The 115,343-nt window shown below is 60.6% G+C and carries 94 protein-coding genes and 2 pseudogenes (1 of these 96 running past the window's edge); 49 read left to right on the forward strand and 47 right to left on the reverse strand.

The features are described from left to right. Positions 1 to 589 precede the first annotated feature (589 nt). From CE491_RS17955 to CE491_RS17970, 4 genes and pseudogenes are all read right to left on the reverse strand, one after another. Positions 590 to 928, reverse strand: a complete 339-nt coding sequence (locus CE491_RS17955) for a hypothetical protein (protein ID WP_110949679.1) — start codon at positions 926 to 928, stop codon at positions 590 to 592. A 107-nt stretch (positions 929 to 1,035) separates the two neighbouring features. After that, positions 1,036 to 1,491, reverse strand: coding sequence for a GNAT family N-acetyltransferase (locus tag CE491_RS17960; protein WP_110949680.1), 456 nt, complete (start codon positions 1,489 to 1,491; stop codon positions 1,036 to 1,038). Between the two features lie 22 nt (positions 1,492 to 1,513). Then, positions 1,514 to 2,254 (reverse strand): SDR family oxidoreductase, encoded by a 741-nt coding sequence (locus CE491_RS17965; protein WP_110949681.1) that lies wholly within the window; start codon positions 2,252 to 2,254, stop codon positions 1,514 to 1,516. Between the two features lie 151 nt (positions 2,255 to 2,405). Beyond that, positions 2,406 to 4,460: pseudogene (locus CE491_RS17970) on the reverse strand (ATP-binding protein); the annotation flags it as partial. Positions 4,461 to 4,829: 369 nt separating this feature from the next. Between CE491_RS17970 and CE491_RS17975 the strand changes: the two are divergent. Further along, a complete protein-coding gene (locus tag CE491_RS17975) occupies positions 4,830 to 5,237 on the forward strand; it encodes a VOC family protein (RefSeq protein WP_234407622.1) in 408 nt (135 codons plus the stop codon). Between the two features lie 53 nt (positions 5,238 to 5,290). Here CE491_RS17975 and CE491_RS17980 read toward each other — a convergent pair whose 3' ends face one another. From CE491_RS17980 to CE491_RS17990, 3 genes are all read right to left on the reverse strand, one after another. Beyond that, complete coding sequence (locus tag CE491_RS17980) at positions 5,291 to 6,016, reverse strand: Crp/Fnr family transcriptional regulator (protein ID WP_110949683.1); 726 nt, start codon at positions 6,014 to 6,016, stop codon at positions 5,291 to 5,293. Positions 6,017 to 6,091: 75 nt separating this feature from the next. Then, positions 6,092 to 14,752, reverse strand: coding sequence for a GH36-type glycosyl hydrolase domain-containing protein (locus CE491_RS17985; protein ID WP_110949684.1), 8,661 nt, complete (start codon positions 14,750 to 14,752; stop codon positions 6,092 to 6,094). A gap of 441 nt (positions 14,753 to 15,193) precedes the next feature. Next, positions 15,194 to 15,880, reverse strand: a complete 687-nt coding sequence (locus tag CE491_RS17990) for a GntR family transcriptional regulator (RefSeq protein WP_110949685.1) — start codon at positions 15,878 to 15,880, stop codon at positions 15,194 to 15,196. A gap of 202 nt (positions 15,881 to 16,082) precedes the next feature. On the opposite strand from CE491_RS17990, the gene CE491_RS17995 reads away from it, so the two are divergent. The 5 genes from CE491_RS17995 to CE491_RS18015 all read left to right on the forward strand — a co-directional run bounded on the left by CE491_RS17995 (position 16,083) and on the right by CE491_RS18015 (position 22,108). Beyond that, positions 16,083 to 17,519, forward strand: a complete 1,437-nt coding sequence (locus CE491_RS17995; RefSeq protein WP_110949686.1) for an aldehyde dehydrogenase — start codon at positions 16,083 to 16,085, stop codon at positions 17,517 to 17,519. Positions 17,520 to 17,649: 130 nt separating this feature from the next. Next, positions 17,650 to 18,978 (forward strand): MFS transporter, encoded by a 1,329-nt coding sequence (locus tag CE491_RS18000; protein ID WP_110949687.1) that lies wholly within the window; start codon positions 17,650 to 17,652, stop codon positions 18,976 to 18,978. Positions 18,979 to 18,990: 12 nt separating this feature from the next. Further along, positions 18,991 to 19,812, forward strand: a complete 822-nt coding sequence (locus CE491_RS18005) for an N-acyl homoserine lactonase family protein (protein ID WP_110949688.1) — start codon at positions 18,991 to 18,993, stop codon at positions 19,810 to 19,812. Positions 19,813 to 19,851: 39 nt separating this feature from the next. Further along, positions 19,852 to 21,222 (forward strand): MFS transporter, encoded by a 1,371-nt coding sequence (locus tag CE491_RS18010; RefSeq protein ID WP_110949689.1) that lies wholly within the window; start codon positions 19,852 to 19,854, stop codon positions 21,220 to 21,222. Continuing rightward, positions 21,206 to 22,108 (forward strand): NAD(P)-dependent oxidoreductase, encoded by a 903-nt coding sequence (locus CE491_RS18015; RefSeq protein ID WP_110949690.1) that lies wholly within the window; start codon positions 21,206 to 21,208, stop codon positions 22,106 to 22,108. Before CE491_RS18010 ends, CE491_RS18015 begins: the two co-directional genes overlap by 17 nt. Positions 22,109 to 22,181: 73 nt before the next feature. Here the strand turns inward: CE491_RS18015 and CE491_RS18020 are convergent, their stop codons facing one another. Continuing rightward, positions 22,182 to 23,921 (reverse strand): dipeptidase, encoded by a 1,740-nt coding sequence (locus tag CE491_RS18020; protein WP_110949691.1) that lies wholly within the window; start codon positions 23,919 to 23,921, stop codon positions 22,182 to 22,184. Between the two features lie 220 nt (positions 23,922 to 24,141). Next, complete coding sequence (locus tag CE491_RS18025) at positions 24,142 to 25,044, reverse strand: LysR family transcriptional regulator (protein ID WP_110949692.1); 903 nt, start codon at positions 25,042 to 25,044, stop codon at positions 24,142 to 24,144. A gap of 104 nt (positions 25,045 to 25,148) precedes the next feature. Between CE491_RS18025 and CE491_RS18030 the strand changes: the two genes are divergently transcribed. The 5 genes from CE491_RS18030 to CE491_RS18050 all read left to right on the forward strand — a co-directional run bounded on the left by CE491_RS18030 (position 25,149) and on the right by CE491_RS18050 (position 30,433). Continuing rightward, positions 25,149 to 25,613 carry a MaoC family dehydratase gene (locus CE491_RS18030; RefSeq protein ID WP_110949693.1) on the forward strand — a complete coding sequence of 155 codons (465 nt, stop codon included), beginning with the start codon at positions 25,149 to 25,151 and terminating at the stop codon, positions 25,611 to 25,613. A gap of 11 nt (positions 25,614 to 25,624) precedes the next feature. Continuing rightward, positions 25,625 to 26,779 (forward strand): acyl-CoA dehydrogenase family protein, encoded by a 1,155-nt coding sequence (locus CE491_RS18035; protein ID WP_110949694.1) that lies wholly within the window; start codon positions 25,625 to 25,627, stop codon positions 26,777 to 26,779. Between the two features lie 9 nt (positions 26,780 to 26,788). Further along, positions 26,789 to 27,790 (forward strand): acyl-CoA dehydrogenase, encoded by a 1,002-nt coding sequence (locus tag CE491_RS18040; protein ID WP_110949695.1) that lies wholly within the window; start codon positions 26,789 to 26,791, stop codon positions 27,788 to 27,790. Between the two features lie 61 nt (positions 27,791 to 27,851). After that, positions 27,852 to 29,168, forward strand: a complete 1,317-nt coding sequence (locus tag CE491_RS18045; RefSeq protein ID WP_110949696.1) for an MFS transporter — start codon at positions 27,852 to 27,854, stop codon at positions 29,166 to 29,168. 20 nt (positions 29,169 to 29,188) lie between these two features. Continuing rightward, entirely contained in the window at positions 29,189 to 30,433 is a 1,245-nt protein-coding gene (locus CE491_RS18050; RefSeq protein WP_110949697.1) for a CaiB/BaiF CoA transferase family protein, read from the forward strand. A 92-nt stretch (positions 30,434 to 30,525) separates the two neighbouring features. Here CE491_RS18050 and proP read toward each other — a convergent pair whose 3' ends face one another. The 3 genes from proP to CE491_RS18065 all read right to left on the reverse strand — a co-directional run bounded on the left by proP (position 30,526) and on the right by CE491_RS18065 (position 34,071). Then, the gene (proP, locus tag CE491_RS18055; protein ID WP_110949698.1) at positions 30,526 to 32,031 is read right to left on the reverse strand and encodes a glycine betaine/L-proline transporter ProP; all 1,506 of its coding nucleotides are present in this window, start codon (positions 32,029 to 32,031) and stop codon (positions 30,526 to 30,528) included. Between the two features lie 297 nt (positions 32,032 to 32,328). After that, positions 32,329 to 33,186, reverse strand: a complete 858-nt coding sequence (locus CE491_RS18060; protein WP_110949699.1) for a transporter substrate-binding domain-containing protein — start codon at positions 33,184 to 33,186, stop codon at positions 32,329 to 32,331. 69 nt (positions 33,187 to 33,255) lie between these two features. Beyond that, entirely contained in the window at positions 33,256 to 34,071 is an 816-nt protein-coding gene (locus CE491_RS18065; protein ID WP_110949700.1) for a HalD/BesD family halogenase, read from the reverse strand. A 130-nt stretch (positions 34,072 to 34,201) separates the two neighbouring features. Between CE491_RS18065 and CE491_RS18070 the strand changes: the two genes are divergently transcribed. The 5 genes from CE491_RS18070 to greB all read left to right on the forward strand — a co-directional run bounded on the left by CE491_RS18070 (position 34,202) and on the right by greB (position 38,239). Continuing rightward, on the forward strand, positions 34,202 to 35,071 hold the full coding sequence (locus CE491_RS18070) for a LysR substrate-binding domain-containing protein (protein WP_234407624.1): 870 nt from the start codon (positions 34,202 to 34,204) through the stop codon (positions 35,069 to 35,071). 274 nt (positions 35,072 to 35,345) lie between these two features. Further along, entirely contained in the window at positions 35,346 to 36,065 is a 720-nt protein-coding gene (locus tag CE491_RS18075) for an ABC transporter permease (protein ID WP_110949702.1), read from the forward strand. Between the two features lie 13 nt (positions 36,066 to 36,078). Then, positions 36,079 to 36,816, forward strand: coding sequence for an ABC transporter permease (locus tag CE491_RS18080; protein ID WP_110949703.1), 738 nt, complete (start codon positions 36,079 to 36,081; stop codon positions 36,814 to 36,816). 17 nt (positions 36,817 to 36,833) lie between these two features. Continuing rightward, complete coding sequence (locus CE491_RS18085; RefSeq protein ID WP_110949704.1) at positions 36,834 to 37,625, forward strand: ABC transporter ATP-binding protein; 792 nt, start codon at positions 36,834 to 36,836, stop codon at positions 37,623 to 37,625. Positions 37,626 to 37,747: 122 nt separating this feature from the next. Next, entirely contained in the window at positions 37,748 to 38,239 is a 492-nt protein-coding gene (greB, locus tag CE491_RS18090; protein WP_110949705.1) for a transcription elongation factor GreB, read from the forward strand. A 45-nt stretch (positions 38,240 to 38,284) separates the two neighbouring features. Here the strand turns inward: greB and CE491_RS18095 are convergent, their stop codons facing one another. Further along, on the reverse strand, positions 38,285 to 40,795 hold the full coding sequence (locus CE491_RS18095) for an ABC transporter permease (RefSeq protein ID WP_110949706.1): 2,511 nt from the start codon (positions 40,793 to 40,795) through the stop codon (positions 38,285 to 38,287). Beyond that, positions 40,795 to 41,478, reverse strand: a complete 684-nt coding sequence (locus tag CE491_RS18100; RefSeq protein ID WP_110949707.1) for an ABC transporter ATP-binding protein — start codon at positions 41,476 to 41,478, stop codon at positions 40,795 to 40,797. Before CE491_RS18100 ends, CE491_RS18095 begins: the two co-directional genes overlap by 1 nt. A 10-nt stretch (positions 41,479 to 41,488) precedes the next feature. Between CE491_RS18100 and CE491_RS18105 the strand changes: the two genes are divergently transcribed. From CE491_RS18105 to CE491_RS18115, 3 genes are all read left to right on the forward strand, one after another. Continuing rightward, on the forward strand, positions 41,489 to 42,094 hold the full coding sequence (locus tag CE491_RS18105; protein WP_110949708.1) for an arylesterase: 606 nt from the start codon (positions 41,489 to 41,491) through the stop codon (positions 42,092 to 42,094). A 570-nt stretch (positions 42,095 to 42,664) separates the two neighbouring features. Then, positions 42,665 to 42,958, forward strand: a complete 294-nt coding sequence (locus CE491_RS18110) for a hypothetical protein (RefSeq protein WP_110949709.1) — start codon at positions 42,665 to 42,667, stop codon at positions 42,956 to 42,958. Positions 42,959 to 43,061: 103 nt separating this feature from the next. Next, positions 43,062 to 44,030 (forward strand): L,D-transpeptidase family protein, encoded by a 969-nt coding sequence (locus tag CE491_RS18115; protein WP_110949710.1) that lies wholly within the window; start codon positions 43,062 to 43,064, stop codon positions 44,028 to 44,030. A 169-nt stretch (positions 44,031 to 44,199) separates the two neighbouring features. Here CE491_RS18115 and oprI read toward each other — a convergent pair whose 3' ends face one another. Further along, positions 44,200 to 44,451 carry an outer membrane lipoprotei OprI gene (gene oprI / locus CE491_RS18120; protein ID WP_003199355.1) on the reverse strand — a complete coding sequence of 84 codons (252 nt, stop codon included), beginning with the start codon at positions 44,449 to 44,451 and terminating at the stop codon, positions 44,200 to 44,202. A 430-nt stretch (positions 44,452 to 44,881) separates the two neighbouring features. Then, positions 44,882 to 45,205 (reverse strand): hypothetical protein, encoded by a 324-nt coding sequence (locus CE491_RS30315; protein ID WP_199885162.1) that lies wholly within the window; start codon positions 45,203 to 45,205, stop codon positions 44,882 to 44,884. A gap of 18 nt (positions 45,206 to 45,223) precedes the next feature. On the opposite strand from CE491_RS30315, the gene CE491_RS18125 reads away from it, so the two are divergent. Beyond that, the gene (locus CE491_RS18125; protein WP_110949711.1) at positions 45,224 to 45,505 is read left to right on the forward strand and encodes a GNAT family N-acetyltransferase; all 282 of its coding nucleotides are present in this window, start codon (positions 45,224 to 45,226) and stop codon (positions 45,503 to 45,505) included. A 70-nt stretch (positions 45,506 to 45,575) separates the two neighbouring features. On the opposite strand, the gene CE491_RS18130 is transcribed toward CE491_RS18125, so the two are convergent. Next, entirely contained in the window at positions 45,576 to 46,652 is a 1,077-nt protein-coding gene (locus tag CE491_RS18130) for a 3-deoxy-7-phosphoheptulonate synthase (RefSeq protein ID WP_199885163.1), read from the reverse strand. 244 nt (positions 46,653 to 46,896) lie between these two features. Between CE491_RS18130 and CE491_RS18135 the strand changes: the two genes are divergently transcribed. The 4 genes from CE491_RS18135 to cysB all read left to right on the forward strand — a co-directional run bounded on the left by CE491_RS18135 (position 46,897) and on the right by cysB (position 50,008). Then, complete coding sequence (locus CE491_RS18135) at positions 46,897 to 47,232, forward strand: thioredoxin family protein (RefSeq protein WP_199885164.1); 336 nt, start codon at positions 46,897 to 46,899, stop codon at positions 47,230 to 47,232. 156 nt (positions 47,233 to 47,388) lie between these two features. After that, on the forward strand, positions 47,389 to 48,291 hold the full coding sequence (locus CE491_RS18140) for a 5'-nucleotidase (protein WP_110949834.1): 903 nt from the start codon (positions 47,389 to 47,391) through the stop codon (positions 48,289 to 48,291). A 96-nt stretch (positions 48,292 to 48,387) separates the two neighbouring features. Then, the gene (locus CE491_RS18145; protein ID WP_110949714.1) at positions 48,388 to 48,882 is read left to right on the forward strand and encodes a universal stress protein; all 495 of its coding nucleotides are present in this window, start codon (positions 48,388 to 48,390) and stop codon (positions 48,880 to 48,882) included. A 151-nt stretch (positions 48,883 to 49,033) separates the two neighbouring features. After that, entirely contained in the window at positions 49,034 to 50,008 is a 975-nt protein-coding gene (cysB, locus tag CE491_RS18150) for an HTH-type transcriptional regulator CysB (protein WP_110949715.1), read from the forward strand. 76 nt (positions 50,009 to 50,084) lie between these two features. Here the strand turns inward: cysB and CE491_RS18155 are convergent, their stop codons facing one another. After that, positions 50,085 to 50,819: a phosphoadenylyl-sulfate reductase gene (locus CE491_RS18155; protein WP_110949716.1), complete on the reverse strand. Its 735-nt coding sequence runs from the start codon at positions 50,817 to 50,819 to the stop codon at positions 50,085 to 50,087. Positions 50,820 to 51,006: 187 nt separating this feature from the next. On the opposite strand from CE491_RS18155, the gene thrH reads away from it, so the two are divergent. Next, a complete protein-coding gene (gene thrH / locus CE491_RS18160; RefSeq protein ID WP_110949717.1) occupies positions 51,007 to 51,624 on the forward strand; it encodes a bifunctional phosphoserine phosphatase/homoserine phosphotransferase ThrH in 618 nt (205 codons plus the stop codon). A 158-nt stretch (positions 51,625 to 51,782) separates the two neighbouring features. Here thrH and pabB read toward each other — a convergent pair whose 3' ends face one another. The 4 genes from pabB to rloA all read right to left on the reverse strand — a co-directional run bounded on the left by pabB (position 51,783) and on the right by rloA (position 56,375). Next, positions 51,783 to 53,126: an aminodeoxychorismate synthase component I gene (gene pabB, locus CE491_RS18165; RefSeq protein WP_110949718.1), complete on the reverse strand. Its 1,344-nt coding sequence runs from the start codon at positions 53,124 to 53,126 to the stop codon at positions 51,783 to 51,785. 177 nt (positions 53,127 to 53,303) lie between these two features. Then, a complete protein-coding gene (locus tag CE491_RS18170; protein ID WP_199885167.1) occupies positions 53,304 to 54,272 on the reverse strand; it encodes an alpha-L-glutamate ligase-like protein in 969 nt (322 codons plus the stop codon). Then, entirely contained in the window at positions 54,272 to 55,822 is a 1,551-nt protein-coding gene (rloB, locus tag CE491_RS18175; RefSeq protein WP_110949835.1) for an osmotic stress tolerance membrane protein RloB, read from the reverse strand. Before rloB ends, CE491_RS18170 begins: the two co-directional genes overlap by 1 nt. A gap of 4 nt (positions 55,823 to 55,826) precedes the next feature. After that, a complete protein-coding gene (gene rloA, locus CE491_RS18180; protein WP_110949720.1) occupies positions 55,827 to 56,375 on the reverse strand; it encodes a retropepsin-like aspartic peptidase RloA in 549 nt (182 codons plus the stop codon). A gap of 299 nt (positions 56,376 to 56,674) precedes the next feature. On the opposite strand from rloA, the gene CE491_RS18185 reads away from it, so the two are divergent. From CE491_RS18185 to prpF, 5 genes are all read left to right on the forward strand, one after another. After that, positions 56,675 to 57,382, forward strand: a complete 708-nt coding sequence (locus CE491_RS18185; RefSeq protein WP_110949721.1) for a GntR family transcriptional regulator — start codon at positions 56,675 to 56,677, stop codon at positions 57,380 to 57,382. Then, positions 57,379 to 58,269 carry a methylisocitrate lyase gene (prpB, locus tag CE491_RS18190; protein ID WP_110949722.1) on the forward strand — a complete coding sequence of 297 codons (891 nt, stop codon included), beginning with the start codon at positions 57,379 to 57,381 and terminating at the stop codon, positions 58,267 to 58,269. The genes CE491_RS18185 and prpB overlap by 4 nt, the downstream gene beginning before the upstream one ends. Before the next feature lie 164 nt (positions 58,270 to 58,433). Next, positions 58,434 to 59,561: a bifunctional 2-methylcitrate synthase/citrate synthase gene (gene prpC, locus CE491_RS18195; RefSeq protein ID WP_110949723.1), complete on the forward strand. Its 1,128-nt coding sequence runs from the start codon at positions 58,434 to 58,436 to the stop codon at positions 59,559 to 59,561. A gap of 83 nt (positions 59,562 to 59,644) precedes the next feature. Then, positions 59,645 to 62,239 carry a Fe/S-dependent 2-methylisocitrate dehydratase AcnD gene (gene acnD, locus CE491_RS18200; RefSeq protein ID WP_110949724.1) on the forward strand — a complete coding sequence of 865 codons (2,595 nt, stop codon included), beginning with the start codon at positions 59,645 to 59,647 and terminating at the stop codon, positions 62,237 to 62,239. A gap of 59 nt (positions 62,240 to 62,298) precedes the next feature. Further along, the gene (prpF, locus tag CE491_RS18205) at positions 62,299 to 63,489 is read left to right on the forward strand and encodes a 2-methylaconitate cis-trans isomerase PrpF (protein WP_110949725.1); all 1,191 of its coding nucleotides are present in this window, start codon (positions 62,299 to 62,301) and stop codon (positions 63,487 to 63,489) included. A gap of 139 nt (positions 63,490 to 63,628) precedes the next feature. Here the strand turns inward: prpF and ppsR are convergent, their stop codons facing one another. Further along, on the reverse strand, positions 63,629 to 64,447 hold the full coding sequence (gene ppsR, locus CE491_RS18210; protein WP_110949726.1) for a posphoenolpyruvate synthetase regulatory kinase/phosphorylase PpsR: 819 nt from the start codon (positions 64,445 to 64,447) through the stop codon (positions 63,629 to 63,631). 195 nt (positions 64,448 to 64,642) lie between these two features. On the opposite strand from ppsR, the gene ppsA reads away from it, so the two are divergent. The 8 genes from ppsA to CE491_RS18250 all read left to right on the forward strand — a co-directional run bounded on the left by ppsA (position 64,643) and on the right by CE491_RS18250 (position 72,945). After that, positions 64,643 to 67,018 (forward strand): phosphoenolpyruvate synthase, encoded by a 2,376-nt coding sequence (ppsA, locus tag CE491_RS18215; RefSeq protein WP_110949727.1) that lies wholly within the window; start codon positions 64,643 to 64,645, stop codon positions 67,016 to 67,018. Positions 67,019 to 67,182: 164 nt separating this feature from the next. Beyond that, on the forward strand, positions 67,183 to 68,175 hold the full coding sequence (locus CE491_RS18220; RefSeq protein WP_110949728.1) for an alpha/beta fold hydrolase: 993 nt from the start codon (positions 67,183 to 67,185) through the stop codon (positions 68,173 to 68,175). 238 nt (positions 68,176 to 68,413) lie between these two features. Next, entirely contained in the window at positions 68,414 to 68,902 is a 489-nt protein-coding gene (rraA, locus tag CE491_RS18225; protein ID WP_110949729.1) for a ribonuclease E activity regulator RraA, read from the forward strand. 49 nt (positions 68,903 to 68,951) lie between these two features. After that, the gene (locus CE491_RS18230) at positions 68,952 to 69,947 is read left to right on the forward strand and encodes a zinc transporter ZntB (RefSeq protein WP_110949730.1); all 996 of its coding nucleotides are present in this window, start codon (positions 68,952 to 68,954) and stop codon (positions 69,945 to 69,947) included. Between the two features lie 86 nt (positions 69,948 to 70,033). Beyond that, positions 70,034 to 70,297 carry a CrfX protein gene (locus tag CE491_RS18235; RefSeq protein WP_110949731.1) on the forward strand — a complete coding sequence of 88 codons (264 nt, stop codon included), beginning with the start codon at positions 70,034 to 70,036 and terminating at the stop codon, positions 70,295 to 70,297. A gap of 2 nt (positions 70,298 to 70,299) precedes the next feature. Beyond that, entirely contained in the window at positions 70,300 to 71,124 is an 825-nt protein-coding gene (locus tag CE491_RS18240) for a mechanosensitive ion channel family protein (protein WP_110949732.1), read from the forward strand. A gap of 89 nt (positions 71,125 to 71,213) precedes the next feature. Next, entirely contained in the window at positions 71,214 to 71,804 is a 591-nt protein-coding gene (sigX, locus tag CE491_RS18245; protein ID WP_110949733.1) for an RNA polymerase sigma factor SigX, read from the forward strand. Between the two features lie 106 nt (positions 71,805 to 71,910). Beyond that, positions 71,911 to 72,945 carry an OmpA family protein gene (locus CE491_RS18250; RefSeq protein ID WP_110949734.1) on the forward strand — a complete coding sequence of 345 codons (1,035 nt, stop codon included), beginning with the start codon at positions 71,911 to 71,913 and terminating at the stop codon, positions 72,943 to 72,945. 129 nt (positions 72,946 to 73,074) lie between these two features. Here the strand turns inward: CE491_RS18250 and CE491_RS18255 are convergent, their stop codons facing one another. From CE491_RS18255 to CE491_RS18280, 6 genes are all read right to left on the reverse strand, one after another. Next, entirely contained in the window at positions 73,075 to 73,845 is a 771-nt protein-coding gene (locus tag CE491_RS18255; RefSeq protein WP_110949735.1) for a molybdate ABC transporter permease subunit, read from the reverse strand. Then, the gene (locus CE491_RS18260; protein WP_234407623.1) at positions 73,842 to 74,768 is read right to left on the reverse strand and encodes an extracellular solute-binding protein; all 927 of its coding nucleotides are present in this window, start codon (positions 74,766 to 74,768) and stop codon (positions 73,842 to 73,844) included. The genes CE491_RS18255 and CE491_RS18260 overlap by 4 nt, the downstream gene beginning before the upstream one ends. Before the next feature lie 172 nt (positions 74,769 to 74,940). After that, positions 74,941 to 76,593, reverse strand: coding sequence for a bifunctional protein-serine/threonine kinase/phosphatase (locus CE491_RS18265; protein WP_110949836.1), 1,653 nt, complete (start codon positions 76,591 to 76,593; stop codon positions 74,941 to 74,943). Positions 76,594 to 76,653: 60 nt separating this feature from the next. Beyond that, positions 76,654 to 77,865 (reverse strand): nitrate/nitrite transporter, encoded by a 1,212-nt coding sequence (locus CE491_RS18270; RefSeq protein WP_110949737.1) that lies wholly within the window; start codon positions 77,863 to 77,865, stop codon positions 76,654 to 76,656. 294 nt (positions 77,866 to 78,159) lie between these two features. Beyond that, complete coding sequence (locus tag CE491_RS18275; RefSeq protein WP_110949738.1) at positions 78,160 to 78,735, reverse strand: ANTAR domain-containing response regulator; 576 nt, start codon at positions 78,733 to 78,735, stop codon at positions 78,160 to 78,162. 13 nt (positions 78,736 to 78,748) lie between these two features. Next, on the reverse strand, positions 78,749 to 79,954 hold the full coding sequence (locus CE491_RS18280) for a CmpA/NrtA family ABC transporter substrate-binding protein (protein WP_110949739.1): 1,206 nt from the start codon (positions 79,952 to 79,954) through the stop codon (positions 78,749 to 78,751). Positions 79,955 to 80,231: 277 nt separating this feature from the next. On the opposite strand from CE491_RS18280, the gene CE491_RS18285 reads away from it, so the two are divergent. Further along, positions 80,232 to 81,254 carry a quinone-dependent dihydroorotate dehydrogenase gene (locus CE491_RS18285; RefSeq protein WP_110949740.1) on the forward strand — a complete coding sequence of 341 codons (1,023 nt, stop codon included), beginning with the start codon at positions 80,232 to 80,234 and terminating at the stop codon, positions 81,252 to 81,254. A gap of 172 nt (positions 81,255 to 81,426) precedes the next feature. On the opposite strand, the gene rmf is transcribed toward CE491_RS18285, so the two are convergent. Together rmf and CE491_RS30320 are read right to left on the reverse strand one after the other, a co-directional pair. Further along, the gene (gene rmf, locus CE491_RS18290) at positions 81,427 to 81,642 is read right to left on the reverse strand and encodes a ribosome modulation factor (RefSeq protein ID WP_010223328.1); all 216 of its coding nucleotides are present in this window, start codon (positions 81,640 to 81,642) and stop codon (positions 81,427 to 81,429) included. A gap of 272 nt (positions 81,643 to 81,914) precedes the next feature. After that, complete coding sequence (locus tag CE491_RS30320) at positions 81,915 to 82,175, reverse strand: hypothetical protein (RefSeq protein ID WP_199885165.1); 261 nt, start codon at positions 82,173 to 82,175, stop codon at positions 81,915 to 81,917. A 41-nt stretch (positions 82,176 to 82,216) separates the two neighbouring features. On the opposite strand from CE491_RS30320, the gene rlmKL reads away from it, so the two are divergent. Further along, positions 82,217 to 84,487 carry a bifunctional 23S rRNA (guanine(2069)-N(7))-methyltransferase RlmK/23S rRNA (guanine(2445)-N(2))-methyltransferase RlmL gene (gene rlmKL / locus CE491_RS18295; protein WP_110949741.1) on the forward strand — a complete coding sequence of 757 codons (2,271 nt, stop codon included), beginning with the start codon at positions 82,217 to 82,219 and terminating at the stop codon, positions 84,485 to 84,487. Between the two features lie 78 nt (positions 84,488 to 84,565). Here rlmKL and CE491_RS18300 read toward each other — a convergent pair whose 3' ends face one another. The 4 genes from CE491_RS18300 to CE491_RS18315 form a co-directional block, all read right to left on the reverse strand. After that, positions 84,566 to 86,800, reverse strand: coding sequence for a xanthine dehydrogenase family protein molybdopterin-binding subunit (locus CE491_RS18300; protein ID WP_110949742.1), 2,235 nt, complete (start codon positions 86,798 to 86,800; stop codon positions 84,566 to 84,568). A 16-nt stretch (positions 86,801 to 86,816) separates the two neighbouring features. Further along, entirely contained in the window at positions 86,817 to 87,800 is a 984-nt protein-coding gene (locus CE491_RS18305; RefSeq protein ID WP_110949743.1) for an FAD binding domain-containing protein, read from the reverse strand. Further along, the gene (locus CE491_RS18310) at positions 87,800 to 88,462 is read right to left on the reverse strand and encodes a (2Fe-2S)-binding protein (RefSeq protein ID WP_110949744.1); all 663 of its coding nucleotides are present in this window, start codon (positions 88,460 to 88,462) and stop codon (positions 87,800 to 87,802) included. The genes CE491_RS18305 and CE491_RS18310 overlap by 1 nt, the downstream gene beginning before the upstream one ends. A gap of 377 nt (positions 88,463 to 88,839) precedes the next feature. Further along, positions 88,840 to 89,904 (reverse strand): NAD(P)-dependent alcohol dehydrogenase, encoded by a 1,065-nt coding sequence (locus CE491_RS18315; protein ID WP_110949745.1) that lies wholly within the window; start codon positions 89,902 to 89,904, stop codon positions 88,840 to 88,842. A 306-nt stretch (positions 89,905 to 90,210) separates the two neighbouring features. On the opposite strand from CE491_RS18315, the gene CE491_RS18320 reads away from it, so the two are divergent. The 3 genes from CE491_RS18320 to CE491_RS18330 all read left to right on the forward strand — a co-directional run bounded on the left by CE491_RS18320 (position 90,211) and on the right by CE491_RS18330 (position 94,330). Next, entirely contained in the window at positions 90,211 to 93,099 is a 2,889-nt protein-coding gene (locus CE491_RS18320; protein WP_110949746.1) for a sensor domain-containing phosphodiesterase, read from the forward strand. Positions 93,100 to 93,162: 63 nt separating this feature from the next. Then, positions 93,163 to 93,522 (forward strand): winged helix-turn-helix transcriptional regulator, encoded by a 360-nt coding sequence (locus tag CE491_RS18325; protein WP_110949747.1) that lies wholly within the window; start codon positions 93,163 to 93,165, stop codon positions 93,520 to 93,522. Between the two features lie 196 nt (positions 93,523 to 93,718). Further along, entirely contained in the window at positions 93,719 to 94,330 is a 612-nt protein-coding gene (locus tag CE491_RS18330; protein ID WP_110949748.1) for a hypothetical protein, read from the forward strand. Positions 94,331 to 94,424: 94 nt separating this feature from the next. On the opposite strand, the pseudogene CE491_RS18335 reads toward CE491_RS18330, so the two are convergent. The 9 genes and pseudogenes from CE491_RS18335 to CE491_RS18375 form a co-directional block, all read right to left on the reverse strand. After that, positions 94,425 to 94,520, reverse strand: a pseudogene (locus CE491_RS18335) (type II toxin-antitoxin system HicB family antitoxin); the annotation flags it as partial. Positions 94,521 to 94,544: 24 nt separating this feature from the next. Beyond that, complete coding sequence (locus CE491_RS18340) at positions 94,545 to 95,480, reverse strand: carbohydrate kinase family protein (RefSeq protein ID WP_110949749.1); 936 nt, start codon at positions 95,478 to 95,480, stop codon at positions 94,545 to 94,547. Between the two features lie 31 nt (positions 95,481 to 95,511). Further along, the gene (gene xylB, locus CE491_RS18345) at positions 95,512 to 96,993 is read right to left on the reverse strand and encodes a xylulokinase (RefSeq protein WP_110949750.1); all 1,482 of its coding nucleotides are present in this window, start codon (positions 96,991 to 96,993) and stop codon (positions 95,512 to 95,514) included. 7 nt (positions 96,994 to 97,000) lie between these two features. Further along, positions 97,001 to 98,512, reverse strand: a complete 1,512-nt coding sequence (locus tag CE491_RS18350) for a mannitol dehydrogenase family protein (RefSeq protein WP_110949751.1) — start codon at positions 98,510 to 98,512, stop codon at positions 97,001 to 97,003. 33 nt (positions 98,513 to 98,545) lie between these two features. Then, positions 98,546 to 99,649 (reverse strand): ABC transporter ATP-binding protein, encoded by a 1,104-nt coding sequence (locus tag CE491_RS18355; protein WP_110949752.1) that lies wholly within the window; start codon positions 99,647 to 99,649, stop codon positions 98,546 to 98,548. Between the two features lie 171 nt (positions 99,650 to 99,820). Next, positions 99,821 to 100,654, reverse strand: coding sequence for a carbohydrate ABC transporter permease (locus CE491_RS18360; protein WP_110949753.1), 834 nt, complete (start codon positions 100,652 to 100,654; stop codon positions 99,821 to 99,823). Between the two features lie 10 nt (positions 100,655 to 100,664). Further along, positions 100,665 to 101,600: a carbohydrate ABC transporter permease gene (locus CE491_RS18365; RefSeq protein WP_110949754.1), complete on the reverse strand. Its 936-nt coding sequence runs from the start codon at positions 101,598 to 101,600 to the stop codon at positions 100,665 to 100,667. Between the two features lie 78 nt (positions 101,601 to 101,678). Then, complete coding sequence (locus tag CE491_RS18370) at positions 101,679 to 103,004, reverse strand: ABC transporter substrate-binding protein (RefSeq protein ID WP_110949755.1); 1,326 nt, start codon at positions 103,002 to 103,004, stop codon at positions 101,679 to 101,681. Positions 103,005 to 103,244: 240 nt separating this feature from the next. After that, entirely contained in the window at positions 103,245 to 104,150 is a 906-nt protein-coding gene (locus CE491_RS18375) for an AraC family transcriptional regulator (protein WP_110949756.1), read from the reverse strand. Between the two features lie 309 nt (positions 104,151 to 104,459). On the opposite strand from CE491_RS18375, the gene cobF reads away from it, so the two are divergent. Further along, positions 104,460 to 105,221, forward strand: a complete 762-nt coding sequence (gene cobF, locus CE491_RS18380; RefSeq protein ID WP_110949757.1) for a precorrin-6A synthase (deacetylating) — start codon at positions 104,460 to 104,462, stop codon at positions 105,219 to 105,221. A gap of 58 nt (positions 105,222 to 105,279) precedes the next feature. On the opposite strand, the gene CE491_RS18385 is transcribed toward cobF, so the two are convergent. Both CE491_RS18385 and CE491_RS18390 read right to left on the reverse strand, forming a co-directional pair. Next, positions 105,280 to 106,482, reverse strand: a complete 1,203-nt coding sequence (locus tag CE491_RS18385; RefSeq protein WP_110949837.1) for a glycosyltransferase family 4 protein — start codon at positions 106,480 to 106,482, stop codon at positions 105,280 to 105,282. A gap of 79 nt (positions 106,483 to 106,561) precedes the next feature. Continuing rightward, on the reverse strand, positions 106,562 to 106,924 hold the full coding sequence (locus tag CE491_RS18390; RefSeq protein ID WP_110949758.1) for a response regulator: 363 nt from the start codon (positions 106,922 to 106,924) through the stop codon (positions 106,562 to 106,564). 274 nt (positions 106,925 to 107,198) lie between these two features. Here CE491_RS18390 and CE491_RS18395 point away from each other — a divergent pair, with 274 nt between their 5' ends. The 5 genes from CE491_RS18395 to CE491_RS18415 all read left to right on the forward strand — a co-directional run bounded on the left by CE491_RS18395 (position 107,199) and on the right by CE491_RS18415 (position 113,909). Continuing rightward, a complete protein-coding gene (locus tag CE491_RS18395) occupies positions 107,199 to 110,705 on the forward strand; it encodes a response regulator (protein ID WP_110949759.1) in 3,507 nt (1,168 codons plus the stop codon). A gap of 48 nt (positions 110,706 to 110,753) precedes the next feature. Then, positions 110,754 to 111,575 carry a CheR family methyltransferase gene (locus CE491_RS18400; RefSeq protein WP_110949760.1) on the forward strand — a complete coding sequence of 274 codons (822 nt, stop codon included), beginning with the start codon at positions 110,754 to 110,756 and terminating at the stop codon, positions 111,573 to 111,575. Then, positions 111,572 to 112,189, forward strand: a complete 618-nt coding sequence (locus tag CE491_RS18405; RefSeq protein WP_110949761.1) for a chemotaxis protein CheB — start codon at positions 111,572 to 111,574, stop codon at positions 112,187 to 112,189. Before CE491_RS18400 ends, CE491_RS18405 begins: the two co-directional genes overlap by 4 nt. Next, a complete protein-coding gene (locus CE491_RS18410) occupies positions 112,183 to 113,364 on the forward strand; it encodes a hybrid sensor histidine kinase/response regulator (RefSeq protein ID WP_110949762.1) in 1,182 nt (393 codons plus the stop codon). Before CE491_RS18405 ends, CE491_RS18410 begins: the two co-directional genes overlap by 7 nt. 167 nt (positions 113,365 to 113,531) lie before the next feature. Next, positions 113,532 to 113,909: a response regulator gene (locus CE491_RS18415; protein ID WP_110949838.1), complete on the forward strand. Its 378-nt coding sequence runs from the start codon at positions 113,532 to 113,534 to the stop codon at positions 113,907 to 113,909. Positions 113,910 to 114,027: 118 nt separating this feature from the next. On the opposite strand, the gene CE491_RS18420 is transcribed toward CE491_RS18415, so the two are convergent. Next, positions 114,028 to 115,343: the 3' portion of a hybrid sensor histidine kinase/response regulator gene (locus CE491_RS18420; protein WP_110949763.1), read on the reverse strand. 715 nt of this gene lie beyond the right edge of the window; only the last 1,316 of its 2,031 coding nucleotides appear in the window; its start codon lies off the right edge, out of view; it ends in the stop codon at positions 114,028 to 114,030.

The raw sequence follows: 115,343 nt of genomic DNA on the forward strand, positions 1-115,343 counted from the left end.
CGGATCAGGCCCTGAAGACTGACGCTATCCCTGTGGGAGCTGCTGGAGCTGTGCGACAGCCGCGAAAGCGGACTGCCAGGGAGCACAGGTATAACTGACCGACCGCGTTCGCTGCCGTCGTAACCTCCGACGTCTCCTACAGGGATAGCGCCGAGCTTCAAACCTCCTGTGAGCGTCCCATGGCGGCGGCTTCGCGGCATCGATGCTGATCGTCCCACGCAGCAGAGCTAGCGTTCGGCCTGCACCCGAGTCGCGTTCGGCGTGTCTGGAGATCTACAGCAGAGCAAACGCCGGATCAGGCCCTGAAGACTGACGCTATCTCTGTCGGAGCTGCTGGAGCTGTGCGACAGCCGCGAAAGCGGACTGCCAGGCAGCACAGGTATAACTGACCCACCGCGTTCGCTGCCGTCGTAACCTCCGACGTCTCCTACTGGGATAGCGCCAAGCTTCAAGTCCCCTATGTTGCTTTGCTTTTACCAATATCAGCGCCACGCTAATAACGGATATACCCTCAAAGCCCAACGCCGAAACCCCAAAAAGAAAAAACCGCCATCATCACTGACAGCGGTCCATTCACGACCAAACGAAATTACCAACGACCCTCCCCACGATGATCAAACTGACGGTCATACCCCCGACCGTAATACTCATGAGGCGGTGGTGGGGCGAAGCGACGGTACTCCACACGCTGCGCTGGCATATAGGCCACCGGCTGATACACGGGCTGATAACGCGGCTGTGGCCGGTAATCCTGATAATGAGAACGGTGGTGATCATGCTCCGAACCGCTGATCACGGTGGCCAGCACCGCGCCCACTGCCGCCCCGGCGATGACGGGCACAACCATATCGCGATCACTTGCCGACGCCGCACCCGCAGCGACCAGGCAACCGGACAGGATCAAGGCTTGGGTCATCTTCGAAATCATGGTGTCTCCTCTGGCGAGATGTTTGGGTTCGCCATGGATCTATGAAACACCCTTTCCCTGTAAACGAACGTCCAGACTCCGTAAACGTTGAGTAAAGAGTCAACAAATCACAGCACCTTACGCATGAACACCCGGGGAAAGCCATGCTCCGTGGCCCGATGAGTCTCCTGATAGCCCAGCTTCCGGTAGATCACCAGGTTTTCGCTCATCGACTCATGGGTATAAAGCCGAATCGCCTCGCAGCCCTGGCCACGGGCGTAATCCTCGGCAAACGCTATCAATTCCTTACCAATGCCCTGACCCTTGCAACGAGACGCCACGGCCACATTCCCCAGCAGCAGCTCATGCGCGTCCTGGCTCAGCACCAGCACGCCAATGATCCCGGAGTCGTCGGTGCGGACGAACACGATGTCGTGCACGATGACCCGCGTGTAATCCTCGAGCATCGGCCCTGGCTTCTGACCGATCCGCGCAATCCAGGGCGAGTACGCTTCATCGATGAGCACGGCGATGGAATGAGCCTCATCGGCTCGCGCTCGGCGAATATTCGCGACTGGGTTCAAAACCTCACGCTCCCCATCTCAATCAGGCAAACCCGCCATTGGCGCGCAACACTTGAGAGTTGATCCAGCCGCCATCCGGGCCTGCAAGAAAGGCCACCGCATTGGCGATGTCTTCAGGCGTGCCCAGCCGTTCCAGTGGCGCCAGGCTGGCGATCTGCCTGACCTGCTCCTCGCTTTTGCCTTCAAGGAACAAGTCGGTACCGACCGGGCCAGGCGCTACGGCGTTCACCGTGATCTGGCGTCCGCGAAGCTCGTTGGCCAGCACATGCACCAGGCCCTCGACGCCAGCCTTCGACGCGATGTACGGGCCGTAGGCCGGGAACGACTTGGCGATCACGCTGGTGGACAAGGCGATGATCCGACCGCCGTCCTCCACATGGGCGGCAGCCTGAGCCAGCACCAGGAACGCGCCGCGCAGGTTGGTGGCGATAACCTTGTCGAAGTCGGCGAGACTGGCCTGGCGGATCTTCGCCATTGGCATGACGCCAGCGCTGTTGACCACGACGTCGATTCGCCCGAAAGCCTGTTTGGCGCCGTTGAACAATGCGGCGACATTATCGGGGTTGCCGACATCGCCCTGAATCGCGATGGCCTTGCCACCGCTGGCTTCGATGGCGGCTACGGTTTCCTGCGCCCTGGCAGCGTTGCTCGAAAAATTGATCACGACCGCGAAACCGTCAGCGGCCAGGCGTTTGGCAATGGCTTGACCGATGCCACGAGAGCCGCCGGTGACGATGGCTGTCTTCAACGATGCTGTGTTCATGAGAGTGCTCCAGGTTGAGAGTCCGTGGGCCGAATCGCCCATGAGTCGTATCTTGCTGGTTTGCTTTGGTCGGATAAATCCGCATGAACTGGCATCACAGTTCGGTCAGAGCGAACAATCACTCAACAGGCAATCGCCCGTTTGCCGGAGGTCAGCTGCTCATCAATTCGCGCACCCGTAAAGTTAGCGCGTCCACCGCGAAAGGTTTGGTCAACACCCACATCCCCGCACCGAGATTGCCGTTGCCCAGGACCGCGGTTTCCGCGTAGCCGGTGATGAACAGCGTCTTCAAGTCGGGCCGGACCTCTCGTCCTGCGTCGGCCATCTGCCGGCCATTCATCCCGCCCGGCAGACCTACATCGGTGATCAGCAGATCGATATGCACGTCGGAGCGCAGGACAGTCAGCCCGGCGACACTGTCAGCGGCTTCCAGCACGGTGTAGCCGAGGTCGGCGAGGACGTCCATCAACAGCATGCGCACGGTCGGTTCATCGTCCACCACCAGGATCGTCTCGCTGGCCCCGGCCACCGGCCCCAGAGTGCTGCCGACATCGCTTTCTTCGGCCAGTGCTTCACCGTTGTAGCGGGGCAGGTAGATGCACATGGTAGTGCCTTCGCCCACCTGTGAATTTGCCCGAACCTGCCCGCCGGACTGCTTGGCGAAACCGTAGATCATCGACAGGCCCAGCCCGGTGCCCTGACCGATCGGTTTGGTCGTGAAAAACGGGTCGAACGCCTTGGACATGATTTCCGGCGACATGCCGGTGCCGGTATCGGTCACCGACAGAGAAACGTAAGGGCCCTCGGGAATATCGTGGGCACCCGCCACGTCGCGATCTATCCATTGGTTGGCGGTTTCTATCGTGATGCTGCCGCCTTCGGGCATGGCGTCGCGGGCATTGATGCACAGGTTCAGCAGTGCGTTTTCAAGCTGACCGGCATCCACCAACGTCGACCAGAGACCCGGGGCGCCAAGGGTCTGCAGGCAAATGGCCGGACCGACGGTGCGCTGGATCATGTCGGTAATACCCAGCATCAGGGCATTTACGTTGGTGGGCCTGGGGTCGAGGGTCTGCCGGCGGGAGAAGGCCAGCAGACGATGGGTGAGGGCGGCGGCGCGGCGGGTGGCGGCCTGTGCGGCAACGATGTATTTGTCGACGTCGTTGAAGCGGCCCTGAAAGATGCGGTTGTTCATCAGCTCCAGCGCACCGGATATGCCGGCGAGCAGGTTGTTGAAGTCATGGGCGATGCCGCCGGTCAGCTGGCCGACGGCCTCCATTTTCTGCGACTGTCGCAGTTTTTCTTCGGCCTGCATCAGCTCGGCGGTACGTTCGACGACCCGCTGTTCCAGGGTGTCGTTGAGCGCGCGCAGGGCGGCGGTCGCCCGATCGCGTTCGTCTTCGACCGAGCGGCGTTCTTCGACGTCGATCAGCACGCCGGGAAAGCGCAACGGCGTACCATCTTCGGCCAGTTCCACGCGGCCATTGGCCTCCAGCCAGTAATAGGCGCCGTCCACGCGCCGGACGCGGTATTGATGCACATAAGCGCCTCCCCGGCTGACGGCGGCTGTTATGGCGGTCTTGAGCCCCTCGCGGTCCTCGGGGTGGACGGTAGCGATCACCTGCCCAAGGCTAAGCCCCTCGCGACCCAGCGCCGGATCCAGGCCGAATGCCCGGGCAAAGGCTTCATCCACGGTGAAGCGATCGCTCGGCAGGTGCCAGTGCCAGGTGCCGATGATCGCGCCCGCTGCAAGGGCCAGCTGGACGCGTTCGACGTTCTCGCGGGCGATCGCTTCGCTGACCAGCAGGCGCTCTTGCGCTCGTCGGCGTTCTGTGACATCGCTGAAGAAAATCGCGATTTTGCGGTCCGCCGGGTTGCCGACGCGGATAGCCCGCACATCGAACCAGCGTTCAAAGTGACTCGCGTAATTTTCGAAGTTGGCAGGTTCACCGGTTTTCGCCACATGGCCATAGGTTTCGAACCAGAAGCTTTCCAGATCCGGGGCGAACTCGGTGACCCATTTCCCCTGCAGGTTGACGCCCGCCTGCCGTTCGAACGCCGGGTTGGCTTCGACGAAACGGTAGTCCACAGGATGGTCGTCGGCGTCGAACTTGACTTCGACGATGGCGAACGCCGCTTCGATGGTTTCCAGAATGGTGCTCGAGCGCTCATTACTCTGACGCAGGGCGGTTTCGGCGCCATGCATCCGAGCCAGCTCCATGCGCAAGCGCACGACCTCGGCCTCCAGCTCTTCTCGAGTCAGGCTATTCAGAGCTGCCCCCAGTGACGCATGGTGATTTCCCGTAATGAACGTGGCAGTCACCTGCCAATGCACAATCAAATCAGAAATGCCCGAAAGTTGCACTAGGGCGTCGGGCGTTGTTTTTCCAGAATAAACAGGGACATTGATCCCGAATGCCAGAGAATCCTGCACCGCATACAGCACGTGAAGTGTGGCATCAATGATTAAGTATTCCCGGCAGCTAGGCGGTGCTCCACGTTGATGGCAGATGCAGAGGGTGAGGGGCGCGAGTACGATGTGATCTGCGTCTAGCCTGGTGGATAGCTGCTGACGTTGACTGGCTTGAACCACCTGACGCTGGCGACTGTAAACCTGTCCCAAAGCGTCGAGTTCTATGTAGACCTACTGGGTTTCAGATTGGCTGCTCGTTGGGATAAGGGCGCCTATCTGATATTGGGAGATTTATGGCTATGTTTGTCCCTGGATAACAACCGCGCTTCGGAACGGTCCTCGGATTATACGCATTATGCTTTTTCGGTTGAGCAGCACGCTTTTGGACAGCTAACTGCGTATCTGCGGATGCATCAGGTCATTGAATGGAAACCCAACGCAAGTGAAGGCGACTCGTTTTATTTTCTGGATCCCGATAGGCACCGGCTGGAAGTGCATGTGGGCAGCCTGGCTTCGAGGCTAGCGCGATGCAGGCTACAACCTTATGCAGGCATGAAGTTTTTTGACTGAGGCCAACGGCATTGGAGCGTGCAGTCGCGCTCGACACGCTATGCGGCCACTCATCAATCATTCTGCCGCCGCGTGTAATGCAATAGCCGGTCGGTTTCGGTCTTGACCACCAGGTAGCATTCGCAGCTGAGCCTCTCCAGGCGCGGGCGGTCGAGGACGGTGATCTGACCGCGGCTGTATTCGATCACGCCCTGGCGCTGGAGTTTGCCGGCGGCTTCAGTGACGCCTTCGCGGCGTACGCCGAGCATGTTGGCGATCAGTTCCTGGGTCATGCTCAGGCGATTGCCGTGCAGGCGGTCCAGCGACAACAGCAGCCAGCGGCACAGTTGCTGGTCGATGGAGTGGTGGCGGTTGCACACGGCGGTCTGGGACATCTGGGTAATCAGCGCCTGGGTGTAGCGCAGCATCAGCAACAACAGGTCGCCATGACGATTGAACTCTGCCTTGAGCTTCTCGCCCGGCAAGCGCAATGCGCTCCCCGCGCTTTGCACCACGGCGCGACTGGAGGTGCTTTCTCCGCCCATGAACAGCGCGATGCCAATCAGCCCTTCGTTGCCGACCACGGCGATTTCCGTAGACGAACCATTTTCGGTCACGTGCAGCAGTGACACGATGGAATCAGTGGGGAAGTAAACATGGCGCAAGGTATCGCCCGGCTCGTACAACACATCACCCAGCGCCAGGCTGACCTGTTCCAGATGGGGCGTCAGACGCTGCAGATCGCTGGCTGGCAGCGCCGCGAGCAGATGATTGTGACTGGGCCGGGGTGAAGCATTCATGGCGATATACCGTGGCAGGAGAGCAGCGTGCAACTGCAGGGTACTCTTCTGTCCACGACCACTGGGCTTGGTTCACTATTTATCGACGGCGTGCGTGCGCTCCTCTGACCGATGGCGGTAAACCGCGCGGCAATCCACCACGACCCGGTGCTCGACGCCGTCGTCCTGCAGAACCAGCGCGCTGTCGTTCAGCCGTTCGCCGTCGAGGATCATGGACGTGACGGCCCCATCGCCCTGACGGACATCGAAGTGAAACAGCGTGGCGCCGAAACGGTACTGCAGCTTGAACCCCGGCCAGTCGTCGGGAATCAGCGGTTCGATCCGCAGCGACTGACCATTGCGCTGAACGCCCAGCAAGGATTCCACGATCAAGCGGTACATCCAGCCCGCCGAGCCGGTGTACCAGGTCCAGCCGCCGCGGCCTGCATGGGGTTCGGTGCCATAGACGTCGGCGGCCATGACGTAGGGTTCGACCTTGTAGGTGTCGATGCGGAGGATGTTCGCCGGGTGGGCGGGGTTGATCAGGCTCAGCACCTCCCACGCCTTGGCCGCATCACCCAGTTGCGCAAACGCCATCCCCGCCCAGACCGCAGCGTGGGTGTATTGACCGCCGTTTTCCCGCACGCCAGGCACGTACCCCTTGATGTAGCCGGGGTCCAGGGTGCCCTTGTCGAATGGCGGATCAAGCAGCAGGACTGCGCGAATGTCCGGTTTGACCAGATGTTCGTTCAGCGACTGCATGGCCTGACGCTGTCGACTGGTCGAGCCCACGCCGGAGAGCACTGACCAACTTTGGGCGATGGAGTCGATGCGGCATTCGACATTGCCCGCCGAGCCCAGCACCTGCCCATTGTCGAACCAGGCGCGACGGTACCAGGCGCCGTCCCAGGCATGCTGCTCGAGATTGCCACGTAACACGAGAGCGTTGTCGCTGCACGCCTGGGCGAACGCGACGTCGCCATGCAGACGCGCGGTCAAGGCAAATTGCTCGAGCACTTGATAGCTGAAGAAACCCAGCCACACGCTTTCACCGACGCCATGCTGGCCGACGCGATTCATGCCGTCGTTCCAGTCGCCGCTGCCCATCAGCGGAAGCCCGTGCTGACCCCGGCGCAGGCTGTGTTCGATGGCCCGCACGCAATGCCGATACAGCGATTCCCGCGTCGGCGAGGTACCCGGCAGGTCGTAATAGGATTCCTCGCCCGCCGCTAAAACACGCCCCTCCAGATAGCCTGCGGGCTCTTCCAGCACACTGAGATCGGCGGTCAGTTCGACGTAACGGCTGGTCGCGGCCGCCAGCCACAGGAAGTCATCGGAACAGGCCGTGCGCACGCCGCGATTCATCGGCGGATGCCACCAGTGCTGCACGTCGCCTTCGAGGTATTGATGGCTGGCACACAGCAGCAGGTGCGCGCGGACCGCAGCCGGGTCGGCGTGGATCATCGCCATGCTGTCCTGCAACTGATCGCGGAAACCGATGGCGCCGCCCGACTGGTAATAGCCGCTGCGCGCCTGGAACCGGCAGCCGATCACCTGATACATCAACCAGCCATTGACCATCACGTCGACCGCGGGCGAAGGGGTTTCGACGCGTATGACGCCCAACAGGGCCCGCCAGTGATCGCGTACTTTCTGCAGCTCCGTGGCTGCCGCCTGACTGCCCCTGAACTGCTGCACCAGGCCGGTGGCGGCGCGGCTCGAGGTCTCGGCGCCCAGACGCAGAATCACTTCCCGCGTTTGACCTTCGTCAAGCTCGACCGCAACTTGCAGCGCGGCACAAGGATCGAGGCCACCGCCCATGCGCCCGGACAACCCGGCGTGGCGCATCGCAGCCGGTTCGGCCAGGGTGCCGCCACGGCCGAGAAACTCGGTGCGGTCGCCACTGATGCCATGATCGATGGTGTCGGTGTCGAAGAACGCCACCCGTTCGGTGAACTCGATGGAATAGGCATTGCGCGCGAAGAAGGCGCCGCTGACCGGGTCTGACTGCGTCACCACATGCATCGCCGATTTACTGCGCAGATCGCCCAGCACCCACTCTACATAACCGGTAACGCTCAATGAGCGGCTGCGCCCGGAGCGATTGCTGAGCAACAGCCGTGAGAACTTGATCGGCGCATCCAGGGCCACGTAGACCCATAATTCGCTGTAAATACCGTCCTCTTCGTGTTCGAACACGCTGTAGCCAAAGCCATGGCGGGTGCGGTAGGCGCCGCTGCCGGGGCACGGTTGCGGTGTCGGCGACCAGAAGTGCCCGGTCTGTTCGTCACGCAGGTAAATCGCCTCGCCGCCGCGGTCGGTGACCGGGTCGTTGTGCCACGGCGTCAGGCGAAATTCATGAGCGTTTTCAGCCCAGGTGTAGGCGCTGCCTGCCTGGGAGAGCACGGTGCCAAGGCGCGCGTTGGCCAACACGTTGACCCAGGGTGCGGGCGTCGGTTCGGATGCCAGCCCGTCGATCACGTACTCGCTGCCGTCGGCACTGAAACCGCCGTAGGCGTTGTTCAGCAGCAGCGCAGCCGGGGCCAAACCCGGTTGGCTTGAGGGGCGCAGTTCAGGCTGATACGTCCGGGTCGCCACGAAGGGTGCATGCACCGGCGACAGTCGACGACGATGAAGCTGTTCGCTCAGCGTGCCGAGCCCATCGTTGAATACCAGCCGGGCTACGGACAGCACCAGGGTGCGGTCTTCGCTGGACATCTGCTGGGTCTGGCGCACGAAAATTCCGCCTGGACGGTCCACCAGCGTCGCCTCGCTGCCCGAGGTGATCAAGCCCATGATTGCGTCTTGCAGCTGCTGGCGATAGCCGGCCTGATCTTCATTCCAGATCAACAGATCCACCACCAGGCCTTTCTGTCGCCAATAGGCGTGGGCCTGCACCAATTGCTGCACCAGTCCGATGTTTTCCACGGTGTGGATCTGCAACAGCACGATCGGCAAATCGCCAGAAATCGCCTGCCCCCACAGCGCCGACTGATTGCGCCGGTTGGCGATCAATACGGCGTTGTCCCCGCGCATCGATGCATTGGCGTACAGCAGCGAGGCGGCCATCTGCTCGAATAACCGTGCGTCCGACAGCGAGGCGTTGAGCTGGCGCAGCAGCACTTGACTGTGGGTCCACGACAAATCGAACACCCGATCCGCCAGATGACGGTCGCGGTACTTGTTGATCAGGAACAGACAGCCATCGCGGCTATCGGCAATACCGGTGACCAGATCGATGGTGCCTTGCTGGCCGGGTTGCAGAGTGACCCTGCAGCGAATCGCGATGACCGGATCGAGTACCGGCCCGGCGGTGCCGGACAGGCGCGCGCAGTCCGGGTCCAGCGCGGCGGGGGTTGCCAGGTTGCGGTCGCGACCAATGAACCGGGCGCGGTCGGTTTCGTAGGAAATCGCATCGATGTCGACGCCATGGGCCGCCAGCAAGTGACACATCCACGGCGTGGCCTCGTCGCTGGCACGGGGGCGGCGATTGCAGACGATGGCCTGCAACTGCGGCAGTAACTCGGTCTGCACGAACAGTTTGCTGAACGCCGGATGCATCGCGTCGTTGCTCGGCGACGTGAGCACCACTTCGGCGTAGGTGGTGATCTCCAGGGTTTTCGCCACCGAGGCGCGGTTGGTGATGTGCAGGCGACGCAGCTCGATGTCGTCCTCCGGCGAGACAACGATCTCCATGTGGGTGTCGAAGTCCAGATTGCGCGCGCGAAACTCGGCGCGGGAATCGCTGAAGATCGCTTCGCGGCTCTCGGGTCGGTGCAGCGTGGGTTGATGTGCGGCCGACCAGAACGTGCCGCTTTCGACATCCCGCAGGTAACAGAACATGCCCCAGTTATCTTGTGAGACGTCTTCCTGCCAGCGGGTCAGTGCCATGTCGTGGCGACGGCTGTAACCGCCGCCCGCGCTGGAGAGCATGACGTGATAGCGACCGTTGGACAGCAATTGCACCGCAGGGCGTTTGCGTCCGGGGTCGACGAACACCCGCAGCCCGGCATCCTGGCCTTGGCCGCTATCGTCGGATATCGCTGACTGTGCGGCTTGCAGATATGGCGCGGTGGCGTTGGGAACGCGTTCCTGCAACAGCAGCAGGGTCGATTGCAGCGCCGGGTCGGCCTCGAAACGCCGTTGCATGGGTCGGTCGAGCAGGACGCTGGTCAAGGCCAGCAGGCTCATGCCCTGGTGATGAGCCATGAACGAATGGACCACGGCGAAACGTTGGCCGCGAGGCAAGCGGGCTTCGGTGTAATCCACCGCTTCGTACATCCCGAAGCGCCCGGCAGAGCCCTGCAAGGCGAGGCGCTGCAGGTTTTTGCAGGCCGCGTCCGCATCCACCATCAATGCCAGGGCGCTGGCGTAAGGCGCGATCACGATGTCGTCGCTGAGCCCGCGCTTGAGCCCGAGGCCCTGAACGCCGAAGGCGCGGTACTGATAGTTGGAGTTCGCATCGAGGGTGTAATAACCCGACTCCGAGACCCCCCAGGGGATGCCCAGGTTGTTGCCGTGTTCGATCTGCACCGCTACTGCCGAGCGGCATGTCTGGTCCAGCAGGCTACCGTCGTAATTGGGCATCACCAGCATCGGCATCAGGTACTCGAACATCGAGCCGGACCACGACAGCAGCGTCGGTATCCCGGCGTTTTCGCCCAACAGGCGACCCAGGGTGAACCAGGCGCGCTGCGGGATCTGTCCCTGGGCGATGACCACAAAATTGGTCAGCCGCACCTCGGAGGCGAGCAGGTCGTAATGGCCGGTGTCGAGCCGGCGGTCGTCGGCGTTATAGCCGATCACGAAGAGATCTCGAGGGCTGTCGTAGAGCAGCGAGAAATCCATCTGTGCCAGCGAAGTGGCCAGCGAAGCCAGACGATGCAGGGTTGCGAAGCGCTCTGCGGCGTCCCCGCGCACTCGCTCGACCGTTGGCCGATCCTCAGCGGCCCAGTCGGCCGGATCGAGGGACGCCAGTTGACGCAGCGTACCCGGCGAGGGCTGGCTCGCCGTCAGCGAGGCTGGCAGGCGATAGCGCTGTAACTCTTCGATCCAGTCCAGGCATTGGCGGGTGAACGCTTCCCGCCAATAGAGGCTTTCATCGTCATTGCCCAACTGCATGCTGGCAAGCATGATCCGGGCGGTGTGCAAGATGTCGGCAAGGGTGTCGATATCCGCCGCGTGGGCGGCGTGTTCGAGGCGTTTTCGCAGCTCGTTGAGCGCGTACTCATCGATGCCTGCCGCCTGTTGTGCTTCGGCAAGGGTGTCGAGGGTATCGTGCAAACCCTTGGCCACCGCCGGGCCGAACAGGGGCGCATCGGCCAGTTGCACAAGCCCTGTGCGCAAGGTCAACAGCAGCCCGACCAGGTTGCCGCTATCGACCGTGGAGATGTAATGCGGGCGTAGCGGTTCGAGGGTCTGCGTGTCGTACCAGTTGTAGAAGTGCTGCCGATGACGCTCCAGGCCGTTCATGCTGTCGAGCGAAGCGGCGAGCCGGGTCAATAGCCGCTCGGTGCTCAGGTAACCGAAGTCGTGGGCCGCCAGATGGGCCAGCAGCGCCATGCCCATATTGGTGGGCGAGGTGCGATGGGCGATCGCCGGTTTCGGCTCTTCCTGCACGTTGTCCGGTGGCAGCCAATTGTCTTGCGGGCCGACGTATTGGTCGAAAAACGCCCAGGTCTTGCGGGTCAGCACACGCAGGAAACGCAGCTCGTCGACCGAGGGCGAGAACACCGATTGTCGAGGCGCGGAACTCAGCCGCCAGGCCAGCCAGGGGCCAATCAGCCAGGCCAGCAAGACCGGGCTGGCAATGGCGAGCGTCAAAGGGCTACCCAATAGAACGGCCAGCGAAACGACCGCCGCGGCGGGGCTAATCCACATCTGCCGATAAAGCCCGGACAGGCTGTTGCCGAGGGTGCGCTCCACTTCACGTGAGGGTTGCCATTGCAACAGCAGGCGTCGGCTGAAGCCGATACGCCACAGCGAACGCAGGATTGCGTCGGCGCTGTAATACATCTCGAAAGGCAACCAGGCGATGGTCAGGCAGGCGCAGGCCAGGTCGTGCCCCAGGTGCCCCGATACCGCGCCGAAATGCGGGCGGTAAGGCACGTCGTTGGGTGCGTACAGCGCGTCGATCAGCGCTCGGAGCGTCGGCTGAATGACCAGCAATCCGGCCACCGCCACCGTCCAGCCCAGAGGTTCTGTGCTGGAAAACCAGCCCCAGGCGAACATCACCAACAGCGCCATCGGCTCCAGGCTGCGGCGCAGATTGTCGAGGATTTTCCAGCGCGCCATGGTGCTGAGTCGGTTGCGTACCCATGCGTGATCGGCGTTGCGCGCGCGGGGCAGTGTCCACGGCAGCAGTTGCCAGTCGCCGCGTATCCAGCGATGTCGACGTTTGACGTCCACTGCGTAGCGCGAGGGGTATTGCTCGTAGAGCTGCACATCACTGAGCAGCCCGGCGCGGGCGTAACAGCCCTCGATCAGGTCGTGGCTGAGGATCTGGTTGTCCGGCAGGCAGCCTTCCAGCGCGCGGGAGAAGGCATCGACGTCATAAATGCCCTTGCCGATGAAAGAGCCTTGCTGGAACAGGTCCTGATAGACGTCCGACACCGCGCGGGTGTACGGATCCACGCCCGCATCGCTGCCGAACAGTCGAGCATAGATCGAACGCGTGGCGCTGGTCAGGCTGACGCCCACTCGCGGCTGGAGTACGGCGTAGCCGGAAACGATCTGCTCGCTCACGTCGTCGAACACGGGCCGGTTCAAGGGGTGCATCATCGCTGCCACACATTGACGGGCGGCATCCCGTGGCAGCAGGGTGTCGGTGTCCAGCGTAATGACGTAGCGCACGCCTTGCAGCGGCGCGATGTCGCCGACGATCGACTGGAAGCGTTCGCGGCCTTCGCCTCGCAACAGGGCATTGAGTTCCACCAGTTTGCCGCGCTTGCGCTCGTGGCCCATCCACACTTGCTCGCCAGGGTTCCACAGCCGTGGGCGGTGCAGCAGGAAAAAGCGGTCGCCCTGGCCGTCGGCGTATTTTTCATTGAGCGAGGTGATGGCCTGGCCGCCTTTGGCGAGCAGTTCGGCGTCCAGCGGTTCAGCGGCCTGAGCGGCATCCAGAAAGTCGCTGAGCAACGCGAAATACAGATTGCGGTCGCGGTTGGCCAGAAAGCGTACCTCCAGGCCTTCGACCAGTTCGTCGACATCCACCAGCGTAGCGATCAGCGTCGGAATCACCACCAGGGTACGCGCGCTATCGGGGATGCCGGTGGCGTAATCCATTTTCGGCAGCACGGCGGGCGGCATGCTGAAGGTCACCAGCCAGTTGATCAGACCGATCGCCAGGCGGCTGGTCATGATCAGGCACGGGATCGCCAGCAGGATCAGCGCGATAGCGGATGCGCCATCGCCCGACGCCGAGGCCAGCAACGGCCAGGCGAACAACAGCGTCAGCAGCGCCACCGGCGCCAGGTAAAACATCAACGGGGACAGCAGCACCAGACGCTTCCAGCGCTCGTGAATCGGTATACGGGCATCGAGCTGCCGTTCGAGGGTCGAGAGCCCGGCGCTGATCAGGTAAAAGCCGACATGATGCGCGAGCCGGTCGCCGGGCGCGCTGGCGCGGCGCTGGGTCGCCAGATCGATGGCAGCGCGCGCCACCTGGATTTCTGACTGCCCAGAACTGCGCCGGGCCAGGCGTTCGATGACATGGCGGTAACTGTCGCGGGTGCCGAAATCCATGGCGGGGTAAATCCGCGCGGGGTCTTCGGCGAGGGTCTGCTCGACGTGGCTCATGCTTTCGACGAACTCGCGCCAGTCGATGGCCGACAGCAGGCGCAGACTGCCAATGCTGTTGCCGATGGACACCTGATCGGCGGCCTGTTGCTGGGCATCGAGCTGGACCTGCCGCTCGATGCTCGAACCGGTCTCGCTGAGCACCTGCTCGATCCAGTTCAAGGGCATGGCCAGGGCTGCGCTTTGCCCTTGCAGGCGCCTGGTGAACTCGGCGACGAAGGCCGCAGTGATCGGTGGCGCCGAGCGGGCCATGTCGGCCACGGTGAGCACCACGCTCTTGCTGTCCTGCTCGGAGATCTCGATCAGCCGTTCTGCCCAGTCGTCGGCCAGGTTGCGCTCCTCGGCATTGGCCATCACTCGCGAGGCAACCCGGCGCAGGTTTTCGATCAGGGCCAGGCGCAACATGATCGGGATCGCCCACAGTTCGCCAAGGGCCAGCGGCACTACCGTCTGATAAGACGTGATAAAGCGGCTCAGGCTCTGCTCGTCAACGCGTCCGTCGCCGTGGGAGATGGTTTCCAGGGCAATGTCGTAGACCCGAGGCAGTCCGGCGGAGGGGCCGTTGATCAGGCGCGGCAGCTCGCGGCTGTAGCCTTTGGGAAGGTGAGTTCTGGCGGTGCGAATGTGGTCTTCGACCAGGAAATAATTGTCCAGCAACCATTCTGCTGCCGGTGTCACTCGCCGACTGGATTTCTGCGCCCGGGCCAGCGCCGTACAACTGCGCAACAGCAATTGTTCGTTGTCATCGAGCCGACGCAGCATCGAGTCGCGCGCCGACAGGGCGCTGAGTCGATGCAGCCCGGCCAGGGCGATCCCGTGGCTTGCCATCTGATCGGCGCTGAACAGCTCCGAGCGCAGCATGGGTTCGTATTCGAATCGAGGTGAGGAGAGCCGACCGGTTCGGCCAAAATCAAGCGTACGCGCGGCTGCTTTTTGTATGCGTGTCCAAATGCTGTTCATAGAGTCTCAGGTCTGAATACGCAATGCAGATGCGCATTTTGAGAGGTGCACCAACGCGTCGCGCCAGCAGCGACAGCGCCTTCGGGACGTAGCGTTGCAGCCACGAGTGTGGCTTTCGGGGCGCGCGCCTGTCTGTTCGCTGGCGCACATAGCGGGGGCGGTCAGGGCTCTATCACGGGGAAGGTGGATGTCACCCCGAGGCATCCTGGACACGCCCATCCGCGAGAGGCGTTTCAGAGACGCGGCGTTTGGATAACGGTAGGCTCTGCGCGATGCCTAAAACACCGCAAAGATCGCCGCGCTGGACGAACGCGTCGCACAGATGAACGCGCTGCGCAACCTGCTGGCTGAACGGGCGGCGCAGGTGTGTCCGTTATTGGGGGAGGGCTGACTCGCTTCGCAAGGCGCTTCGCCAGCCAGCGCGGATGCTTGCAGTAAGGCTCATTTGCTCAGGAATTTCGCGGCGTAAATCGCCCGCGCTCGGTCCATGTGCCCGTAAGACAGATGATCCAGGCGTTCGCGGTCGCAGCTGCGCAGGGCATCGACCATTTCTGCATGCTCCTGACAGGCTTGCTCCAGCGCCTCGGTGTCGGCGACGCCATAGGCCCGCGCCGGAAAGCTCAGCCAGTCATGCAAGCGAATGGATTCAGCCAGGTAAGGGTTGTCGCACAACCCGTACAGCTCGCGATGAAAATGCATGTTGGCGCGGTTGATCTGGATGATGTCCCCGCTTTGTGCCGCAGCGGCATGGGCCTGCATGGCAGCAGTCACCTTTTCCAGGCGCTGCGGGGCAACGGGCAAGGTCATCATGGAAACGGCCGCCCGGTGCAGCACGCTGCGCATGCGATACAGGTCATTAAGGCTTTGGGCGTCGAAGCGACGAATCTGCGCGCCGAGATGCGGCGGCTTGACGACCACCCCCAAGCGCTCGAGTTCGACCAGCGCGGCGCGTACCACATGGCGCTTGGCATCGTAATCGTCCATCAGATGATCTTCGATCAGGCGCGTACGGGGCAGAATCCGCCCTTTGATGATGTCCGTTTCGATGGCTTCGATCACCGCGGCCACAGGTTCGGCGATGGTGTGGTGGCTCTGTTCCGGGCTCGTGTATCCGTCACGCTTGCTCATCGGTTTTCTCGTGATTCTCGAATGCGCTCATGGCAGGCGAAGTTAGGCGCCTGATCCCTGCTGTTTTACTGCCGTTCGCGGGTGGATATCGACAGGCCATTATTAATAACCTTATCGCCAATAATGGCGACAACGTGCTGGTTGTCTGTCTGCCAAATCTGCACTCAGACTGGTTCCCATCAACAAGAAAACGGAGTCCGTCATGAATGCATTCACCCCCGAAGAATTCCTCATCAGCACCGATCCTGCCACCGGCTTGCAAGTGGGCCGGGTGCCTGTGACATCGGTGGATGAACTGGACGGCATTGTCGCCCGTGGCTGGAAGGCATTCAACGAGTCCGGCTGGAAATCCTTGCTGCCACACCGCCGGGCTGCGGTCTTACGAGCCATTGCCGATGGCCTTGCCGCGGAAAAAGAGTCGCTGGCTCAACTGCAGATGCGTGATAACGGCAAGCCGATCGGCGAATGCCGCGGCATGGTCGACTCAGCCGTCGGCACCTTTCTGTACTACGCCTCGGTGTGCGAGACCCTCGAAACCGACGTCACGCCGGCGCGGGGCGATTATGTGTCGTTCACGGTGCTGGAGCCCTACGGCGTGGTCGCGGCGATCACGCCGTGGAACTCGCCGATCATGAATGACGCCACCAAGGTCGCACCGGCACTGGCTGCCGGTAACGCGGTATTGCTCAAACCCTCGGAAGACTCTCCGCTGCTGGCGCCGGAGCTGCTGCGCATCGCCCTGGCCGCCGGTTTGCCGGAAGGTCTGTTGCAGGTGGTTCAGGGCCGTGGCGCGACTGTCGGTGCTGCGCTGGTCGCGCACCCCGGTGTGAGGATGGTTTCCTTCACCGGCGGCACGCATTCCGGCCAGGCGATCGGCAAGGTGGCCGGCGAGCGTCTGATTCCGGTTGCGCTGGAGTTGGGCGGCAAATCGCCCCACGTCGTGTTTGCCGATGCCAACATCGAGCACGCCGTGGCGGCTGTGGTGGCCGGTATCTTTGGTTCTGCCGGGCAGTCCTGCGTCGCTGGTTCGCGCCTGTTCATCGAACAAAGTATTTATCAGGATGTACTCGAACGTGTGGTTCAACGCGCCCGTGAACTGCGAGTCGCCGCGCCTGACGCGCCAGGCGTCGAGATGGGGCCGCTGGCGTCCTTCCATCATCGCGAACGGGTGATCCGTTTCGTCGATCGCGCCCGCAGCGAAGGCGGGCGTGTGCTGTGCGGCGGGGCCATCCCCGATGGCGCCGACTACAGCAAAGGCGCGTATTACCTGCCTACGGTAATCGACGGGCTGGGCCCGGAGGCGTTGTCGTGCCAGGAGGAAGCCTTTGGCCCGGTGCTGGTCGTGCTGCCGTTTCGCGATGAAGCCGACCTGATCGCCCAGGGCAACGGCACGGCGTTCGGACTGGCCTGCGGCATCTGGACCGAAAGCTTCAAGCGCGCCTGGCGAATCGGTCGCGCCCTGGAGGCCGGCTCGGTGTGGATCAACACCTACAAGCAATCGGTCACCAGCACGCCGTTCGGGGGCTTCAAGAGCAGCGGCATCGGTCGCGAGAAAGGTATCGATGGCCTGCGCCTCTACGCCCAGGTGAAAAGCCTGTATTTCGGCCTGCATGAAAACCCGCTGGCCGTGGCCAAGTGATAGGGGCCGCTGTCAGCGATCCGTCCTGTCTCGCGGCAGGGCGGGTCAACGGTTGGTGGCGGGTGGTTTCTCCCGCCGCCTGAATGTTCGCCAGACCTGAAAATAACAATATCCACCTCAAGGTGATGTCATGTCCGAAGCGACTCGTTTGCTCGAAGCCACAACCATGAAGCGCGTGATGTTCCGCGTCGTGCCGTTGTTGGTGATTTGCTACATCGTTTCCTACCTCGATCGGGTCAACGTAGGGTTCGCCGCGTTGACCATGAACCAGGAGCTGGGCTTTTCCTCGGCAGTGTACGGGCTGGGGGCCGGGGTCTTCTTCCTGACGTACTTCGTCTTCGAAGTGCCCTCCAATCTGATGCTTCACCGCTTTGGCGCCCGCCGCTGGATCGCCCGTATCATGCTCACCTGGGGGATTTTGTCGGGTGCGATGGGATTGATCCCGCAGATCGCCCACGCAACGGGATTGAGCCACGAAACGGTGTTCTACACCTTGCGCCTGTTGCTCGGTGCGGCCGAGGCGGGGTTCTTCCCGGGTGTGATCTTCTTCCTGACGTTGTGGTTTCCCAGCGCCTATCGGGCCAGGGTCGTGGGGTACTTCATGACCGCGTTGCCGTTCTCCAGCGTGATCGGTGCGCCGCTCTCGGGATGGCTGCTGGGGCTGGGAAGCCACGACGGCCTGTCGGGCTGGCAGTTGATGTTTGTGCTGGAGGCGATTCCGGCGTTGATTCTGACCGTGGTGGTGCTCAAGTGCCTGACCGATCATCCGCATCAGGCCAGTTGGCTTGCCCCCGAACAGCGTACCTGGCTCAGCCAGCGCCTGGCCGACGAGGAGCGCGCAGGGCCGCAGGACAGCAAGCCGGGTGTATGGAAAACCCTGTCCCATCCGATGGTCCTGCTGCTGGGCCTGGTGTACTTCAGCGTGGTGTACATGAACTACACCATGGGCTTCTTCCTGCCGACGATCATTCGCGATTTTGGGCTGAGCACCTTGCAGACCGGTCTGGTGGCTGCCATTCCGCCCATCGTCGGCACCTTGAGCATGGTCTACTGGGGACGTCGTTCAGACCGATATGCAGAGCGCAAGTGGCACCTGGTCTTCGCCCTGTTTGTCGGCGCCAGTTGCTTTGCCGCGGCCGCCCTGGTGAGTTCGCCGGTGCTCATGATGCTGTGCTTCGCCATCGCCGCGTTCGGTATCTATGGCTGCCAGCCTGTGTTCTGGACCCTGCCGGGCACCTTTCTGTCCGGCGGCGCGGCGGCTGCCGGGATCGCCACCATTAACGCACTGGCGAACCTCTCGGGGTTCATGGGGCCCTCGGTCATGGGCTGGATCAAGACCACAACCGGCAACTACAGTGCCGGCCTGCTGCTGGCGGCGGCAATGGCCGGACTTGCCACCCTGGTGGTGGCCGGTTTCGCGCGCGAGCGTTTTCCCGTCCGCACTGCCGTCACCGGGTAATAGGAGAGCCTCATGAACTGGGAAATCTATGCGTTGCGCTACGGCATGCAGAACCGCCAGGCCGCAGACAATTTCATGCATGCTCCGGATCCCCACGACGCCGACATGCCACTGGATTATTTCGTCTGGCTGTTGCGTGCCGGGGGGCGCGAGATCCTGGTCGATACCGGGTTCAGCATCGAGGTCGCGCAACAACGGGCGGCCAAGGCCCCCAATGACCGGCGCACCCGGACCATTCTGCGCCCGGTGGATGAGGCCTTGCAGGCGATGGATTGCGCTCCTGCGTCCATCCGTGACGTGGTCATCACTCACCTGCATTACGATCACGCCGGCAACCTGAATCTGTTCCCCAACGCACGCTTTCACTTGCAGGACCGCGAGATGAGTTTCGCCACCGGACGCCACATGTGCATGAGCTGCATGCGTGGCGCGTTCGATGTAGAAGACGTGGTGAGCATGGTGCGCGCGGTGTATGCCGAGCGCGTGGAGTTTCACGATGGGGATGCGACGCTCGCGCCGGGGGTGAGCCTGCATCATGTCGGTGGCCACACTGACGGCTTGCAGATGGTGCGAGTGCAGACCGCGCGCGGCCCGGTGGTGCTGGCCAGCGACGCTGCTCATTACTACGACAACCTCAGACGCAACGACCCGTTTCCGATCTTCTTCAATCTGGGTGACATGACCCAGGGCTGGCGCCTGGCACGCAAGCTGGCGGGAGACGATGACACTCGGGTAATTCCGGGCCACGATCCGCAGGTGCGCCTGTCGTTTCCCGCGCTGCCGGGCTCCGATGGCGAAACCGTGCAGTTGCATCTGCCACCCCATGGCCGTTGAAGGCCCGGGCCGCAACTTACAATAAGAAGGATAAGAAACATGACCACTCTTTCAGCGACGCTGACCGCCGAGGACAGCTCGGCGGTGAAGTCAGCGGTTCGCAAGTTCTACCGGCGCATGGTGCCGCTGACGGTACTGATGCTGCTGATCAATCAGATCGACCGGACCAACCTGGGCTTCGTCCAGGATGTATTGAAGGCCGATCTGGGCATTGGCGCCGCGGCCTTCGGCCTGGGTGCCGGGCTGTTCTTCGTCGGCTATGCGCTGTTCGAAGTACCGAGCAACCTCTACCTCAAACGGCTGGGCGCGCGGGTCTGGCTGACTCGGATCATGATCTCCTGGGGGCTGGTCACCGGCCTGATGGCATTCACCCAGGGCGAGACGAGTTTCTACGTGCTGCGGTTTCTATTGGGGGCGATGGAGGCGGGGTTCTTTCCCGGGGTGATCTACTACTTCAGCGTCTGGTTACCGGATGCCCATCGCGGGCGGGCCGTGGCGATTTTTCTCAGTGCATCCGCGCTGGCTTACATCGTCACGGGGCCGGTCAGCGGCGCGTTGCTGGAAATGCATGGCTGGCTCGGGTTGGCGGGTTGGCGCTGGATGTTCCTGATCGAAGGCGGGGTATCGATCCTGGCGGGGCTGGCGAGCATTCTCTGGCTGGTGTCCAGCATCAGGGATGCCAAATGGCTGAGCGCCGAAGAGAAGAGTGCTTTACAGAGGGCTGTCGATGCCGACGAAGCCAGTCGCGTCACCAGCCAGCAGCGTCATTCGCAATTGAAGCTGCTGATGCAGCCCACGGTGCTCAAGCTCTGCGCGATTTATTTCACCTCCACCATGACCGGCTACACGGTGACCTTCTGGCTGCCGGGGATCCTGCGCCAGATCGACGGCATCAACAATTTTCAGGTCGGACTGCTCTCGGCGATCCCCTGGATCTTTGCGGTGTTCGCCATGTATGCCCTGGCCAAACTGACCGATAACAAGGGTCACCGCAAACTGCTGGTCGCCGGGGCTCTGTTGCTGATGGCGATCGGCATGCTGCTGGCCACCTTCGGCAGCCCGTGGTTCGCCTTGTTCGCGCTGACCATTGCGGCAGTCGGATACAAGTCCTGCAACTCGGTGTTCTGGTCCATGACCGCCGTGTCGCTGGAACCCAAGGCGTTGGCGGCTGGCATCGCCCTGATCAACTCCCTGGGCAACCTGGGGGGATTCGCCGCGCCCGCCGCTTTTGGCGCCATCAAGGAGCAGACCGGTTCCATTCAAGGTGGGCTGCTGGGCCTGACCGCTTGCTCGTTGATCGGCCTGGTGCCTGGTGCTTTCTTTGAAGACGCGCAAAGGCGTCTGACCCTGTCTGACGGCGTGCTGCCGACTTATTCATTCGTTGGAGATCGAGATGCAAAACACAGGTGAAGTTGCAGTGTATGGCCTGGGCAACATGGGCTTTCTGATTGCCGAGCGCATCGCCCGGCATTTCCCGGTCAAGGTCGCTGACCTGGATCAGGCCCTGATCGCCCGCGCCGCCGAGCAGTTTGCAGGCGTCGCCATCAATGCCCCGCAAGAGCTCGGTAACACCCGGGTGGTGGTGCTTTCGCTGCCCAGCCCCAGCATTTCCCAGGCCGTGGTCAAACAGATTGCGCCCCACCTTGGCGCTGGAACCGTGGTGGTCGAAACCAGCACCGTCAACCCCGAAGACATGCATGCCTTGCAACGCCTGCTCAAACCCTACGCCATTGAAGTGATCGATGCGTCGGTGCTGGCCGGTGTCGGGCAGATGGCGGCGGGCAGTGCGTCATTGGCGGTAGGCGGTTCGCTGCAGGCTGTCGAGGCTGCCAAACCGGTACTGGATGCGATTGCCACCCGGCAGATCTACTTCGGCGAAACCGGGGCGGGCGCGGCGGCCAAGGTCATCAACAATGCCGTGGCCCATGCGGTGATGGTGGTGGTGGCGGAAGCGGGATCGATGGCGACTGCTGCGGGTGTCGACACCGGGAAATTGATCGCCATGCTGTCCGACGCGCAAATGGGCATCCAGCGTCCGCTGACCCATCGTTATGCCGAGCGCATCGTCGACAGTAACTATGCGGGGGGTATGCCGCTGGATGCAGCGCGAAAGGATTCGGTGCTGGCGCTGCAACTGGCGCAAAACCTTGGCGTTCCGCTGTTCGCCATTCAAGGCGCGCATTCGGTTTACGAGATCGCCGCGAACGCCGGCTATGGCCGCGATGATTACGCAGCCATCGCCAAGCTGTGGGCAGATTGGGGCCGCCCAGCCGTACCAGCCATTTCGGCAGGCTGAGGCGGTTGCGCGAAGGTGCAAGAAGGGCGTGGGTGGGGCAGCAGAATACCTGCCGCTGACCCACCGCCTTGCATCAGAGCTTTGGCAACTGCCCGATGCGTCCCATCATTTCGGTCACGATCTGCAAGTCCAGCAAAAATTGCCCGGTGGTCTTGAACTCGCTGTCGGTGTGGCCAGTGTATTTGACGTCAGGGCGCGCGAGACCGAACTGCACGCCATTGGGCAGTTCATGAACCGACGTGGCGCCAGCGGAGGTGCCGAACTTGTGTTCCATGTTCAGGTTTTCGCTGGCAACGGCGAGCAGCGCCTTGACCCATTCACCTTCGGGATTGCGGTACATCGGCTCGGCGATCGAGTAGTCGAAGGCCGGGGTGATGTGGGTTTTCCGAGTCCACGCATCGAGCTTGCCCGCAATCTCGGACTTGAGGGTGTCCGGGGACTTGCCTTTGGGCACTCGCAGGTTCACCGCAAGCTTCAAGGCTTTGTCATCCATCGCCACGTAGGTCAGCGATGCAGTGAGCGGCCCCATGAACGAATCGGAGAACCCGACCCCCAGTTTGCCACCCAGATAATCCAGACCCCAGTTGTCAGCGGCGTAGCGCGCGGCATCGGTGATCTGGTTGTGCTTGAGCGCAACCTTACCGTCGAGGCTGTTGATGAAGTCCAGCATCCTCGCCACCGGGTTGACCCCCGACTGCGGTTCGGATGAGTGCGCCGACACCCCGGTGATCGTCAGCGTCACGCCCGTGCCTTCAACCTTGGCGCTGACTTCGAAATCGCCGCCGTTACGCTGAACGTATTCGGCGCCGGCTTTTTGCAGGCTGGCTGCAAGCTCGGCGGGTTGGTCGGTCAACAATGTGACCACCGATCGCGACGGGATCTGGTTGGTCGCCATGCCGCCGGTCATCGAAGCGACTTCAGCGCCTTCGCCCTCGGCATTACGACGTGCAAAGGTCGCCATGACCGTGCCGTAGCCCTTCTCGGCAATCACCACCGGGTAGCTGCCGTCCAGTGCCAGGTTGTAGTCAGGCACCGGGTTGCGTTCGAAGTAATAGGGGATCGCGTCGCCGGCGGTTTCCTCAGTGGTATCGATCAGCAGCTTGAAATTGCGCGCCAATGGCAACTTCTCTTCCTTGATCACCTTCATGGCGTACAGCGCCACCACGATGCCGTTCTTGTCATCCTCGGTGCCACGGCCGTACATCCGGTCGCCGATCAGCGTAACCTTGAACGGGTCCAGGCGAGTGCCATCCTTGAGCACCCAGTTTTCCGGCGTCACCGGCACCACGTCGGCGTGGGCGTGAATGCCGACCACTTCCTTGCCCGCGCCTTCGAGGGAAATCTCATAGACGCGGTTGTCGATGTTGCGAAAGTGCAGATTGAACGACTCAGCCAGGCCCTTGATCTTCTCGGCAATCTGGATGAATTCAGGGTTCTCGTACTGAGGGACGCCGTCCTTGCGAACCGTGGGAATCGCCACCAGTTCACGCAAGGTTTCGGTCGCCGCGCCGCCGTATTTCACTCGTGCATACAGACCCAGCAGGCGGTGGATTTCGTTTTGTTGTTCGGCAGAAAGCTTCTTGTTACCGAGGAAGGCGTTGATGGCCGGCGCCAGTTTTTCGGTCTTCGCCACATCGCTCTTGGCTACACGGCCCAGGAACTGCCTGAAGTCAGTGATCGATGCGTCATTGAAAGTCTTGAGGATCGCGTCGCTCTGTTGCGCGGTGATATTGGCGCAAGCCGAGGTGGCGAACGACGAAAGGCTGGCCAGCACCAGCGTGGCCGCAGCCAGGCGCTTGAGGGGGAAATTCATTGCTTGGGGCATTCCTTTGCAGGCGGTTTATGAACGCGTTTTATGCGGAATATCTGATCGCTCGATCAGAAAGGTTAGCAAGCTAACATCCGCGGAGAATGCCAGGGAACCCCTGTATGAAGATGTGTCGCGCTCAAAGGCGAAAGCGGCGCAGATTTGAAAAACACCGCCTGGTTACCGCCAGGTCGAGACGGCGAAGCGCATGAAATAGCCATCAATCCTACAGGGTTTTCTTGCCTATGACGTCCATGCAGGTCGATCTGAATGCCCGGGCAATGTGGGTCTCGGTCTGGGCATTGAAGATCAGCGAAAGGCCGATGTCCGGCCCCAGATTCACATCCGTGAGGGTGAGAAAGTGCACGCCGTCCACGCTGCGACGCCCGTGGAGCGAAGGCACCAGCGCCACTCCCAGACCTGCGGCCACCAGACTGATGGTGGCCTGAATCTGCGTGGTTTCCTGCACCACCCTGGGCAGGAAACCGGCCGCTTGACAGGCGCTACTGACTGCGTAATGCAGGCCGGTGGCTTCTTGCTGAGAATAAGAGACGAAGGGCGCATCAGCCAACTCGGCCAGGGCAATCCGTGCGCGAGAAGCCAGCCCATGACTGGCGGGCACCACCGCGATCAGCCGATCGGCTTCCAGCAGTTCGCTGGAGACCTGATAGCGGTCGATGATCGGCGAGCGCACCAGCCCGACGTCGAGTAACCCGCGTTCGACCTCTTCGATGATTCGATTGGAGGGGTAGTCCCGCAACACCAAGTCGATGCCCGGATAACGCCGGCGAAAATCCGGAAGGATGCGTGGGATCAATGACAGCGTCGCCGAACCCACACATCCCACACTCAAAAGGCCGCGTACCCCTTCGACCGTCTCCCGGGCGTGACGCTGGGCCTGCTCCAGATGAAACAGCGCCTTGCGCACGTCTTCCAGCGCGGCGGCGCCTGCTTCGGTCAGCCTGACCTGGCGTGTCGAGCGCTCGAACAGCGGGGTACCGAAGCTTTGCTCAAGCTTGCGGATCGCCACAGACAAAGGTGGCTGGGAAATGTGCAGCAGCTCCGCCGCCCGGCGGAAGTTAAGGGTTTCAGCCAGCACGACAAATTGGCGCAGTTGACGGACGTCCATATTGATACCGATCCACTATCAATGTGATGAAAAACAATATTAGAAAACGAATTGATGCCTCGCTAGTCTCGTCTCTCGATAAGAACAACATTGGGAAGTCACTCATGCACGACGAGATACCGCTGCTCGGCCAGGGCCTGTTCTGGCAGGACCTGGACCCGGGCCAACGCTTTCGCACCTTTCGCCGCACGATCACCGAAGCCGACTTGATCCACTTTATCGGCGTGACCGGGCAAACCGAGGTGATCTTTATCGATGCCGACTATCCCGGCGCCATCAAGGGCGGACGGCCCGTACCTTCGGCGCTGACCTACAGCCTGATCGAAGGGATCCTCATGCAAACTCTGCTGCAGAACGTCGGGCTGGCGTTGTTGGAACTGCAGCAGGTGATCAAGGCGCCGGTACTGGTGGGTGACTCGGTGCAGGCCGTGGTGCAGATCACTGATGTACGGCCTACCTCCAAATCCGGTCGTGCGGTGGTCACGCAGCAGGTCACGGTCAGCAATCAGAACGCTGTGGTGGTGATGGAATATTCGGTCAAACGCTTGCTCGCCGGTCGCCCGGCCTGAGGGATCTGCCCATGCTCCAGGCTCTGGATTTCATCCCTGAACCGCTCGCCCATGAACCCCTGCGTGAGCAAGTGCGCAATTTTCTGCTGGATCGTATGGCGGCGTATCCCACCGACGTTCGCGCCCGCAGCTGGCAGGGTTTCGACGCGGATTTCAGCCGCGCACTGGCTGCCAGGGGTTGGGTAGGCCTGACCCTGCCCAAAGCCTATGGCGGGGCCGAGCTGGACGCCTTCGCGCGGTTCGTGGTGGTCGAAGAATTGCTCTGTGCCGGCGCGCCGGTTGCCGCGCACTGGATTGCCGATCGTCAAAGCGGTCCGTTGATTCTGCGATACGGTAGCGACGCGCAAAAGGCCTTCTACCTGCCGCGGATTTGCCAGGGGCAGGCGTTCTTCTGCATCGGAATGAGTGAGCCGGGTGCCGGGTCGGATCTGGCCAGTGTGCGCAGCCGAGCTCAACGCGCTGGTGATGGAGAGGGCGATGGCTGGCGGCTCAACGGGCAGAAAATCTGGACCACTTACGCCCAGCACAGCGATTACATGATCGCGTTGGTGCGGACCTCCGGTAGCCCGGAAGATCGCCACCGCGGCTTGTCGCAACTGATCATCGACCTGACCCTGCCCGGTATCGACATCCGACCGATTCGCGACCTCACCGGCAGCTCGCATTTCGCGGAGGTCTTCTTCAACGACGTGCACCTGCCCGCCGATGCCCTGATCGGCGCCGAAGGGCAGGGCTGGGAGCAGGTAACGGCGGAACTGGCATTCGAGCGCAGCGGGCCGGAACGCCTGTATTCCAGCCTGGTGCTACTGGACGCGTGGCTGGCCTGGCTGCGTGAGCGCGGTAAGCGCGACGACGCGGTGCTGCTGGGGCGTCTGGTCGCCGAGCTGACGACCCTGCGCGGTCTGTCGCTGGCGGTCACCGGACGTCTCGCCGCTGGCCATAGCCCGGTGATCGAGGCGGCGCTGGTCAAGGACCTGGGAACCAGTTTCGAGCAGTCGGTGCCGCTGCTGATCGCCGATGCGATTGGCACAGACGGCGAGCCGCCGCCTGTGTTGCTCAGGCGCACGCTCGAGTATTTGTGCCAGGTCGCCCCGGCATTTTCCTTGCGCGGGGGTACTCGGGAAATTCTGCGCGGCGTGATCGCTCGCGGTCTGGATCTACGTTAGGAGTCTGGCATGAGTATTGACCGTTTTATCAGCGATGCCTTCAGCCAGTGGCTGGAGGCGACATTTGATAGTCAGCGTGTACGCGCCATCGAGCAGGATGGGGCAGACCCGGCCGACTGGCAGGCAGTGAGCGACAGCGGTTTTGCCGACCTGTTGCTCGCCGAGCAATACGGCGGCGCGGGGGCCAACCTGGAAACCGTCGGTGAAGTTCTGCAAACCTGCGGCGCCTGTGCCTTGCCTCTGCCGCTGGCCACCACGATGTGGGTGCGCGCCGCCCTGGCTGCCGAGGGGCATGAGCTGCTGCCAGCAAGCATTACCCTGACGCGTGGGCAACGGGTGGAGAAGGGAGTCAAGTGCCACGACGTAGCCTTTGCCGCCACGGCGGAGCAGGTGCTGGTGCTGCTGGATGACGGCGCCTGGCTGCTGCCCGTGGCTGATGCCCAGGGGGCTGATGCGCAAAGAGGCACCGGCCTCAGTGTCGACTTGTACTGGAAGACCTTTCCGGCCAGCGCCTTGAAGCTTAAGCAGCCCCATGACTGGGAGGCCATCGGCGCCGCCCTGTTTGCCGCGCTGATCGCAGGGGCTGCGAGTCGTGTGTTGAAACTGTCACTGAACTACGCCGCCGAACGCCAGCAGTTCGGTAAACCCATCGCTCGCTTTCAAGCTGTGCAACAACAGTTGTCGGTCCTGGCCGAGGAAGTCTATGCAGTACGGATGGCGGCCCAGTTGGCGCTACGTGGCAATGGGCTGGCGGTCGATCCGCGTCTGGCAGCCCTGGCCAAGGCCCGCGCCAGCCAGGCGGTGAGCAGCATAGGCGCCATCGGGCACATGGTGCATGGCGCCATCGGCATCACCGAAGAATACGACCTGCAGCTGTACACCCGCCGTTTGCATGACTGGCGGCTGCAATTGGGCAGTGAGCGCTATTGGCAGCAGCGCCTGGGGCAAGCCTTGCTCGACAGCGAGTTGCCAGTGCTCGATTTCATGCGAGGACTCACCGGGTCAGGCTGATCGATCCATGCCCATGCTTTCTGAAAGACGCCTGATAACAATCACAATTGAGGCTCATCACATGGCAAACGACGCATCCACGGTTGTGGGTACCCACAGCGATCCCGCAGCACCGCTGACCCTGGCAACGGCCTGGCGGCCGATCATCGCGGGCAGTATCGGCAACACGATCGAGTGGTTCGACTGGTCGATCTACACGGCCTTCGCGCTGTATTTCGGCCCGCAGTTCTTCCCCTCGGACAGCGAAACCGCTGCCTTGCTGGCGACCTTCGGCGTGTTCGCGGTGGGCTTTGGCATGCGCCCGGTAGGCGGGTTGCTGATCGGTCTGTTCAATGACCGGGTCGGGCGCCGCGCGGCGCTGACCCTGACCATTCTGATGATGGCCTTGCCTTCGCTGGTGATCGGCCTGCTGCCCACCTACGCCAGCATCGGCATCGCCGCGCCGATTCTGATGGTGCTGGCGCGCATGGTTCAGGGCGTATCGGTGGGGGGCGAGTACGGTGCGGCGGCGACGTTTCTCGCCGAGTCCGCGCCCCGATCACGGCGTGGCTTCTACTCCGGGTTCATGTTCTTCAGCATCGCTCTGGGCCTGCTGTTCGCCTCGGCGCTGGCATGGTTGCTGACCTCAATGTTGAGCAAGGAGCAGATGATCGACTACGGTTGGCGCATTCCGTTTCTGATCGGTTCGCTGGGCAGTTTCGTCGGGCTGTGGCTGCGTCGCTCGGTGGCCGAGCCCGAAGCCTTCAAGCAGCAGAAGCTCCACGCAGGGCCCGTGCGTCATCCGTTGCGCACCCTATGGCGTGAGCACCCTCAAGCGCTGCGTCGGATGGTGGGCATCAGTCTGCTGGGGGCCTTCGCGTTCTATCTGTTCGTGAGCTACATCCCGGTCCACGCCATCCGCACTTCCGGCGCAGCGCCGACGGTGGCTTATGCCGCCAGCACCCTGGCGTTGGCCATCTTCATGGTTTCGCAGCCGCTGTTCGGCATGTTCTCCGATCGATGGGGGCGGCGTCCTCAGCTGATCCTGTTCGCCCTCGGCTATCTGCTGTTGCTCTATCCCGTCATATCGATGATCAATGCCTCGTTCACCACCATCCTTGCGGTGGAATTGTTCGGGTTGCTGTTTTACGGCTTGTATTCGTCGATCGCGCCAGCGGTGAAGGCCGAGTTGTTCAGCACCGATGTCCGAGCACTGGGCATCGGCCTTCCCTACAACCTGGTAGTGGCGATTTTCGGGGGCACCACCCCTTACCTCATGACCTGGCTGCAAAGCCTGGGGCACGGCGACTGGTTTCTGTTCTACGTGTCGGGCGCCGCGCTGGTCAGCCTCGTGGCGTTCTGGCGCATGCCTGAAACCAATGGACAGAGCCTGCGATGAAGCCTGAAAGGAAAAATCTGATGAACGATTCTGCAGTTTTCGCACCGGGCGCCCTCGACGGCATTCGCGTGCTCGATTTGTCCCGCGTGCTGGCCGGGCCATGGTCCACCCAGATTCTTGGCGACCTGGGTGCCGAGGTGATCAAGGTCGAGAATCCGGCGCGGGCCGACGACACTCGCGGCTGGGGCCCACCTTTCCTGCAAAGCGGCGACCAGCCGTGGGATGCGGCCTATTACTTCTGCACCAACCGCAACAAGGAGGCGATCGCGGTGGACTTCGCGCAACCGGAAGGTGCCGAGATCATCCGCCGTCTGGCTGCCAGGGCCGATATCGTGATCGAGAATTTCAAAGTCGGCACCCTGGCCCGATATGGCCTCGATTACCCGAGCCTGAAGGCGATCAATCCGCGATTGATCTATTGCTCGATCACCGGGTTTGGCCAGAACGGGCCCTACGCCGCGCGCGGAGGTTATGACTTTCTGGTACAGGGCATGAGCGGCCTGATGAGCGTCATCGGTCGACGGGACGAGGAGCCCGGTGCCGGGCCTTTGAAGGTCGGCATCCCTGCCAGCGACCTGTTCTGCGGCCTGTACGCGACCATCTCGATCCTCGCCGCGCTGAACCATCGCACTCGCACCGGAGAAGGGCAGGCCATCGACTGCGCACTGCTCGACTGTCAGGTCTCGCTGCTCGCCAATCAGGGCATGAATTACTTGATCGGCGGCCAGATCCCCGGTCGGTTGGGCAACGCTCACCCTAACGTGGTGCCGTATCGAGACTTCGCTGCCGCAGACGATTACATCCTCGTGGCCTGCGGCGGCGACGGGCAGTTTCAAGCGTTGTGCCGACTGCTGGAGCGCCCGGACCTGGGCGAAGATCCCCGTTATCGCAACAACGCAGGACGCAGTCAGCATCGCAAGGAGCTGGAATTGCAATTGGCGCACAGCATCGCCAAATGGCCTGCGGCGCAGTTACTGGCGCAAATGGCCCAGAGCGGGGTGCCGGGCGGGCCGATCAACAATGTGGCGCAGGCGCTTGCCGATCCCCATGTGCAGGCTCGGGACATGCTGCACAAGATGCAGCGCGATGACGGTACAGAGGTCACGGTGATCGGCTTTCCAGCCAAGCTTTCCGCGACGCCGGCCAGCTATCGTCGCGCGCCGCCGGAGTTTGCCCGGGACACGGCCGACGTGCTCCAGCGCACCCTGGAAGTCGACGAGCAGACGCTGGCCCAGTTGGCGGGAAGAGGAGTGGTGGGGTTGTGAGCGCGAAGAGGGTCAGCCGGTAGGCTGGAAGCGACGGGGTCGAATCAGGGCGCCAAGCGCCGCGCCGGGCAGGGCGGCGTTGGCACCAGGCGTTACTCGTTAATCCGCGGATGCTGCTGCACCAGGTCCTTGCGCCTGGCCTCAAGCTCGGCAATCTCGGCGTCGATGTCTTCGATCTTCTGCTCAATATTGTCGTGATGTTCCTTCAACAACTCCTTGGCCTCTTGCATATCCGATGCTGCGGGGGCGGCGCCGCGCAGGGGTTTGTTGGCGGTCTCTTTCATGGTTATGCCAGTGACCAGGCCGATCACCGCCACCACCATCAGGTAGTAGGCCGGCATATAGAGGTTGTCGGTGGCTTCTACCAGCCAGGCCGCAAGGGTCGGGGTCAGGCCTGCGATCAGCACCGAGACGTTGAAGGCACTGGCCAGTGCGCTGTAGCGGATGTGGGTGGGGAACATCGCTGGAAGGGTCGAGGCCATGACGCCGATGAAGAAGTTCAGCACCACGGCGAGGATCAGCAAGCCGGTGAAGATCAGCCCGACCTTGCCGCTGATGATCAGCATGAACGCCGGAATGGCAAGGATGAACAGGGCGATGCTGCCGACGATGATGAAAGGCTTGCGGCCGATCTTGTCGCTGACGAAACCGATCAGCGGTTGTACGAAGAGCATGCCGACCATGATCGCGATGATGATCAGCACGCCGCGGTTTTCGCTGTAGTGCAGGTTGTGCGACAGGTAGCTCGGCATGTACGTCAGCAGCATGTAATACGTAACGTTGGTCGCCACCACGATGCCGATGCAAGTCAGCAGGCTGCGCCAGTGTTTGGTTGCCACTTCCTTGAACGAAACTTTCGGGCCGCTCGACAGGCCTTCCCGATCGCCTTGCTCGAGTTTTTCGACGTGCTGCTGGAACGCCGGCGTCTCTTCGAGAGCGTTACGCAAATACAGGCCAAGCATGCCCAGGGGCAGGGCGACGAAGAACGGCAAACGCCAGCCCCATTCCTGGAACTGGTCTTCGCCAATGACAGTGGAAATCATCACCACCAGGCCTGCGCCGAGCACGAAGCCTGCGATCGAGCCGAAGTCCAGCCAGCTACCGAGGAAGCCGCGCTTGCGGTCTGGTGCGTATTCGGCGACAAAAATCGAAGCGCCGGTGTATTCGCCGCCGACCGAAAAGCCTTGGGCCATTTTCGCCAGCAACAGCAGGATCGGCGCCCAGATACCGATCGACGCGTAGGAGGGGATCAAGCCGATGGCGGTGGTGCTCAGGGACATGATCACGATGGTCGCCGCCAGGACTTTCTGGCGGCCGTATTTATCGCCCAATGCCCCGAAAAACAGCCCGCCCAGCGGGCGAATCAGGAACGGTACCGAGAAGGTCGCCAGTGCGGCGACCATCTGCACGCTGGGGTCGGCACCGGGAAAGAACACCTTGCCGAGCACGTAGGCGACGAAGCCGTACACGCCGAAGTCGAACCACTCCATGGCATTACCCAATGCAGCGGCGGTGATGGCTTTGCGCATCTTCGCGTCGTCGACGATGGTGATGTCGTTCAGGCTAATCGGTTTGACTTTTTTCTTGCCTAATTTCATACAAGGTCACTCTGTTGCTGAATCGGTATTGCCTGGCGTGAATGCCATCTGTTTGATGGCACAGCACTTTCCGATCAGATACATGAGGACACGAAATAATTCAGCGCTGGGCGGGATTTTTCGTGGGGAAGGAATGATGGCGCTGATGGGGCGATAACTATTGTGGGAGTGAGCGTGCTCACGAAAGTCATGTTTCAGCCGCCGATGACGCAGGGGGCCTGCCAGGCTATTCGTGAGCAGGCTCACCCTCACAGAGGTGGTCAGGCCAGCGACGTCAGCCGCTGCCCCGGCGGGGCATCAAGGCCGAATATCAGCCTTGAACCACTTCTGCGAAAGACGCTTCACCGTGCCGTCCTCCAATGCGGCAGTGAGTGCGCCGTTGAATTTCTCGCGAAGGTCGTTATCGGCCTTGCGAAAGCCCAGCGCTTCGCCCGGCCCCCAGATATCGCCGCCGATTTTCGGACCGATCATTTTTACGTTGCTGTTATCGGGGCTTTCCAGAGCGGAAGTGAAGAAGGTCACGTCGTCAAAAGCGAAATCGATGCGCCCCGCGTTCAGGTCCAGCAAGTGCTCGGCGGACTTGCTGTATTCGCGGATGGTCGCGATGTCCTTGAAGTTGTCCTCGACGAATTTGGTATAGGCGGTACCCGACTGAATGCCCAGGGTCTTGCCCTTGAGCAGTTCTTTCATCTTGTCGACGGCAGCTTTGTCCTTGGCCGGGTCGCCGCTGAGTTTGATCACGTCATTGCTCGGCATGCTGGCGATGAGCTTTGGATCGGCACTGACGAAAACCGCCTGGGTATTGGCGTACGGCTTGGAGAACGCGATCTCTTTTTCTCGCTCCGCAGTGATGACAATGGCGTCCATCAGCACGTCGAATTTACCGGCGTTGAGGCCGGCGATCATGCCGTCCCAATCCTGAGCCTGAAGTTTGCACTCCAGCTTGATCCGGGCGCAGACGTCCTTGAGCAGTTCAGGTTCGAAGCCGGAAATTTCGCCACTCGGGAGGGTGATGTTCCAGGGCTCATAGGCCCCTTCGGTGGCGACTCGAACCGAGGTCCAGTCCTTGGCGAACGCGGCGTGGCTCAGCACAAGCGTGCTGCCCAGTGCTGCCCAGGCGAGGATTCTTTTTGTGACGTGGTAGGTGTGGCCCATGTGTTTCCCCATCTGATTGAAAGATTGGCAGGGTCAAGCTAGATCAAAAGCCGCGAATCGCTAATTTTATTATGCCGCTGTGTCTTCAGAGGTCAGTTGGGCGGCGCGTCCGTAGAAGCCGGTCTGCTCCTCGACGGTGAACATCACGCCTGGTTTTTCGTAATACGAGAACACCGCGACCATGCGTTCGCGCTGTCCTTGCACGGGGGTCACCCGGTGCGCGGTATTTTTGCCACGAAACACGTTCAATGTGCCAGCACTCAAGCGCAATTTCTGCACGGCAGGGTCACGACCCTCCAATAACTCAGCCACGCCTGCGTAGTTCGGATCGTCCGCAGAGCGCAAGTCGGTACGGTATTCGAACTCGCCGCCGGCTTCCGGTGCCTGGAGCATCAGGGTAGTGGTGAACTCCGAGCGGTCGAAGTGCCAGTTCAGGGTTTCGCCCTGGCGATAACTCATTACGTTGACCCGCGCCAAGGGGTCGGCCATGACATGCAGTGCCGGCTTTTGCATGACCGCGCTGAGAAACGACACCAGCGGCGGGTATTCGTAGACCGCCGTCACCAGGCTGCTCTTGAGTTGGTCGGCACACAGGGTATGGCTGACCGTCTCGACCTTTTTCAAGGCCGGATGATCGGCCTGCAATTCCGGGATTTCCGGTTTGAAGTAAATGTTGTGCGAGCGTTTGTGGGTGTGGGATTCGGCGTCCATGGTCGGCTGAATCTGCGCGGCAGCCAGTGCGACGTTTTCCGCCTGAATGAAGCCTTCAAGGCTGAACATGCCGTTGCGAGCCAATTCGCAGCGCGCCTTGGCGACCAGGGTGTTCCATGCCTTGCTGCCTTGTTGATCCAGAGGGTAGCGTTGAAGATCGATGACAATGCTCATGTCGGGCCTCCTGAACGGTGTGGCGTAAACCTAACCTGTGAAAATCTTCGCAACAACGGCAAAAATTGTTAGCCTCCCCCTAGAAAAACTTAGGGGGAAATCGATGAAAAGGCTTCCACCATTGAATGCTGTGAGAACCTTCGAGGTAGCTGCACGTCTGGCAAGCTTCGTGGCCGCGGGGAAGGAGTTGGGCGTCTCAGCCGCTGCAGTGAGCCAGCAGGTCCGACATCTGGAGGAGTATTTCGGCAAGAAGCTGTTCGTACGCAACGGGAATCGGCTGTCGTTGACTGATGCGGGGCTTGCGATCTTTCCGCAAACTTCCCGCGCCCTGGACGACATCGCCGCCATGACCGTGCGCTTGCTCGAAGGCGAGATGCGCACTCGGCTGATCGTCAGCGTGCCGTTCTCCCTGGCTGAAGTCTGGCTGGCGCCGAAACTGGCCGCGCTGCTGGAGAGCCATCCGCAGCTGTCGGTGGATGTGCGGGTCGAGGACGATCCGGTGGATCTGGCCCGCCATGACGTTGATATTCGTGTGAGCTATGGCGACTACCATTACCCCGCGCTGGAAGCGATTGCGCTGGTGCACGATCAAGTGGTGCCGCTGTGTGCGCCCGAGCTTTGGTATCGCCACGGCAACAGCGACTTCGACCTGACGCGCATCCACCAGAGTCTGTTCATCCATACCCAGTGGGGCCCGAACTATGCTTCTCACCCTACCTGGAGCGACTGGTATGCCAGTGAGATCGGCCAGCCTGCCCCTGATCCGGGGCTTGGCCGCCGCTCGGGTTTGTCGAGCCTGTCGATTACCCTGGCGAAGCTGGGTTGCGGCATAGCGCTGGGGCAGAAACTCATCGCCCAGCCTGATCTGGCGGCGGGACGTCTGATCGTGTTGTCGGCCAGGTCGCTGCCGCTTGGGCATCCTTACTGTGCCTTCGTGCCGACGGAAAAGCGCAAACGGCCAAACGTACAGAGCCTTATCGAACTGCTGGCTGCGCCTTGATCCGGTGTTACAGCCCTACGCACTTGCATGGGGCCAGACGTTTCCCACTGCCCCAGTGTGAGGCGCCCTACGGTCACGTGTTAACGAACTTACACCTGCAGCGGTGGAACCTTATCTACCCTTGATCGCCTGAACAGAGAGGTTGTACGCAGTTGAGACCATGTCCGAAACGATCTGGCAACCAAATTGCATATGCTTGTAAAGACAAGTATGTATGAGTTGGAGGGTGTCGTCAGGCACCGGACTTTTCACTGTTCGCAGCGGGAAAAACCCTATGGATCTCTTACAGCTGCTCAGCTTCGGCGAGCACGGGTGGGGCGCGGCGCTGCTCAAGGCGGCAGGCATGACCGTGCTGCTGACCTTGTCGGCACTTGTGGTGGGAGCCCTCGTGGGCAGCGCTGTGGCGGCAGCCAAGCTCTCGCGACGCCGGATATTCCGGTATATCGGCGACGTCTACTCGATCCTGTTCCGGGGCATTCCGGAGTTGCTGGTGATCTACCTGTTCTACTTCGGCGGGGCCACGGTGATGGGCGCCATCCACCACTGGTTCGGCGGCGAAGGCTTCGTCGACACGCCGCCGTTTCTGGTGGGCGCGCTGGCGGTGGGGCTGATCTCCGCGTCTTATCAGGCCGAAGTCTATCGAGGCGCCTACCTGGCCGTTGCCAAAGGAGAGCTCGAGGCTGCCTTGGCGATTGGCATGACCTGGGGTATGCGAATTCGTCGGGTGCTGATCCCGCAGGTCTGGCGCTACGCGTTGCCAGGCCTGGGTAATGTCTGGCAAATGACCCTCAAGGATTCGGCGCTGATTTCGGTGATCGGCCTGGTGGAGCTGATGCGCGCAAGTCAGGTTGCGGCGGGTTCCTCGCGCCAGTACTTCACCTTCTACATCGTCGGCGGCGCCTGTTATCTGATCCTCACCGGGCTGTCCGGGCGCCTGTTCAACATTGCCGAAACCCGCGTGCAGCGCACTCAGCGCCGCAATCCGAACGCCTGAGAGGGGAACCCCGATGATCGATTTTGCCTTTCTCAGCGACACCATGCTCAAACTGTTGGCCGCGTTGCCTACGACCCTGAGCCTGTTCTTCGCCAGTCTTTCCCTGGGTTTGCTGCTGTCGTTGGGCGTAGTCGCCATGCGGGTCAGCCGCTGGCCATTTCTGAGTTATCCGGCGCGCTTCTACATCATGCTGTTTCGCGGCACGCCATTGCTGATCCAGATGTTCCTGATTTATTACGGGCTGGGACAATTCTCGGCCATCCGCAGCAGTTTCATGTGGGAAATCCTCAGGTCTCCTTATGGCTGTGCTGTGGTGGCCCTGGCAATGTGCACCGCCGGTTACACCGCTGAAATCATCCGGGGCGGGCTGCTCAGCGTGCCCCCTGGCCAGATCGAGGCCGGGCTCGCGGTGGGCATGAGCCGCTGGACCCTGCTGTATCGGGTTATTGGCCCGGTCACCCTGCGTCAGGCGCTGCCATCCTATTCGACCGAAGCGGTGTTGATGGTCAAGTCCACCGCGATTGCCAGCCTGGTGACCGTGTGGGATGTGACCGGCATCGCTCAACAGATCATTCAGCGCACTTACCGCACCATGGAAGTTTTCCTGTGCGCCGCGCTGATTTATCTGGTGCTGAACTTCCTGATCGTTCGCTTCATGTCGTGGGTCGAGTATCAGCTCTCCCCGCACCTGCGCGAACGTCCTGTACAGCGTGTGGCCACCCCGGCCGCAGAAACGCCTCCCTCCCTTTGACTGCCGCGGAGCCTGCCATGAATCAATCCATTGAAACCGCGTTGTCGGTCAGCAACATCTGCAAGTCGTTCGGCTCGGTTCAGGTGCTCAAGGGGATTTCGCTGGACGCCCACAGAGGTGACGTCATCTCCATTCTGGGGGCCAGCGGATCGGGCAAGAGTACCTTCCTGCGCTGCATCAATCTGCTGGAATCCCCCGACGAAGGCCGCATCGTGCTGGATGGCGAGGTCATCGAAATGAAGCACAACGCCAACGGGCGCCTGCTGCCGAGCAACACACGCCAGGTCGAAGCGATGCGCAGCAAACTGGGCATGGTGTTTCAGAGCTTCAATCTGTGGTCGCACATGACCGTGCTGCAAAACATCATCGAGGGCCCGCTGCGGGTGCTCAAGCGCTCCCGCGCCGAGTGCATCGAAGAAGCCGAACAATTGCTGCACAAGGTCGGGCTCTTTGATCGACGCGACTATTACCCGGCGCACCTGTCCGGCGGGCAGCAACAACGGGTGGCGATTGCCCGCGCTCTGGCGATGAACCCGCAAGTGATGCTGTTCGACGAGCCCACCTCGGCGTTGGACCCGGAACTGGTGGGCGAAGTGCTGCGGGTCATGCGCTCATTGGCGGAAGAGGGCCGGACGATGCTGGTGGTCACCCACGAAATGGGCTTCGCTCGCCACGTGTCGAACCGCGTCGTGTTCATGGCTCAGGGTGTCATCGATGCCCAAGGCACACCCGATGAACTGTTCGAAGGCCTGCCCACCGAGCGTTTTCGCCAGTTCGTGGCCAGCCATAATCAGCGTGCCAACGACTGAGGGGGCGGGGCGATCCGACTACCACGGGTTGCCGTCGCGGCGCCCCTGTAGTGTAGTGGCGACCCCATGCCGTCGCGGCCCCGCCGTGCGGCACCTACCTGATCGTTATGTGGAAGCCGCGGATGGCAGAGTCGAGTACCAAAATCATCACCACCGAAGGCCACGAGGCGCTGAAGAAAGAGCTGGACTATCTGTGGCGCGAGCATCGCCCGGACATTACGCAAAAGGTCGCCTGGGCGGCTTCGCTCGGGGATCGCAGCGAGAACGCCGACTACCAATACAACAAGAAACTGCTGCGCGAGATCGATCGGCGCATCCGTTACCTGCGCAAGCGCCTAGAGGACATGCGCGTGGTGGCGTACTCGCCGGAGCAGGAAGGCCGGGTGTTTTTCGGTGCCTGGGTGGAGATCGAGGATGAAGAGGGCCAGAGCAAGCGTTTCCGCATCGTCGGTTATGACGAAATCTATGGGCGCATGGACTACATCTCCATCGACTCGCCGATGGCTCGCGCGCTGCTGAAAAAGGAAGTGGGCGATGAACTGACGGTCAGAATTCCCGCCGGGGAAAAGCTCTGGTGGGTGACCAAAATCGAATATCAGGTCAGCGAGCAGTAGACAGCAAGGGCCAATACGCGGTGTGTCGGCCCTTGCTGTCGAGTTTTACCCTTCGCGCAACACAGTCAGCGGACTGGCATTCAGTGCCCGGCGTGTGCCGAACACTCCCGCGCCGCCGACGAGCAACGCGCCGATCAACGGCAGCACCAGCAGCCACGGGTGCGGCGACCATTCCAGACTGAACGCGTAGCGGTACAGGGCGAAGCTCACCAGTTCGCAACCCAGTGCCGCCAACACGCCACTGACTGCGCCCAACAGGCCGAACTCGATGCGTCGGGCCTTGACCAGCAGCGCGCGGTTAGCGCCCAGTGCCCTGAGCAATGCTCCCTGGCGAATGCGCTCATCCAGCGTCGCCTGCAGACCCGAGAACAGCACCGCAAGGCCTGCCGCGAGCACGAACAGCAACACGTATTGCACCGCCAGCGTGACCTGATCGAGGATGCTGCGCAATTGCTCCAGCAGCGCCTCGACTTGCAGGATCGTCACCGCCGGGAAGGCACGGGACAGCTCGACGATTTGCTGATCATGGCCTGGCGCCAGATAGAAGCTGGTCAGGTAGGTGGTCGGCACGTCCTTGAGGGTGCCCGGCTGGAAGATCACGAAGAAGTTCGGCTCAAAGGTGTCCCAATTGATGTCCCGCAGGCTGGTGACCTTGACCTCATGGTTGGCGCCGCCAATCACGAAACTGAGAGTATCGCCAAGCTTCATGTTCAGGCTCTTGGCCAACTTGGTTTCCACCGAAACGCCGGGAATGCTGTCAGCGGCAGGCAGTTGATCGTTCCACCATTGGCCCTCGGTGATGCTGTTACCCTCCGGCAGATTGGCCGACCAGGTCAGGTTGAGGTCGCGTTGAGTCGCGTTTTCGCCCCGTGAGTCCTTGGTCACGAACTTGCTCACCGGTTCGCCGTTGATGCTCATCAGGCGCCCTGGAATCATCGGATACAGCGGCGCGGCGTGGGTCGAGAGGCGACTCATGCGCTCAGCGAAGTTGTCCCGCTCGGTGGGCAGGATATTCAGCGCGAAGTAGTTGGGCGCGTCTTTGGGCAACTGATTTTGCCAGGTGTCCAGCAGCTCGCCGCGTAGCAGGGCGATCAACCCCATGGACAGCAGGATCAGGCCGAAGGCCAGGGATTGGCCGGCCGCCGCCATGGGATGACGCAGCAGTTGGCCCAGGCCCAGACGCCACGGCAGCGAAGCGTTGGCCAACAAGCGACGCAGGCTTTGCAGCGCCAGCAACAGCACGCCGCCAAGGACCACCGCTGCGATCAAGCCACCGCCGAGCAGGGCGAAGGTCAGCACCAGATCCAGGCTCAACCGCCACATGATCAGCCCCAGCGCAAACAGCGCAGCACCATAGACCAGCCAGGTGCTGGCGGGAATCGGCAGCATGTCGCGGCGCAACACGCGCAAGGGCGGCACACGACCCAGCGCCGCCAGTGGCGGCAGGGCGAAACCGGCCAGGGCCACCAACCCGGTGCCGATGCCGGCCAGCGCGGGCAGCGAGCCGCCCGGTGGCACCGCGGCGGGCAGTAGATCTTCCAGCAGGTAAAACAGGCCCAGTTGTGCGAACCAGCCGAGTAGGGCGCCGGTGACGCTGGCGGCAATGCCGAGTATCGCCAGCTGCAGGCTGAACAACACCAGAGCTTCGTTGCGCGACAGGCCAAGACAGCGCAGCAGCGCGCTGGCGTCGAAACGCCGGACGGCGAAACGTGCAGCCGACAAGGCAACGGCGACGCCTGCCAGCAGCACGGCCACCAGACTCGCCATGTTCAGGTAACGCTCGGCCTTGCCCAGCGCGCCGCCAATCTGCTGATTGCCGTCGCGGGCGTCTTCGATTTTCTGGTTTGCTGCCAATCCCGGTTCGACAGCCTTGCGATAGGCCGCCAGATCCTGCGGCGTGCCGCGCCACAGGTCGCGAAAATTGACCCGGCTACCTGGCTGCACGACCTTGGTCGCTTCAAGATCAGCCATGTTGATCATGACCCGCGGCGTCAGGCTGTAGAAATTTCCGGCGCGGTCGGGTTCGTACGTGAGCACGCGGGTCAGTTTCAGGGTCGTGGAGCCAACGTCGATGTTGTCACCGACCTTCAGATTGAGCGCCACCAGGATTCGCGCTTCGGCCCACGCTTCACCGGGCCCTGGCTCGCCGCCGCTGACTTCCGGCTGATAAGGCGCCTCTGCGCTTTTCAGCTCGCCACGCAGGGGATAGGCCGTGTCCACCGCCTTCACACTGGCAAGTTGAATGCCGTTGTCGGTGGCGACCACGCTGGAAAAGATGACGATTTGCGAGTGATCGAGCTTGAGTGCCGTACCGGCCTCGATCTGCTCGGGCTTGGCGGGCGTTGAGCCGCTGAGAACCAGGTCGGCGCCGAGAAACTCAGTGGCGCGCAGCAGCATCGCGCTGTTCAGCCGCGAGCCGAAATAACCGATGGCGGTACTGGCGGCGACCGCGACCACCAGCGCGAAAAACAGCACTCGCAGTTCTCCGGCGCGGGCATCGCGCATTAACTGGCGGGCGGCGAGGCTCAGTAGACGGGCAAACGGCAGACGTGCCATCAAGGCTCCATAGGGGCGACCAGGCGGCCGCCTTCAAGACGGATCAGGCGCCGGCACCGGTGAGCCAGGCGTTCATCGTGGGTGACCAGCACCAGCGTGGTATTGCGCTCCTGGTTCAGCTCGAACAGCAGGTCGCTGATGCGCTCGCCGGTGTGACTGTCGAGGTTGCCGGTGGGTTCGTCGGCAAACAGCACATCGGGATCGGCGGCAAAGGCGCGGGCGATGGCGACGCGTTGTTGCTCACCTCCCGAGAGTTGTTTGGGCGTGTGGGTCAGGCGCTGACCGAGGCCGACTCGCTCCAGTAGATGGCGCGCCTGCTCGCGGGCGTCCTTGCGGCCTTCCAGTTCCATGGGCAGCATGACGTTTTCCAGCGCGTTGAGGCTGTCGAGCAGTTGGAACGACTGAAAGACGAACCCTACGTGTTCGGCGCGGACCCTGGCTCGTTGATCTTCATCCAGTTCACTGAGGTTGCGTCCCGACAGCGTCACCGAGCCTGCGCTGGGCAGATCAAGCCCGGCGAGCAGGCCGAGCAGGGTGGATTTGCCGGAACCGGAGGCGCCAACGATGGCCAGGGTGTCGCCCTTGTTTAGTTCCAGGGAGAGTTGGTGCAGGATGGTCAAGTCACCTTCGGTGCTTGGGACCACTTTGCTGAGGTTCCGAGCACTGAGAATACTTTCGCTCATGGAGAATCCGATGCGTGCGTGGTTTTTAAGTGCTGGCCTGGGTTTGCTGCTGTTGTCTCAAGGAGCCATGGCAGGCACGGTTCTGATCGTTGGGGATAGTATCAGCGCGGCTTTCGGCCTGGATACCCGTTTGGGCTGGGTGAGTCTGCTGGAGAAGCGCCTGGCAGAGCAGGGCTACCAGGACAAGGTGGTCAATGCATCGGTCAGCGGCGACACCAGTGCCGGTGGTCAGGCGCGGCTGCCGGCGCTGCTTGCAGAGCACAAGCCGGATCTGGTGATCCTTGAGCTGGGGGGCAATGACGGTCTGCGAGGCCAGCCTCCTGCGCAATTGCAACAAAATCTTGCGTCAATGATCGACAGTTCGCGGGCGGCGGGGGCCAGGGTGTTGTTGTTGGGAATGCAGATTCCGCCGAATTATGGTGTGCGTTATACGCAGGCGTTCAAGGAGGTGTATGGGAATCTGGCGACCGAGAAAAAGGTGGCGCTGGTGCCGTTCATGCTTGAGGGAGTGGGCGGGGTGCCTGAGTTTACCCAGGCCGATGGTCTGCATCCGGCGGCCAATGCTCAAGCTCGGCTGCTGGAGAATGTTTGGCCGCAGTTGAAGCCACTTCTTTGATTGAGATCTGGCATTGGGGGCGGGGACGTGAAGAGCAACGGCAAGATCGAGAGCGACCGCAGAAGCGGCAGGCTGATTCGATCCGGTGGGACGCCGCAGGTTACGACGGCAGCGAACGCGGTGGGTCTGTGAAATGTGAGTGTCTGATCCACCGCCTTCGCGGCTGTCGCACAGCTCCGGCAGCTCCCACAGGTTCGTAGTCAATCTTCAAGTCCCGCTCATGCCGCGGCTTTTGATCTTGATCTTCCTACATGCTAACCCAGACGACACACGTCGCGACTTGGGCGCAGGCCGACGATAGGCGGCTCGAAGTGGAAAATCCGACGGAGTCGGGCCGACCCAGGAGCGAATGCCCTTGGTGACTTGGAGCTTTTCCAAATAGCCCGTCAAAGGCGTAAACGCTTCTGCCGTTAGGCAGAACCCATGCGCGCGTCACCAGGATCTTTGCATACACACACACCTCTCAAGCCAGCACGCCAGCCCCCTCGGCCGCCAAAATTAACGGCCCCGAGCCCTTTTCCGAACGTGGGCTTTCGGCTAATGTGGCGCCCCCCGATCCGGAGCCCTCTGATGCGCCGCCCTGCCTGGTCCCTTTTTGCCTATCAACTGATCGAGCCCGACGAGCAGCTCGACCTGTTCGCATGCCAGGAAGTTCGTGTACATCTGGTCGCCCGGCAACTGGAACTGGCCGGTTCCGCCGATCGTACCCTCTGCGGTACGCTGCTGCCCGCTCAGCCACGCTGGTCCAACGTCGAGCAGGCGATTTATCAGGATGAGCGCCTGTGTCCACTGTGCCGGGCAATCATCGATGCGCAGCGCAGGGGCTGGCATCCGATCTGGCCGGAACTCGACCAGACCCTGTAAAAACGACTACACCGTGTAAGCCGTCGCGCCTACTCCCGAAGGCCCCGGCGTGCGTGTACAATCGCGCTCATTCAAGCCTTCCGTTTATCCAAGGATTCCCCGGATGTTGTCGCGCATTCCAGCTTTCGCCCGCTGTCTGTCGCTCGCCGCACTGTGTGCGGCCGGCCCCGTTTCCGCTCTGGAGTTTACGTTGCCACCGCCAGGCGAAGACATCATCGGCCAGGTGCAGACCGTCACCGCCAAGTACGAAGACACTTTCGCTGACCTCGGCACCCAGTACGACCTGGGTTATCTGGAAATGATCGCCGCCAACCCCGGCGTCGATGCCTGGCTGCCGGGCGCTGGTACCCAAGTGATTCTGCCGACCCGGTTCATCCTCCCACCAGGGCCGCGCGAGGGCATCGTCATCAACCTGGCCGAGTACCGCCTCTACTACTACCCCAAAGGCCAGAACGTGGTGTACACCTTCCCGTTGGGCATCGGCCGTGAAGGCTGGGGCTCGCCGGTTTCCACAACCAAGGTGACCGCCAAGACCCCGAACCCGACGTGGACCCCGCCTGAGTCGGTCAAGGCCGAGCACGCTGCCGATGGTGACATCCTGCCCAACGTGGTGCCCGCTGGCCCGGATAACCCGCTGGGACCGTTCAAGTTCGGCCTGGGCTTGCCGGGCTACCTGATCCATGGTTCGAACAAGAAGTTCGGCATCGGCATGCGCACCAGCCACGGCTGCTTCCGCATGTACAACAACAACGTGCTGGAAATGGCTGACATGGTTCCGATCGGTACTCCAGTACGCATCATGAACGAGCCGTACAAGTTCGGCGTCAGCGGTGGGAAGGTGTACCTCGAAGCGCATACACCCCTGGACGAAAGCGGCAACCCTTCGGTGGTCGACAAGCACACCGCCGTCATCAATGCGCTGCTCAAGCGCGAAGACCTGGCCAACAGCCTGCGTATCAACTGGGATGAAGTGCGTGACGTAGTGGCCGCCGAAGATGGTATGCCTGTCGAGATCGCGGTACCAGGCGTACAAGCCCCGGTTGTGAATGATGCACCGGTGACGTTGCAATAAGTCTGGTTCGACGCTGATACCCGTCCACCGGGCCCTGGAGACAGGGCAGGGTGAACGGGTTTTTTATTGCCTGAAGAATCGTTGGCGCAAAGGAAGCCCTCAACGGAAACCAGGCAACAAAAAAGCCGATCCGAAACCGGATCGGCTTAGTCATAATCCCGAGGGATTATTACTTGCGGCTTGCCTTGTCGAGCATGCGCAGAGCGCGCTCGTTGGCTTCGTCCGCAGTTTGCTGAGCTTTCTGAGCAGCAGCCAGAGCTTCATCAGCCTTGCGATAGGCTTCATCGGCACGAGCTTGCGAACGAGCGGCTGCGTCTTCAGTTGCGGTCAGACGAGCTTCAGTTTCTTTGGACGCGCTGCTGCAACCGGTAGCCAGAACGGCGGCCAGGGCCAGAGCAGAGAATTTCAGAACGTTGTTCATCGTGTTCCCCTTAAAGGACTTCTATCAAATTAGTCATCTCTCGAAAATGAGAAAATGACCGACGTACATACTACTCATTGTTTGTAGTAAGTAAACGGACTAAGCGCAAGAACCACACAAAATTCTTTGCTTAGAAAGGCTTCCGTGCGACTCCTCACGTTTTCTCTCGAAAAAAAACCGGCGCTGTCAGGCGAAAACGTCTGTCAGTGACCAATGCAATCGATCGGATCGGCGTGGGTCCGAGATCGTCAGGCGGGTCAACGATGTGACGCAGGCCCTGAAGCCGGCCATGGTTTAACCGCGTGCAGCCTTTTTGTATAGACGATGATCGGCAATGACGATTGATCTGTGCTGCTTGACGTGACTCAAGCAAGCCGTTTGCGTCTCAATGGACATCCACCGGCGGCTTCAGGTTCAACCGGCAGAGCGGTCAGATGTGCGGCAGCGCATATTCGCCTCGATTCCCTTGAGCAGATTCGGCAATGGCGCCTACTATTTGGGGGTGCTCATTTGTTTGAGAAGCCAGGGCGTTCTCGGTGTCCAAATCAGGCACGGGGTGGCGTTGCAGGCAGTGTGAAAACGTCGCGAGCGACAGCGAAACCAGGCAGAAACCGGCGCAACAGAGCGACTCAGGTGTTCTCAACGAGCATTTTTCACCGGTTTTCAAGGCCATGTTGCTGAGCATCATCGTTTTCACGCCGTCTGATAGTTCCTTCGCCGGAAAAACATCGGTAAGGTAGGGGTCAAATTCCAAGACCCGCGAGGAGTAGTGATGAGCGAGGCGTTGTCCATCCACCATGACGAGACCGGTCACCAGTTCGAGATTAATATCGATGGTCACCGCGCCTATCTGACGTACATGGATCTGGGGAAGCAGACTCTGGATATCTATCGTACGTTCGTTCCCAACGCACTGCGGGGGCGGGGCATAGCTGCGGCCTTGACCGAGGTCGCGCTGGATTATGCCGAGAGCAACGGTTATACCGTCATTCCATCGTGCTCATATGTCGAGCGCTACATGGAGCGCAATCAGCGGCAGGCAGCCAAGATCTGATCGATCGAATCAGCCGCCACAATGAAAAACGCCGAGCAATTGCTCGGCGTTGTCGTTTCTGAAGCGCCAATCAGCCGCGCTTGCGCTTGGGCAAGACGTCCTTGAGCTTGGCGTACATGCTGCGCAAGGTCTTCTCGGTGGCTTCCCAGTCAATGCAGGCGTCGGTAATCGATACACCATATTCCAGGTCGGCGAGGTCCTTTGGAATCGACTGTGCACCCCATTTCAGGTGGCTTTCAACCATCAGCCCAATGATCGACTCGTTGCCTTCCAGAATCTGGTTGGCGACGTTTTCCATGACCAGCGGTTGCAACGCCGGGTCCTTATTGGAGTTAGCGTGACTGGCGTCGACCATGATGTTCGGCTTGATCTTCGCTTTGTTCAGCGCCTGCTCGCAAAGCGCGACGCTTACCGAGTCATAGTTGGGCTTGCCGTTACCACCGCGCAGCACCACGTGACCGTAGGCGTTGCCCTTGGTGGTAACGATGGACACGCCACCTTCCTGGTTGATGCCCAGGAAGCGGTGCGGGCTGGAAACCGACTGCAGCGCGTTGATCGCCACGGTCAGGCCGCCATCGGTACCGTTCTTGAAGCCCACGGCCGAGGACAGCCCGGAAGCCATTTCGCGGTGAGTCTGGGATTCGGTGGTACGCGCGCCGATGGCCGACCAGCTGATCAGGTCCTGCAGATATTGCGGGGAGATCGGGTCCAGCGCTTCGGTCGCGGTCGGCAGGCCTTTCTCGGCCAGATCCAGCAGCAGCTGGCGACCGATGTGCAGCCCGTCCTGAATCTTGAAGGAGTCGTCCAGATACGGGTCGTTGATCAGGCCCTTCCAGCCGACGGTGGTGCGCGGTTTTTCGAAATACACGCGCATCACCAGATACAGGGTATCGGACAGCTCCGCAGCCAGCGCCTTGAGGCGGTCGGCGTATTCGTGGGCAGCCTTGATATCGTGGATCGAGCATGGCCCGATCACGATGAACAGGCGGTGGTCCTTGCCATCGAGAATGTTGCGAATCACTTCGCGGCCCTTGCTCACGGTCGCCTGGGCGGCAGCGGTGAGAGGAATTTCGCGCTTGAGCTGATCCGGAGTGATCAGTGTCTCGTTGGAGGCAACGTTGAGGTCGTCAATCGGTAAATCAGCCATCGTGTTACTCATAAGGTCACGGGTGCTGGCCGCCAGCGGCGGAGCCCAGCATGGTTGAGCGCAGCGGGGAGCGGAACCTTAGCGCGTTAACCCTCGCTTCGACAATGGGTAAACGTGGCTTTCGTCCAACAGACGCGGCATTCTCGGGTGCATTTTCTTTTTCAGCGTGCAGTCGTTCCGCCTGAAGTTTGTAAACTGTCGGTTGTGGGCGGATATAGTGTGCCCAGACTCTGGGGCGATCGGTGTGGATCAACTGCAACTGACGGATTTCGACGTGGATCAGCAATTGCTGACGCTGCCTGGTGTTTCGCTGCTGATATTCACCAGCGTCGGCTGTTCGAGTTGCCGGTGGGCGCGGCATCATTTGCCCGAGCAGGCGCTGCCAGTGGAACGGCTATGCTGGATCGACGCCGAGGAGAATGGTGGCGCCGTGCAGCGTTATGGCGTGTTTCATCTGCCGACGCTGTTCGTGGTGCGCGACGGAGAGTTTTACGGTGCATTGCGCTGCACGCTTTGCGCTCAAGCCATTATCGAAGGTGTTGATCAGTCGCTGGCACGCAGGCCTGACGACTTACCTTGAAAGCACAAGCCTTGAACGGGCAGCCATCGAGCTGACAAATGTTCACGGTCAGTACGCCGTCTCGCGAATGTATTCACTCCCACAAGGGTTATGCACGGTGGTTTGGCGGGTTTCATTCTGATGCATTTGGGGAAAACGATGACCAACGACCTGACCATGAAAACCGCAGGCAGCAAACTGGTATTGGCGATCTCCTCGCGGGCGCTGTTCGATTTGCGGGAAAGCCACGCGATCTACATGAGCGATGGGGTAGCGGCTTACCGCAAGTACCAGATCGACCATGAAGACGAAGTGCTGGAGCCGGGCGATGCCTTTTTGCTGGTGGAAAAGCTGCTGAGCCTCAACGCCAGCTTGACCCAGTCACGGGTCGAGGTGGTCCTGGTATCGCGCAACAGTGCCGATACCGGCCTACGTGTGTTCAACTCCATTCAACACTACGGCCTGGATATTTCCCGCGCCGCATTCGTCGGCGGTCGTAGCCCGTTTCCTTACCTTGCCGCTTTTGGCAGTCATCTATTCCTGTCCACCCATGCTGAAGACGTTCGTAGCGCGCTGGACGCGGGCTTCGCCGCAGCGACCATCCTCTCCGGCGGCGCCCGGCGTGCAGCCAGCGCCGAACTGCGCATCGCTTTCGACGGCGATGCCGTGCTGTTTTCGGACGAATCCGAGCGGGTGTATCAGTCAGGCGGCCTGCAAGCGTTCCAGGCCAGTGAGCGCGAAGCTGCGCGATTGCCGCTGCCGGGTGGTCCGTTCAAACCTTTCCTCGCTGCGCTGAACCTCTTGCAGCGTGAGTTTCCCGAGGAGTCGTGCCCGATCCGCACCGCGCTGGTCACTGCCCGATCGGCTCCGGCCCATGAGCGGGTGATCCGAACGCTACGCGAGTGGGACATTCGGCTGGATGAGTCGCTTTTTCTCGGTGGCCTGGAAAAATCGGCGTTTCTGGAAGCCTTCGCCGCAGACGTGTTTTTCGACGATCAGCCCGGTCATTGCGAGAAAGCGCGCGAGGTGGTGGCCACCGGTCACGTGCCTCATGGCATCAGCAATGAGCTAAAACAGTGAACCTTTAGACCGCAAAGCAGTATCAAACCGGCCGATTCGTTCGCACGCTGCTACTCTGAGTTGTGTCTGCGCCTGTCATGCTTGCCTGGAGGTCACATGATTCGCTCGATGCTGTATGCCACGGACCTCGGTCTTTATGCGCCTTATGTCCTGCAGCATGCGCTGGCACTGGCCAGAACGTTCAATGCTGAGCTGCATGTGATTCATGTCGTCGAACCCATGGGGCTGTTCGCCGAATCGGTCCTGCAAAGCTATCTGGCCGAGGACGTGCTCAGGGAACTGCACAGTGAAGGGGTCAATACGGTCATCGAAGGCATCGAACTTCGGGTGCTGGCCGGTTTTCGCGACGAACTGGGAGAGGATAACCAGGATCTTGAGCTGATCCGAAGTGTGCGTGTGGTGCAGGGCGATCCATCCAATGTGATTCTCGAGCAGGCGCAGCGCCTTGAAGTCGATTTGTTGGTGCTGGGCAGTCACAGCCACGGTACCGAAGGGGACACGCCGATCGGACGCACCGCTGCGCGGGTTCTGCAGCTTTCAGAAGTGCCGGTGTACATGGTGCCGATGCTGCAAAACCGTTCCGGAGCTTAGGCCCGAAGAGCAAATCGTCGCGCCAATGAAAAAGCAGCGTGCCATTAACGAATAAAAGTGATAAAAAGTTCTAGCTTTGCCTTCCTGACCATTAATCCAGTTATATACCGTTGCTGATGCCCGCGGCGTCTTCCGGCTTTGAGGGATACATATGAAGCTTCAACAATTGCGCTACATCTGGGAAGTGGCGCACCACGACCTCAACGTCTCGGCGACGGCACAGAGCCTCTACACGTCGCAACCGGGGATCAGCAAGCAGATACGCTTGCTGGAAGACGAACTGGGAGTCGAGGTCTTCGCGCGCAGCGGCAAACACCTGACCCGCGTTACGCCCGCCGGTGAGCGAATCATCACCACGGCCGGGGAAATCCTGCGCAAGGTCGAGAGCATCAAGCAGATCGCCCAGGAGTTCTCCAACGAGAAGAAAGGCACCCTGTCGATCGCCACCACCCACACTCAGGCCCGCTATGCGCTGCCGCCGGTGATCAGCAATTTCATCAAACAGTACCCGGATGTGGCGCTGCACATGCATCAAGGCTCGCCAATGCAGATCGCCGAGATGGCCGCTGACGGTACCGTCGATTTTGCCATTGCCACCGAAGCCCTGGAGCTGTTCGGCGACCTGGTGATGATGCCGTGCTACACCTGGAACCGCTGCGTGGTCGTGCCCCAGGGCCACCCGCTGACCAAGGTGCCGAAACTGACCCTGGAAATCCTCGCCGAATACCCGATCGTCACCTATGTGTTCGGTTTCACCGGTCGTTCCAAGCTCGACGAAGCCTTCAGCCATCGTGGCCTGACGCCCAAAGTGGTGTTCACCGCAGCCGACGCTGACGTGATCAAGACCTACGTTCGCCTGGGCCTGGGTGTTGGCATCGTCGCCAAGATGGCCGTGGACCCCAAGCTGGAGAGCGATCTGGTGGTGCTCGATGCCAGCGAACTGTTCGAAGCCAGCATCACCAAGATAGGCTTTCGCCGCGGCACCTTCCTGCGCGGCTTCATGTGCGACTTCATCGAGAAATTCGCCCCGCACCTGACCCGCGACGTCATGGCCAAGGCCATCCAGTGCCACAACAAGCAAGAACTTGAAGAGTTGTTCGAAGGCGTGGTGCTCCCCGAGCATTGACAGCAGCGGCAAGCTGCAAGAAAAAGCGGCCCTCACCCGGCCGCTCTTTCTTGCAGCTCAAAGCTCGCAACTGCGTTCAGGCTTTGCCGATCAAATTCCCCGAATGCAGCCCGCATTCCTTCTGCGTGGCCTCTTCCCACCACCAGCGACCTTCGCGTTCGTGCTGATTCGGCAGGACAGGGCGGGTGCAGGGCTCGCAGCCGATGCTGATGAAACCGCGCTCGTGAAGGCTGTTGTACGGCAACTCCAGCATGCGGATGTAGTTCCAGACGTCGGCGCTGCTCATCTGCGCCAACGGGTTGAATTTGTACAGCGTGCGCTCCGGTGTGGAGAAGGCGCTGTCGATCTCGACCACGGCCACGTTGTTGCGGGTGCTCGGGCTCTGATCACGGCGCTGGCCGGTGGCCCAGGCGTTCACGTCGCTGAGCCTGCGTCGCAGCGGCTCGATCTTGCGCACTCCACAGCATTCGCCATGACCGTCCCTGTAAAAACTGAACAGGCCCTTTTCCTTGACGAAAGGCTCCAGTTTTTCCCGGTCGGGGGAGACGATATCGATGGCGATGCCGTACTGCTCGCGCACTTGATCGATAAACCTGTAGGTCTCAGGGTGCAAGCGGCCGGTGTCCAGGCTGAACACCTTGACGTTCTTGTTGATCTTCCATGCCATATCCACCAACACCACGTCTTCGGCGCCACTGAAGGAAATCCACAGCTCGTCGCCGAAGTGCTGGAAGGCGAACTTGAGGATGTCCTGGGCGGACTTGTTGGCGTAGGTCGCGGCGATGTCGGCGACGTCGAAGGGGTGGCTCATCAGACGGCTTCCTAATTGTGGCGCGCAGGCGCTCTTAATATGCGGCGCTCAAGCGCTGGTAATGGCGCAGATGGTATCAAAAACCGTCCCCGGTTTGCCTGAATCCTCAGTTTGCACCGGGCCCGGTGCGCTGGTTAGAGTGCTGCTTCCCTAAACGTGGCTGCTTGAAACACACAAGGAGTGAACTGTGGAAATTGCCTGTCTTGACCTGGAAGGTGTGCTAGTCCCGGAAGTCTGGATTGCGTTCGCCGAGAAAACCGGTATCCAATCCCTTCGCGCGACGACCCGCGACATCTCCGACTACGACATCCTGATGAAGCAGCGACTGCGCATTCTCGACGAGCATGGCCTGAAGCTGTCGGACATTCAGGAAGTGATCGGCACGCTCAAGCCGCTGGAGGGCGCCGTGGAATTCGTCAACTGGTTGCGTGAGCGATTCCAGGTGGTGATTCTCTCGGACACGTTCTACGAGTTCTCGCAGCCGCTGATGCGCCAGTTGGGTTTCCCGACGTTGCTTTGTCATCGTCTGGTCGCGGACGAGACGGGGCGGGTGGTGGACTATCAGCTGCGTCAGAAAGATCCGAAACGCCAGTCAGTGCTGGCGTTCAAGAGTCTGTACTACCGCGTGATTGCAGCGGGCGATTCGTACAACGACACCAGCATGCTGGGCGAGGCGGATGCGGGGATTTTGTTCCATGCGCCGGATAACGTGATTCGCGAGTTCCCGCAATTCCCGGCAGTGCAGACGTTTGAAGATCTGAAGCGGGAGTTCATCAAGGCGTCGAATCGGGTGCTGAGTTTGTAGGGGGCGGAACGCGATCATGGTGGGGGCGGCATGCTGTGGGTCGCTCTCATTCGAACGTAACCCTGTAGCAGTCCGGCTTGCCGGCGGCAGCATCCTTGAAATTGCCACCGCCGGCAATCCGCGCTGCTACAGGGGTCGCAGCGTTTAAGAAGTCTGAATCACAACGCTTCCAACGTGCGCAAAAGGACCCGCACTTTGGTAATGGATTCCTGATATTCCGCCTCCCAGTCCGAGTCGGCGACGATCCCGCCGCCGCCCCAGCAGGCGATCTGGCCATTCTGGGCCAGCAGGCTGCGGATGGCGATGGAACTGTCCATTGCGCCGCGCACGTCCAGGTACAGCAATGACCCGCAATACAGCGCCCGGCGGTTCGGTTCCAGTTCGTCGATGATCTGCATCGAACGAATTTTCGGCGCGCCGGTAATCGAACCGCCGGGGAAACTGCCAGTGATCAGGTCCAGTGCGTCCTTGTCTGCCGCCAGTTCGCCGGTGACGGCGCTGACCAGATGATGCACGTTTGGATAGCTTTCCAGGCTGAACAACTCCGGGACTTTCACCGAACCGATGCGACAGGTGCGCCCCAGATCGTTACGCAACAGGTCGACGATCATCAGGTTCTCTGCGCGATCCTTCTTGCTCGCCAGCAGTTCTTCGGCGTAGGCGGCGTCTTGTGCCGCATCCTTGCCTCGCGGTCGGGTGCCCTTGATAGGGCGGGCTTCGACTTGCCGTTGACTGACTTTGACGAAGCGCTCGGGCGACAGGCTCAGGATCGCATCGCCCTCGGGCAAGCTCAGGTAACCGGCGAACGGGGTCGGGCAGGCCAGGCGCAATGCCTGATAGGCTGCCCACGGCTCGCCGCTGTAACGGGCCCGAAAGCGCTGGGCGAAATTCACCTGATAGCAGTCACCGGCCTGAATGTAGGCCTGGATTCGTTCGATGGCCTGGCGGTATTGGTCGGCGCTGGTGTCAGCGGCGAAGGGTTGACTGAGGTTGAAGGTTGCGTGGGTCGCGGTCTGCGGCTGCCCGAACAGCCCGATCAAACGCTGGCGTTCGTGGCTCCCAACGGTGGGGTGAAAAACCAGTTCAGTGGTGCGTCGCTGGTGATCGCTGATCAGCGCCCAGGCGTACAGTCCCAGTTGCGCCGACGGCAGATGCAGGTCGTCAACGGCCAGACTCGGCAACGGTTCAAGCAGGCGACCGAAATCGTAGGCCAGATACCCCATCATTCCGCCGGCGAAGGGCAGTGGACTGTGCTCGGGTAAGTCGGCGTAGCCCAGGGCTGTCAGTCTTTCACGCAGGCGCTGCACGAACGCTGCGCCGCTTTCCTCAGCATCCGCCGTGAACGTTTCAACCGGCCAGGCGCTGAGGATATCGAAACGGCCCCGGTCTGCCTCGGGCCTGCCGCTGTCGAGCAGCACGGCACCAGGCGCCTGACGAACCAGAGAAAAATACCCGGTCGGGTCAACGTGGTAGGCGAGCGGGTGTACGGAACAGGTTGGCATGCGAGGGAAATCAGTCGTGGTGCGCGGACGGCGATTGTAGTCTTCCGGTGACCTGACTCCTAGGGGTAGTGTCGGAATTGGTGCCGGGGCGCCGCTATTCTGCCGGCCCCTACCACAAGGGAACGGCAGCGCGAATCCCGGAGAAAATGGGTGCTCAATCGGGGCGCAAGAATCGGGTCAAACGTGGCCAAACAATCCCTGAACGAACTTCACCCGCTCATCCGGATCGTCATGACGGCCTTCGGCAGTCAGTTCTTCCAGGCGTTTCTCTACCGCCAGCGTGCGATGGGTCAGCCCGCAGTCGTTGGCAATCTGGATGTTAAGGCCGGGGCGGGCGTTGAGTTCGAGGATCAGCGGCCCGCGATCCTGATCCAGCACCATGTCCACGCCGATGTAGCCAAGGCCGCACAGCTCATAGCATTCGGCGGCCAGGCGCATGAAGCCGTTCCAGTTCGGCAGTTGTACGCCATCCACCGCGTTGGCGGTGTCGGGGTGTTTGCTGATGATGTTGTTAAGCCAGGTGCCGCGCAGTGTCAGCCCGGTCGCCAGGTCGACGCCGACGCCGATGGCGCCTTGGTGCAGGTTGGCCTTGCCGCCGGACTGGCGCGTGGGCAGGCGCAGCATCGCCATCACCGGGTAGCCCATCAGCACAATCACCCGAATGTCCGGGACACCTTCATAGCTGATGCTCTTGAAGATCGGGTCGGGCGTGACTCGGTATTCGATCAATGCGCGATCACGGTGACCACCCAGCGAATACAGGCCCGTGAGAATGCTGGAAATCTGATGCTCGATTTCCTCGTGGCTGATGATGCGTCCGGAAATCGTGCGAAATCGCTCTTCGAAACGATCGGCGATCACCAGAATGCCGTCACCCCCGGCGCCTTGCGCCGGTTTGATCACGAAATCGCTACGCCCACCAATGATCTCGTCGAGCTTCTCGATTTCCTTTTCGGTGGAAATGATTCCATACATCTGTGGCACATGAATGCCTGCAGCGATGGCGCGCTCCTTGGTGATGATCTTGTCATCGACGATGGGGTACAGGCTGCGCTTGTTGTACTTGAGCACGTAATCGGCGTTTCGCCGGTTAATGCCCATGATCCCCTTGGCTTCGAGCGCCTTCCAGGTTTTCCACCAGCCGATCATTTGACGTTTTCCCGTTCGGCGTCTTCCTTGAGGAAGGCCTTGAAACGGATCAGCTCGGTCAGGCGATAGCCGCGATAACGCCCCATCGCCAGCATGAAGCCCACCAGAATCAGCAGAATCGCCGGGAAGGTGAAGACGAAATAGATGAGCTCCGGCACGCTCATGATGATGTGTGCCAGGGAGGCCGCGAACAGCGTGCCGACGGCAACTTTCATCGCGTGACTGCCGCCGCGTTCTTCCCAGGTGATCGACAGGCGCTCGATGGTCATGGTCAGAATCACCATCGGGAACAGCGCCACGGACAGCCCGCGCTCCAATCCGAGCTTGTGACTGAACAGGCTGATGGCCGCGATCAGCACCACCACGAAGGTCAGCACCACCGACAGCCTCGGCAACATCTGCAGCTTCAGGTGTTCGAGATAGGAGCGCAGCGACAGACCCAGCGCCGTGATGATGGTGAACAGCACGATGCCGAAGCCGAGCTGGGTTTCGCGGAAGGCCAGGGCGATCAGTACCGGGGTGAAAGTCCCCAGGGTCTGCAAGCCGATCAGGTTGCGCAGGATCAGGATCACCAGCACTCCGATCGGGATCATCACCATGATCATGAAGGTCTGTTGAGTCTGCAGGGGCAGGCCGTACAGGGAATATTCGAGGAAGTCGGCATCGGTGCTTTCGTCAGTCAGCTTGGCCAGGCGGATGGCGTTCATCTCGCTGTTGTTCAGACTGAAGTTGACCGTAGCCTTCTTGCCACCTTCGACCGTGATCAGGTTGTCGTCGCCGACCCACCACAGCAGGCGATCCTGGGGCAGGCCAGCCTCGCCGGTTTCCGGATTGAAATACAGCCAGTCCTTGCCGTTGAAGCTGCGCAGCCAGAGTTCGGGCATCTGCGGCTGATCGGCAACCAGGCGGATGGTGTGAACCTTCTCCACCGGGACGTGGGCCACGGATAGCAGGATTTCAGTGATGCGGGCCTTGTTCTGCACCGACGTGTCGCCCGCCAGCAACAGCTTGACGTTGTCGTCACTCAGGTTGTTGACACGCCGAATGGCCTCGCTGACGAAGGTTTCGACATCGGCCGAATGTTGGCGAATCGGTGCGAGGAGGGCGTCGGCGGCGATTTTTTCCGGACCTTCGACGGCGATGCTGTCACGAAAGATCGGGCCTTTGACCTTGGCTTTTTCGCCGCTGTAGCGCTTGGTCAGTACCAGTCGGTAATACAGCGTCTGATTGCCGGTGGCGCGACGGGCTGACCAGGTGACCTTGCGGTTGCCATCGGCGCGGTTGACGTTCACGCCGTAATTGTTGGAGATGAAGCTTTCGTTGAGGCTGATGTAATCCCGCGAGAGCGGTGGTACGTACATCTGCACCTTGACCGAGTCTTTCGGGTTGGCGACGAACTCGACCTTGGCGTCGATATTCCACAGGTCGTCGGTTTCGTCTTCGGTCACCGGGATGCCGAGCACCAATATCTGATAGGCCGTGATCGCGATCCCCAGTGCCACCAGGGCCGTGATCAGGATTTTCAGATGGAGGGTAAGAGAGCGCATGTAATTACTCTGCGGTTTGAGCATCAGTGACGCAGGCCGGTTTGCCCGCTGCATATTTAAGGCTTGGGTCGACCAGCGCGTCGAAGTGCTTGAGGGCCTCGGAGCCAATCAAAAGCGGGTATTGGAAAGCACTTCGGTCGGTCAAGTTCACTTCTATGGTTCGCGAAGCGCTGCCCATGCACACGTCAAGGCTGATCACCGGCCGCGAGGTGTATTTCTTCTCATCGTCCGGGTCGACGTCGCCAGCACGACGCTTGATCTTGCTGACCCGCGCCAAGGGGCGTTCGATCGGGTGTTCGTGGGCATCGTCGATGGCGAGATAGAAGCGCACCCAGGATTCACCGTCGCGCTTGAAACGCTTGATGTCACGGGCGCTAAGGGAGGCGGTCTTCGCCCCGGTATCGAGTTTTGCCGCCACCTGCAGATCGATGCCTGCCAGTTCCGCGTACTCGTTCAAGCCGTAGACGGTCTTGCCCGCGGCCAGGCAGAGATTGCCGAGGAACAGGCCCGGCAGATACAGGCAGAAAAGAAAGAGTAAAGGATGGCGGCTCATAGGTCCTGGCGCGGTGGAGAGGAACAGGGAGCCGTTTTTGACGTCAGCTCGGGTTTTTGTTTGGCGCGGGCCGCAGCCAGCAGGGACATCCCTGGACCCCCTGTCACGGAGGTGGATGCGGTCGGCATTCTAGCATGAAGGCTTTGTGGCGCCAGCGAAGGGCGTCTCTGACAGTGGTTGTAGGAAACGTCCTCATGCTGGGTGGTTATTAGGAGATTGTCGACAGTATTGAAAATGTCTTTGACTAATTGGGGGGTATTTCGCTAAATTCGGCGTCATTCAATAAGAAGGTGTCAACAATGTTGGATGCCACCGAAGTCATCACCGCCGCTCCGGTAGATGCGGAAACGCTCTCGGAGAACGTATTTCGGCGCATACAGGCGGCGATCGTCCAAGGCGAGATTGCGCCCGGCAGCAAGATATCCGAACCGGAGCTTGCGCGAACTTACGGCATCAGTCGCGGCCCGCTGCGCGAGGCGATTCATCGTCTGGAAGGCCAGCGTCTGCTGGTGCGGGTGCCCCATGTCGGCGCTCGTGTAGTGTCGCTGAGCCATGCCGAGCTGGTTGAACTCTATGAGATCCGCGAATCTCTCGAGGGCATGGCTTGTCGTCTGGCCGCCGAGCGCATGACCGTCGCCGAGATCGATGATTTGCGCCATGTGCTGGAAACCCACGAGCGTGATCCTGCATTTCAGGCGGGGGTCGGCTACTACCAGCAGGAAGGCGACTTCGACTTCCACTACCGAATCATCCAGGGCGCGCGCAACAGCACGCTGACCCAGATGCTCTGCGGCGAGTTGTATCAGCTGGTGCGCATGTACCGCATTCAATTCTCCACCACGCCCAACCGGCCCCGCATGGCCTTCACTGAACACCACCGCATTCTCGATGCCATCGCCGACCGTGACGGCGAACTGGCCGAACTGTTGATGCGTCGCCATATCGGCGCGTCGAAACGCAACATCGAACAGCGCTACCAAGCTGCTACTGCCCGAGGTGAACAATGACTTCAAGAACGACTCCCGGCCAACGCTTCCGTGATGCGGTTGCCAGTGAACACCCGCTGCAAGTGGTTGGCGCGATCAACGCCAACCACGCCCTGCTCGCGCAACGTGCCGGTTTCAAGGCCATCTATCTATCCGGTGGCGGCGTGGCCGCTGGCTCCTTGGGGGTGCCGGATTTGGGGATCACCGGTCTGGATGACGTGTTGACCGACGTGCGCCGCATCACCGATGTCTGTGATCTGCCATTGCTGGTGGACGTAGACACCGGTTTCGGCGCTTCGGCGTTCAACGTGGCGCGCACTGTGAAGTCGATGATCAAGTTCGGCGCGGCGGCCATGCACATCGAGGATCAGGTCGGCGCCAAGCGTTGCGGTCATCGCCCAGGCAAGGAAATCGTTTCGCAGCAGGAGATGGTCGACCGCATCAAGGCGGCCGTGGATGCGCGCACCGACGACAGTTTCGTGATCATGGCGCGTACCGACGCGCTGGCGGTAGAAGGGCTGGAGTCGGCGCTGGATCGCGCAGCTGCATGCATCGAAGCGGGCGCCGACATGGTGTTCCCGGAAGCCATCACCGAACTTGAGATGTACAAGCTGTTCGCCTCGCGGGTGAAGGCGCCGATCCTGGCCAATATCACCGAATTCGGCTCGACACCGCTGTTCACCACCGATGAGCTGAAATCCGCGGAGGTGGCGCTGGTGCTGTATCCGCTGTCGGCCTTCCGCGCGATGAACAAGGCGGCGGAAAACGTCTACACCGCGATCCGCCGCGATGGCACGCAGAAGAATGTGGTCGACACCATGCAGACCCGCATGGAGTTGTACGAGCGCATTGATTACCACGCTTTCGAACAGAAACTGGATGCGTTGTTTGCCCAGAAGAAGGGCTGAAGACGCATCGTTGTAGGGGCGTGCTTGCCCGCGATCACCGTGCGTCAATCGCATTGGTGGCATGGCTGATCGCAATCGCGGACAAGCGCGCTCCTAAAAAAACGTGATGCGTACAGCGCACTGAATTGCCGATTCCCTGAAAAACTACAAGATTGGAGAGAGCAATGGCTGAAGGAAAAGTATTGAGTGGCGCTGGCCTGCGTGGCCAGGTTGCCGGACAGACTGCCCTGTCGACCGTTGGCCAGGCTGGTGCCGGGCTGACCTATCGTGGCTATGACGTGCGCGAACTGGCCGCCGATGCCCGTTTCGAAGAGGTTGCGTACCTGCTGCTGTACGGCGAGTTGCCGACCCAGGCGCAATTGGACACTTATCTGAAAAAACTCCAGGGCCTGCGCGACTTGCCGCAAGCCTTGAAAGAAGTGCTGGAGCGCATTCCCGCCGACGCGCATCCGATGGACGTGATGCGTACCGGCTGCTCAATGCTCGGCAACCTGGAGCCTGAAAATAACTTCGAGCAGCAACGCGATTCCACCGACCGCCTGCTGGCCGCGTTCCCGGCGATCATGTGCTACTGGTATCGCTTCAGTCACGATGGCAAGCGCATCGACTGCGTCACCGATGAAGTGTCCATCGGTGGCCACTTCCTCAAACTGTTGCTGGACAAGACGCCGAGCGAGCTGCATCGCAAGGTCATGGACGTTTCGCTGATCCTCTACGCAGAGCACGAATTCAACGCCTCGACCTTCACCGCGCGGGTCTGCGCCTCGACCCTGTCGGATCTGTTCTCCTGCATCACTGCCGCAATCGGCACTCTGCGTGGCCCGCTGCACGGTGGCGCCAACGAAGCGGCGATGGACATGATCGAGAAGTTCTCGTCGGCCGACGAGGCGGTCAAGGGCACCCTGGGCATGCTCGAGCGCAAGGACAAGATCATGGGCTTCGGCCACGCGATCTATAAGGACAACGATCCGCGCAATGAGGTGATCAAGGGCTGGTCGAAGAAGCTCGCTGACGAGGTCGGCGACAAGGTGCTGTTCCCGGTTTCCGAAGCCATCGACAAGACCATGTGGGAGCAGAAGAAGCTGTTCCCCAACGCCGATTTCTATCATGCGTCGGCGTACCACTTCATGGGCATTGCGACCAAGCTGTTCACGCCGATCTTCGTCTGCTCGCGCCTGACTGGCTGGGCGGCCCACGTCTTCGAACAGCGTGCCAACAACCGCATCATCCGTCCGAGCGCCGAATACATCGGCGTCGAACAGCGCAAGTTCGTGCCAATCGAACAACGCTGAATGGGTCGGGACGTCTGCACCGCGTTCAGTTCAGGCCCGGTGCAGGCCCCACCTTTTGAAACTACCGTGATCGAGTCCTGACAATGAACACTCAATACCGCAAATCACTGCCTGGCAGCGCACTGGATTACTTCGACGCCCGCGAAGCGGTCGATGCGATCAAGCCAGGCGCCTATGCAACGCTGCCGTATACCTCGCGGGTGCTGGCCGAAAACCTGGTGCGTCGTTGCGATCCGGCCACCCTCAAGGCGTCCCTGACGCAGCTGATCGAACGCAAGCGCGACCTGGATTTCCCCTGGTTCCCCGCTCGCGTGGTGTGCCACGACATTCTCGGCCAGACCGCGCTGGTGGACCTGGCCGGTCTGCGCGATGCCATTGCCGATATGGGCGGCGACCCGGCGCAGGTCAATCCCGTGGTGCCGGTGCAACTGATCGTCGACCATTCGCTGGCCGTGGAATGCGGCGGTTATGACCCGGATGCATTCAACAAGAACCGCGCCATCGAAGACCGTCGTAACGAAGACCGGTTTCACTTCATCAACTGGACCAAGCAGGCGTTCAAGAACGTCGAAGTGATTCCGCCGGGCAACGGCATCATGCACCAGATCAATCTGGAGCGAATGTCGCCGGTGATCCAGACCCTCAATGGCGTGGCGTTCCCCGATACCCTGGTCGGCACTGACAGCCATACCCCCCATGTCGATGCGCTGGGCGTGATCGCCATCGGTGTCGGCGGGCTGGAAGCGGAGAATGTCATGCTCGGCCGCGCTTCGTGGATGCGCCTGCCGGACATCATCGGTGTTGAACTGAGTGGACGTCCGCAGCCAGGCATCACCGCGACCGACGTGGTACTGGCGCTGACCGAGTTCCTGCGTAAACAGAAGGTGGTCGGTGCATGGCTGGAGTTCTACGGCGCAGGCGCAACCGCGCTGACCCTGGGCGATCGCGCCACTATTTCCAACATGGCCCCGGAATACGGCGCCACGGCGGCGATGTTCGCCATCGACCAACAGACCATCGATTACCTGACCCTCACCGGTCGCGATGACCAGCAGGTCAAACTGGTGGAAACCTTCGCCAGACACACCGGCCTGTGGGCCGATACGCTGTCGACGGCCGAATACGAGCGTGTGCTCAGCTTCGATCTGTCGAGCGTCGTGCGCAACATGGCAGGCCCGTCCAACCCGCATGCGCGGGTGGCCACCTCCGATCTCGCGGCCAAAGGCATCGCCAGCGCCTGGGAAGAAACCCCCGGCCTGATGCCCGATGGCGCGGTCATCATCGCGGCGATCACCAGTTGCACCAACACCAGCAACCCGCGCAACGTAATTGCCGCGGGCTTGCTCGCACGCAACGCCAACAAACTGGGCCTGACCCGTAAACCCTGGGTCAAATCCTCGCTGGCTCCGGGCTCCAAGACCGTCGCGTTGTATCTGGACGAAGCCGGGCTGACTGATGAGCTGGAGCAATTGGGCTTCGGCGTTGTGGCGTTTGCCTGCACCACCTGCAACGGAATGTCCGGCGCGCTGGATCCGGTGATCCAGCAGGAAATCATCGACCGCGATCTGTACGCGACGGCGGTGCTGTCAGGTAACCGCAACTTTGACGGGCGTATCCATCCCTACGCCAAACAGGCCTTTCTCGCCTCGCCGCCGTTGGTGGTCGCCTACGCCATCGCGGGCACGATCCGCTTCGACATCGAGAAAGATGTGCTGGGCATCGGCGCCAACGGTGAAGAGATTCGCCTGAAGGACATCTGGCCAAGCGACGAGGAAATCGACGCAGTGGTCAAGGCCTCGGTCAAGCCGGAGCAGTTCCGTCAGGTGTACATCCCAATGTTTGCCATCCATGAGGACACCGGCCCGAAAGTCGAGCCGCTGTACAACTGGCGTCCGGCGAGCACCTACATTCGTCGTCCACCGTACTGGGAAGGCGCGTTGGCTGGCGAGCGGACCCTCAAGGGTATGCGCCCGCTGGCGGTGCTGCCGGACAACATCACCACCGATCACCTGTCTCCTTCCAACGCCATCATGCTCGACAGCGCGGCGGGCGAATATCTGGCACGGATGGGCCTGCCGGAAGAGGATTTCAACTCCTACGCCACCCACCGGGGCGACTACCTGACGGCGCAGCGTGCGACTTTCGCCAACCCGAAACTGTTCAACGAGATGGTTCAGGAGAACGGCAAGGTCAAGCAGGGTTCGCTGGCGCGGATCGAGCCCGAAGGGCAGGTCACACGCATGTGGGAGGCCATCGAAACCTACATGGATCGCAAACAGCCGCTGATCATCGTCGCCGGTGCCGATTACGGTCAGGGTTCGTCCCGTGACTGGGCGGCCAAGGGCGTGCGTCTGGCGGGCGTCGAGGCCATCGTCGCCGAAGGGTTCGAGCGCATCCACCGTACCAACCTGGTGGGCATGGGCGTATTGCCGCTGGAGTTCAAGCCCGGCACCAACCGCACCACACTGGGCATCGACGGCACCGAAACTTTCGACGTGATCGGCGAACGTACGCCACGGGCTACCCTGACGCTGGTCATTCAGCGCAAAAACGGCGAGCGCGTGGACGTGCCGGTTACCTGCCGTCTGGACACGGGCGAAGAGGTTTCGATCTACGAAGCCGGCGGCGTGCTGCAGCGCTTTGCCCAGGACTTCCTGGAATCCTCCGCCGTGGCTTGAGGCTTGGCGGCGCTACGGACACGTGGCGCCAGCTTCTTATATAGAAGGAAAACGAACTGATGGCTCATACAGCGCAAATCAGGATTCCCGCGACTTACATGCGCGGCGGCACCAGCAAAGGGGTGTTCTTTCGCTTGCAGGACCTGCCCGAAGCCGCGCAAGTGCCCGGCCCGGTGCGTGATTCCCTGCTGCTACGGGTCATCGGCAGTCCTGACCCTTACGCAAAACAGATCGATGGCATGGGAGGCGCGACGTCGAGCACCAGCAAAACGGTGATTCTGTCGAAGAGCATCAAGGCCGATCACGACGTCGACTACCTGTTCGGCCAGGTGTCCATCGACAAGCCTTTCGTGGACTGGAGCGGCAACTGCGGCAACCTTTCAGCGGCGGTCGGGCCATTCGCGATCAGCAACGGGCTGGTGGACGCCAGCCGGATTCCCGAGGACGGCGTGGCGGTGATCAGGATCTGGCAGGCCAACATCGGCAAGACCATCATCGCTCATGTGCCGATCACCCATGGAGAGGTCCAGGAGACCGGTGACTTCGAACTGGACGGAGTCACCTTTTCAGCGGCGGAGGTTCAGCTGGAGTTCATGGATCCGGCAGCCGAAGAAGAAGGCGCCGGTGGCTCGATGTTCCCTACCGGCAATCTGGTGGACGATCTGGAAGTGCCCGGGGTCGGCACCTTCAAGGCGACCATGATCAACGCCGGCATCCCGACGATTTTCGTCAATGCCAGCGACATCGGTTACACCGGCACCGAATTGCAGGACGCCATCAACGGCGATCCGAAAGCGTTAAACATGTTCGAAACCATTCGGGCGTACGGCGCGGTGCGCATGGGCTTGATCGACAATGTCGACGAGGCTGCCAAACGCCAGCACACGCCGAAAGTCGCATTCGTCGCGGCGCCCGCGGAGTACGTGTCTTCCAGTGGCAAGCGGGTCGCGATCGATGACGCCGACCTGCTGGTTCGCGCCATGTCCATGGGCAAGCTGCATCATGCAATGATGGGGACCGCAGCGGTGGCGATTGGCACCGCGGCTGCGATTCCGGGAACCCTGGTGAACCTGGCGGCTGGTGGCGGCAAGCGCAGCGCCGTGCGTTTCGGCCATCCTTCGGGAACCCTGCGTGTGGGGGCTGACGCGGTGATCGTCGACGGCGAATGGCAAGTGAAGAAAGCCATCATGAGCCGCAGTGCACGGGTGTTGATGGAAGGCTGGGTGCGGGTGCCGGGGGATAGTTTCTGATCGTCTGACCAGCGCCTGATTTGCGCCGACATCAAATCCTGTAGGAGCCGGCTTGCTGGCGAACCGGGTGTGTCAGGTACCTCTGAATTGCCTGGCCTGACGCGTTCGCCAGCACGCCGGCTCCTACAGTGGTGCGGCGCTACTTGAAGCGCCGCTCAACCCCTTTTTCCACCAACACTTTCGCCGAGATTTCCTCGACCGAGAAATGGGTGGAATTGATGTTGGGAATGTTCTCGCGGCGGAACAGGTTTTCCACTTCGCGCACTTCGAATTCGCATTGGGCGAAACTCGAATAGCGGCTGTTGGGCTTACGTTCGTGGCGAATCGCGGTCAGCCGATCCGGGTCAATGGTCAGGCCGAACAGCTTGTTGCGATGCTGTTTGAGCGCAGGTGGCAGTTGCAGGCGCTCCATGTCGTCTTCGGTGAGCGGATAGTTGGCTGCGCGAATGCCGAATTGCATCGCCATGTATAGACAGGTAGGCGTCTTCCCGCAACGCGAGACACCCACCAGAATGATGTCGGCCTTGTCGTAATAATGGGTCCGTGCGCCGTCGTCGTTATCCAGCGCGAAGTTCACCGCCTCGATGCGCTCCATGTAGTTGGAGCTGTGACCGATGGAGTGCGATTTGCCCACCGAGTAGGAGGAGTGTGAACTAAGCTCCTGCTCGAGGGGGGCCAGGAAGGTCGAAAAGATGTCGATCATGAAGCCGTCGGAGGTCGCCAGAATCTCGCGGATGTCCTGATTGACGATGGTGTCGAAGATGATCGGGCGTACCTCGTCCTTCTCGGCAGCCTTATTGATTTGCGCAACCATGGCCCGCGCTTTCTCGACGCTGTCGATGTAGGGCCTCGTGAACTTGTTGAACGTAATGTTTTCAAACTGCGCTAGCAGGCTCTGGCCCAGGGTTTCGGCAGTGATGCCGGTGCCGTCGGAGATAAAGAAAGCGGATCGTTTCATTTGCGCCTTAGGCCTTAAGCTGGTGACGATTCTTGGATATCATAGGCGCGCTTGCGGGCCTAGACGTGCCGCATTCTAACGAGTTTTACGCGTCAGACTTCAAGATCCAGACCACGAGCGCGCAGAATCCGTTTTTCCTGTGGTTCCAGCGCCAAAGCTTTTCCCAACAACAAATCGGTTAGTGGAGAGATCACCTTGGTAGAGTACGTAGTTTCCCTCGATAAGCTCGGCGTCCATGATGTGGAGCACGTGGGGGGCAAGAACGCATCCCTCGGCGAGATGATCAGCAACCTGGCGGGCGCCGGCGTTTCCGTCCCCGGTGGCTTCGCCACTACAGCTCAGGCCTATCGTGATTTTCTTGAGCAAAGTGGTCTGAATGATCAGATTCACAAGGCACTCGATGCTCTGGATGTCGACGACGTCAACGCGCTGGCCAAGACCGGCGCGCAGATCCGTCAGTGGATCATGGAGGCTGAATTCCCCGAGAAACTCAACGCTGAAATCCGTACCGCCTTCGCCGAATTGTCGGCGGGCAATCCGGACATCGCCGTTGCCGTGCGTTCTTCGGCCACCGCTGAAGACCTTCCAGACGCATCCTTCGCCGGTCAGCAGGAGACCTTCCTGAACATTCGTGGCGTGGAAAACGTGATCCGGGCAGCGAAAGAAGTGTTCGCCTCGCTGTTCAACGACCGCGCCATTTCCTACCGCGTACACCAGGGTTTCGACCACAAGCTGGTGGCGCTGTCCGCTGGCGTACAGCGCATGGTGCGCTCCGAAACCGGTACCGCCGGGGTGATGTTCACCCTGGACACCGAATCCGGTTTCCGTGACGTGGTGTTCATCACCGGCGCCTACGGCCTGGGCGAGACCGTCGTGCAGGGTGCGGTCAACCCGGATGAATTCTATGTTCACAAGAACACGCTTGAAGCCGGTCGCCCGGCGATCCTGCGCCGCAACCTGGGCAGCAAGGCGATCAAGATGATTTACGGCGACGAGGCCAAGGCCGGGAAATCGGTCAAGGTCATCGATGTCGACGCTGCCGACCGCTCGCGCTTCTGCCTGAGCGACGAAGAAGTCAGTAACCTGGCGCGTCAGGCGATGATCATCGAAAAGCACTACAAGTGCCCGATGGACATCGAATGGGCCAAGGACGGTGACGACGGCAAGCTGTACATCGTTCAGGCCCGTCCTGAAACCGTGAAGAGCCGTTCCTCGGCCAACGTCATGGAACGCTACCTGCTCAAGGAGAAGGGCACCGTTCTGGCTGAAGGTCGCGCCATCGGCCAGCGCATTGGCGCCGGCAAGGTGCGGATCATCAAGGACGTGTCCGAAATGGACAAGGTTCAGGCAGGCGACGTGCTGGTTTCCGACATGACCGATCCGGACTGGGAACCGGTCATGAAGCGCGCCAGCGCCATCGTCACCAACCGTGGCGGTCGCACCTGCCACGCGGCGATCATCGCCCGCGAGCTGGGTATCCCGGCCGTTGTGGGTTGCGGCAACGCCACCGAGCTGCTCAAGGACGGCCAGGGCGTGACCGTTTCCTGCGCCGAGGGCGACACCGGCTATATCTTCGAAGGCGAACTGGGTTTCGACATCAAGCAGAACTCCGTCGATGCCATGCCGGAACTGCCATTCAAGATCATGATGAACGTCGGCAACCCCGACCGCGCGTTCGATTTCGCCCAGCTGCCCAACGCCGGTATTGGCCTGGCGCGTCTGGAATTCATCATCAACCGCATGATCGGCGTGCACCCCAAGGCGCTGCTGAACTACCCGAACCTGCCGCTGGATATCAAGGAAAGCGTCGACAAGCGCATCGCCGGTTATGACGATCCGGTCGGTTTCTACGTCGAGAAGCTGGTTGAAGGCATCAGCACCCTGGCGGCGGCGTTCTCGCCGAAGAAGGTCATCGTGCGTCTGTCGGACTTCAAGTCCAACGAATACGCCAACCTGATCGGCGGCAAACTGTACGAGCCGGAAGAGGAAAACCCGATGCTGGGCTTCCGTGGGGCTTCGCGTTACATCAGCGAAAACTTCCGCGACTGCTTTGAACTGGAGTGCCGCGCGCTCAAGCGTGTACGCAACGAGATGGGCCTGACCAACGTCGAGATCATGGTGCCGTTCGTGCGCACCCTGGGCGAGGCGAGTCAGGTGGTCGACTTGCTGGCTGAAAACGGTCTGGCTCGCGGCGAGAACGGTCTGCGCGTGATCATGATGTGCGAGCTGCCATCCAACGCCTTGCTGGCGGACGAATTCCTCGAATTCTTCGACGGCTTCTCCATCGGCTCCAACGACCTGACTCAGCTGACCCTGGGTCTGGATCGTGATTCCGGCATCATTGCGCACCTGTTCGACGAGCGTAACCCTGCGGTCAAAAAGCTGCTGTCCAACGCCATTCAAGCCTGCAACAAGGCTGGCAAGTACATCGGTATCTGCGGTCAGGGCCCGTCCGATCACCCGGATCTGGCGCGCTGGCTGATGGAGCAGGGCATTGAAAGCGTTTCGCTGAACCCTGATTCGGTACTGGAAACCTGGTTCTTCCTGTCCGAAGAAGACGCTCCAAAATGATGTAAGATGCCGGCCCGTTTCAGCGGGCCGGTCTCAAGAGAAGGGCGGTCTTGTTGAGTCCGCCCTTTTTTTGCGACTTTTTCCGTCTGCAAGGTTCAGCGCCGGGGCAGCCACGCCGTGCTATCTCTGGCGATGCGCCATTTTTTGAGTCAAGCAAGAGCAATATGCAAAGCAGCAGCCATCTATTTCCTGTGGCCCTGATCAGCGCCGAGCGACGTGGCGATCTGATCGAGGACGTTTACCGTCTCAAACCCGGCAACAGCCTGGACTTCACCGTCGAGTTGGCCGTGACCCGGCTGGGTCTGGTAGCGACTCCCGATGTGCGTGGCGTCCCGGTGATTCTTCTGCACGGCAGCTTTTCCAATCGACGTTTCTGGTATTCCCCGAAAGGCATCGGCCTGGGCGCCTATCTGGCTCGCGCCGGCTTCGACGTCTGGATCCCGGAAATGCGTGGGCACGGTCTCTCAGCGCGCAACGAAGCCTATCGGCATAACCGCGTGGCGGATTACGCCCGTTACGATTTGCCAGCCATTGCCGCGTTCGTTTTCGAGCAGAGTGGACAGGCGCCGCACTGGATCGGACACTCCCTGGGTGGCACGACGCTGGCAGCAGCTTTGGGCGGCCATTACCTCGCCGCCACGCACGCCGCATCGGTGGCGCTGTTTGGCAGTCAGGTCACCCGCAGCTACTGGCTGCTCAAGGTGCCGCCGCTGACCTGGAGCACCCGCCTGTTGCTCAAGCGTTTCGAGCACCTGTCCGGCTCTCGCTTCAAACGTGGCCCCGAAGATGAGCCGATGGGTGTGATTCTGGAAAGCATGCGCTGGCACGGGCTGTTCGGCCGTTTTGGTGACAAGAAGGAAGACTGGTGGTCGGGGCTGAAACATGTCGATGTGCCAACCCTGTGCGTCGCGGCCGTCGGCGATCATCAGGATCCAGAGTGGGCCTGTCGTGAGTTGTTCGAACAGTTCGGCTCGTTAGATAAGGAGTTTCTCCTTCTGGGCCGCGAGCAGGGTTTCACCGAAGACTTCGGGCATGTGCAGATGTTGGTCAGCAAGGCTGCACAGGCGCAGGTGTGGCCTCGGATGGCAGACTGGCTGAATCGGCGAGTAGCGGCCCAACAGACTGAATTAACGCTGAACAGGTTGGCAACTTCCTGACCCGCGGCCTGCCGGGCATTCCTATAAAAGTCTTCAGCCGCTAAGCTACCTCCAGTTGAGTGGCAATGACTGACATTGAAGTACGATCGGGTAGCGTGCAGCACTCGTCGGTCAGGATTTTGTTCTATATAAAGGAAGCATTGTGATGGCCGGCGCGGTCAGACAAGCGTGCCATCGGGATCTGCCGCGAGCCGATTCAATCCTTGTTAAACGATGCCTTTAAAGACAGGAGCACCCCATGCACTACATCACTCCGGATTTGTGCGACGCCTACCCTGAGCGGGTTCAGGTGGTCGAGCCGATGTTCAGCAACTTTGGTGGTCGCGACTCCTTCGGGGGACAGATCGTCACCCTCAAGTGCTTCGAAGACAATTCGCTAGTCCGCGAGCAGTCCGAGCAGGATGGCAAGGGCAAGGTGCTGGTCGTCGATGGTGGTGGCTCGCTGCGCCGCGCATTGCTGGGGGACCTGTTGGCAGAGAAAGCCGCGAAGAATGGCTGGGAAGGCATGGTCATCTATGGATGCGTGCGTGATGTCGATGTCCTGGCGCAGACCGATCTCGGTGTCCAGGCATTGGCCAGTCACCCGCTCAAGACCGACAAGCGCGGGCTTGGCGATCTGAACGTGGTGGTGAGTTTCGGCGGCGTGACGTTCCGCCCCGGGGAATATGTGTATGCCGACAACAACGGCATCATCGTCTCGCCAAGCCCTTTGAAGATGCCGGACTGACTGGCCGTTTCGTTTATTGATGCCAGGTAGCAGGACCGCAAGGACTCGAATGTTCGACGAAGAAAACGCGCAGTGGGGGCTGGTGCATGCCCTTGTGCTTGACGGCAAAGGCGGGGCGCGTTCAATAGCTCGGACCGAACTCGATAGCCTGCAGCTGGAGCCATACGAAAGCGTATGGCTACACTGGGATCGCAGCCATCCGCAGACGCAGACGTGGTTGCGCAACGCAAGCGGCCTCAGTCAATTCGTCTGCGACCTGATGCTCGAAGAGAACACCCGGCCACGGCTGTTGCCCTTGCCGGATAACGAACTGCTGTTGTTTTTACGGGGCGTGAACCTCAATCCCGGTGCCGAGCCTGAGGACATGGTCTCGGTACGCATCTTCGCCGCGGCCCAGCAGGTGATCTCGTTGCGCCTTCGCTCGCTGCGCGCCACGGACGAGTTGATTGAACTGCTCAAGCAGGGCAAGGGGCCCAGGGCCGCCTCCGAGTTGCTGGTTTACCTGGCGCAACTGCTCACCGACAAGGTGCAGGCGGTCGTCAGCGAGCTGACCGAACTCGTCGATGACATGGAAGAACGGATAGATGCCGACGAACGGTATATGCCCGAACACGGCAACATGGTGCACATCCGCAGAAGGGCAGCGGGGATGCGCCGATTCCTCGCGCCGCAGCGGGAAATCTACGCGCAATTGACCCGCAGCAAGATGCCTTGGTTCGTCGAGGACGATGCTGATTACTGGAACGAGTTGAACAACAGTCTGACGCGTTATCTGGAAGAGCTGGAACTGACCCGAGAGCGCGTTGGGCTGGTGCTTGAGGCCGAAGACAGACGCCTCAACGAGCGGATGAACCGGACCATGTACCGCTTCGGGATCATCACCGGGATCTTCCTGCCGATGAGCTTCCTGACCGGCCTTTTGGGCATCAATGTCGGGGGGATTCCGGGGTCGGATAATCCCCACGGTTTTCTGCTGGCGTGCGGTTTGATGATCGTCGTCGCACTGGGGCAAATGTGGCTGTTCAAGCGTCTGCGATGGGTGTGATGGAAAAAAAAACACATTGAGCAGCGTGCATTTTGTGACTCATGCGAAATTGCTTGCGTCTTTCAGTGACAATACGTGAGGTGCCCATGCACGACCCGTTTGAAGAATCACTGCGCGACATGCTCAATTCTTCGTCCGCCAGCCGGGACGACGATGCTGTGCTGGGCCGCGTCTTGAAGACCGCGAACCGCCAGGTTGGTGCGGGCGATTTGTTCGGTCTGCTCGGCCGTTGCACACAGGCATTGATGATCGCCGTGAACAACGGTTCGGCTCACGTTTCACCTGTTTCCCGTCGCAAGGCGACGATTGCCGGCAGAACATTTTTCGGCGCCCAAGACAAGGCTGATTGAATATGGAATTGGATCTCTGGACACAGAGCCTGGTCACTGCAATGACTGCGTTGTGGACCAAAGTCGCGAACTTCATCCCGAATCTGTTCGGCGCTCTGGTGGTTGTTCTTTTGGGTTTCGTGGTTGCCAAACTGCTCGATACCCTGCTGTCCAAGCTGTTGGCAAAACTGGGTTTGGATCGCCTGATGGGCGGCACCGGCCTGACCAAACTGATCAGTCGCGCAGGCGTCCAGGTGCCGATTTCGACACTGATCGGAAAGATCGTGTATTGGTTCGTACTCTTGATTTTCCTGGTGTCGGCGGCAGAATCCCTCGGCCTCGAGCGGGTCTCGGCGACACTGGACATGCTGGCGCTATATTTGCCGAAGGTGTTCGGTGCGGCACTGGTGCTGCTGGTAGGCGTTTTGCTGGCACAGCTGGTCCACGGTATCGTCCGTGGCGCAGCCGAAGGTGTCGGCCTGGATTACGCTGCGGGGCTTGGGCGTATCGCCCAGTGGCTGGTCATCATCATCAGCATTTCGGTGGCGATCAGTCAGCTGGAGGTGAAAACCGACCTGCTGAACCATGTTATCGTGATCGGATTGATTACCGTTGGTCTGGCCGTTGCGTTGGCAATGGGGCTGGGAAGTCGCGAAATCGCGAGCCAGATACTGGCAGGAATTTATGTACGGGAGTTGTACCAGGTAGGGCAACAAGTGCGTGTTGGAGAGGTCGAAGGGCAGATCGAAGAGATTGGCACGGTGAAAACCACCCTGCTGACCGATGAAGGGGAATTGGTCTCGTTGTCGAACCGAATCCTTCTCGAGCAGCGAGTGAGCAGCCGCTGAACCGGCAAATCTGCTAATGTATGCCGCCGCAAAATCCCGGAGAACCGGGGCTGTGGCGGACATTTACCTGACTGTCGGCACGACCTGTTTTGAATAAACCCCAACCGCTCTCACTGCGTTACGACCCCCGCGAGCTCTCCGATGAGGAGTTGGTTGCGCGCTCGCATGCCGAGTTGTTTCATGTGACTCGCGCGTACGAAGAGCTGATGCGTCGCTACCAGCGGACACTTTTTAACGTCTGCGCACGATATTTAGGGAACGATCGCGATGCTGACGATGTCTGTCAGGAGGTGATGCTTAAGGTCTTGTATGGATTGAAGAATTTCGAGGGAAAATCGAAATTCAAAACCTGGCTCTACAGCATCACATACAACGAATGTATTACGCAGTACAGAAAGGAGCGTCGCAAGCGTCGGTTGATGGACGCTTTGAGTCTCGACCCACTCGAGGAAGCGTCTGAAGACAAGACGCCGAAACCAGAAGAAAAGGGCGGGCTCGATCGCTGGCTGGTGCATGTGAACCCGATTGACCGGGAGATTCTGGTGCTGCGATTCGTGGCAGAGCTGGAATTTCAGGAGATCGCAGACATAATGCATATGGGCCTGAGTGCGACGAAAATGCGGTACAAACGGGCACTTGATAAATTACGTGAGAAATTTGCAGGCGTTACCGAAACTTAACTCGGCGCAAATATCTCTAACGGGCAGGCAAGTTCTGATAGACTTGCCGATGAGTTGTCCTCCGATAAGGGGACTGCTTTACAATCACCAGATGGGGATTTAACGGATGAAACTGAAAAACACCTTGGGCTTGGCCATTGGTACTATTGTTGCCGCAACTTCGTTCGGCGCTCTGGCACAAGGCCAAGGCGCAGTCGAAATCGAAGGCTTCGCCAAGAAAGAACAGTTCGACAGCGCTCGTAATTTCAAAAATGACGGCAACCTGTTCGGCGGTTCTGTTGGCTACTTCCTGACCGACGACGTTGAATTGCGTCTGGGCTACGACGAAGTGCACAACGTTCGCAGCGACGACAGCAAGAACATCAAGGGCGCTAACACCGCTCTGGACGCTCTGTACCACTTCAACAATCCGGGCGACATGCTGCGTCCGTACGTCTCGGCTGGTTTCTCCGATCAAAGCATCGGTCAGAATGGCAGCGGTGGTCGTAACCGTTCCACCTTCGCCAACATCGGCGGCGGCGCCAAGCTGTACTTCACTGACAACTTCTACGCCCGTGCTGGCGTTGAAGCTCAGTACAACATCGACCAGGGTGACACCGAGTGGGCGCCTAGCGTCGGTATCGGCGTAAACTTCGGTGGCGGTTCGAAGAAAGTTGAAGCAGCACCAGCTCCAGTAGCTGAAGTGTGCTCCGACAGCGACAACGACGGCGTTTGCGACAACGTCGACAAGTGCCCTGACACCCCGGCCAACGTTACCGTTGACGCCAATGGTTGCCCGGCTGTTGCTGAAGTCGTACGTGTTGAGCTGGACGTGAAATTCGACTTCGACAAGTCGGTCGTCAAGCCAAACAGCTACGGCGACATCAAGAACCTGGCTGACTTCATGAAGCAGTACCCACAAACCACCACCACTGTTGAAGGTCACACTGACTCCGTCGGTCCTGACGCTTACAACCAGAAACTGTCCGAGCGTCGTGCAAACGCCGTTAAACAAGTTCTGGTTAACCAGTACGGTGTTGGCGCTGACCGCGTGAACTCGGTTGGCTACGGCGAATCCCGTCCAGTTGCTGACAACGCAACCGAGGCTGGCCGCGCTGTTAACCGTCGCGTAGAAGCACAAGTCGAAGCTCAAGCTAAGTAATTAGCCCGCGCTTTGCAGAAGAACCCGGCCTCGGCCGGGTTTTTCTTTTTCCACTTTCCTAAAAAATCCGCAGATGGCGCTGATGTATCCAGCTTGATACCGAATTATTGCGTTGCAAGTGGCAATCTACTATTTGGCTTTATTCGCAAACTTTGCCAGGCACCACAGCGGAAACGGCAAGGTGACCAGCAACAATAGCCACACCAATGCGTACACCGCATCGACCCCGTCATTCTGCAAGTTCACGAAGAGTTTGACTGGAATGCCCTGCGGAAAGTAAGCAAAGACCATCACGATACCGAACTCGCCAATCACCCGGCCCCAGGCAATTGCAAGCCCTGTCGCCAATGCTCGGCGCGCGGTTGGCAACGTCACTCGATAAAAAGCCTCCCAAGGCGTGCAACCCAGGCTTCTTGCCGCTTCTTCCAGCGCTCCCGGTACACCGGTAAAGGCCGATGTTGCCGACAGAACGAAATACGCCAGCCCGCCATAGAGTTGCGCCAGAACGAACGCTGCGGCGTTGTTCGACAGCGAAACGCCGATGTGCGTGAGCATCTCGCCCACCGTCGTATAGGGCCCGAACGTTGATACCAGCAGAATGCCCATCGCGAGCGGCGGAGTCAGCAGAGCGATCAGTACCAAGCCTTGAACCCAGGCGCGCAATGGCGACGCGGTGCGCGCCAGCCAGAACGCTAGGGGTAGCCCCAGCCCCACCATAAGTACCATGGAGAACGCGGTCAGGCCTAGCGAGGTAAGAACCGCCTGCCAGTCGCCATAGGCCAGATGCAGGTCACCCCAAGAGGTCTCATCGATCAATGTCACGAATGGCAGGGTCAGCAATGCACACGCCGGAGCGCCCATCCAGGCGACGCAGCGTGCTTTGGGCTGGTAAGCCGTCATGGGTGCAGCGCTTCGCCTTTGGGCTGGCCGTAGCCGTTCTGGCGGAACAATGCCTGGCCTTCGGCGGAGCGCAGGAAGTCGACGAAGGCCTCTGCGCGTTTGTGATCGGGCGCGTGTTTCAACACAGCCGCGTAGAACACCAAAGGCTGAGGGCTCACGGTCTGTGGCTGACCTTTGCTATCAGTCAGGTTCAGGCTGACGGTGTCGTACCAGGTTTTGGTGAACGCCGGATTGCTCAGGTTGATCTCGTCCGGTAATGCCACGTAAGGCAGTTTGGCTGACAGCGTGGCGCTTTCGTAGCCCGATGCAGCGTCCAGCTGGCCAGCCTGCAAACGCGTCAGCAGACCGCCTTCGCCATAGACCTGCGCCGGGTTTTGCACATCGCCCAGCACCGCGTTGCTCAGGCCGGGTTGCTTGTAGTATTTCTCGGCCAGCATGACGCTGAAGATGATGTTCTGGCCTTGTGGATCGACGCGGGCGTCAGTGCGGCCGAACTTCAGGCCCGGCTGTTTAAGCACCTGCCACCAGGGCGTGGTTGCGTCGGGTCGGTTGCTCGCTGCCAATGCAGCGGCGAACTGACTCTTGGGGTTGTAGGCGATTACCATGCGCGTGCTGGCGACGGGAATCGCTTCGTCTACCAGCCCTGCTTTTTGCAGAATTTCGACAGGCCCCGGGGTGATGGACACGAACACGTCTGCCGTCGCCTTGCCAGAGGCAAGCAGGCGCGCGAGGCCGTAGGCGCCTTCGCCCTGGCCTTGGTAATTGACGTGCTGCTGAGTGGCAAACGACGGGCCGAGGAACTTGTCCATGACCACTCCCATCGAGCCGGCGTACGCCACCCGGAAATCCTCTGCGGCAAAACTCGAAGCTGATGTCGTCAGCAACAGTCCACCGAGGGCCACAGCCAATCTATGTTTGATCACAGTTACCACCTCTCATCGCGATATGTAGGACGCTATACAGCGCGCGATGGTAGCCGAGCGATGGCTCGCAATGCCTGTACTCACAGCCCCTGACTCGCAGATTGGGATCTGGCAGCTAAAGGCTGTCCGTTGAGCGCTATTGGAATCTGCCAAAGCGTTCGGCCCAGCGCCATTAACGCTTGAGCAGCCAGATCCATAGCAGCAGATTCAACATCAGCGACACCAGCGCAACCGCTCGCCAGACCTTCATGGGCTCGCGTTCCAGCAGCGGTCTGGGCCGCAGGTTCAGGCTGCCCGTTTCGCCCTGTCGCAGCTCAAGCAACCAATGCTCGGCGGTCTCGAAGCGCTTGGCGGGATCAGCTTGAAGAGCCTTGTCCAGGTGCCGATCGAGCCATTCGGGCGTGTCCGGGCGATAGCGGCTGGCTGAAACCGGATGGCCGAAATGACGGTGTTGAAAGGCTTCGATTTCGCCGTGGGGATAATGCCCGGTCAACAGGAAATACAAGGTGACGCTCGCGGCATATAAATCCAGGGCCGGGGCAGGGGGCGCGCCTTCGAAGGCTTCCGGTGCGATGAAGCTCGGGGTTCCGGGTACGTCGCCGGGCGCGTCGGCTGACAGACCGGGACAGAATGCCAGCCCGAAATCCAGCACGCGCAAATCGCCTCGGGCGTCGATGAGCAGGTTTTCCGGCTTGATGTCTCGGTGCAGGATGTTGCGTCTGTGCAGCAGACCGATCGCTGAGATCAATTCCCGCGCGAGGCTCAGCAAACGGCTCAGTTCCAATGGCCCGTGCTCGGCAAAGATCTGAGCGAGCGTCTGTCCCGGATACTCACGCATGACGTAATACAGGTGCTGACGATCCGGCAGCGGATGAATCTGCGGAAAGAAACGCCCGGCGACCCGACGCAGAAACCATTCCTCCAGCAACAACGCCTGCCCGGCACTGGCGTCATCCTGCCGCGAACGGGGCAGGGTTTTGAGCAGCCAGTGACGTTGCCGGGCGTCCTGGACCCGATACAGCGTCGACTGTCGGGAGTCGCCCAGATGCTCCTGCACCTGCCAGCCCTCGAACGACTGCCCGGCCTTCAGCGCCGCAGGCAAAGGCCACTGGTGCAGTTGAATAAGGGTGTCGCCCAGCGTGTCGGCGCCCAGTTGATCGACCTGAATCAGCAGGGCGGTAGCATTATCCTGGCTGCCTGCAAGATGCGCGGCGTTCACCAGCGTGCGCGCTGCGGCATCGAGATCCTCTTGCTCGTCGAGAATCGAACGAATGCGGCCGTCGCCCAGGGTCGCCCAGACCCCGTCGCTGACCAGCAGCAGACGCTCGCCTTGACGCAGCTCGCCGTCCAGATAGTCCATGACCAGATATTGATCCAGGCCCAGCGCGCGTTTGAGCACATGCTGCATGTCCGGCTGCTGCCAGAGATGGTCGTCGCTGATGCGTTGCAGCGTTCCGTCCAGCCACCGATAGGCCCGACAATCGCCGACATGGGCGAGGGTGAAACGCCGCCCCCGCAGGACGAGGGCGCTGAGCGTGGTTAGCAGCCCGTTGGCCAGCAGCCAGCGATTGTGGGCCACCAACAGCCGATCCAGGGCTTGCGCCACGCCCCAGGTTTCCGGCGTCGAATAGTAATCCAGCGCCAGAGCCTGCAGCGTGGAGCGGGAAGCCAGACCGCCATCGACGCACTGGCTGACACCGTCGGCCAGCGCGAACAGATAGCCTTTGCTGGCCGCCAATGCTGGGGCGGGCGTGACCAGGCGGGTGGCGTCCTGATTCTCCGCCCGAGGGCCGGTGGCGCTGAATTCGGCAAAGCGCAAGTGCAATCCCGTCGCTGTTGCCGGTTTCTGGGGCAGAGGCTGATTCACCGCCACGCTCCGGAGTAATCAGACACGCGCAGCTGTGACCGCAGCCGAGCCCCAGGTAGTTCTCCAGCGACGCTTGACGTTCATCAAACCGAACCAGGCGAGCACGCCGAGCAGTGCGAACAGCCACAAGCCCAGCTGATAGTCGCCGGTGTTCTGTTTGATCGCCCCCAGGCCCGCTGCCAGCAGGAAGCCACCAATGCCGCCCGCCATGCCGATCAGCCCGGTCATCACGCCGATTTCCTTGCGGAAACGTTGCGGCACCAGTTGGAATACCGCCCCGTTGCCTGCACCCAGGCCGAGCATGGCCGCGACGAACAAGGCCAGCGCAGCCCAAGAGCTAGGCAGGTTGAAACCCACCGCAGCGATGCAGATGGCGGACACGGCGTACATCCCCGACAACGTGCGGATGCCGCCGAAGCGGTCAGCCAGCGCGCCACCCAGCGGGCGCATCAGGCTACCGCCGAATACGCAGGCGGCGGTGTAATAACCCGCAGTCACCGGGCTCAGGCCGTACTGATCGTTGAAGTAGCCGGGCAGGGCGCTCGCCAGTCCGATGAAACCGCCGAAGGTGACGCTGTAAAAGAACATGAACCACCAACTGTCACGGTCGCCAAGCGCCTTGAAGTAGTCACCCAGCGCTTTGCGCGGTGGACGTTCAGGCGCGTTGCGGGCCATCAGCCAGAAGGCAATCAGGGTCAGCACCAGCGGCAGTGCAGCGAAGCCGAACACATTGCTCCAGCCGAAGCTTGCGGCCAGGACCGGGGCGATCAGCGCGGCGAATACGGTGCCCGAGTTGCCCGCGCCGGCGATGCCCATGGCCTTGCCCTGGTGTTGCGGCGGATACCATTGCGAAGCCAGCGGCAGGGCGACGGCGAAGGAGGCGCCCGCCATGCCGAGGAAGACGCCGAGCAACAGCGCCTGCTCATAGCTGTGCACGCCCAGTTGCCAGGCGCAGAGCAAGGCGACGATGACGATGATCTGGCCGATGATCCCGGCGGTCTTGGGGGAGAGCTGATCGGCCAGCATGCCCATCAGAAAGCGCAAAAAGGCGCCAGCCAGAATCGGCGTGGCGACCATCAGGCCCCGTTGCTGGGCGGTCAGGTGCAGGTCAGCGGCAATCTGTACGGCCAGGGGGCCGAGCAGGTACCAGACCATGAAACTCAGGTCGAAATAGAGGAACGCTGCGAACAGCGTGGGTTTGTGCCCGGCCTTCCAGAAACTTGTATTCATCTGTCACCTCATCTGCAGAAATCATCGCCGGCGGGCGGAGCGCCTGCGCCGCTGTGGGGTCTTGCAGGTGAAGCACCGGCACGGCGCTCCACCCGGCCCGTTGTCCGGGCCCAAAACGAAAAAACGTCGCAACCCTGTTCGCGTGTGGCGAAGGGGTGTGCGACGTCTTTGTCGTGAGGGGGGCAACCGCCGTTGGCTACCTGTGTGGTTGATAAAGCAAGGAGTGGGCCAGATGATTGATATCGAGAGCCGGGAAAATGGGGGCGGCTTACGCTGCTAACGGTGCATAACCGTTTACCCCAATAACTCGTTCATTGCGATGATCTGCTCAGCCACTTGAATCAGCTTCTGCTGTCGACTCATCGCCTGCCTGCGCATCAAGGTATAGGCCTCTTCTTCGTTGCAGTGCTTCATTTTCATTAGCAGGCCTTTGGCGGTCTCGATGCGTTTGCGTTCGGCCAGTTGTTGGTCGCGGGCGTGGAGCTGTGCCCGCAGATCCTGATCGCTTTCGAAGCGAGCCATGGCCACATCCAGAATCGGCTGCAACCGCTGGGCGTGAATGCCTTCGACGATGTAGGCGCTTACCCCGGATTTGATCGCCTGACGCATGACTCCCGGATCGTGCTCATCAGTGAACATCACGATCGGTCGCGGCAGGTCCCGGGTCACCAGCACCACCTGTTCCATTACATCGCGACCCGGCGATTCGGTGTCGATCAGAATCACGTCCGGGCGCACGGCCTGTACGCGTTCAGGCAGGTCGATGATCAACCCGGATTCGTCGATGACCTCGAAACCCGCTTCACTGAGCGCGGCCTTCAATCGCCCGACTTTCTTCGGTGTGTCATTGATCAGCAGGATTCGCAACATGTTCGCGGCTCCTTTATTGACCAGTCACGGGCGTGGCACCGGCCAGCGCGTGGAGTTTGAAGCTGTGGGCATAACCTGCCGGGTCGTTGCCATCCCAGACCTTGCCGTCGATCAACTGGCTGCTGCGCAACGGCGAGGACGGGACGCAGATGTTCAGTGCCTCGGCGGCCTGCCGATACAGATCCAGCTGCTGAACCTGTCGGGCGATGCCCAGATAATCCGGGTCTTCACGCAGCAGGCCCCAGCGCCGGAACTGGGTCATGAACCACATGCCATCGGACAGATACGGCATGTTCACCTCGCCCTGGCGATGGAAGCTCACGGCGTGATGATCCTGCCAGTGGTTACCCAGGCCATCGGAATACTCCCCGAGCAGACGCGCTTCGATGTCTTCGACGGGGGTGTTCACGTAGTCGCGGCCACTGAGCATCTGCGCAGTGCTGCGACGATTTTCCTGTGTTTGCTCGATGAAGCGGCTGGCCTCCAGCACCGCCATCACCAGGGCCCGCGCGGTGTTGGGGTATTGCTGGACGAATTCCAGGCTGCAACCGAGCACCTTCTCGGGATGGTTCGGCCAGATCGCCTGGCTCGTGGCCAGGGTAAACCCCAGCTTCTGGCTGACGGCACGGGCGCCCCAGGGTTCGCCCACGCAAAACCCGTCGATACGCCCGGCCTCGAGGTGCTCGACCATCTGCGGCGGCGGTACCACTACGCTGTCGACATCCTGCAAGGGATGAACGCCCTGACTGGCCAGCCAGTAATACAACCACAGCGCATGATTGCCGGTCGGCAGGGTCTGGGCGAAGGTCAGTTTTGGTCCGCTTTGGTGCGTGCGCCGATCCAGCGCCTCAGGAGTGATCACGCCTGCGCTTTTCAGGGCAGCAGAAAGGTTGATGCTCTGGCCGTTCTGATTCAGCCCCATGAGCACCGCCATGTCTTTGGCCTGGGCGCCGATCCCCAATTGCGCGGCATAGACAAGGCCATACAGACTGTGGGCAGCGTGCAGCTCGCCGTTTACCAGCTTGTCGCGCAGGCTTGCCCACGATGGCTGGCGATGCAGGTTAATGTTCAGGCCGTAAGGCTGGGCGAAACCCTGGGTGGCGGCGACGACCAGCGAGGCGCTGTCGGTGAGGGCCATGAAGCCTGCATCGATGCTGCTCAGTTCGGGCGCGTCGCTGCCATTGACCCAGGCGAGCGGGGGGTTAAGCGTGTCGTTCATGGCTTCGGATTCCGCTTGAAGGTGGCGGCCGTGTGATTGGACTGGCGACCTTCCATAAAAAAACGCCGCACCGTCCAGGCCATGGCCGGGGAGGTAGCGACGTCATTGTCCGATTCACCATCCGCCGTTGGATCGTGATCTTTGCACAGGTTCAAGCAAGCCATATGCCAGTGGTCTGGCAGATGCCGGGCAAAGTTCGCGACATGCCTCGCGCTCCACCCCCGTGGCCGTCTATAATCCGCCGCTGACTTCAGCCTCAAACGAGCCGCGCCCGCCCATGTATAACCTGGCCCGCCAGTTACTGTTCAAACTCTCTCCGGAAACCTCCCACGATCTGTCCATCGACCTGATCGGCGCAGGCGGCCGGCTGGGGCTCAATGGCCTGTTCAACAAGGCGCCAGCGCGGCTCCCAGTGACGGTGATGGGCTTACAGTTCCCCAATCCGGTGGGCCTTGCGGCCGGTCTGGACAAGAACGGCGCGGCCATCGACGGATTCGCCCAGCTGGGCTTCGGCTTCGTGGAAATCGGCACCGTGACGCCACGCGCTCAGCCGGGCAATCCGAAACCTCGGATTTTCCGCTTGCCCCACGCCCAAGGCATCATCAATCGCATGGGCTTCAACAACCTGGGCGTCGACCATCTGGTCAGCCGTGTGCAGGCTGCCAAATACACCGGCGTGCTGGGCATCAACATCGGCAAGAATTTCGACACCCCGGTGGAGCGCGCGGTCGACGATTACCTGATCTGCCTGGACAAGGTCTACGCCCACGCCAGCTACGTCACGGTCAACGTCAGCTCGCCGAACACGCCGGGCCTGCGCAGTCTGCAATTCGGTGATTCGCTCAAGCAGTTGCTCCAAGCCTTGCGCGTGCGTCAGGAAGCGCTGACTGTCACATATGGCAAGCGTGTGCCGTTGGCGATCAAGATCGCGCCGGACATGAGCGATGAGGAAACCGTGCTGGTGGCCAGTGCGTTGCTGGAGTCGGGAATGGACGCAGTGATCGCGACCAATACCACCCTCAGCCGTCAGGGCGTCGAGGGCCTGCCCCATGCCGATGAAGCGGGCGGTCTGTCCGGCGCGCCGGTGCGCGAGAAGAGCACCCATATCGTCAAGGTGCTGGCAGGTGAGCTGGGCGGTAAACTGCCGATCATCGCCGCCGGCGGCATCACCGAGGGCAAGCACGCGGCCGAGAAGATTGTTGCAGGGGCGAGCCTGGTGCAGATCTATTCGGGCTTCATCTACGAAGGCCCGGCGCTGATCCGGGAGGCGGTCGATGCCATCGCCGCCATGTCCCGTTAAAAGGCGCGGCACAAAACCCGGCCAAAAAAGAGGGGTTCCGTAATGGAACCCCTCTTGGGCTTTTGGCCCGCCGCCCGGGTGGGGCGTGCATGTTCAGGTGTTTACGACGCAGATTGTCGATTCTTTCGAAGAAACGTTATTGAGTCGGAATGTACCTTTGGTAATTTGAGTGTCAGCCGACCGCGTGAAGTTCGTTGAGTCTGTGTATACCCGCAGTGCCGGTCATACCGTCCCAGTTGTCGCCGCGTCCTTCCCGCCAGCCATTGATCCAGGCTTGGCGCACCGACGGTAGAGTAAATGGGCAAAGCTCACGGGATTTACCAGTTACGCCGTATTGATATCCGCGCGAAAATGCTCTTTCCAACGGATCACGCTTAAGTCTTCTCATAGGGTGTTGCCCTCGTTTGTTGACTGTTATGTCCCTGGAGACCTCATGTCGAGGCCGGGCAGAATCTTCTGCCTTTGGATGCCCGCTGCCGGCGTCGCGGGCGGTGATGCCATCGTCGTTGCGACGACGGCCTGAGGTGATTTCTAACTAATGCACCGGACGCTGTGAATGACCGTTTTGTCATAAGAACGTAACCCTTGAAGCTTTAACGCCATAAGCACTACCGCGTTTCGAATGGATTTTTTTGGCGAGCCCCCCTGATCCGAGGGTCTTCATGAACTTTGCGAGTCATTCTCAAGTAACGCTGATGGCTGATTGACGTCAGATTTAAAACGACGAAGGGTCAGGATGTGACTTTTTATTGCTGCCGTTGTCGGGCTGAATACTGGTTTTTTAATATCAAAATATGGGTCGGGCCGTTCCGACGGATATAACGCCTGTACTCGAAATGCATCGATGCGGCGGATCGGCACAATTTGTGTGCCACGCAGGCGTTCTCCATGAAAGACGTCTGTTGCAATCGGGCTGGGCAATGCGTTGTCCCGCCACTCAAGCCCAAGGCTCTGGAATACTCATGTCGGACCGTTACGAACTTTTCCTCACCTGTCCCAAAGGCCTCGAAGGCTTGCTCGCGGAAGAAGCCACTGCGCTTGGCCTCGAGGAAACCCGCGAACACACCTCGACCATCCGCGGCAGAGCCGACATGGAAACCGCCTACCGGCTGTGCCTGTGGTCCCGTCTGGCCAACCGTGTGCTGCTGGTGCTCAAACGCTTCCCGATGAAAGATGCCGAAGACCTGTACCACGGCGTGCACGACATCGAGTGGGCCGATCATCTGGAGGCGGACGGCACCTTGGCGGTGGAGTTCAGCGGTCATGGCTCGGGCATCGACAACACCCATTTCGGCGCCTTGAAGGTCAAGGACGCCATCGTCGACCGGCTGCGGACGGCTGATGGTTCGCGCCCGTCGATCGACAAGCTCAATCCGGATTTGCGCGTGCACCTGCGCCTGGACCGTGGCGAAGCGATTCTGTCGCTGGACCTGTCCGGCCACAGCCTGCACCAGCGCGGCTACCGCTTGCAGCAAGGCGCAGCGCCGCTGAAGGAAAACCTCGCTGCGGCAATCCTCATCCGTTCCGGCTGGCCGCGTATTGCCGCCGAAGGTGGCGCGCTGGCCGACCCGATGTGCGGTGTCGGCACCTTTTTGGTGGAAGCGGCGATGATCGCTGCCGACATCGCGCCCAACCTCAAGCGCGAGCGCTGGGGTTTCTCAGCCTGGCTGGGTCACGTCCCGGCGTTGTGGCGCAAGTTGCATGACGAAGCGCTGGCGCGCGCCGAAGCCGGTCTGGCAAAAACGCCGTCGTGGATTCGCGGTTATGAAGCCGATCCACGTCTGATTCAGCCAGGCCGCAACAACGTCGAACGCGCCGGTTTGTCTGACTGGATCAAGATCTATCAGGGTGAAGTGGCGACGTTCGAGCCCCGCCCGGATCAGAACCAGAAAGGCCTGGTGATCTGCAACCCGCCGTACGGCGAGCGTCTTGGCGACGAAGCGAGCCTGTTGTACCTCTACCAGAACCTGGGCGAGCGCCTGCGTCAGGCCTGCCTGAACTGGGAGGCCGCGGTGTTCACTGGCGCGCCGGACCTGGGCAAGCGCATGGGCATTCGCAGCCACAAGCAGTACGCATTCTGGAACGGCGCTTTGCCATGCAAGCTGTTGTTGATCAAGGTGCAGCCGGATCAGTTCGTCACCGGCGAGCGTCGCACCCCCGAACAACGTCAGGCTGAGCGCGAACAAGCGGCCTATGACCAGACCCCGGATGAGCCGCAAGAGCGCACGTTCAACAAGAACGGCAACCCGATCAAGCCGATGCCATCCCCTGCCCCGGTGATCGAACAGCCGCGCTTGAGCGAAGGCGGGCAGATGTTCGCCAACCGTTTGCAGAAGAACCTCAAGGCAATGGGCAAGTGGGTCAAGCGTGAAGGCATCGATTGCTACCGCGTGTATGACGCCGATATGCCGGAATACGCGATGGCCATCGACCTGTACCACGACTGGGTGCACGTTCAGGAATATGCCGCGCCCAAGTCCATCGACCCGGAAAAAGCCTCGATTCGCATGTTCGACGCGCTCGCCGCCATCCCTCAGGCGCTGAACATCGACAAGAGCCGCGTGGTGGTCAAGCGTCGCGAGCGCCAGAGCGGCACCCGGCAGTACGAACGCCAGAGCGCTCAGGGCAAGTTCAACGAGGTCAACGAGGGCGGCGTCAAACTGCTGGTCAACCTGACCGACTACCTGGACACCGGTCTATTCCTCGATCACCGGCCAATGCGCATGCGCATCCAGCGTGAAGCGGCAGGCAAGCGTTTCCTCAACCTGTTCTGCTATACCGCGACCGCCAGCGTGCATGCCGCCAAGGGCGGGGCGCGCAGCACCACCAGTGTCGACCTGTCGAAAACCTATCTGGACTGGGCGCGGCGCAACCTGTCGCTCAATGGTTTCTCCGACAAGAATCGGCTGGAGCAGGGCGATGTGATGGCCTGGCTGGAATCCAGCCGCGATGAATACGACCTGATCTTCATCGACCCGCCCACTTTCTCCAACTCCAAGCGCATGGAGGGGGTATTCGATGTGCAGCGTGATCAGGTGCAGTTGATCGACCTGGCCATGGCTCGCCTGGCCAGTGGCGGGGTGCTGTATTTCTCCAACAACTTCCGCAAGTTCCAGCTCGAAGAGAACCTGTCGCAGCGCTACACGGTCGAAGAAATCACCCAGCAGACGATCGATCCGGATTTCACCCGCAACGGCAAAATCCACCGCGCGTGGAAAATCACCGCACGCTAAGCCGGTACCGCACGGCCCATGACGCGATCGGCAAGCAAGCGTCATGGGCCGTGGTGCAAAGCGGACCGGTTATTGGATTCACGCACTCATCGTCGGCGGCAACTCCATCAGCTTGTCGAGGGTGATCGGCAGGTCGCGGATGCGTTTGCCGGTGGCATGGGACACCGCATTGGCCACCGCCGCCGCCAGCCCCGTGATGCCGATCTCTCCGATTCCCCGTGCACCGAACTCGTTGAGTTCGTAGTCGGGGTAATCCAGCAGGATCACGTCGATTTCCGGCTGATCGGCATGTACCGGTACCACGTATTCGGCGTAGTTGTTATTGACCGGCATGCCGTCGCGTTCGTCGAACTCGGTGGCTTCGAACAGCGCCATGCCCACGCCCATGACAATCGCGCCCTCGACCTGGTTGAGCGAGGTCTTGTGGTTGATCACCTTGCCCACGTCGATGGCACTGACCACGCGCGCCACCCGCAGCCGCGAAATGCCCGGATCCCAGCGCACTTCAACGAAATGCACCCCGAAGGAGCGGAACGAATGCTTGCTGGTGTCGTTCATCCCGGTCTTGGCTTCACCGAAGGCGCTTGCCTGTTTCTGCGCCTTGAGCACATCGGTGATGGCGAAGGTTTTCTCGCCGCTTTTCAATTGCCCCTGTTCGAAGCTGACCTGATCGGCCTTGGTCCCGGCGAACACGCCTTTGGGCGCGGTGGAGAAGGCCTTCAGTTGCTCTATCGCCTGACGCGTGGCCTCGGCAATCGCTGGCAGCACACTGGCCGTGGCCCAGGAACCGCCCGAAACCGGGGCGGGCGGGAAGGATGAATTGCCCAATTCCACTTCGATCTTGTCCAGCGCGATTCCGGTGATGCTGCTCACCACTTGAGCAACGATGGTGTAAGTCCCGGTGCCGATGTCCTGAACGCCGCAGATCGCATAAGCGGTGCCGTCGGCGCGCAGCGAAACCTGCGCCTCGGCAGGCGTGCGATAGGCGTCCCAATTACAGGCGGCCATGCCGTAACCGATGATTTCGTTGCCATCTTTCATCGAACCGGGTTTGGGATCGCGCTTGCTCCAGCCAAAACGCTCAGCGGCCTGATCGATGCATTCCTGCAGGTGGTTGCTCGACCACGGCAGGTTCTGGCTCTCGTCACGCTCGGAGACATTGAGTTTGCGAAACGCCAGCGGGTCCATGCCGATCTTGTCGGCCATTTCATCCATCGCCGATTCCAGCGCGAACAACCCCGGCGCAGCACCGGGGGCGCGCATGGAGGTGGGCGTGCCCCGATTGACCTCGATGATCTTGTGGGTCACCGATACGTTCGCGCAGCTGTACAGGCTCTTGGTCGACGTACCGCAGTTCTCCTTGAACGGATCGGTGAACGATGTGGTGTTGATCGATTCATGCCGCACCGACACCAACTTGCCCTTGTCATCAGTGGCCAGACGCAGACGCTGCCGGGTTTGCGGACGATGGCCGGTGGTGGTGAACATCTGCTGGCGCGGCACGACCAGTTGTACCGGCCGGTTGAGCACCTTGGCCGCGCCGCAGGCAGCCACCGAGTGCGGCCAGATCCACAACTTGCTGCCGAATCCGGAGCCAATGAACGGCGCACGCACTTCGACCTTCTCCGGAATCAGGCCAAAAATCTTCGCCAGCGAATTGCGATGCGCAACTACGCCCTGACTGGCTTCGTAGACGATCAGGCGGCCGTCTTCCCAGTTGGCGACAGTGGCGTGCATTTCCATCGGGTTATGGGTTTCGACCGGGGTGGTGTAGGTCGCATCGATGCTGTGGGCCGCGCTATCGAATGCGGCACCTGCATCCCCACGATTGTGATTGGGGCTGCCGTCCTGAAGTTTGCCCGCCTTCATACCCTGGTCGAGATTGGCCACGGCGGTGTTCTTGCTGTAGCTGACCTTGATCTTGTAAGCCGCGGCCCGAGCATGCTCAAAGGTGTCGGCCACCACCAGCGCGACGAACTGCCCGGCGTAGTAGACCGTTTCGTCTTCGAACGGCAGACGGCTTTCGTCGGACTTGGCCGCCTTGAGGATTTGCGCCAGAGACATCGGCAACGCGGAGTTGTGATAGAGCGGCGGAAAGTTGCCATGGTGGAAAATCTCCAGCACACCAGGCGACTTGCGCGCCGCGTCCAACTCCAGCGCGGTGATCTTGCCGCTGGCGACGGTGCTGAACACGCCGTAACCGTAAGCCATGTTTTGCAGATGATGATCCGAGGCGTACATCGCGGTGCCGGTGACTTTGCGGCGGCCATCGATACGGCGCGGGGCCGAGCCGATCATGCTTGAATCCGTCATTTGTCGATCCTCCCGGTCAGGCCGTCAGAGTGCTCAGGTTACGCACGATCGCCTGCTGCCCGAGGGCAATCTTGTAGGCGTTGTGGCGATAGGGTTTGGCGCCCTGTAGGGCGATGGCCGCGGCCTTTTCCATGTTCTGCGAGGTGAGGGTCGCGCCCTTGAGCGCGCGCTCGGCCTCCAGTGCGCGCCAGGGGCGGGTGCCGACACCACCCATGGCGATGCGGGCGTCGCGCACAGTGTCGCCATCCATCACCAGAATCACCGCGCTGGACGCCAGAGCGAACTGATAAGAGGCGCGGTCGCGCAGTTTCAAATAGCCCGATTTGCTGTTAGCGAGGGGCGCGTCCAGCACCACGTGGGTGATCAGCTCGTCATCCTGAAGGGCATGTTCTTTCCACGGTGTCGAGCCGGGCAGCAGGTGAAAGTCGAGGAAGTCGATGCTGCGTTTGCCTTTCGCTCCCTGAACTTCGACCCTGGCGCCAATCGCGGCCATGGCCACGCACATGTCCGAGGGATGCGTGGCGATGCATTGATCGCTGGTGCCGAGCACCGCATGCACGCTGCGATTGTGGCCGTCGATGGCCGCGCAGCCGGAACCGGGTTCGCGCTTGTTGCACGGCGAATAGCCGTCACGGAAATAGTTGCAGCGCACCCGCTGCATCACGTTACCGGCCGTCGTCGCCTTGTTGCGCAATTGCGTGGTGGCGCCGGACAGCAGCGCCTGAGACAGCACCGGGTAATGCGCGACGATGTAGTCGTGATAGGCGAGGGCGGTGTTGGTCACCAGCGCGCCGATTCGCACGCTGCCATCCTTCTGCACTTCGATCTGCTTCAGGGACAGATGATTGACGTCGATGACCTGATCGGCCGGCATCACGTCGAGTTTCACCAGATCCAGCAGCGTGGTGCCGCCAGCGAGGAAAAACGCCGTCTGGCTTTTCGAATGGGCGTCGACGGCCTGTTCGACGCTGCCGGCGCGGACATAATCCAGGGCTCTCATCAGGTCACCTCCTGCAGCTTGATTCTCGCGCTCTGTATCGCCGCAAGAATGTTCTTGTAGGCACCGCAGCGGCAGATGTTGCCGCTCATGGCTTCTCGCACGCTGTGGTCGTCGCTGCCGATGTTCTTGTCCTGCAGCATGGCCACAGCGCTCATGATCTGGCCGCTGGTGCAGTAGCCGCACTGATAGGCGTCATGTTCCCAGAACGCTTCCTGCACCGGATGCAGCTTGCCGTTTTGCGCCAGACCTTCGACGGTGGTGATTTCGTCACCTTCGTGCATGGCGGCGAGCGAAAGACAGGAGTTGATCGCGGCGCCGTTAATGTGCACGGTGCACGCGCCGCACTGGCCGTGGTCGCAGCCTTTTTTGGTGCCGGTCAGTTGCAGGCGGTCGCGCAGCACATCCAGCAGCGCGGCGTTGGCTGGAAGGTTCAGGGTGTGAGCCTGGCCGTTGACCTTGAGCGTCATTCGGCGCTCATCCTTCGCCGGTGCGTCGGTGTCGTCCGGCACCGCGGCCTGGGCTTCCAGGGCCTGGGCCCACATCGGCGCCGTGGCGGCGGCGAGGCCGGACACGCCGATGGATTTAAGAAAGTTTCGACGCGACGGCACGGTAAAGGCCGATAGGTCGCAGGCGGGTTCTTTGTTATCAGGCTGATCGGTCATGGACAGGTTCCTCGTCAGCATTGAGTCATGGCCGGCCCCGACGGTGGGCGGCGCGCGGGCCTGTATGGCAGTGCGAACATCAAGCGGTCTACGATAACCAATGTGCTGGCTGCGCATTGGTTTGAATAACTGCATACACTTTTGAGCATTTCTCTCTAATCCATGACGCACTCATGGCTCATGGCTCATGGCGCTGGCATCTCGCTGGATTCGGGAAGTGCAGGGGCTGCAAAAGAGGCACCGCAGTGGCCCAAGGATTGAGACCTGTCGCCATGCAGTTGGTTGCGGATTTTTACGGGGCAGGAGGGCAGGAGGGCAGGAGGCGCAGAAAAGCCCGGCCTAGCGGCGTGGTGTCCGCTCGACCGGTTGTTTGGGCATCAGGCCGCCGAGGCTTGTTCCTTGAGCGTCGCCATGTCGATGACGAAGCGGTACTTCACGTCGCCCTTGACCATGCGCTCGTACGCTTCGTTGATGTCCTTCATGTGGATCATCTCGATGTCGGAGACGATGCCGTGCTTGGCGCAGAAATCCAGCATCTCCTGGGTTTCCTTGATCCCGCCGATCAGCGAACCCGCCAGGCTGCGGCGTTTGAAGATCAGGTTGAACACCGATGGCGATGGATGCGGGCTGTCCGGGGCGCCGACCAGGGTCATGGTGCCGTCACGTTTGAGCAGGTTGAGGAAGGCGTCCAGGTCGTGTGGCGCGGCCACGGTGTTGAGGATGAAGTCCAGCGAATTGGCCTGCCTGGCCATTTCATCGGCGTTCCTGGAGACCACGACTTCGTTCGCACCCAGACGCAAGCCATCTTCGCGCTTGTTTGGCGAGGTAGTGAACAGCACCACATGAGCACCCATTGCGTGGGCAATCTTCACCGCCATGTGGCCCAGACCGCCGAGGCCGACCACGCCGACTTTCTTGCCAGGGCCGACTTTCCAGTGGTGCAGCGGCGAGTAGGTGGTGATCCCCGCGCAAAGCAGCGGAGCGACCGCCGCGAGGTTGTCGTTGTGGGAGATTTTCAGCACAAATTTTTCTTTCACCACGATCTTGTCGGAATAGCCGCCGTAGGTGTTTTCCCCACCGAAGACCGGGCCGTTGTAGGTGCCGGTAAAACCGTTTTCGCAGTATTGCTCGTCGCCTTCAGCGCAGGAGGCGCAGTGTTGACAGCTGTCGACCATGCAGCCGACGCCCGCCAGATCGCCGACCTTGAAGTTCTTGACGTTGGCGCCGACGGCCGTGACCTTGCCGACGATTTCATGGCCCGGCACCGATGGGTACAGGGTGTTGTTCCACTCGTTACGCGCGGTGTGCAGGTCCGAGTGGCAAACGCCGCAGAACAGAATATCGATCTGCACATCGTCGGCACCCGGGTCGCGGCGTTCGATCTGAAACGGCGCCAGTTTGTCCGTAGACTTTTGCGCAGCATAGCTGTAGGTCTTGATCATTTTGCGATCATCTCCAGTGGGCAAAGGTTATCGGTAACAGCATTCAGAGACAGGCCAGAGCAGACAAAGGCCAATGATTGACCGACGATTGATCGAGGTCGCTCAATGTACCCAGCGTGCGCCGGCAATCTTTCATTTCAACGCCAGTCTGCCGATATAGAGCCCAGACTTCTGAAAGCGTCACGTGAAATGTCGTGAAATTCCGTTTTTCCGTCGTTTATAGACAGCAAAAACGAATATGGCGCTTGCAACCATCTGTCAGACCCCATGAAGATAGCTCAGTCCCACGCTGGCAATGGAGCGCCTATGAATTCTCATGTCTCGAACCCCACTCAGAGCGCGCCAGGGGCCGAGGAGCAGGCGTCACTTCAGACGCATGACCAATCGGTGAATGCGTCATCGATGACCGACGAGAACTCCCTGGAAGCCTTGCTCAAGGCGGCGGCCTTTGCGGCCCCCGGCCTGAGCTGGGCGGCCTACCGCGCCAACCGGCACATGCACCTGCTGGGCCAGGGCGATGCGGCCACGGAGTGGCCCCGACACATTCCCCGGGAAGGCTTCGATGGGTTCTGTCGCGATCATGGCTTGCAGCGCTGGGTCACCGGCCAGGGCGAGGCTCCGCTGGGCTGGTTGCTGACCCCGGAGCGTGAATCGGGCAACCCGTTTCTGGTGGCATTGGCCGGTAGACTGGGCTTGCGCCTGCAGAGCGATGCCCTGGCCCGCGCCCAGGCCACGCAACGGGTGCTGTACGAAATCACCTATCTGGCCAGTTCGACCCGTGATCGTTCGGCGTTCCTGCAGGGCGTGCATCAGCAGCTGTCGACGCTGATCGATGCGGAAAACTTCTATCTGGCGCTGTATGAGCGTCAGACCGGCCGGATCACCTACCCCTATTACATCGACATCACCGACGTCGACGCCCTGGAAGCCGAGACCCACGAGTTTCTCGACCCGCAGCGGCTGTCGATGACCGGTTACGTGCTGACCACTGAGCAACCGCTGTTCGTCGACGCCGCCGCCATCGAACGCGCCCGGGCCGCCGAGCGCTTTTATTGCCTGGGTCATCGTCCAGAGTTCTGGATGGGGGCACCGCTGAAGAACGCTTCGGACGACGTGTTCGGCATGCTCGCGATGCAGGTCTATGACGTGTCGCGGGTGTACAGCGTCGAGGACCAGGAGCTGTTCCTGGTGGTGGCGCGCCACGTGGCCATGGCGCTGGATCGCATCCTGCACCGCGCTCATCTGGAAGAAACCGTGGCCCGCCGGACCCTGGAACTGTCGCGGCTCAACGATGCGCTGCGCAGCGAGGTTGCCGACCGCGAGCGCGCCGAGCACCTGCAGAGCGCGCTGTTTCAGATCGCCGAGCTGTCAAGCCAGCCGGGGGACATGACCGACCTGTTCAAGAGCCTGCACGGCATCGTCGGCGAGCTGTTGTTCGCGCTGAACTTCTACATCGCCCTGTTCGATGACGCGACCACCGAGGTGACCTTCCCGTACTACGTCGACGAACGCCTGACCCGCCGCCCGGATCCGCGCCGTGGCGAGCGCGGATTCACCGAATATGTCATCCGCCAGCGCCGCCCGTGCCTGATCGACAGCGCTGAGGCCCGCCGCCTGGAAAGCATTGGCGAGATCACCATCCAGAACGACATCAACCGTTCCTGTTCCTGGCTGGGCATCCCGCTGTTCGACGGCGACGTGGTGCGCGGCGTACTGGCGGTTCAGAGCTATTCGCCCCACGTCAGCTACTCGTTGCGTGACCAGGACCTGCTGACCTTCGTCTCGCGGCACATCGATACGGCGCTGTCTCGGCGCAGCGCTGCCGAGGCGATTCATACCGCCAACCTGCGTCTTGAAGCCCGGGTGCAGGACCGCACCCGCGAACTGGATTACGCCAACGCCAAGCTGCAGCACGAGAACGCCCACGATTCGCTGACCGGCCTGCCCAATCGCAGCCATCTGCAACAACGCCTGCAGGTGGCCTGGGAGGATTTCTGCCACAACGGTCAGGAACTGGTGGTGATGTTCATCGACCTGGACCGGTTCAAGATGGTCAATGACAGCCTGGGCCATCAGTCGGGCGACTTGCTGCTGATCCAGGCTGCGGACCGTTTGCGCAACTGCATGCGCGACAGCGATCTGCTGGCACGTCTGGGAGGGGACGAGTTTGCGGTCCTGGCCTATGCGGCACCGCCGGACATCACGGTGGCCATCGCCGAGCGCATTCTGTTGGCGTTCGACGTGCCGTTCTATATCGACGGTCATGCGGTGTTTTCCTCGTGCAGCATCGGCGTAGTGGGCGCCGATCTGCAGTTTCACAAGGAGCCTGCGGACCTGCTGCGCGATGCCGACACCGCGATGTACCGGGTCAAGAACGCCGGACGCGACAGCTATGCAGTGTTCAACCAGGAACTGCGCCGCGAGGTTTCCGACCAGATGGAGCAGGAGAGCGCGCTGCGTAACGCCCTCAAACGCACCGATGAATTGCTGCCGTATTTCCAGCCCATCATCGACGTCGTCAGCGGCAGGATTCTGGCCCTGGAAGCGCTCATTCGCTGGCGTCAGGCCGACGGTCGGGTGATTGCGCCCGGCCACTTCCTGCCCGCGCTGGAGGGGCTGCGTCTGATCGGCAGGCTTGACTTCTACATGCTCCAGCAGGTGGTGGCGATGCTGGCCCAACCAAGCCACGCACACTGGCCGACGGTGCACGTGAATTGTTCCAGCTACAGCATCAGCCGGCCGGAGTTCGCCAGTGAAGTGCTGAGCCTGCTCGCCCAGCATGGTGTGGCGCCGTCGCGCATCTGTCTGGAGCTGACCGAGGGCGCGCTGGTGGCCGAGCCGGAGCTGGCGCGTCAGGCGATGAAACATCTGGCCGACAACGGCGTGTCGACCGTGCTCGATGATTTTGGCGCGGGTTTCTCGTCCCTCAGTTACGTGCATCAGTACCATTTCAGCGGCCTGAAGATCGACAAGTCCTTCACCTTGGAACTGACCACCAGTTCGCGCAGCCGCGCCATCGTCCGGGCGATCGTGCGCATGGCCGAGTCGTTGGGATTGACGGTGGTGGCCGAGGGGGTAGAAGACGCTGAAACCTTGCAATTGCTCAGGGAGATGGGCGCGGGACAGGCGCAGGGTTATTACTTCTCCATGCCGGTGCCGCAGGACAAGCTGGATTTGAGTGGGTTAGGTCTATGAGGACATAGAGGGCCATGCACGGCACCCTACCCAGTGTGGGATCCCCTTGCTAGACTCGCGCTCATGCCCGACACCAATCCCAAAACCCAAGTCCCCGTCCCGACCTACGCCTTTTGCCCGGTAATTACCGCGCTCGAGGTGATCGGCGAGCGTTGGGTGATCCTTATCCTGCGCGATTTGCTACGTAACCCGAGCCGGCGCTTCCAGGATCTGCAGGACTCGCTCAAGGGCTGTGCGCCCAGCACCCTGTCAACCCGGCTCAAGGCGCTGGAAGCCAATGGTCTGATCGAGCGTCGCCTGTATGAGCAACATCCGCCGCGTCTGGAATACCTGCTGACCGCCAAGGGTCGTGAAGTCAGCCCGGTGGTTGCATCGTTGCGCGACTGGGGCTTACGTCTGCAGGAGCAGGACCCGCCCGGTTGACCCGGCAATGCGGCGAGGGCCTGCCGCTCTCGGCAGCCACTTTCGGCAAACCCACGCCGAGATTGCCGCTCGCGTCTCTCTGCGAAACCTTCCTGACCCCTTGTAGGCTGGGCCTTGCAGCGCATGTAGCAGGATGTGGCACCGGTTTTGCTGTTATCTGCGATGCATCGATAACCTGATGATAAGGAGGTGACAGATGATCATTGGTAACAGTGCCATCCAGCAGTTCGTGTCCAAGGTGGTGGCTCACACGCAATACGACACCGCCGACAACGATGCGTACACCAGCGCGATGGCCGGTGCCTCTGCGCCAGTTGCGACGATCGTCGACAATGGCGACAGCTCGACCCAAAGCAATGCCGAACAGGGCTACGACGAGTCTTTCGCCAAAATGATGGTGAACCTCAAGGCCGCCCTGGCCAACGTCACCGCATCGGTATCGGATGACGACAAGGCTGCCGCGGCGGCGGCGTTCTCGTCCAGCAACGACAAACAGATTGCAGCGTCGGACAGCGTGAGCAATACCGTCGATAAGGAAATCGCTGCGGTGGACGGTAGCGACACCAGCTCCTCAGCGGCTTCATCGGCCAAAGAGCAGTTTCTGGCCTACATGAACCAGAGCGATGCCGAAAAAGTGCGTCAGCAACTGACCGGCGTGAATAAGGAAGAGTACGACAGCATGACGCCGGAGCAGCAGGCGGCGGTGGACAAGAAAGTCAGCGAACTGCAGAAACAGAAGCAAGAGCAGCAAATCACCGAGCAAGAGGTCAAGACCAGGATCGCCATGGCGAAGGCGGAGATGGCCTGATGCATCGGTGGGACGGGTTGTGCGGGTAATGGATAAAAGGGGCAGCGGTTTTGACCGGTTGCCCCTTTTTTTAAAGTCGACTAGGTGTTGGCGTTCACGCGCGCCCCGGTTTTTCCAACGCAGCATCAGCCAAAAACGACGACCGACTCTTCATGTTGTGGTCGCGCACATACCGATCGATGCGCCGTATGGCTGCCAGGCACGATGAGCGTCCTTACCTCACCTCGTCCCGATAGGGCAGATCCGGCCCCTCCCGGGTGCAGGTAACGGCTGCCGCGGCCACGGCGAAGTTGAGCATGTCGGTCAGGATTTCGCGGCTGAGTGTCGGCAAACCGGCCGGGGCGTCGAGTTCGCGTTCGGTGAGGAAGGTGATCAGCGCGGCCTGGAAGGTATCGCCAGCGCCCACGGTGTCGGCGGTTTTGACTTCGCGCGAAGGCACCGACCATTGGCCCAGTTCGCGGCTGAAGACGGTGGCGCCCTGGCGACCGCGGGTCATGATCACCAGTTGGCAATTGTGCTGCAGCCAGCCCTTGGCCACGGTATCGGCGTCGATGTCGGGGTACAGCAGGTGCAGGTCTTCGTCGCTGACCTTGATGATGTGCGCGTGCTCGGCGAATTTCGCCACCTGGCCGCGCCACAGTTCGAGACTCGGTGCCGGGTTCAGGCGCACGTTGGGGTCGAAGGTGATCAGGCGTTTGCCGCTTTCTCGTTGCACCAGCGCCAGCAGCGCGTCGGCCACCGGCTGCACAACGAGGGAAAACGAACCGACATGCAGGCCGCGAACGCTGGCGTCGAGCGTCGGCAGTCGCGCTACCGTCAGCAACCGATCAGCACAGCCTTCGCCGCGAAAGCTGTATTGCGGCGAGCCATCGGCGCCAACCGCGACCATCGACAGGGTAGTGGGGGCGTCGAAATGGATCAGGAAGTCGTTACGCACGCCTTCTTCTTCGAGCACCGTTGCCAGGCGTCTGCCGAGATAATCGGTGGAAATCCCGGCGAAAAAGCCTGTATCCACACCCAGGCGACGCAGGCCGACGGCAACGTTGAACGGCGAACCGCCAGCGATGGCCTGATAACCTACTTTATTGTGTTGTCCACTGTCCGGCTGACTGAAAAAGTCGAACAGTGCTTCGCCACAGACCAGATACATAGGTGCTCCGTTAAGGGCCGACGGTCTTGCGTCAAATGCCCTGCAATTGATTGCGATAGTGCTGATAAACGGTTTGGTAAGCCGCGACGTGTTCGGCTACCGGCTGTGTTTCGCTGCTGGCGTCGAGGCTGACGCAACGCTCGCACAGCGCCTGCAGCGATTGGCCGTCACCTTCGGCACGGGCATGACACCAGGCTGCCTGAATCGCCGCGCCCAGGGCCGCGGCTTCACTGCCGGTGGTGCAGATGACCGGAGTATCCATGATGTCGGCAACGATCTGCCGCCATATCGGGCTTTTGGCGCCGCCGCCGATCAAGCGAATGTTGTCACTCTTGATGCCGCTGTCACGCAGCAGGTCCAGGCCGTAGCGCAGGCCGAAAGTGGTGCCCTCGACTACCGCGCGGCACAAGTTGGCCTGATTCAAGTTGGTGCTGTCCAGCCCCAGGATGCTGCCAGTGGCCTGGGGCAAGGCCGGCACCCGTTCGCCGTTGAGGAACGGCAGCATCAGCACTCCTTGCGCGCCGATCGGCGACGAGGCAATAGCGGCATTGAACGCGCCGATGTCAAGCGCGAACAGCTCGCGGATGGCGCTGGTGGCATTGGTCAGGTTCATGGTGCAGATCAGCGGCAACCATCCCCCTGAAGACGAACAGAACGTCGCCACCGAAGGCTGGGCGCTGACGTTGCCTGCATCGGCGAACGCGTACACGGTGCCGGATGAGCCCAGACTCATGGTGATCGAGCCTGGCGCGATGTTGCCGGTGCCGATGGCGCCCATCATGTTGTCGCCGCCACCGCTGGAAACGACCGCGTCGGGGTTGATGCCCAGGCGCTCGGCAATCGCCGGAAGAATCTTGCCTACCGCCTCATGGGCTTCAAGCAAATTCGGTAGCGCGCTGACCAGCCGGCCGCTCGGGTCGATGTGTTGCAGAATGTCCACATCCCACTCGCGGGTACGGACGTTGAAATAACCGGTGCCGGACGCGTCGCCGAATTCGCTGCAGCAACGGCCGGTCAGCCAATAATTGAGGAAGTCGTGGGGCAGCAGGATCTTGTCGATCCGGGCGAACAGATCGGGAAACTGCTCCTTGGTCCAGAGCAGCTTCGACACCGTGTAACCCGGTGCGATGGCAATACCCAACCGTTCCAGCGAACCCGCTTCGCCGCCCAGATACTCCAACAAGCGGTCGTTTTCAGGGGCCGATTCGGTGTCGCACCAGAGCTTGGCAGGGCGCAGCACATGGCCCAGTTGGTCGATCATCACCAGACCGTGCTGCTGGCCAGACACGCCAATGCCCTGAATCTCGGCGCCAGTGATTCCGGCCTGCGCAAGCGCCACCGCTGTGGCCTGCTCGAACGCAGTGAGCCACTCCTGCACATCCTGCTCGCGACGCCCATTGGCGCCGCTGATCATGTGATGCGCGCCGGAGCCTTCGCCCAGAACCTTGCCGCTGACGGCATCAAGCACAATCGCCTTGGTGCCTTGGGTGCCGCAATCGATGCCGAGAAACATGCTCACCTCAGACTGTTTTGGCCAACAGGTTTTCCAGGGTTTTGCTGACGCCCAGCTGCTTCAGGCTGTTCAGATTCTTTTCGAACGAGGCGACGAACTCGGCGGATTTGGGAATCGCCGCGCCGAAGATTTCCTCGACCTCCAGCAAACGCTGGGTGACCAGCACATCATCGGCTACAAGCGCCTTGCAGAAGTCGGCGCGCGGGTCGACGACCTTGTACGCGACGCCATTCTCGCCCTTGAAATCGCCGGTCGTGTTGCCTTGCAGGTACAGCGCCCAGGCGGCGACTACCAGCGAGGCACGATCCATGTTGCCTTTGTCCAGAATCAGCCGGTTGATGGTCGGCACGGTGAATTTCGGGAATTTCGACGAGCCATCGGAACACACACGCTCCAGCTGATCGGCAATCGCCTGGTTAGAAAAACGGTCGATCAGTGTCTGCTTGTAATCGGTCAGGTCGATGCCCGGCACGGGCGCCAGTTGCGGCGTGACGTCCAGGTCCATGTAGGTGCGTATGTAATCGACGAACAGCGGGTCGTTCATGGTTTCGTGAACGAAGCGATAGCCCTTCAGCGCGCCGAGGTAAGTCAGCGCCAAATGGCTACCGTTGAGCAGCTTGATCTTCATTTCTTCGTAGGGCGTGACGTCGTCGGTGAATTGCACGCCGACCTTTTCCCAGGCGGGACGGCCATCGACGAACTTGTCCTCCAGGACCCACTGCACGAACGGCTCGCAGACCACCGGCCATGCGTCGTCGATGCCTTTCTCATCATGCAGTTGCAGGCGATGGGCGGTGCTGGTCATGGGCGTGATGCGGTCGACCATGGCGTTGGGAAAGCTCACGTGTTCAGCGATCCAGTCGTGCAGGTCGGCATCGCGCAGTCTGGCGAACGTCAGCAGCGCCTTGCGGGTGACCGCGCCGTTGTGCGGCAGGTTATCGCAGGACATCAGGGTGAAGGCAGGCGTGCCCTCGGCGCGGCGTTTGGCCAGGGCAGCGCACAGATAACCGAATACGGTTTTCGGTGTGGCGGGGTGCTGCAGGTCATGCTGGATCTGCGGCAAGTGGCTCATGAACTCGCCGGTGCTGTCGTCGATGCAATAGCCGCCTTCGGTGATGGTCAGCGAGACGATGCGGATCTCGGGGCTGGCGAGCTTTTCTATCAGCGCCAGATCGTTGTCGGTGGACATCAGCATCTGGCTCATGGAGCCGATAATGCGGGTCTCGGTGTCCGGTGTGTCGCCCAGCTCGAACAGGGTGTAGAGAAAGTCCTGACCTCTCAAGGCTTCGAAGTTGTTGCGGTCTTCTTCGCGCAGGCTGACGCCGCAGATGGCCCAGTCCAGACCTTCTCCCTTGTTCATCAACGCATCGGTGTAGAACGCCTGGTGCGCACGATGGAAACCGCCGACGCCGATGTGCGCAATACCCTGGCGGCGATCTTCAAGCGCGTAGGCGGGCAGCTCGATCTTGCTGTTTTCGAGGCTGCCCAGATTCAGCAGGTTCTGTTTGTTCAGTTTCATGACTACGTTCCCGATTATGTGAAGGCTGCCGATTCAGGCAGCGGCCTGCAAGGCTTTGCGAATGACTTGACCCTGAGCGTCGAACAGGTGGCAGTGCGCGCTGTCCAGGTACAGGTTCAGGGTTTCACCGTACTGGCTGGCCAGGTCGCCGCGAATACGCATGGTCAGCGCTTCGCCGGAGTTGGTGCGCACGTGGCAAAAGGTGTCGCTGCCCAGGCGTTCGCTGACGTCGGCAACCACCTGCAGTTGGCAGTCGCCATCTTTGGCCAGTTCCAGATGTTCCGGCCGAATGCCCAGGGTCACGGCATCGCCGACACTCTGTTGGGCGTTGGTGAAGGGCAGGCTGATTGTGGTCCCGGCATCCAGAGTGACTTCGCAACCGGCGGCATCCACGCGGCTGACTTTGCCCTTGAGAAAGCCCATCTTCGGTGTGCCGAGAAAGCCTGCGACGAACAGATTGGCCGGGTGGTGATACAGCTCCAGCGGCGAGCCGACCTGTTCCACGCGACCGCCGTTGAGCACCACCACCTTGTCGGCCAGGGTCATGGCTTCGACTTGATCGTGGGTGACGTAGATCATCGTCGCTTCCAGCTCTTTATGCAGGCGCGACAGCTCCAGACGGGTCTGCACGCGCAAGGCGGCGTCGAGGTTGGATAGCGGTTCGTCGAACAGGAAGATTTTCGGGTTGCGCACGATGGCGCGGCCAATCGCCACGCGCTGGCGCTGGCCGCCCGACAGCTGCTTGGGCTTGCGCTCCAGCAGCGGGCCAAGTTCCAGGATGCGTGCCGCTTCGGCGACCTTCTTCTCGACTTCGGCTTTCGGTGTGCCGGCCAGGTCCAAGGCGAACGACAGGTTTTTGCCCACGGTCATGTGCGGGTAGAGGGCGTAGGTCTGAAACACCATCGCCAGATCGCGCTTGGCCGGGGTGACCTGTGTGATCTCGCGGCCATCGAGTTCAATGCTGCCGCTGGTGACGTCTTCCAACCCCGCGATCAACCGCAACAGGGTGGATTTGCCGCAGCCGGACGGACCGACGAAGACCACGAATTCCCGGTCTTTGACGTCCAGATCGATGCCTTTGATGATCTGGTGGCCGTCGAAGCCTTTTTGCAGATTTCTGATTGTCAGGTTAGCCATAGTGGGCTCCAGTTTTATTCTTCAAGAATGGCTGTAGATGATCGCTGGACCTCTAAACTCGCTGTAGGCGCGCGCTTGCCCGCGATGGCTGCGCGCCAGGCGATGAAACCGGCGCTGAGCACGGCAATCGCCGGCGCGCGCTCCTACAGGCTGGAAGTCGCTTCGCTCGATTTACTTCACGGCACCAAACGACAGACCGCGTACCAGCTGTTTCTGGCTGATCCAGCCGAAGATCAGGATCGGCGCGCAGGCCAGGGTGGATACTGCTGACAACTTGGCCCAGAACAACCCTTCGGGGCTCGAGTACGAGGCGATGAGGGCCGTCAGGGGCGCGGCGTTGGACGAGGTCAGGTTCAGCGACCAGAAGGCCTCGTTCCAGCACAGAATGAGTGACAGCAGCGCTGTGGAGGCCAGGCCTCCTTTGCAGATCGGGATCAGCACCTTGAAGATTTCCTGGCGCGTGGTGGCGCCGTCCAGTCGCGAGGCTTCGAGGATTTCGCCGGGGATGTCCTTGAAGTAGGTGTAAATCATCCAGACCACGATCGGCAGGTTGATCAAGGTGTAGATCACGATCAGCGCGATGCGCGAGTCCAAAAGGCCAAAGGTCTTGGCCAGCAGGTAGATCGGCATCAGCACGCCCACCGGCGGCAGCATCTTGGTCGAGAGCATCCACAGCAAGGTGCCCTTTGTGCGTTTGGTCTCGAAGAAGGCCATGGAATAGGCGGCCGGGACCGCGATCAACAGGCACAGGATGGTGGCGCTGAACGAGATCAGGATCGAGTTCCAGGCGAAGTGGAAGTAATCACTGCGCTCCTGGATGTGCAGATAGTTTTCCAGGGTCGGCGTGAAGATGAACTGTGGCGGCGTGGCGAACGCATCGATCTCGGTCTTGAAACTGGTCAGGACCATCCAGAAGATCGGGAAGAAAATCAGCGCCGCGATCACCCACGACAAGCTGCCGAGCAGCACGCTTTGCAGCCGACGGGATTGTTTGAGCGTCATCATGACCTTGCCCTCAAGATTTGTCGGTGAGGTTTTTGCCGATCATCCGGACCAGGATGATCGCGGCAATATTGGCAATGACCACGGCAATCAATCCGCCTGCCGATGCCATGCCCACGTCGAACTGCAACAGCGCCTGGTTGTAGATCAGATACGCAAGGTTGGTCGAAGCGAAGCCTGGGCCGCCGTTGGTGGTGGTGAAGATTTCGGCGAATACCGACAGCAGGAAGATGGTTTCGATCATCACCACCACCGCGATAGGACGTGCCAGGTGGGGCAGGGTCAGGTGCCAGAAGATCGCGATGGGGCCGGCGCCGTCCAGACGCGCGGCTTCTTTCTGTTCCTGGTCCAGCGACTGCATGGCGGTCATCAGAATCAGGATCGCGAACGGCAGCCATTGCCAGGAAACGATGATGATGATCGACAGCATCGGGTAATTGGCCAGCCAGTCGATGGGCTGGGCGCCGAACAGTTTCCACACCGAGGCGAGGATCCCGGACACCGGATGGAAAAGCAGGTTCTTCCAGATCAGCGCACTCACGGTGGGCATGATAAAGAACGGCGAAATCAGTAAGACGCGGACGATACCGCGACCGAGGAATTCACTGGCTTCCAGCAGGGCGGAAATCAATACACCCAGGATCACGCTGATGGCCAGCACGCTGCCGACCAGTAACAGGGTATTCATGGCGCCGGGGAAGAAGCCCGAGTCGGTGACGAAGTATTCGAAGTTCTCAAGGCCAACGAATTCGTTCTCGCCCGGATTGAGCAGGTTGTAGCGAATCAGCGAGAAATAGATGGTCATGCCCAGCGGGACGACCATCCAGACCAGCAACAACAGCACCGAAGGGCTGACCAGAAACCAGCCGGGCTTGGTGACACTGCCTTTCTTCTGATGGTCGTTATCGTCGGCCGAAGCCGCACGAGGGGTAATGGTTGAGGTGTTCATGATGACTCCGAACCGGGGCAAGAGCGTAAGCGGGGCAGCAGCGGCGGGGAGCCGTCTGCTGCCTTAAAACGAACGGGATCAACCCTTTTTCGGGTAACCCGCACGCTTCATGTCGCGCACGGTTGCGCTTTGCGCCTGAGTCAGTGCTGCATCGACCGTGGTAGAGCCGACCAGGGCTGCAGAGAACTGCTGACCCACGTTGGTGCCGATCTGCTGGAACTCAGGGATGGTCACCAACTGGATGCCCACGTAAGGCACTGGCTTGAGGGTCGGCGCCTTGGGCGTAACGGCCTTGAGCGATTCCAGGGTGATGTTGGCAAACGGCGCTGCCTTCTTGTACTCGTCGGTGTAGGTCGAGGCGCGAGTGCCAGGCGGTACGTTGGACACCCCATCAGTCTTGGCGACCAGGGCGGCGTACTCCTTGGAGGTCGCCCACTCGGTGAAGGCGCGAGCGTCCTTGTCGTTCTTGGCGCTGGTCGGAATCGCCAAAGCCCACGAATACAGCCACGCCGAACCTTTATCAGTGACTTCGTGCGGAGCGTAAGTGAAGCCTACGCTGTCGGCGACTTTGCTCTGAGACTTGTCTGTGACGAAGGAACCGGCGACGCTGGCGTCAACCCAGATGGCGCACTTGCCGCTGTTGAACAGCGCCAGGTTTTCGTTGAAGCCGTTGCTAGATGCGCCGGGAGGGCCGTCTTTTTTCATCACGTTGACGTAGAAGTTCAGCGCATCCTTCCATTCTGGCTGGTCGAACTGTGGTTTCCACTGTTCGTCGAACCAGCGCGCGCCGAAGGAGTTGGCCACGGTGCTGATCAGCGCCATGTTCTCACCCCAGCCGGCCTTGCCGCGCAGGCAAATGCCGTACTGTTCTTTGGATTTGTCGGTGAGTTTGTCGGCAAATTCGGAGATCTGGGTCCAGGTCGGACGCTCCGGCATGGTCAGCCCGGCGGCCTGGAACAGGTCCTTGCGATAATAGGTGATCGAGCTTTCGGCGTAGAAAGGCAGGGCGAACAGCTTGCCATCGACCGACAGGCCATCACGCACCGAAGGGAACACGTCGTCCAGCGCGTAGGACGCTGGCAGGTTGTCCATTTCTTTCAGCCAGCCCTTGGCGCCCCAGAGTGAGGCTTCGTACATGCCGATGGTCAGCACATCGAACTGACCGCCCTTGGTGGCGATGTCCGTGGTCAGGCGCTGGCGCAGGACGTTCTCTTCCAGGACGACCCACTTGAGTTTGATATCGGGATGCTGTTCTTCGAAGGTCTTGGACAGCCGCTGCATGCGGATCATGTCGCTGTTGTTGACGGTGGCGATGGTCACGTCGCCTGCACTGGCGCTGTTGCAGAGGGTCAGGGTGAGGGTCAGACAGGTTCCAGCAAGGAGAACTTTTGCAGAGGTCTTCATTTATCACTCCTCTTCTTCGCCGGGGGGCGACAGAAGCTTGGTTATTGTTTTTGTTCCTTCCAAAGACCAGGAAGAATGTCAGTTGATTACAACGGTCCGCACCGGCGATGACAAATCCTGCGGCACACTTGAACTGATACTTTCTTGCACTCGGAGTTCAGCTGGCGACGCACCAAAACTGCGTTCCGGCAGGCTGCGGCGCAGTTCCAGCGTAGTAGATGGAAGCGGGGAGGGGGCGAATCAGTACAGGTTTTGTTCGGTCAGGCGCTGTACGGCCAGACGCCGATAGTGAGAGGGCGTCATGCCTTTGAGCTTTTGAAAGCGCCGGTTGAAGTTGGAAATGTTATTGAAACCGGACTCGAAACAGACATCCGTCACGGGCTTGTCACCATCGGCCAGCAACTCGCAGGACTTGCTGATGCGCAGACGATTGACGAACTCGACGAAGCAGCGCCCGGTGGCCTGCTTGAACACGCGCGAAAAATACGTGGGTTTCATGCCCAGGTAATCGGCCACTTCCTCCAGCGGCAGTTCCCGCGCGTAGTGAGTGAAGATATAGTCCACCGCCTTGTTGGTACGTTCGACCGCATGATCGTCCGACAGCTGCGACGCCGTCGTCCCCGACAACAGTTGGTAATCATCGCTGGCCGCCAGCAGCTCGAACAGAATGAAAAAATGCCCGAGGCGGGTCATACCGCTGGAATCGGCAATCTTCTGCATCAGCTTCATGGCCTGGCGGATGGTGCGCTTACAGCGAAACTCGATGCCGTATTGCGCCCGCTCCAGCAGCGGGGCCAAGCTCTTCAGCTCGGCGAACACCTGGTTGCCGCTTTCCAACAGCTCCTCGGTGAAATTCACCAACATGTCGCGCTTGGGCACGACCTCGTCTTCCTCGACCTGGCTGATCCAGTTATGCGGCAGGTTGGGGCCAGTGAGGAACAACGTGCCCGGATAGAAGTTACCGATGTAATCACCGACGAACACCTTGCCGGAACTGGCGACGATCAGGTGCAGCTCGTATTCCTTGTGGAAATGCCAGCGCACCAGCGGGCAGGGAAAGCCATGTTCGCGGTAGATGATCGACAGACCGTTGTGATCGTCCATCAACTCGTAGGAGGGGTCGGTGCCTTTTATTGTTTTGATCATGCTGTTGCCGGGTTTGGAGAGTGGCGTGAGGGGTAATGTGCACTATTTTTCGGCGGTGTTACATCGGCTCGGACAAAATCGACGTCACTCACTGGTGGTTGAACGAAGCCATCATGAAATTACTCGTGGTTCTGCACAACGATCCTGATTGGGCCTATGGTGTGACAGCCCTGCCAGCCTGCGTGAGTTCCTTGACGCTCGCGTCAAAATCGATCAGCGCTACAGTTGCCGGTCGGGATTGCTGGCCACTGCGGCATTGCGCAGCTGCATGAATAGCGTTGGCAACGCTTTTGTTGAAGAATCGTTCTCATGAAAAAAATCCTTGTCATCGGCATCGGCGCCGGCAATCCCGAACAGATCACGGTCCAGGCAATCAAGGCGTTGAACCGCGCGAAGGTGTTTTTCATCCTCGACAAGGGGTACGCCGATGATGATCTGCTGCGCTTGCGTCGGGAGATTTGTGAACGTTATATCGAGGGCGAGGATTACCGCTTGGTGCAGGTAAGCGATCCCCGACGCGAAGACGATCCGCAGTCATATCAGAGCGGCATCGAGCACTGGCACGAGCAGCGTGCGGTGTTGTTCGAGCAACTGATAGCCAATGAGGTGCGGGACGGTGAGGCAGGCGGGTTCCTGGTCTGGGGCGATCCGGCGCTGTATGACAGTACGCTGCGCATTCTCGATCGCGTATTGGCGCGGGAGCGGGAGGTATTCGAGTATGAGGTCATTCCGGGTATCACCAGCGTGCAGGCGTTGGTGGCGCAGCATCGTATTGCGTTAAATCGCATTGGCGAGCCGATTCAGATTACGACGGGGCGACGCCTGGCGCTGGAGCAGGGTGCGGATATCGAGAATGTGGTGGTGATGCTCGACGCTCATTGCACGTTCGACCGGTTCGCTGAGCAGGATTTGTATATTTACTGGGGAGCCTATCTGGGCACGGCTGACGAGATCCTGATTTCAGGACCTTTGAAGGAAGTCAGCGAGCGAATCAAACGAGCTCGTGAGGCGGCGCGGGCGCAGAAGGGCTGGGTCATGGATACCTATCTGTTGCGTCGTGCTGTGGGTTGAGGGCTCTTGGAGGGCAACGGTATACCCTCAATCCGATAGCCCAAATCCTCAAAACAACTCAAGCATTCCTGTTCTTGGCCTCGATCCACTGGGACATGTACTGCGTGCTCTTGTGCTGATGATGACGAAGCATCGCCCCGGTAAAATTCGCTGCCCGATGAGCTGGCAAATCAGCAAGCAACTCACGAATGCGCCCAATCAGCGTCGCGCAATGCTGCTCATGGCTGAACCGCGCTCGCAGCACCTTCCAGCCCGCAGACTGCGCCGCTTTCCACAGCGCCTGATCCTCATAAAGCCGCACCGCAGCGTCCGCCAATCCTTGTGCATCACTGGCAATGGCACCGGGAAACGGCAGATCACCGTGCATGGCTTCAGCGCCGACAGGCGTGGTCACCGTCGGCGTGCCGCAGGCCATCGCATCCATCACTTTGCCCTTGATCCCTGCACCGAAACGCAGCGGCGCCAATGAAACCCGGGCACGCGACATCACTTCAAACGCATCCTCAGCCCAGTCCATGATATGAAAGCCCTGAACCGGTTTGTGTAGCGCCGTCGCCTTGGGCGGGGTATAGGCGCCGTAGACGTGCAACTGCGCGTCAGGCAACTGTTGGCGAATCATCGGCCACAGGGTGTTTTTCAGCCACAGCACCGCATCCCAGTTCGGCGCGTGCCGAAAGTTGCCAATGGTCAGGAAATGCGCACGTTCGTCGAAGGCTTTTGCGCTGTCAGGAATGTCGCGCAGCATCAACGGGCACCAATGCTGCAGCGTATCGGGCACTCGGAAGTACCGAGTCAGGAACTCGATTTCGACGTCTGACACCACCAGGCTCAGATCACAGCGATAGAACGACGCCACCTCTCGCTGAGCGAGATCCGTCACCGCCATGCGCTTGAACAACGTCGCCTCGGGAGCCGCGAACAGCGCGTCGTAGCACTCGCTGCCCTCCTTGAGCATATCTTTGAGGAGTTGGTGCCGGCTGTGCCGCAGGCTCTGCAGATCGCAGGATTCCAGCACCCGCAGCGCATGTGGGGCATGTTTCTCCACGCGCCAGCCAAATTGTTCTTCCATCAGGAATTGATCGAACAGCACCACATCAGGTCGCAACTCACTGATGAAAGTGTCGAAACTGTTGCTGTTCAGCTCGATGGCCACTTCGCTGATGCCCAGCACCTTGAGGTCGGCCCGGCGTTCGCCTTCACTGGCGGCGCTGGCGAAGGTGATCTGCCAGCCCTGTTCGAGAAAACAGTCGATCAATTGCATGATGTGGCCGCTGGCCGCCGATGACCGGGGCTCCGGCCACACATAACCGATGATCAGAACATGAACGTGACGCGCCGCTTCACTTGCCAAGAATGCTATTGACCTTGTCACGCAACTGATCGATGGAAAACGGCTTGCCAATCAAATGCATGCCGGCAGGCACATCGATATTTTCGGCGTAGCCGCTGGCGAACAGAATCGGCAGCGCAGGACGCAACTCGGCAGCTTTCTTTGCCAATTGGAGGCCATCCATGTCCGGCAGCCCCTTGTCGGTCATCATCAAATCGATCGTTTTGCCAGCGTCCTGCAAAAAAGCCAAAGCCTCGCCGCCATCTGCGGCTTCGAGTACCTGATACTCGAGCTCCTCAAGGACGTCGACGATCAGCATCCGGACGATGCTGTCATCTTCCACCACCAGAATCGTGCTGGTTGGGTCGGACATGAAAATTTCCTTCAAATGGACGAAATCCGGAACGGGCACGGTTCACCCGATCTGCTAAAAAATTAAGCAGGTGATTGTGACAACTTCCAGGCTTCAAAAACACAATTCAATTGAGTGTAGTCGAGGCGGCGAACCACTCGAACGTATAGTGCGCCTGCGTTTGGTCCATGACTAAAGTCTGAAAATTCAGCCGTATATGTCAGAAGCTGGAGTTTTTTCCTGAGCTTTACGGCAAACTCCGTGGTTTAGCCGAATCCACCCTGGGCCCTTTGCGATGATCCAAACCTCTGCCGTCGATGAGCAACGTTTCCGCAAACTTCTGAGCCGCAACGTCAGTTTACCCTTGGCGGTCGGCGTTCTCAGTGCTGCATTCTTCGTTATTCTGATCAGCTATCTGCTGTCGGTGATCCAGTGGGTCGAGCACACCGACCGGGTCATCAATAACATCAACCGCTCGTTGAAGCTTTCGGTGGACATGGAAACCGGCATGCGCGGTTTTCTGCTGACCGGTGACGAGCATTTTCTCGACCCCTACGAAGTTGCCAAACCGGGCATCATCGCCGAGCTGAAGGCCCTTGAGGAACTGGTCGCAGACAACCCCGACCAGGTCGATCGCTTCAAGCGTCTGGCGACAATGCAGGAATCGTGGAATCAGTTCGCCCAGGAGATGATCACCCTACGGCGTTCCGGTGGTGACTATGCGACGCCGATTCAGAATCGCCGGGGCAAGCGCCTGACCGATGAAATTCGCGATCAGTACGATCAAGCAGCGAACATCGAGCATCAGTTGCGTCTGACCCGCAATACCGACGTCACGCATACCACCGTGGTTTCGGTGACCCTGTATATCGTATTCATCGTGATCGTCAGTGGCATTCTGGCCTGGGTCGGCCGTCGCGACATGAAGGCGCTGTCCAGCACGTACGCCGCCAACCTCAAGGCGCAGCAGGAAGATGCCGATCGCCTGGCCCATGTGGCCTGGCTGCGTAACGGCCAGAGCGAGCTGGCCGAACAGGTGATCGGGCAACTGACGCTGAATCTGCTGGGTCGTAACGTGCTGCAGTTCTTCGCCCAATATCTGGGGGCGGTGGTCGCTGCCGTGTATGTACGCCAGGAGCACGGCGGCCTGATGCGCGTGGCATCCTACGGCTTCTCGCGCCAGCAGGAACTCCAGGAACAGTCGATTTATAGTGGCGAAGGCGTGGTTGGCAAGGCCGCCGAGCAGGATGAGATCATTACCCTCAACGATGTCCCCATGGACTATTTCAAGGTCTCGTCGGGCCTCGGCGACGGCTCGCCGCGCAGCGTGATCGTAGTGCCGACCAGCAATGACGATCAGGTCAATGGCGTCGTCGAGCTGGGTTTCCTGCGCGAGTTGACCGAGCGTGATGTCGAGTTCCTCGAGCTGGTGGCCGAGAACGTCGGCACCTCCATCGAAGCCGCGCGCTATCGCCAACGCCTTCAGGAAGTCCTGGCCGAGACCCAGCAACTCAACGAAGAGCTGCAGGTTCAACAGGAAGAACTGCGCACCGCCAACGAAGAGCTCGAAGAGCAGTCGCGGATTCTCAAGGAGTCTCAGGCGTATCTGGAAACCCAGCAGGCTGAGCTGGAGCAGACCAACGAGCAACTGGCCGAGCAGAGCAAGGCGCTGGCCGACCAGCGCGACGCACTGGACCGCAACAATGAAGAGCTCAATATCGCTCAGGTCGAGCTGGAAGCACGGGCAGACGAGCTGCAGCGCTCGAGCAAGTACAAGTCCGAATTCCTCGCCAACATGTCCCACGAGCTACGCACGCCGCTGAACAGCTCGCTGATTCTGGCCAAGCTGTTGGCCGAGAATCCACAAGACAACCTGACCTCCGAGCAGGTGACGTTTGCCGAGTCGATCTATTCGGCCGGCAACGATTTGCTCAACCTGATCAACGACATTCTCGACATCTCCAAGGTCGAGGCCGGCAAGCTGGACATGCGCCCGGAAAACAGCAGCGTCAGCCGTCTGGTTGACAGCCTGCGAATGACCTTCCAGCCCCTGGCCGCCGACAAACAGCTGGAGTTTACGGTCGAGGTTCAACCCGGGACGCCGGTATCGCTGTATACCGACCGCCAGCGCCTGGAGCAGATTCTCAAGAACCTGTTGTCCAACGCCGTCAAGTTCACCGAAAGCGGCTCGGTCAGTCTTACGGTCTCGCGGCAGCCCGGCGAGGGCATCGCCTTTACCGTGCGCGACTCGGGGATCGGCATTTCCGAGGATCAGCAAGAGAGCATTTTCGAAGCGTTCCGTCAGGCCGACGGCACCACCAACCGGCGCTACGGTGGCACCGGGCTGGGACTGTCGATTTCCCGCGACCTGGCGCGCCTGTTGGGCGGTTCGATTTCAGTCACCAGCGCGCAAGGGCAGGGCAGCATCTTTACCTTGGTGCTGCCGGAAGAATACGTCGAACCGGCGCCGTTCGGGCAAGAGCTGCCGGTGGTCGCTCAGGCTGCGGCAGCCCCGTCTCCGGCGCCGGTTGCCGCGCCGGTGATCGCCGCCAGACCTGCCCAGGTCAGCGAGCCCGTCCCGCGCTTTGCCGATGATCGTGACAAGACGCCGTTCACCAAACGCTGCATCCTGGTGATCGAGGACGAAGTGCGCTTCGCCCATATCCTCTATGACCTGGCTCATGAGCTTGGCTATCACTGCCTGGTCGCCCATGCAGCCGACGAAGGTTTCGATCTGGCGACGAACTTCGTGCCTGATGCTGTCCTGCTGGACATGCGTCTTCCCGACCATTCCGGCCTGACCGTGCTGCAGCGCCTCAAAGAGATGCCCTCCACCCGGCATATCCCGGTCCACGTCATTTCCGTGGAGGATCGTCAGGAGGCCGCCTTGCAGATGGGCGCGATCGGTTACGCGGTCAAACCGACCACCCGCGAAGAGCTCAAGGACGTATTCGCTCGACTGGAGGCCAAGCTTACGCAGAAAGTGAAGCGCGTCCTGCTGGTCGAGGACGACGCCTTGCAGCGCGACAGCATCGCGCGCCTGATCGGCGACGATGACATCGAAATCACTGCGGTGGGCTTTGCTCAGGATGCTCTCGAGCTGCTACGCGACAACGCTTACGACTGCATGATCATCGACCTGAAACTGCCGGACATGCTCGGCAACGACCTGCTCAAGCGCATGTCCACCGACGAAATCTGCGCGTTCCCGCCGGTCATCGTCTACACCGGCCGCAACCTGACCCGCGATGAAGAAGCCGAACTGCTGAAGTACTCGCGCACCATCATCATCAAGGGCGCGCGCTCGCCGGAGCGGCTGCTCGACGAAGTGACCCTGTTCCTGCACAAGGTCGAATCGCAGCTGTCGAACGAGCGGCAGAAGATGCTCAAGACCGCGCGCAGCCGCGATCGCGTGTTCGAGGGGCGCAAGATTCTCGTGGTCGACGACGATGTGCGTAACATCTTCGCCCTGACCAGCGCGCTGGAGCACAAGGGCGCGATCGTCGAAGTCGGTCGCAATGGTTTGGAAGCCATCGAAAAGCTCAATACCGTCGAAGACATCGACCTGGTGCTGATGGACGTGATGATGCCGGAAATGGACGGCTTCGAAGCCACCGCGCAGATCCGCAAGGACCCTCGCTGGCGCAAACTGCCGATCATTGCAGTGACGGCCAAAGCCATGAAAGACGATCAGGAGCGCTGCCTGCAGGCCGGTTCCAACGATTATCTGGCCAAGCCTATCGACCTCGACCGGCTGTTCTCGTTGATTCGTGTGTGGCTGCCAAAAATGGAACGTATCTGAATGGATCGGATCAATTGACCACCCTTATAGAAGCACCAGGTTTTACTGATGGCCCATGAGCGAGACACCGAGATCGAATTGCGCTTGTTGATCGAGGCGATTTACCTGAAGTACAGCTATGATTTTCGCGATTACTCGGGCGCGTCGGTAAAACGGCGCGTTGCTCATGCGCTGCGTCAGTTCGAGTTGAAAACCATCTCCGCGCTGCAGGAGCGCGTGCTGCACGATCCATCGGCGTTCATGCAGCTGTTGCAGTTCCTGACGATTCCGGTCAGCGAGATGTTTCGCGACCCGTCGCACTTTCTGGCGATTCGTCAGGAAGTGGTGCCGCTGCTCAAGACTTACCCCTCGCTGAAGATCTGGATAGCCGGATGCAGCACGGGCGAGGAGGTCTACTCGATGGCGATTCTGCTGCGTGAAGAAGGGCTGCTGGAGCGCACGATCATCTACGCCACCGACATCAATCCAACTTCGCTGGAGAAGGCCAAACAGGGGATTTTCTCAATGGAGAACATTCGCGGCTACAACGAAAACTACCTGAAGGCGGGCGGTAAGCGGCTGTTTTCCGAGTACTACACGGCCGCCTATGACTACGCGATTTTCGACAAGTCGCTGAGCGAGAATGTCACCTTTGCCGACCATAGCCTGGCCACCGACAGCGTGTTTTCCGAAACCCACCTGATTTCCTGCCGCAATGTGCTGATCTACTTCAACAAAAAGCTGCAGGACCGGGCGTTCGGTCTGTTTCACGAGTCATTGTGTCACCGCGGATTTCTGGTGCTCGGCAGTAAGGAAACCCTGGAGTTTTCCGCCTTCAAGGACCGCTTCGAACCTTTGGTCAAGCAAGAGCGGATCTATCGTAAATCATGAGAACGACCTTTTCCGGTACCGAGCCGGACCTGCCCGCGTTACCGAAGGTCGCTGCGATCGTCGTCGGCGCTTCTGCGGGCGGCGTCGAAGCGTTGTTGAAGATTTTCAAACCGTTACGCAGGGGTTTTAGGTTGCCGATCATCGCAGTGCTGCACCTGCCCGATGAGCGTCGCAGTCATTTGGCGGATGTGTTCAACTCGCACCTGGCGATTCCGGTGAAAGAAGCGGACGACAAGGAAGTGATCGCGCCCGGCACGCTGTATTTCGCCGCGCCAGGTTATCACCTGTCGGTGGAGGCCGATCTGACGCTGTCGTTCAGTCAGGAGGAACGGGTTTACCACTCGCGCCCCAGCATCGACATCCTCTTTGAATCTGCCGCCGACGCTTATGGAGCAAAGCTTGCCGGGGTGCTGTTGACCGGTGCTAACAATGATGGTGCCAAGGGAACGGCGCGCATCAAGGAATACGGCGGTCTTACCGTGGTCCAGGACCCGGCCCAGGCATTGGCGCGTACCATGCCCGAAGCTGCACTGGCCCTGCACACACCGGACTTTCTCCTGCCTTTGCCCGACATTGCCCTATTGCTTGTCGAGCTGGAACGAATTGCATGCTGAGTGAAATAAAAGCCAAATTGCTGATCGTCGACGATCTGCCGGAAAACCTGCTGGCCCTTGAAGCGTTGATCAAGCGCGAAGACCGTCAGGTATACAAAGCGCTGTCGGCCGATGAAGCGTTGTCGCTGTTGCTGGAACATGAGTTCGCCATGGCGATCCTCGACGTGCAGATGCCGGGCATGAACGGCTTTGAGCTGGCCGAGATGATGCGCGGCACCGAGAAGACCAAGAACATTCCGATCGTCTTCGTCAGCGCCGCCGGGCGTGAGCTGAACTACGCATTCAAGGGCTACGAAAGCGGCGCGGTGGACTTTCTGCACAAGCCGCTGGATATCCATGCGGTGAAGAGCAAGGTCAACGTGTTCGTCGACCTGTATCGCCAGCGCAAGGCCATGAAACAGCAGGTCGAGGAGCTGGAACTCAGCCGTCAGGAGCAGGAAGCGCTGCTGCGTGAACTCAAGTCCACGCAAAACGAGCTGGAACACGCGATCCGCATGCGCGATGACTTCATGTCCATCGTGTCCCACGAGGTGCGCACGCCGCTCAACGGTCTGATCCTGGAAACCCAACTGCGCAAGTTGCACCTGGCCAAGAACAATACTTCGGCGTTCACCATGGACAAGCTCAAGGCCATGGTCGAGCGTGACGAGCGACAGATCCAGAGCCTGATTCGCCTGATCGAAGACATGCTGGACGTATCACGTATTCGCACCGGCAAACTGTCGATCCGCACCAGCGCGTTCGACCTGTCGGAGCTTGTGGCCAATCTGGTGGAAAGCTATGCCGCGCAGATCGCCGCTGCTGAAAGCGTAGTGACCCTGCATGCCCGCGAGCCTGTGATCGGTGTCTGGGATGAATTCCGCATCGAGCAGGTGATGGCGAACCTTTTGACCAACGCCTTGCGCTATGGCGCGCATAAGCCCATCGAGGTGCGGGTTTACAGCGAAGGGAACGAAGCGCGCGTTGAAGTCAGGGATCAGGGCATCGGTATCAGCGCCGAAAACCAGAAGCGCATCTTCCAGCAATTCGAGCGCGTATCGGCCAGCCATGCGGTTTCGGGCCTGGGCCTGGGGCTGTTTATTTCCGATCAGATCGTCTCGGCCCACGGTGGCTCGATCACGGTGGAAAGCGAAGAGGGCTGCGGCTCGCTGTTTCGCGTCAGCCTGCCGCTTTGAGGGCCAATGTGGCCCGCCAGTCGCGGGCCAGAGCGCTCTGTTTAATACGTGCGAAGACGTTGTTCAATCCGCCTCGACCGCCTGAGTAAATATCTGATTTATCTGCGCAACCTCTAGAGCGGGCCATGGTCGTAATGGCAGCTATTTATAAGATTGAAGGCGTTCCCATGAGCTCTGATGCTGAAAATGTCGTACTGATCGTCGAAGACGAGCCGCTGATTCTGATGCTGCTGTCCGACTATCTGTCGGGGGAGGGTTATCGGGTGTTGCAGGCGGAGAACGGCGAGCAGGCTTTCGAAATTCTCGCCACCAAGCCGCATCTGGACCTGATGATCACCGACTACCGCCTGCCGGGTGGCGTGTCGGGGGTGATGATCGCCGAACCTGCCGTCAAGCTGCGACCGGAGCTGAAAGTCATTTTCATCAGTGGTTACCCGGCAGAGATCGTTGAATCCGGTAGCCCGATCGCTCGCAAGGCGCCGATTCTGGCCAAGCCATTCGCGATGGAAACCCTGCATTCGAAGATTCAGAGTTTGTTGAACTGATTGCATCTTTCAACGGTAGGAGCGCGTTTGTCCGCAATGAGTCAGGCCAGATGACCTCGTCCTGACTGACCCGTCGCAATCGCGGGCAGCGCGCTGCTGCAGGTTTAGGGCCTGCGCCTCACCCCTCAATCATCTCTCTTACCTTGGCGGTCAACTGATCGAAGGCGAATGGCTTGGTGATCATCTGCATCCCCTCGTCCAGGAACCCCGCACGGGTGGCGGCGTTTTCCGCGTAGCCGGTGATGAACAGCACCCTCAGTTCCGGGCGCAGTTGCCGCCCGATTTCCGCCAGTTGGCGTCCGTTCATGCCGGGCAGACCAACGTCGCTGATCATCAGATCGATACGCTGTCCCGATTCGAGAATCGGCACCGCGCCCACCGCATCGCCAGCCTCCAGATACGCGTAACCCAACTCGCTCAGCACCTGGCTGACCAGCGCGCGCACGGCCGGGTCATCTTCGACGATCAGGATGGTCTCGCCGTCGCGGGCTTCAATGGTCTGGCGGTCCAGGCTGGTATCTTCCTCGTCCTTGTCGCCATGGAAGCGCGGCAGGAACAATTGCACGGTGGTGCCGTGACCCACTTGGCTTTCAATGGAAACGTGGCCATGGGACTGTTTGGTGAAACCGTAGATCATCGATAGCCCGAGTCCCGTGCCCTGACCGATCGGCTTGGTGGTGAAAAACGGATCGAAGGCACGATTGATGACGTTCTCTGGCATACCGCAGCCGGTGTCGGTGACGCTGAGCACCACGTAATCACCGGGCAGCAGGTTTTCATACGCATTGGTGAAGCTGCGGTCGAGCTTGCGGTTGAAGGTCTCGATCATCAACATGCCGCCATCGGGCATCGCGTCCCGGGCGTTGAGCACCAGGTTGAGCAGGGCGCTTTCCAGCTGGTTGGGGTCGGCCTCCGCGGTCCAAAGTTGCGGGTCCAGGCACATGTCCAGGCGCACGCTCTCATTGATGCTGCGATGCAACAGCTCGCCCATCGAATTGACCAGCTCGTTCATCTCCACAGGCTTGGAATCCAGCGACTGACGACGGGAAAACGCCAGCAAGCGATGGGTCAGGGCCGCGGCGCGATTGGCTGAGGTCACGCCTAGATCGATCAGCCCGTCGAGGTCTTCGGTACGACCACGGGCCACGCGGCGCCTGAGCAACTCCAGGCTGCCGATGATGCCGGTAAGCATGTTGTTGAAGTCGTGGGCGATACCGCCGGTGAGTTGACCGACGGCCTCCATTTTCTGCGACTGACGCAGCACTTCTTCGTTTTGACGCAGTTGCGAGGTGCGCTCCTCGACCTGCTGCTCGAGAGTCTCGTTGAGCTGGCGCAGCTGGGTCTCGGCCTGCTTGCGTTCAGTGATGTCCGAGGTTACTCCGGCCAGCAGGCTGACCCGGCCATTGCGCGCACGAATGGCGCGGGCGCGCATGT

This window comes from Pseudomonas bohemica (assembly GCF_002934685.1).
Taxonomy (GTDB): Bacteria; Pseudomonadota; Gammaproteobacteria; order Pseudomonadales; family Pseudomonadaceae; genus Aquipseudomonas; species Aquipseudomonas bohemica.

Coding starts and splice junctions, on each gene's coding strand:
- CE491_RS18330 (WP_110949748.1), top strand. CDS start 93,719: ATGATCATTGGTAACAGTGCCATCCAGCAGTTCGTGTCCAAGGTGGTG.
- CE491_RS18340 (WP_110949749.1), bottom strand. CDS start 95,480: ATGTATCTGGTCTGTGGCGAAGCACTGTTCGACTTTTTCAGTCAGCCG.
- CE491_RS18020 (WP_110949691.1), bottom strand. CDS start 23,921: ATGAATTTCCCCCTCAAGCGCCTGGCTGCGGCCACGCTGGTGCTGGCC.
- CE491_RS18125 (WP_110949711.1), top strand. CDS start 45,224: ATGAGCGAGGCGTTGTCCATCCACCATGACGAGACCGGTCACCAGTTC.
- CE491_RS18275 (WP_110949738.1), bottom strand. CDS start 78,735: ATGTTGCGAATCCTGCTGATCAATGACACACCGAAGAAAGTCGGGCGA.
- CE491_RS18075 (WP_110949702.1), top strand. CDS start 35,346: ATGGATCTCTTACAGCTGCTCAGCTTCGGCGAGCACGGGTGGGGCGCG.
- CE491_RS18105 (WP_110949708.1), top strand. CDS start 41,489: ATGCGTGCGTGGTTTTTAAGTGCTGGCCTGGGTTTGCTGCTGTTGTCT.
- CE491_RS18415 (WP_110949838.1), top strand. CDS start 113,532: ATGAGCTCTGATGCTGAAAATGTCGTACTGATCGTCGAAGACGAGCCG.
- CE491_RS18400 (WP_110949760.1), top strand. CDS start 110,754: ATGGCCCATGAGCGAGACACCGAGATCGAATTGCGCTTGTTGATCGAG.
- CE491_RS18305 (WP_110949743.1), bottom strand. CDS start 87,800: ATGAGAGCCCTGGATTATGTCCGCGCCGGCAGCGTCGAACAGGCCGTC.
- CE491_RS18280 (WP_110949739.1), bottom strand. CDS start 79,954: ATGAACGACACGCTTAACCCCCCGCTCGCCTGGGTCAATGGCAGCGAC.
- CE491_RS18390 (WP_110949758.1), bottom strand. CDS start 106,924: ATGTCCGACCCAACCAGCACGATTCTGGTGGTGGAAGATGACAGCATC.
- CE491_RS18040 (WP_110949695.1), top strand. CDS start 26,789: ATGAGTATTGACCGTTTTATCAGCGATGCCTTCAGCCAGTGGCTGGAG.
- CE491_RS18250 (WP_110949734.1), top strand. CDS start 71,911: ATGAAACTGAAAAACACCTTGGGCTTGGCCATTGGTACTATTGTTGCC.
- CE491_RS17990 (WP_110949685.1), bottom strand. CDS start 15,880: ATGAGCAAGCGTGACGGATACACGAGCCCGGAACAGAGCCACCACACC.
- CE491_RS18065 (WP_110949700.1), bottom strand. CDS start 34,071: ATGAGCATTGTCATCGATCTTCAACGCTACCCTCTGGATCAACAAGGC.
- CE491_RS18355 (WP_110949752.1), bottom strand. CDS start 99,649: ATGGCTAACCTGACAATCAGAAATCTGCAAAAAGGCTTCGACGGCCAC.
- CE491_RS18005 (WP_110949688.1), top strand. CDS start 18,991: ATGAACTGGGAAATCTATGCGTTGCGCTACGGCATGCAGAACCGCCAG.
- CE491_RS18060 (WP_110949699.1), bottom strand. CDS start 33,186: ATGGGCCACACCTACCACGTCACAAAAAGAATCCTCGCCTGGGCAGCA.
- CE491_RS18310 (WP_110949744.1), bottom strand. CDS start 88,462: ATGACCGATCAGCCTGATAACAAAGAACCCGCCTGCGACCTATCGGCC.
- prpC (WP_110949723.1), top strand. CDS start 58,434: ATGGCTGAAGGAAAAGTATTGAGTGGCGCTGGCCTGCGTGGCCAGGTT.
- CE491_RS18130 (WP_199885163.1), bottom strand. CDS start 46,652: ATGGCTGATTTACCGATTGACGACCTCAACGTTGCCTCCAACGAGACA.
- CE491_RS18255 (WP_110949735.1), bottom strand. CDS start 73,845: ATGACGGCTTACCAGCCCAAAGCACGCTGCGTCGCCTGGATGGGCGCT.
- proP (WP_110949698.1), bottom strand. CDS start 32,031: ATGAAATTAGGCAAGAAAAAAGTCAAACCGATTAGCCTGAACGACATC.
- rlmKL (WP_110949741.1), top strand. CDS start 82,217: ATGTCGGACCGTTACGAACTTTTCCTCACCTGTCCCAAAGGCCTCGAA.
- CE491_RS18350 (WP_110949751.1), bottom strand. CDS start 98,512: ATGAAACTGAACAAACAGAACCTGCTGAATCTGGGCAGCCTCGAAAAC.
- CE491_RS17955 (WP_110949679.1), bottom strand. CDS start 928: ATGATTTCGAAGATGACCCAAGCCTTGATCCTGTCCGGTTGCCTGGTC.
- CE491_RS18405 (WP_110949761.1), top strand. CDS start 111,572: ATGAGAACGACCTTTTCCGGTACCGAGCCGGACCTGCCCGCGTTACCG.
- pabB (WP_110949718.1), bottom strand. CDS start 53,126: ATGCCAACCTGTTCCGTACACCCGCTCGCCTACCACGTTGACCCGACC.
- cysB (WP_110949715.1), top strand. CDS start 49,034: ATGAAGCTTCAACAATTGCGCTACATCTGGGAAGTGGCGCACCACGAC.
- CE491_RS18100 (WP_110949707.1), bottom strand. CDS start 41,478: ATGAGCGAAAGTATTCTCAGTGCTCGGAACCTCAGCAAAGTGGTCCCA.
- CE491_RS18035 (WP_110949694.1), top strand. CDS start 25,625: ATGCTCCAGGCTCTGGATTTCATCCCTGAACCGCTCGCCCATGAACCC.
- CE491_RS18025 (WP_110949692.1), bottom strand. CDS start 25,044: ATGGACGTCCGTCAACTGCGCCAATTTGTCGTGCTGGCTGAAACCCTT.
- CE491_RS18285 (WP_110949740.1), top strand. CDS start 80,232: ATGTATAACCTGGCCCGCCAGTTACTGTTCAAACTCTCTCCGGAAACC.
- prpB (WP_110949722.1), top strand. CDS start 57,379: ATGACTTCAAGAACGACTCCCGGCCAACGCTTCCGTGATGCGGTTGCC.
- CE491_RS18080 (WP_110949703.1), top strand. CDS start 36,079: ATGATCGATTTTGCCTTTCTCAGCGACACCATGCTCAAACTGTTGGCC.
- CE491_RS18240 (WP_110949732.1), top strand. CDS start 70,300: ATGGAATTGGATCTCTGGACACAGAGCCTGGTCACTGCAATGACTGCG.
- CE491_RS18140 (WP_110949834.1), top strand. CDS start 47,389: ATGAAAACCGCAGGCAGCAAACTGGTATTGGCGATCTCCTCGCGGGCG.
- CE491_RS18045 (WP_110949696.1), top strand. CDS start 27,852: ATGGCAAACGACGCATCCACGGTTGTGGGTACCCACAGCGATCCCGCA.
- CE491_RS18085 (WP_110949704.1), top strand. CDS start 36,834: ATGAATCAATCCATTGAAACCGCGTTGTCGGTCAGCAACATCTGCAAG.
- cobF (WP_110949757.1), top strand. CDS start 104,460: ATGAAAAAAATCCTTGTCATCGGCATCGGCGCCGGCAATCCCGAACAG.
- CE491_RS18385 (WP_110949837.1), bottom strand. CDS start 106,482: ATGCAATTGATCGACTGTTTTCTCGAACAGGGCTGGCAGATCACCTTC.
- CE491_RS18110 (WP_110949709.1), top strand. CDS start 42,665: ATGCGCCGCCCTGCCTGGTCCCTTTTTGCCTATCAACTGATCGAGCCC.
- CE491_RS18320 (WP_110949746.1), top strand. CDS start 90,211: ATGAATTCTCATGTCTCGAACCCCACTCAGAGCGCGCCAGGGGCCGAG.
- CE491_RS18270 (WP_110949737.1), bottom strand. CDS start 77,865: ATGAATACAAGTTTCTGGAAGGCCGGGCACAAACCCACGCTGTTCGCA.
- CE491_RS17980 (WP_110949683.1), bottom strand. CDS start 6,016: ATGAATGCTTCACCCCGGCCCAGTCACAATCATCTGCTCGCGGCGCTG.
- CE491_RS18300 (WP_110949742.1), bottom strand. CDS start 86,800: ATGACGGATTCAAGCATGATCGGCTCGGCCCCGCGCCGTATCGATGGC.
- CE491_RS18360 (WP_110949753.1), bottom strand. CDS start 100,654: ATGATGACGCTCAAACAATCCCGTCGGCTGCAAAGCGTGCTGCTCGGC.
- oprI (WP_003199355.1), bottom strand. CDS start 44,451: ATGAACAACGTTCTGAAATTCTCTGCTCTGGCCCTGGCCGCCGTTCTG.
- CE491_RS18145 (WP_110949714.1), top strand. CDS start 48,388: ATGATTCGCTCGATGCTGTATGCCACGGACCTCGGTCTTTATGCGCCT.
- CE491_RS18030 (WP_110949693.1), top strand. CDS start 25,149: ATGCACGACGAGATACCGCTGCTCGGCCAGGGCCTGTTCTGGCAGGAC.
- xylB (WP_110949750.1), bottom strand. CDS start 96,993: ATGTTTCTCGGCATCGATTGCGGCACCCAAGGCACCAAGGCGATTGTG.
- CE491_RS18000 (WP_110949687.1), top strand. CDS start 17,650: ATGTCCGAAGCGACTCGTTTGCTCGAAGCCACAACCATGAAGCGCGTG.
- CE491_RS17965 (WP_110949681.1), bottom strand. CDS start 2,254: ATGAACACAGCATCGTTGAAGACAGCCATCGTCACCGGCGGCTCTCGT.
- CE491_RS18185 (WP_110949721.1), top strand. CDS start 56,675: ATGTTGGATGCCACCGAAGTCATCACCGCCGCTCCGGTAGATGCGGAA.
- CE491_RS18115 (WP_110949710.1), top strand. CDS start 43,062: ATGTTGTCGCGCATTCCAGCTTTCGCCCGCTGTCTGTCGCTCGCCGCA.
- rloB (WP_110949835.1), bottom strand. CDS start 55,822: ATGCGCTCTCTTACCCTCCATCTGAAAATCCTGATCACGGCCCTGGTG.
- CE491_RS18410 (WP_110949762.1), top strand. CDS start 112,183: ATGCTGAGTGAAATAAAAGCCAAATTGCTGATCGTCGACGATCTGCCG.
- rraA (WP_110949729.1), top strand. CDS start 68,414: ATGCACTACATCACTCCGGATTTGTGCGACGCCTACCCTGAGCGGGTT.
- CE491_RS18315 (WP_110949745.1), bottom strand. CDS start 89,904: ATGATCAAGACCTACAGCTATGCTGCGCAAAAGTCTACGGACAAACTG.
- CE491_RS18375 (WP_110949756.1), bottom strand. CDS start 104,150: ATGATCAAAACAATAAAAGGCACCGACCCCTCCTACGAGTTGATGGAC.
- rloA (WP_110949720.1), bottom strand. CDS start 56,375: ATGAGCCGCCATCCTTTACTCTTTCTTTTCTGCCTGTATCTGCCGGGC.
- CE491_RS18370 (WP_110949755.1), bottom strand. CDS start 103,004: ATGAAGACCTCTGCAAAAGTTCTCCTTGCTGGAACCTGTCTGACCCTC.
- CE491_RS18015 (WP_110949690.1), top strand. CDS start 21,206: ATGCAAAACACAGGTGAAGTTGCAGTGTATGGCCTGGGCAACATGGGC.
- acnD (WP_110949724.1), top strand. CDS start 59,645: ATGAACACTCAATACCGCAAATCACTGCCTGGCAGCGCACTGGATTAC.
- CE491_RS17985 (WP_110949684.1), bottom strand. CDS start 14,752: ATGAACAGCATTTGGACACGCATACAAAAAGCAGCCGCGCGTACGCTT.
- CE491_RS18155 (WP_110949716.1), bottom strand. CDS start 50,819: ATGAGCCACCCCTTCGACGTCGCCGACATCGCCGCGACCTACGCCAAC.
- CE491_RS18365 (WP_110949754.1), bottom strand. CDS start 101,600: ATGAACACCTCAACCATTACCCCTCGTGCGGCTTCGGCCGACGATAAC.
- CE491_RS18050 (WP_110949697.1), top strand. CDS start 29,189: ATGAACGATTCTGCAGTTTTCGCACCGGGCGCCCTCGACGGCATTCGC.
- CE491_RS18095 (WP_110949706.1), bottom strand. CDS start 40,795: ATGGCACGTCTGCCGTTTGCCCGTCTACTGAGCCTCGCCGCCCGCCAG.
- CE491_RS18220 (WP_110949728.1), top strand. CDS start 67,183: ATGCAAAGCAGCAGCCATCTATTTCCTGTGGCCCTGATCAGCGCCGAG.
- CE491_RS17995 (WP_110949686.1), top strand. CDS start 16,083: ATGAATGCATTCACCCCCGAAGAATTCCTCATCAGCACCGATCCTGCC.
- prpF (WP_110949725.1), top strand. CDS start 62,299: ATGGCTCATACAGCGCAAATCAGGATTCCCGCGACTTACATGCGCGGC.
- CE491_RS18235 (WP_110949731.1), top strand. CDS start 70,034: ATGCACGACCCGTTTGAAGAATCACTGCGCGACATGCTCAATTCTTCG.
- rmf (WP_010223328.1), bottom strand. CDS start 81,642: ATGAGAAGACTTAAGCGTGATCCGTTGGAAAGAGCATTTTCGCGCGGA.
- CE491_RS18325 (WP_110949747.1), top strand. CDS start 93,163: ATGCCCGACACCAATCCCAAAACCCAAGTCCCCGTCCCGACCTACGCC.
- CE491_RS18230 (WP_110949730.1), top strand. CDS start 68,952: ATGTTCGACGAAGAAAACGCGCAGTGGGGGCTGGTGCATGCCCTTGTG.
- CE491_RS18010 (WP_110949689.1), top strand. CDS start 19,852: ATGACCACTCTTTCAGCGACGCTGACCGCCGAGGACAGCTCGGCGGTG.
- CE491_RS18395 (WP_110949759.1), top strand. CDS start 107,199: ATGATCCAAACCTCTGCCGTCGATGAGCAACGTTTCCGCAAACTTCTG.
- ppsR (WP_110949726.1), bottom strand. CDS start 64,447: ATGAAACGATCCGCTTTCTTTATCTCCGACGGCACCGGCATCACTGCC.
- greB (WP_110949705.1), top strand. CDS start 37,748: ATGGCAGAGTCGAGTACCAAAATCATCACCACCGAAGGCCACGAGGCG.